The organism is Nocardioides marmorisolisilvae (assembly GCF_003725775.1).
Classification (GTDB): Bacteria; Actinomycetota; Actinomycetes; order Propionibacteriales; family Nocardioidaceae; genus Marmoricola; species Marmoricola marmorisolisilvae.
Genome location: NZ_RJSG01000006.1, coordinates 55,589 through 167,215 on the forward strand (window position 1 = coordinate 55,589; position 111,627 = coordinate 167,215).

Here is a 111,627-nt window from a genome sequence, read left to right on the forward strand (position 1 = left end):
TCGAGACCCTCACCCACCGACCCGGCCACCAGCACGTGGTGATCACCGGTCGTCGGGCTGACGAGCGGCTCCTCGAGGTCGCCGACCTGGTCACCGAGATGACCAAGGTGAAGCACCCGATGGACGCCGGGCAGAAGGGCCAGCGCGGGATCGAGTGGTGACCACCTACCTGCCGCGACTCGTGATCGCCGCGCCCGCGTCCGGGCACGGCAAGACCACCGTCGCCACCGGACTCATGGCGGCGCTGTCCCGCGCCGGGCACACCGTCAGCGGCCACAAGGTCGGGCCGGACTACATCGACCCCGGCTACCACGCGCTCGCGACCGGGCGGCCGGGTCGCAACCTCGACCCGCACCTGGTCGGCGAGGATCGGCTGGTCCCGCTGCTGCTGCACGGCGCGGCCGGTGCGGACCTGGCGGTCATCGAGGGCGTCATGGGCCTGTACGACGGGCAGCTCGGAACCGACGGCTTCTCCTCCACCGCCCACGTCGCGGCCGTGACCAAGACCCCCGTGGTGCTGGTCGTCGACATCTCGCACGCCTCCCGCTCGATCGCCGCGACCGTCCACGGGCTGCGCACCTGGTCCGACGAGGTGGCCGTCGTCGGGGTGGTCCTCAACAAGGCCGGCTCGGTCCGGCACTCCGACGAGGTCGTGCGCGCACTGGCGGGCAGCGGGTTGCCGGTGCTCGGAATCCTTCAGCGCGACGACGGTGTCTCGGCCCCCTCGCGCCACCTCGGCCTGGTGCCGGCAGCGGAACGCGCTGACGCCGCCGCGGCCCTCGACCTGCTCGCCGCCCAGGTGGCCGAGCGCATCGACCTCGAGGCCATCGTCCGGCTGGCGCGCACCGCCCCCGCCCTCGACGGAGAGCCCTGGAGCCCGGACTCCTCGTTGGTCGCGCCTGTCGAAACCCCCCGCCCCGTGATCGCCGTCGCCGGCGGTCGAGCCTTCACCTTCGCCTACGCCGAGACCACCGAGCTCCTGCGAGCAGCGGGCTGCGACCCGGTGGTCTTCGACCCGACGACCGACGAGCAGCTCCCGGACGGGACCCAGGGTCTCTACCTCGGGGGCGGCTTCCCCGAGGTGCACGCGGCCGAGCTCTCCGGCAACGAGCGCCTCCGCGCGCAGCTGCGCACGGCGATCAGCGGCGGACTCCCGACCGTCGCCGAGTGCGCCGGCCTGCTCTACCTGTGCCGCAGCGTCGACGGAGTGGAGATGGTCGGCGCTGTTCCCGCGGACGCGGCGATGGCTCCGCGGCTCACGCTCGCCTACCGGACCGCCACCGCGACGACCGCGAACCTGCTCGGACGCCCGGGCGAGACCGTCACCGGTCACGAGTTCCACCGGACCCAGCTGCACGCCTCTCCCGGCGACCCGGCCTGGTCCTTCGGGAACGGTCTCGTCGACGGCGTGGCCACGGCGACCCTGCACGCGTCGTACCTGCACACGCACTGGGCGGGACATCCGCAGCTGGCCGGTCGGTTCGTCGAGGCCGTTCGCCGGGCAACACCGGCGGCACCATCCACGGACCCGGGCCGGTTGAGCTTGTCGAAACCAGCCGAACCCGTCGATCCCCTGCGCCACCACGGCGACCGCGAAGCAACCGCCGGCCTGATCGACTTCGCGGTCAACGTCTACCAAGGACCGCGTCCGGACTGGCTCGAGAACGCGCTCGCCGGCGCCGACGTCAGCCGGTACCCCGACCCGCGCCCCGCCGCCGAGGCGGTCGCCCGCCACCACGGCCGCGACGTCGCCGACGTTCTCCCGACCGCGGGCGCGGCCGAGGCGTTCGGACTGGTCGCACGGCTGCGGCCCTGGCGGCGACCGGTCATCGTGCACCCCCAGTTCACCGAGCCGGACGTCGCGCTGGCCGGCGCGGGGCACCAGCCCGAGCACGTCCTGCTCCGTCCGTCTGACGGTTTCGCGCTCGATCCCGCCCAGGTCCCGGTCGGGGCGGACCTGGTGGTCATCGGCAATCCGACGAACCCGACCGGCGTCCGCCACAGCGCCGAGGCGATCCGGGCCCTGGTCGCACCGGGGCGGCTGGTCGTGGTGGACGAGGCGTTCCTCGACGACGGCGCGGAGACGCTCACCACCGGCGACCTGACCGGGTTGGTCGTCATCCGCAGCCTCACCAAGCTCTGGTCGATCCCCGGGGTCCGTGCCGGCTACCTGCTCGCAGAACCGGAGGTCGTCGGAGCCCTCACGGAGCTCCAGACGCCGTGGTCCGTCTCCGCCGCGGCAGGAGCCGCGCTGGTCGCCTGCTCCTCCGAGGACGCCGCTGTCGAGGCCACGGTCCGGGTCGCCCGGATCGAGGCGGACCGGGAGTTTCTCCTGTCTGGGTTGGCGAAACTCGGCATCCCGCACGTCGCCGGGTCCTCGGCGCCGTACGTTCTCGCGCGGCCGGGTACCGGAGTTCACGCCGCTCTGCGCGACGCGGGCTACGCCGTACGCCGTGCCGACACCTTCCCCGGACTCGACGAGAGCTGGGTCCGTATCGCAGTGCGGAACCGGGAGGTGACAACCGGTCTCCTCGATGCCCTAGAGTGCATCCATCAGGCTCGAGGAAGCCGGTGGGATTCCGGCACAGTCGCGCTACTGTGACATCGCTCAGGGGACAACGCTGAGGCGGTGGAGTCAGACCCGACAGCCTGATGGAAATCCACTACACGGGACGCAGTAATCCCGAAGGAGGCCTTCATGGCTATCGCCGTTCCCGCCGCGCCCACCGCTGAGATCCCGACGATCCCGCTGCGCGAGCTTCTCCCCTGGCTGCTGATGTTCGCGCTGCTCGCGCTGATCACGATCTTCTTCGTGAGCGCCGACCAGGGCGCCATCTCGATCCCGTCCGGCAACGCGATCCACGAGTGGGTCCACGACGGTCGCCACCTGATGGGCTACCCCTGCCACTGAGCCAGTCGGCTCACCGGGTTTCGACAAGCTCAACCAGCAGGCGCTGGTTGAGCCCGTTCGCCGTGCTGGTCGAGCTAGTTCGCCGTGCTGGTTGAGCTTGTCGAAACCTCTCTCGCTACCCCATCCCTGAACGGACCCCTGATGACTGCCCGTACCTTCTTGATCAACGGCTTGATCGCTGGCCTCTTCGCCGGCTTCGCCGCCTTCCTCGTCGCCCACACCATCGGTGAGCCGCCGGTGAACGCCGCAATCGCGGTGGAGGAGTCGAGCTCCGCCCACGAGCACGCCGAAGCACCGGCCGGCCACCACCACGAGGAGAACGGCATCGTCGTCTCCCGGCACAACCAGTCCACCTGGGGGCTGCTGACCGGGACCCTGTCCATCGGCACCGCCCTCGGTGGTCTGGTCGCCCTGGCCGCGGCCGGCGTCGTCGGTCGCATCGGGCGCCTGCGTCCGACCCAGTCCACGGCCCTCGTCGCCCTGATCGGCTTCGCGTCGGTCGCGCTGGTGCCCTTCCTGAAGTACCCGGCCTCCCCGCCGGCGGTGGGGAACCCCGACACCATCGGTGAGCGGACCGGCTTGTTCTTCGGCTTCCTGGCCATCTCGCTGGTCGCGGCGATCGCCTGCACGGTGCTGGCCTCGCGCCTGCTGCCCGGGCTCGGCACCTACCGGACCGTGATCGCCGCGCTGGCGGCGTACCTGGTGGTGGTCGTCCTCGCTGCGCAGCTGATGCCGACCGTCAACGAGGTCGGCACCTTCCCGGCCCAGACCCTCTGGACCTTCCGTCGCGCCTCGCTCACCACCCTGGCCACGATGTGGGGCACGATCGGCCTCGTCCTCGTCGGACTGGTCGGCCGTGCCCACCAGCAGGCCGCGGTCGAGTCGGCCCGTCGCGAGCTGGCGGCGAGCCTGTGATCGCGGCGCCGTCGCCGACCGCTCGCGCGGAGGCTGCCGACCGCCTGGCCGGCCTGGCCACCCCGGCTGGAGCACTGGGTCGTCTCGGCGAGCTCGGGGTCTGGCTGGCCTCCTGCCAGGGCCAGTGCCCGCCGGAGGTGCCGTCGAACGTCCGCGCGGTGATCTTCGCCGGGGACCACGGCGTCGCCGCCCACGGTGTCTCGGCCTACCCGGCCGCCGTGACTCCCGCGATGGTGCGCACCTTCGCCGCCGGTCGCGCCGGCGTCTCGGCGCTGGCTGCCGCCAACGGCGTCTCGGTCCGGGTGCTCGACATCGCCGTCGACGACGACCTCGAGGGCATCGACCCGGAGGTCCAGCACTTCAAGGTCCGGCGCTCGAGCGAGCCGCTGCACCTGCGCAACGCGCTCACCCTCGCGGAGACCGAGCAGGCACTGGAGAACGGCGCGATCATCGCGGCGCAGGAGATCGCCGCCGGCGCTGACCTGCTGATCTCCGGCGACATGGGCATCGGCAACACCACCCCTGCGACCGCCCTGATCGCGGCGTCACTCGGCCTCCCGGCCGCGGAGCTCACCGGCCGCGGGACCGGCATCGACGACGCGGCACTCGTCGCCAAGCAGGAGCTGATCCAGGTGGCGCTCGACCGGGTGAAGGAAGCAGATCTCGGGCCGGTCGAGACCCTGGCAGCTCTCGGCGGCGCCGACCTGGCCGCCTCGACCGGGTTCATGGTCGCGGCAGCCCGGGCCGGCGTACCGGTCCTGCTCGACGGCGTCATCGCGGTCGCGTGTGCCGTGATGGCCGACCGCATCGAGCCGGGCGCTGCTGCTTGGTTCGCCGCCGGTCACCGCTCCACCGAGCCCGCTCAGACCCTGGCGCTGGACAAGCTCGGCCTGGTGCCGCTGCTCGATCTGGGGATGCGCCTGGGCGAGGGCAGCGGTGCGGTCGCCGCGGTGCCGGTCGTCCGTGCGGCCGCCGCCGTGCTGCGCGACGTCGCACTGCTCTCCGAGCTCGCGATCTGACGTCGTGCGCGTCCTGGTCACCGGCGGGGTGCGGTCGGGAAAGTCCGCACACGCCGAGGGCCTGCTCGCTGACCGGCCGGCGGTGACCTACGTCGCCGCCGGACCGGTTCCCGGTCCGGACGACACCGAATGGGCGGCCCGGGTGGCGCTCCACCGCGACCGCCGCCCGGCGCACTGGTCGACCGTCGAGAGCACCGACCTTCCCGCCGTGCTGGGCGGCGAGAACGCTCTCCTGGTGGACTGCCTCGGCACCTGGCTGACCGCTCAGCTCGACGACCTCGGATGGGAAGCCGACGGGCTCGCCTCGCGCATCGACGCTCTCACCGACGCGGTGGCCACCTGCGAGGACATCGTCCTGGTGACCAACGAGGTCGGTGCGGGTGTCGTACCCGAGCACCGCTCGGGTCGCCTGTTCCGCGACCAGCTCGGCGTGGTCAACCAGCGCATCGCCGCCGTCTGCGACGAGGTGCACCTGGTCGTCGCCGGCCGGGTCCTGGTGCTGTGAGGGCCCGGGCCGTCGGACTCGTCCTCGGCTTCGTCGCCGACCAGGCATTCGGGGACCCCCAGCGTTTCCACCCGGTCGCGGGATTCGGGCAGGTGGCGTCGGCCGTGGAGAAGCGCCTGTACGCCGACAGGCGCGAGCGCGGTGCGGCGTACTGGGTCGTGCTGGTGGGCGGCGCAGCCGCAATAGGTCTCGCGGCGGAACGCCTCGGTCGCGATCGTCCCGCGCTCCGCACACTGCTGACCGCCGGTGCCACCTGGTCCGTCCTCGGCGGTCGGTCCCTGGATCGGGAGGCGCACCTCGTTGAGGAGCTGCTCACCCTCGACCTTCCCGCCGCCCGGCAGCGCCTCACCCACCTGGTCGGTCGTGACACGTCCGAGCTGGACGAAGCCGGCGTCGCTCGCGCCGTCATCGAGTCGATCGCGGAGAACACCTCCGACGCGGTCGTGTCCTCGCTCGTGTGGGGTGGGATCGCCGGTGTGCCAGGCCTCCTGGTCCACCGTGCAGCGAACACCCTGGACGCGATGGTCGGCCACCGGAGCCGGCGCTACCGGAACTTCGGCTGGGCCAGCGCTCGGGCGGACGACCTCCTCAACCTGCCGGGATCCCGCCTGTCCGCCGCCCTCGCCTCAGCGCTCGGGGACGATCCTGCGGACGCGATCGCGACCTGGCGACGCGACGCGGGCCTGCATCCGAGCCCTAACGCCGGTCCTGTCGAAGCCGCATTCGCCGGTTCCCTCGGCATTCGGCTCGGAGGCCGCAACGTCTACGGCGACCAGGTCGAGGACCGGGTGGTGCTGGGAAGCGGCCGGCCAGCCGAGACCGGGGACATCGTCCGGGCTCGTCGGCTGGCGCGGCGGGTGGACCTGGGAGCGCTCGTCGTCGTCGCCGGCCTGGTCAGCTGGCGAGCCGCCGCGCGAGCGTCGGCACGACGATGACGGCTGCGACGGTGTGCAGCGCGATCAGGGTGGCGGCCGAACCGGCGCTGAAGCCCGAGATCAGGTCCGGGACGTAGGAGAGGACCGTCAGGACGACCGCGGTCCGCACGAAGGTGCTGCGCGGGCGACGGGCCTTGCGCGCCATCACTGCGGCCACGCCGGTACCGATCAGCGAGAAGAAGACGGTCAGCTCGGCGAACCCGGCGATCGGGATGCTCGCGCCGGTGCTGTCGTCGAAGGAGACGCCAGCGGCCTTGGCGATCACGGCGAGGACGGTGGTGGCGACGGCTGCGACGGCCGCCGCTGCAACACCGTGCTTCCAGATCGGCTGACGCTCGGCGGTCGCGCTGGTGGTGGTGTGAATCTGCTGGGTGGTGGACATCGCGGGCTCCGTTCCTGGGACGGACCGCCCTGTGCGACCCGCTCATCCACACGACGAACGGATTTCCGTGTATTCGACATCGGCCACCGAGAAATTCGTTGGCGACTTTCCGATGTGACATCGTGACCGCGTGGCTGAGCGGGAGATCAAGGTGCCGATGCTGATCGTGGCGGTGCTGTGCATGCTCTCAGCCCTGGCCGGCGGGACCCTGGTCTTCGTGGACGGCGGCCAGGCGCTCGGGTTCGCCCTGCTGGGGTTCTTCGGCGCCGGTGCCTTCGTGCTCGGGCGCAAGGCTCTCGGCTTCGACTGACGTCCTTCCCCCAGAATGACGCTCCTCGCCATTTGCTACACCAGCGCTGTCACAGGGCCTTCGCGAGAGCCCTGGTGTAGCAAATCAACTCCAGCGCGCGTCATTCCGCCGCGTTCGAGGGAATTGACTCGAGGCACTCGCGGATCGTGGCCGCGACGAGATCCGGATCGTCGAACATCGGCACGTGGCCGACTCCCGGCAGGACCTTCCACGTGGCCTCGGGCATCAGGACCCGGGCGCGCGCACCGATCGTTTCCATCGGCAAGATGCGGTCGAGCTCCGACCACGCCAGGGTGACCGGGCACGGCAGCGGATCCATCGGCGCGACGTACTCCTCGGTGGTGAGCATCTCCTCGCGGATGGTGCAGCCGACGAGGTCGTCGACGAGACGCTTCAGCTCGGCAGCGCTGACACGCTCCCCATGAGAGGCGCTGTCGCGCAGGGCGAGGCGCCGAACCCAGGGCAGATGCGCTGCCATGGGCATGACCCAACGCGTCCTGAGCGCCAGCGTGATGGCCTTCTCCAGCTTCGCGGCCCCGGGTAGATGCTCGCCCGTCCCGATGTCCCAGCAACCAGCGGGCGACAGTGCGCAGACGCTTGCTGCCCGTCCGCGTCGTGCGAGCTCGAGGGCGATCCACCCGCCGAGTGAGTTGCCGACCAAGTGAGGACGCTCGAGACCCAGGTCGTCCAGGCTGCGCTCCGCGTCGTCGACCAGGTCGCGGACCGTGGTGCCAGGCCGAGCCGGGCGTCCGCCACGGTGTCCGGCCGCGGTCAGGGCGAAGACCTCGTAGTCGGCGTCGAGGAGCGGGACGACGTTGCTCCACATCGTCTCGCTCCCCGTGACGCCGTGAAGCAGGACGACCGGCTCCCCGGTCCCTGACCGGATCACGACGCCCTCGAACGATCGGAAAGCACGGGGTACGAAGCGTGCTGCTCGGGGCCGAATCGTGCTCCGACCGGGGCACGGCCGCCGGACTGCGACCCTGCGCCGGTGACCGCCCTTCTCTTCGGACCCTTCGGCCAGGAGTACGCGCCGGGTTGGGTGGACTCCTTCTTCGGGGAGTCGACCACCATCTCGCAGATCCACTCCTTGACCCGCGCTCCGGTCCGCCCACCGAGGTGGAAGCGACGCGCGGTGTCGTCACTGCGGACCAGCTGGATGTAGCCCCTCTTGCGGCCGAGGCTGATGCACTGGAGCACGTACCCGATCGTCAGCTCGCGGGGCACCGCGCCTCGGATGGCTGCGAGCAGAGTGTGGGCCGCGTGCGCGCCCATGGGCAGCGCTGTCGCGCAACCCATGCGCAGGTGGCCGGCTACCGACTGCGGCGCGACGACCGCGTCTCCCGCACCGAGGATGGCCGGGTTGTCGATGCAGCGCAGGTACTCGTCGACCTCCAGCCGGCCCGCCTCGTCGACGGGAAGGCCGCTGGCGCGAGCAAGATCCGGCACGTCGAAGGCAGCTGCCACGATGCACAGCTCGTGATCGAGCGCCCGGTCACCAGAGAGACGGAGCCCTCCGGGCACTACGGTCGAAACCTCGGCGTGCTCGTCGATCCGAACTCCGAGGCGCTCCAGCGTTCGTCGCAGCGAACGACGTGCGGCAGGTCGCATCTGCGCCACCAATTCGCCGGCGCAGTACAGCGTGACGGACAACTCCGGGTGCTGCTCGGCGAGCTCGCTCGCGATCTCCACCCCGGTGAGTCCCCCGCCGACGATCGATACGCGCGCCCTGGGGGGAAGCGCCCTCACTGCCTCGGCCGCGGCTGAAGCGCCGTCGTGGTCCGCGATCACGTAAGCGTGCTCGGCAGCACCCTCGATCGCCGTCGAGGCGAAGCTCCCCACGGCGTACAGGAGGTAGTCGTAGGGCAGCCGAAGATCCTCGTCATCGCTCACGACGAGGACCTCGCGGGCAACGGTGTCGATCAGCTCGGCGCGACCCACGACGACCTCTGCGTCGGCGTGCAGCAGCCAGGCAAGGGGGATCGTCACGGCGTTCCGTGAGCCCGCGGCGACCTCGTGGAGGCGGATGCGCTCGACGAACACCGGCTTCGGGTTGACCACCGTCACGACTGTTCGGCTGCGCTCCTCCTCAGTGAGTGAGCCGAGAAAACGGTTCGTCGCCATCATCCCTGCGTAACCGGCACCGATGACGACCACGCGGTTGGTCTTGGTTCTCGGGGTGAAGCTCATGGTCCTGCTCCCTCTCGTTCTTGATACGTCGCCAAGAGGACGAGGCGGTCGTCCGACGTGTGACACACCGGGCGGTTCGTCGGCACGAGGCCTAGACCGGAGGAATCGCGATGTCACAGAACGGGCCCACATCTCGTCCTATGCGCAGACGAGTTCTGCCACGCAGCGTGCGTTCTCGTCGTACAGACTGACCCGCACGAGACGAGGACCTCCATGACCGACGAGCAAGCTGCCCTTCTCTTCGAAGGACACCGCGCATACCTGACGGCGGTCGCGTACAGGTTGCTCGGAACCGTGGCCGATGCCGAGGATGCGGTCCAGGAGACCTACCTGCGCTTCGCCCGCGCCGACCTCGCGAAGATCCACGAGCCGCGCGGGTGGCTCACGACTGCGATCAGCCGGATCTGCCTCGACCACCTCGGGTCCGCGCGCGTACGCCGCGAGCAGTACGTCGGGCAGTGGTTGCCCGAGCCGGTCGTGGGGACAGGCATCGGGATGGACTGGCTGGGCCCGGAGGACCGGGTCACGCTCGACGATTCGGTGAGCATGGCGATGCTGGTCGTGCTGGAGTCACTGAGCCCCGCCGAACGCACGGCCTTCGTCCTCCACGACGTGCTCAGCCTCAGCTACGACGACGTGGCGACCACTGTCGGCCGATCCGAGCAGGCGTGCCGGCAGCTGGTCAGCAGGGCCCGAGTGCACATCAAGGAAAGGGCGCCCCGATTCACTGTCGACGCAGACCAGCAGAGCGAGGTAGTCCAAGCCTTCCTCGCTGCCTGTACCGACGGCAGCGTCGACACCTTGGTCGACGTTCTCGCCCCGGAGGTGGTGCTGCGCTCGGATGGTGGCGGCGTGGTCAGCGGGGTCGCCATGCGACCGGTGATCGGCGCGCGCAACGTCGCGCGACTCCTGCTCGGAGTGGCCGCGAAGCACGAGGCGTTCCCCTGGACGAGTCGCGTCAACGGCGCTCCTGGCCTCGTCTTCGAGAGCCAGGACGGAGTGGCTGGGGTGATGGCCTTCACGGTGGACGCCGGAAGGATCACCGAGATCCACTTCGTCGTGAACCCCGAGAAGCTCAGCCGCGTGCCACGCGCCGATCACTGACCGCACCGGGACTGGACATGCTCAGGTGCCGAAGCGCCTACTGGTTCACCTTCTCCTGGAGCCGCTCCTCGACGGCGGCGGCCACCTTCGCCTCAACCTTCTCGTTGCTGCGCCGCCGCAGTCGCTTCACGACGACGATGATCAGCCAGACCAGGGCGATGAGTCCCAGGATGAACGCGATCAGCAGGACGAACGACCAGACCGACACCACGGTCCGGCTCGACGCGGTGACCGGGTTCAGGGACGCGGTCGAGCCGGCAGCATCGGTGAAGACCGGGGTCACGGTGACCTTGCCCGTCACCCAGAGCATGGCGTGCACACCGTCGACGGTCGCCTTGGTGTCCCAGGACTCACCGGGCAGCAGTTGAGGCAGTCGCGGGAGCTTCACCGTCTTGGAACCGACACCGAGCCCGCCGGCGATCGTCGCCTTCTGCAGGCCGCCCAGCACGGTGTTGCCGGTGTTGTGGACGGTGAAGCTGATGGTGGCGTGACCGGTGCCGAGCGGGTTGTGGCCGTCGTAGTCGAGCTTCAGGTTCTCGATCGTGAGCTTCGACTGGACCTGACCGCTGACGCGGGTCTCGATGCGCAGGCCGACGCGGCGGTGGATGACGGTGCCGGAACCGGAAGGGTCCTTCTGGTCGAGCACCGTCACGATGCCGCCCACGTGGTCCCCGGGCGTCGCGTTGTCGGGGACCGTCATGGTGAAGGGGATCTGGACCTGCTTGCCCGGTGCGACGGTGACGCGCGCGACCGCGGGCTTCACCCAGGCGCCGATGCCGTTCGACTTCTTGTCCGGCGTGAGGATGTCGAAGCCGCCGGTGCCGGTCGTGAACCCGTCGGCGGCGTAGAGCTTGAGGGTGATCTTCTTCGGCCCGGTGTTGTTGATGTCGATGCCGTCGGTGATCTGTTCACCCGCCTTGACGGTGTAGGTGAACTTCGGTCGGCCGGAACCGTACTTGCTCAGGGCCGTGCGCACCGTCCAGGCGATCTTGGAGTCGGCCGAGTCTGCGGCGTTCGCGGGCACGACGGTGAGGGTGAGGCCGGCGAGGACGAGCACGACCAGCACAAGGAGGGAGCGGTTGAACCGGGACACGATCACGAACTTTCAGCGAGGGGGCGGATGGACGGGTGGGGACAGCACCTCGCGGCGCTGCCCCCACCCGTACCGGTTTGAGCGGTGGAACGGGACTTACATCAGGGTGTAGGTGATCTCGCCCCAGAAGTTGTGCGCACCGTCGTTGCTGACGGACACGGGGAACTTCAGGTTGAGGTTGGCACCCACCTGGGCGCTACCGGGGGCGTGACCGTTGGCCGCCGAGGCCAGCGTCCGGGAGTCGGCCAGGCCGGTCCCGCTGCTGTACCCGTTGGAGACGGTCGCGCCGGCGTTGGCGCCACCACCGGCGGACAGGATCGACGGCACCCACCCGACGTACTTGCCGAGCAGCGTTGCGTTGCCGTCCTTGAAGTCCGACACCTGGGCACTCAGCGACCAGGACGTGTCCCCGAAGGTCCGGGAGTCCGTCACGGTGAGCGGGTCGATCGCACCACTGGCGGTGAAGTAGTTGCCGTGGCGGTTGGCCGTACCCAGGTTGATCAGGTGGTTGCCACCGTTGATGAACCAGCCGAGCTCACCGGGGTTGGCCGGCGGGACGTCGAGCGCGATGAGCTGCCCGTCGCCCTGGGTGCCGTCCCACTTGGTGATGTTCACGGTGTCCTGAGCGGTGCCGACCGGAGCCACACCCGTCGTGGCCGTGTACTTGTCGGCAGTGGCGTTCGTCGGCTGGCCCGGAGCACCGCTGGCGCCCTGGTTCCGGTCGAAGGTGCCGTTGCCGTTGGTGTCGGCCAGCGTCGTCGTGGTCTGCGAAGCACCGCAGAAGGTGCCGACGTGCTGCGTCGTGAACTTGTTCGGGTAGTCACACACACCCGCGACCACGTTCGTCACCGACAGCTTGTCGTTGGTGACAGCGACCTTGAGGTAGGTGCGGACGTTGTCCTGGTTCTCGACCGAGTTGGCCCAGTGCAGGGTGTGGTTGCCACCCGGACCCGGAGCCCACGGCATCGTGCCGGCCGGGTACTTGCCGCTGTGCGTGGCGTCGCTCGTGCCCGAGATCGGCTCGGTCAGCGGGTAGTACTTCGAGCCCGAGGCCGAGTTGGTGGTCACGTAGATGACACCGCCCGGACCCTCCAGGACGTTGTTCGCACCCTGCGCCTCGGCCGCGTTCTGGCGGTCGGGGCCGGCGCCCTTGTTCTGCAGGACGTAGGAACGCGAGTACGAGTGGTCGTGGCCCTGGAGCACCAGGTTGATGCCCAGCTCCGAGAACGCCTGCGTGTACGGCTGGCGACGCGCGACGTTGTCGGAGTCGTTGGCGTGCGAGGCCGGCGAGTACAGGGCGTGGTGGTACGACACGACGCGCCACTTGGCACCCGGGTTCGCCTTGACGGCCTGGGTCACGAACGCCATGTGCGCGGGGTCCTTGGTGGACGACTGCGCGTTGGAGTTGATGACCACGAACAGCACGCCCTTGTAGACGTACCAGTAGTCGCCGCCCGCGGTGGTCTGCAGGTTGGCGGTGGTGGTGTCGTTGTTCGGCAGCGAGAAGTGGTACTTGTAGCCGAGGTCGGACGAGTCGTGGTTACCGATCGCCGCGGCGTACGGCAGGGTGCGCAGCTGGTCCGGGGTGAACCAGGCGTCCCACTGCGACTCCACGTTCGCGGTCTCGATCTGGTCACCGGTGGAGGTGAGCAGCTCGAGCGGGAGCGCGTCGTCCGAGGCGTCGGCCTGCAGGACGTTCAGGGTGTCCGCCCAACCAGCGGCGTCCTCCTTGAGGTCCGCGGAGGTCGACTGCGAGTTGTTGTTCGAGTCGGCACCCAGCTGCGGGTCACCGAACGCGGCGAACTCGAAGCCGCTGCCCAGACCGAAGGAGCCGGTCTTGAACGTGTACGACGCCGAGGTGCTGCCGTCGCTGGCGAGGACCTGGTAGGTGTACGAGGTGTTGGCCTCGAGGGTGTCGAGCAGCGCGCTGCCGCGGTACGGCGACCGCGCGATGTCGCCACCGGAGGAGCCCGTGGTCGGGGTGACCGAGGCGTTGTAGCTCATGACGTCCTCGTCGAAGGCGCCGGCGTTCAGGTCGGCGGTCTTCTCGAGCTGGACGGTGGAATCAGTACCCGCGCTGGCGTACCAGGTGACGTAGCGCTGCGTCTCGTTGGCGCCCACACCCAGGACGAGGTCCTTAAAGGTGACCGAGCCGGCAGCCTGGGCTGCCGGGGCGAGAACGCCGGTCACGAGGATGCCTGCGCCGAGAGCAAGAGCTCCCGCGCCGGCCACCACGCGGCGGCGTGCGGACTTCGGTGTCCGCGACGAACTGACCTTCATTAGCGATCCTTTGCGATGTCGGGAGGAAGGGCAAATGGGTCGTGCAGGGGTCGTGCGGGCGCCAACCTTTCGGGCTCCGATGAAATCGGAGTGAACGCGGGCGGGCAGTTCGGGGCGGCGCACGCGTACTTCTGGAAGACGTGGCTTGAACACCTCGGAAGAGCGGCTTGAATGAGCGCCGTGCCCGCTTCCCTCCGCCGTCGAACCTCCGTGGTCATCGGTGCCGCGCTCGTGGCCGCGGTCGCCGTGGTCCTCGTGCTGAGCACCCGGACCGACGCCATGGACTGGAGCACCGCTCACCCGGTTCCGCATGCTCAAGGACGCCTCGACGCGGGGTTCCACGCACCGGGGGTCGACGACTTCTACAGCAGCCAGGTGGTCGAGCCCGACCCGGAGACGTGGACGAAGGTCCGCCCGGCCGGCGACTACCGCGTGCTGGTGCTGGCGGCCGGCAAGGATGCCCACGCCGCGCAGAACCCGCAGGTCGCGATCCTCGTGGCTGCGGTCCAGAAGTGGGCTGGTGCTGAGGACCGGGTCAAGCTCAAGGTCCGGTACCTGCACGACCCGAACACCTACATCCAGGGCATCGACAACGCTGCCAAGAAGGACCACGCGGACCTGATCATCACCGCCGGCAACAGCCTGGTGGACCCGGTCGCCGCGGTCTCGGCCAACTACGCGGGCGAAAAGCCGCAGCAGTTCCTGGTCGTGGGTGCCGAGGTCGCAGAACCGACCGCCAACATCGCCGCCACCGACTGGATCGGATCGGCGTACCTGGGCGAGGGCCTGGAGGAGTCGCACTTCTACCACCCCTCAGCCGTCACCGCCCCGCGCGCGTACGCCGCCCTGCGAGCCGGCGTCGCGGCCGTGCTCACCGGCTACAAGAGCGTGATCGTGCGGATCCCGGCCGACCGCTACTGATCAGCCGGAGACCCGTTCGACGAACCAGATCAGTCCCATCACCGACACCCCGGCGGCGATGACCCCCGTGACCCAGAGGTAGAGCGTCTGGTGGTGCCTGCGCAGCAGGGCGAGCGCCGGGAACGCCGCGATGATGATCCCGATCTGCACGGCTTCGATGCCGACGTTGAAGATCAGCAGCGACCAGAGCAGCTGCCAGGAGAACGAGCTGGTGATGCCGAGGGCGCCGGCGAAGCCGAGGCCGTGGACCAGGCCGAAGCAGAACACGATGGAGAGCCGCAGCCACCCCGAGCGGTCCAGCCCCAGGAACACGGCATCACCGGGGTCGAGGTCGGTCGCGTGGCTGCCCTCCCGGCGCAGACGCCAGAGGTGGAATCCGGCGACTGCCGCGATCGAGAGCGCGATCGTCGGCTCCACGATGCGCGACGGCGGACTGACCACGCCCAGCGCCGCCAGGATGAAGGTGACCGAGTGCGCCAGGGTGAAGCTCGTCGCCGCCAGGACCACCTCGCGCAGCCTTCGCGAGCCGGCGATCAGCGCGATCAGGAACAGGATGTGGTCGATCCCGGTCAGCAGGTGGTTCGCGCCGAGGCGGAAGAACTCCCAGAAGCGCTGGTACCAGGTCTGCTCGGTCGAGAACGACGGGTGCGATCCGTCCAGCGCCGCCGAGCCGGTGTGTCCGTCCACCTGGTAGGTGAGGACGGTCTTGGTCTGCTTGACGTACTTCTCCGAGTCGGGGAACAGCGTCGAGCGGATGACGTGCCCGTGCTCGGTCTCACCCATCGCCGGGCAGGCGTAGTCGAAGCGGACGTTCGCGTACGGCACGTCCTGGCTCTCGTTGAGCTCCGCCGAGACGCCCTGCTCCATCGACGGCACACACGCCTTGCCGGCCGCGGTCGTCACCGTGAACCGCCGGGCGACGTACGCGGTCACCGAGTCGGTGTGCTTCTCCAGCGCCTTGACCATCGCCGGGTAGTCGCCGTCGTCCCAGGCCGGCTGGCCGTCCTGGAAGAAGCGGTCGTCGTGCTCCGCCTGCGCGACCGAGACCAGCAGCAGGTCGTACTCGAGGCCGAGCTTGACCTGGACGTGATCCGCGCGCGGCGACGTCACGTCGGCGTAGACGACCGAGGTGAAGCCGTGCGCCTCTGCAGGGACAGCCGTGAAGCCGACGATCGCCGCCAGGGCAGCGGCCAGGAACAGAAAGCGACGCACAGGGCTCCTCCGATGGAAATCGGTGGAACCTCTCAGGCGGAGGTGGACCCGAGGGAAACTCCCCGTGTCCGGTCGGCGATCACGGGCGAACGATCGACGGGCTTACGACCTCGGCCGACCGGGCGTACCGTCGATCCATGAGTGAAACGACGTCAGACCACGTGGCGGTCGAGCTGACTCAGGACGAGGCGAAGCTCGTCATCGCCGCCCTCCGCCAGTTCGAGCCGCACTGGCCCTCCGACATGGACGAGCTCAACCGGGTCCAGCTCCTCGCCGGCATCCGCACGGCGATCGGGAGCATCACGGCCACGTTGAGCGCTGCCTAGTCGGTCTTCGGACTCTTCTTGGTGACGCCGCGGTTGCGGCGGCGCACCTGCTTGGGCGGGCGCCCTCCCCGGTAGCTGCTGCCCGAGTCGACGACGAAACCCTGGCGCAGCGCCTCGCGGCCGATCAGCAGCCGGAAGCCCATCGCGTCGCGCCGGGCGAGGGTCACCTCGACCGGAAAGGTCTGGTCGAGGAGTCGCAGGTTCATCGTGACGACATAACGCTGCTGCACGTGTCCCGTGCTGCTGCGGATCGTCCGCCGGTCGTGCACCGGCAGCTCGACGGTGTGGGAGTCCTCGGCCGATTCCTGCCACGGGTGGATCGAGAAGCGCACCCAGGAAACGCCGTCGCGCTCGAACTCGACGAGGTCGAAGGCGTGCAGGGCCGAGGACCGCGCCCCGGTGTCGAGCTTCGCCTTGATGTACTCGACACCGAGGTCGGGCAGCCCGACCCACTCTCGCCATCCCGCTCTGACCACGGGCCTGCTTGAATGGCTTTTCGTCCGCTTCTCGTCCGTCGCCACGACGCCTATCCAATCAGGTCGGTGCCGAACTGCCATGAAACTCGCGATCCTCTCGCGGGCCCCGCGCTCCTACAGCACCCAGCGTCTGCGCTCCGCCGCGCAGGACCGCGGGCACGAGGTCAAGGTCCTCAACACCCTCCGTTTCGCGATCGACCTCTCCTCGAACGAACCTGACCTGCAGTTCCGCGGCCGGCAGCTCTCCGACTACGACGCGGTGCTGCCCCGGATCGGCAACTCGATCACCTACTTCGGCACCGCGGTCGTCCGCCAGTTCGAGCAGATGGACGTCTACACGCCCAACACGGCCAACGGGATCACCAACTCCCGGGACAAGCTGCGCTGCTTCCAGATCCTCTCGCGGCACAACATCGACATGCCGCCGACGATGTTCGTCCAGGACCGGGCCGACGTGATCCCGGCGATCCACCAGGTCGGTGGCGCGCCGGTCGTGATCAAGCTCCTCGAGGGCACCCAGGGCATCGGCGTGATCCTGGCTCCCGGCCTCAAGGTCGCCGAGGCGATCATCGAGACGCTGCAGTCGACCCGGCAGAACGTGCTGATCCAGAAGTTCGTCAAGGAGAGCCGGGGACGTGACGTCCGGGCGCTCGTCGTCGGTGACCGGGTGGTTGCGGCGATGCGCCGTACTGCGAAGGGCGACGAGTTCCGGTCCAACGTGCACCGCGGCGGCTCGGTCGAGCAGGTCGAGCTGGACCCGGAGTTCGAGCGCACCGCCGTGCGCGCGTCCCAGATCATGGGCCTCAAGGTCGCGGGCGTCGACATGCTCGAGGGCGAGGACGGGCCGCTGGTCATGGAGGTAAACTCCTCGCCAGGCCTGGAGGGCATCGAGGCGGCGACCAAGCTCGACGTGGCCGGCGCGATCATCGACTACATCGACAATCAGGTCGCCTTCCCGCAGATCGACGTCCGCGAACGGTTGTCGGTCTCCACCGGGTACGGCGTCGCCGAGCTCGTCGTGCACGGGGACGCCGACCTGGTCGGCAAGAAGCTCGGCGAGTCCGGGCTGCGCGAGCGCGACATCACCGTGCTGACGCTGCACCGCGGCACCCAGGTGATCCCGAACCCGTTCGACCGCCACGTGCTCGAGGCCGAGGACCGGCTGCTCTGCTTCGGCAAGCTCGAGGAGATGCGTTCGATGATCCCCGAGCGTCCGAAGCGTCGTGCCCGGGTGAAGAAGCTGCCCAAGCAGCCGATCAACGAGGACTGATCAGCGGGCGCGCACCTGGTAGGTGAGCATCACGCTGCCCGTCGACGTCGGGCGTGCGCTGACCAGCTCGAACCTGCTGATCCCGGTCGTGTTCTCGAAGAGCCTGCGGCCGCCGAACCCGACCGCCGGGGCCACGACCAGGCGCAGCTCGTCGACCAGATCGGCGGCCAGCAGCGACTGCGCGAGCTCGATGCTGCCGTGGATCCCGATGTCGCCACCCGAGCTGTCCTTGAGCTGACGGACGAAGCCCTCGACCTCGCCCTCGATGGCCTCGGCGTTGTTCCACGTGCTGGCGAGCGGCGTCGAGGTGGCGACGTACTTCTTCACCTCGTTGATGAAGTCGGCGAACGGGTTGTCATCCACGTTCGGCCAGAACCCCGACCACTCGTCGTACATCCGACGCCCGAGCAGCACGACGTCCTGGGCCCCGATGACCTCGGCCTCGCCCTCGTCGAGCTCGGCGTCGAAGACCGGCGGGCCGGAGTCCTCCTGCGGTGAGAAGTACCGCGCGGGCTCGTCCACAGCCCCGTCCAGCGACATCAGCGTGTAGAGCACGACCTTGCGCACGCAAGACCTCCTCGGTGAGACGCCCACGATGCCACGGAGTCGATGTCGAGAACGGGACAACGGCTCCGTCCTTGGTTCACGGACCCGATCTCTGGAGGATGGACGACATGACCCACATCAAGCGCTTCGACCACGTCGGCATCACGGTCACCGACCTCGACTCGGTGGCGGCGTTCTTCACCGACCTCGGCCTGCAGGTCCAGGGACGCACCTTCGTCGAGGGTGAGTTCCTCGACACCGTGACCGGCATCCTCGGCGGGCGCACCGAGATCCTGATGCTCGAGGTGCCCGGCGGCGACACCACCGTGGAGCTCTCCAGCTTCGTGAGGCCCGACGCCGAGGTCGGGACGCCCGACGCGATGGCGAACGTCCTCGGACTGCGCAGCATCGCCTTCGAGGTCGACGACCTGCCCGCGATCGTGGCCGACCTCGAGGCCAAGGGCTACGGGCTCGTCGGCGGGATGGGTGAGTACGAGAACTTCTGGCGGATGGCCTACGTCCGAGGGCCCGAAGGCATCATCGTGGCGCTGGCCCAGCGGATCGGCTGACCCAGGCAGCCGCGGCCTCCGGATCGCTCACCTGCTCGACCCCGTCCGGTGCCGCCGGGCGGCGCACCACGACCACCGGTACGCCGAGCTCGGTCGCCGCGCCGATCTTCGGCCAGGTCCACGTGCCACCGGAGTCCTTGGTGACGAGGACGTCGCGATCGGCGAGAAGGCCCTTCTCGCCCGCGAGGTCGTACGGTCCGCGGTCGAGCAGCAGCCGCCACGACGACGGGAGCTCGAGGTCGGGCTCGTCGACGACCCGGGCCAGCACGTCGGCGTCACGGAGCGGTTCGACGAAGCGGTGGAGCTGCTGGCGTCCGATGGTCAGCAGCGGCCGGGTGCCGAGCTTCGCGGTGACCTCCGCGGCCTGGTCGTGGTCCTCGACCCAGTGCCAGTCCGCGGCCTCGTTCGCGGCGGCCCAGCCCGGGCGCTGCAGTCGCAGCAACGGAACCCCGGTCTGCGCACAAGCCTCGGCTGCGTTCGCCGAGATGCCCGCGGCGAACGGGTGGGTCGCGTCGACCACCGCGCTGACCCCGGTGTCCGTGAGGTGGCGCGCCAGACCCTCGGCCCCACCGAAGCCGCCGATACGAACGCGTCCTACGGGGAGACGCGGGCGAGCGACGCGACCGGCGAGTGACGACTCGACGTCGACGCCGTCGTTCTCCAGGAGGACGGCGAGCTCGCGGGCCTCACCGGTACCGCCCAGAACGAGGACGGTCATCGGTCAGCACCCGGGGGCAGCAGGGGCAGACCTTCCGGTGCACCGGACGTCGCCAGCTCCAGCAGTCCGTCGACGTCGAGGTGCTGGGTGACCAGATCACCGAGCAGGTCGAGCCGCGCCTCGCGCCTCTCCTCGAACGAGACCGTCGACGGCGCCCGGTCGACGCCGACCGCCGCAGCGACCTCGGCCAGGAACGCCTGCCGGAAGGCGTCGCTCTCCAGGCTGCCGTGCCACATCGTGGCGAAGACCTGACCGTTGCGCACCCCGCCGGGAAACGCGTCGCCGGTTGCGACCCGGAGGCGGCCGTGGTGGATCTCGTAACCGGACACCGGCTGGCCGAGCCCGGTGCCGCGCGGCAGGGTGAGCACCTTCTCGGCGCTGAAGACGGTGGTGGCGTCGACCAGACCGAGACCGTCCGCACCGGTGGCCGTTCCTTCGATCCCGTCCGGGTCCTCGACCCGGACACCGAGCATCTGGGCACCACCGCAGATGCCCAGCACCGGCCGACCGGCACGTGCGTGCTCGAGGACAGCCGCATCCAGGCCGCGGGCACGCAACCAGTCCAGGTCGGCCAGCGTCGCTCGCGTCCCGGGCAGGACCACCAGGTCGGCCCCCACCAGGTCGCGCGGCGACGCGGCGAAGGAAACGTCGAGGTCTGCCTCCAACCCGAGAGCGTCGACGTCGGTGAAGTTGCTGATCCGCGGGAGCCGGACCACCGAGACCCGGAGCACCCGATCCGCCTCGGTGCGGGACCGACGCCCCTCCAGGTCCAGTGCGTCCTCGGAGTCGAGCCACAGATCCGGGTGCCACGGCAGCACGCCGTACGTCGGACGTCCGGTCAGCCGGGTCAGCTCCTCGATCCCCGGCCGGAGCAGCCCGAGGTCTCCACGGAACTTGTTCGCGACGAACCCGGCGATCAGCCTCTGGTCCGCAGCCTCGAGCAGCGCGACCGTGCCGAACAGCGCGGCGAACAACCCACCGCGGTCGATGTCCCCGACCACCACCGTCGGCAGGTTCGCGTGCCGGGCCAACCCGAGGTTCACGTAGTCCCCCGCACGCAGGTTGATCTCGGTCGGGCTGCCGGCGCCCTCGGCCACGATCACGTCGTACCGGCTCGCCAAGTCGTCGTACGCCGCGTGCGCAGCCTGCGCGAGGTGGCGACGCCCGCTCTCCCAGTCGGCCGAGGAGACGGTGCCGCCGGGCTTGCCCATCACCACCACGTGGCTGCGGGTGTCGCCGCCCGGCTTGAGGAGCACCGGGTTCATCGCCGCCTCGGGCTCGACCTTCGCGGCGCGGGCCTGGACCCACTGCGCCCTCCCGATCTCGGCGCCATCGGCGCACACCATCGAGTTGTTCGACATGTTCTGCGCCTTGTAGGGCGCGACCTTGATCCCGCGTCTCTGGAACGCGCGACACAGCCCGGTGGTCACGATGCTCTTGCCGGCGTCCGAGGTGGTGCCGGCGATCAGCAGGCCGCTCACGTGACGGCCTCGGTCTGCGGCTCCTCGTCTTCTGAGTCCGCATCGGACTCCTCGTCGGGCTCCGGCGGATGGAGCGTGTCCTGGCACCAGCGGAACCAGACGAAGACGGCGAAGCCGCCGAAGACCCACCACTCGATGGCGTACAGGAAGTTGCGCAGCGCGGTGAACCCGGAGACCGAGGGCACCGACGCAGCGCTGACGGACCGCAGACCGGCGGCACCGGTCTTCGGGGTGAGGTCCCGGGCGACGACGTACCCGCTGTAGAGGTCCGCGTCGACGTGCTCGACGATGCTCGCGATCCGCATCATCGGGATCACGTCGTCATCAGGGTGCTGGTCGATCGGACCGCTGCCCTCACTGGCCTGCAGCCACCCGGTGATCTGAACGGTTCCGGTCGGCGTCGGGCTCGAGTGCGTCTTCGACCACCCGCGCACCACCGGGATCGCGCTCTTGGACCCGTCGACGAGGACCGGGGTCACCACCCAGTAGCCGCGCTGGTCGTGGTCGTAGCGGTTCTGGACGTAGAGCGTCGAGCTGCCGATCCAGGAGCCGGAGAACGTGACCGGACGACCCAGCGACCTGCCCGGGAACGGGCTGTCGCCGGTCATCACCGAGGAGAGCGGGATCGGCTTGTAGTTCGAGATGTCCCGCGCGGCGTCGGCCCGACGGCTGTGCCAGGCGTCGAGCTGCCACAACCCGAGCCCGACCGCCACGGCCAGGCTGAGGATCATCGCCAGGTGCCCCGGCCAGTACCGCGGCCGAAGCAGCATCAGCACTCGACCAGCCTACGGGTGGGGTGCGACGATGCCACGCGTGACCTCCCTGATTCGGCACCTCAGCGCAGCGACCATGTCTCCCCGGGCTCCGGGCTCGATGACCCCCGACCGGATGGTGGCCCACAGCCTCGTCGTGGAGCGGGCCGACGGCATCACCCTGGTCGACACCGGCTTCGGGACCGCGGACCTGGCGCAGCGGCGGATGGGCAAGGCCTTCATCGGCCTGATGGGCCTGGATCTCGACCCGGCGAGTACCGCGCTGCACCAGCTCGAGGCGCTCGGCTACAAGGCGGGCGACGTCACCGACATCGTGGTGACGCACCTCGACCTGGACCACGCCGGCGGTCTGGGCGACTTCCCGGACGCGAAGGTCCACGTCTTCTCCGACGAGCTCGCCGCGGCCCGTGCCAGCAAGGCGCTGCGCGAGAAGAACCGCTACATCCAGGCGCAGTGGGCGCACAACCCGACCTGGGTCGAGCACTCGGTCGAGGGCGACTCCTGGCTCGGCTTCGACTCCGTCGCCGCGATCGACGAGGACGTGCTGCTGGTGCCGACGCGCGGTCACACCCGCGGGCACTGCGCGGTCGCCGTACGTCGACCGTCGGGCGGCTGGTTCCTGCACGCCGGCGACGCCTACTTCAACACCGGCGAGAAGAACACGCCGCCGACCTGCCCGTCGGGTCTGACGATGTTCCAGAACCTCGTGCAGATGGACAAGAAGGCGCGGCACGAGAACGCCGACCGCTTGCGCTCCCTGCACGCCGAGCACGGTCCCGGGTCAGGCTCCTCGGAGGTCGTGACGATGTTCTGCGCTCACGACGCTGCCGAGTTCGACGCCCTGAAGGACGTCACCAACTGACGGAACGTCAGCTCATGCCGCCGTCGTGCGCCAGCACGCACCCGGTGATCATCCGGGCGGCGGGCGAGGCGAGGTAGACGATCGAGGCCCCGAGCTCGGCCGGCGAGATCGCGCGGCCGGGCAGCATCATCATGAGCCGGTCCGCGACGCGGGGGTCGAGGTCGTCCGGGTACTTCTCGGCGACCTCGGACACGATCGGGGTGTCCACGGTTCCGGGGCAGACCGCGTTGACGCGGATGCGCTCCGGGGCGAGCTCGAGGGCCAGCGACCGGGTCATCTGGGTCAGGCCCCCCTTGGCCGCCGAGTAGCCGACGGTGTAGCCCTGCGGAACCCGGCCGGCGACCGAGGAGACGTTGACGATGTTCGCGCCACGGGTCTTGCGCAGGTAGGGCAGTGCCTCCTGCATCACCATGAACGGACCCTTGAGGTCGACCGCGTGGATCCGGTCCCACTCGTCGTCGGTGATGGTGTCGAAGCGACCGAACTGGACGATGCCGGCGACGTTGGCCAGCACGTCGATCTTGCCCTCGGCCTCACCGATCCCGGTGATCGCGGCCTTCACCGACTCACGACTGCCGACGTTGCACTCGACATAGGTGACGCCCTCGGGCGCGGTGTCGCGGATGTCGAGGCCGTAGACGGTGTCCCCCAGGTCGCGGAACAGCTCGGCGGTGGCGTACCCGATGCCGGAGGCGGCTCCGGTGATGACGACGACGCGGGGCTCGGTGGCTTCAGTCATGGCTGGACGCTACCCCAGAAAGTAGAACAGGTTCTAGGTTTCCACGGCAGTTTCCACACCCTGGGGACAACCTTGTGGACTAAGTCGGACTAAGTCGTATCCTGGGTGCATGACCGAGGTCGTGAACATCCACGCGGCGAAGACCCACCTGTCGCGGCTGCTCGAGCGGGTCGAACAGGGGGAGACGATCGTGATCGCCAGGGCCGGGAAGCCGGTCGCCGAGCTGAAGCCGGTGACACCGAGGGTCGAGATCGTGTTCGGCGGCCTGAAAGGTCTGGTCGAGTACGACGAGGACATGTTCACACCCGAGGCCGACGCCGAGATCGCCGCGATGTTCAACGACGAGCTGGAGCCCGAGCGGTGATCCTGCTCGACACGCACGTCCTTCTCTGGATCGTCACCGGACAGCGGCGCATCGGAGCGCGGGCAACGGACTCCATCCGTCGCGCCGACTCGGTTCTCGCCTCGGCCATCAGCTACGTGGAGCTCGAGATGAAGAGCCGCCGCCGCAAGCTGGTCGTTCCGCCCGACTTCCCACGGCTCGTCCACGAGCAAGGAATCCAACCTCTCGCCTTCACCGAGAAGCACGCCGCCGGACTGCGCGCCGTGCCTGCACTGGACGGGCACGACCCGTTCGACCGAATGCTCCTCGCCCAGGCGCAGATCGAAGGACATGCCTTCGCTACTGCTGACTCCGTGCTCCTCGAGCTCGGCCTGCCGTGGGTCCTCGACGCAACCGCCTAGGAGAAGCATGATCAACCTCCCCGACTGGGCTGCGGACCTCGACCTCCAGCCCCACCCCGAGGGCGGCTGGTACGCCGAGACCTACCGCCACGCCGACGGCGTCGAACGCCCCGAGGGCCAGCGATCGCTGGGCACCGCGATCTACTTCCTGCTGCTGCCGGGCGAGTCCTCTGCCTGGCACCGGGTGACGTCCGACGAGCTGTGGTTCCACCACCGCGGCGGTCCGCTGCGACTGTTCGTCGGTGACTCTCCTGCCTCGTACGACGAGCACCGGCTCGGTTCGGACATCTCCGGCGGGGAGCAACCGCAGCTGCTGGTCCCCGGTAGCGCTTGGCAGGCTGCGCGTCCGGTCGACGAGGCCGTCCTGGTCAGCTGCGTGGTGGTGCCGGGCTTCGACTTCGCCGACTTCACCCTCGGTGATCCGGCTCCGCAGTGACGCCTCAGGAACGCCGGATCCCCTTGTAGATGGCCATCCTGACCACCAGCGGCTGGAGCTTGGACCAGGGCCGCAGCTTGAACGACGACCCGTTCGGCGCGAACACCTCCAGCGCATCCTGCTGCGCGCCCACCACCGAGCCCCACCGTCGCCGCGCGGGTTTGAAGGTCTTCAGCCGTCCCCCGTTCAGTGATGCGAGCACGTTGTGCGCGAGCAGGTGGTCGGCCCGGCTCCGTGCCGAGTTCCGCAGTGGGTCGCTCGCCGCCACGTCGCCGATCGCGAAGACCCCGGGGCGGCCCTCGACCTGGAGGTGCTGGTCCACCTTCACGAAGCCGTCCTCGTCGAGGAGCTCCGCCGGCAGCCACGCGGTGTTGGGCCGCACCTTGCCGATCGTCCACAGCACCGCGTCGGCCTTCTCGTCCGGCTGTCCGGTGCTCCAGCTCACCGGATCGGCGGTGATGTCGTCGCACGCGAACCCGTCAGGAACGACTGCGCGGTGCCCCGGGTGCAGGCCGACGCCCCGTTCGCGCAGGCGCTTCTCGAGCACGCCCCAGACCTTGCCGTGGTGCTGCGGGAGCGCGCGTTCGCCGGGGTAGTACAGGTCGACCTGCTTGTCCGGCCACGCCGTCGCCACGTTCAGCGCGGCACTGACCGCGGCCGCACCGCCCCCGATGACGATCACCGATCCGGCGGCGGCGAGACGCTCATGGGCCGCGCGCAGTCCGGCGTCGACCTCGTCGATCGTCTGCAGGTCCGGGCGGCGCCAGAATCCGTTGCTCACCCCGGTCGAGATCACCAGGGCGTCGTACGGTTCGGCGCTCTGGCCCCCGTCCGGGTGGCGCACGGTGACCCGCTTGGCATTCGCGTCCAGTCCGACCAGCGTCCCGTGCAGGATGCGGACCCGGTCGAGCTGGCGGTAGCGGTCGAAGGAGATCCAGTAGTCCCGTACCCACTCCGCCGGCTTTGCGAGCCGCAGGCCGAGCTCCTGACCGCTGACCAGGCCGGGCTTCGCGGAGACCCCGACGACGTCGGCGTTCTTCGCCAGGTGGATGGCGGTCAGCAGACCGGTGTCGCCGAGCCCGGCGATGAGAACCCGTGGCTTGCTCACGCGCGGGCCCTCTTCGGCGGGCGCGGCACGAACCTGCCCACCCGGTCGATGACCGCCTGGTACTCGGGCCGGCGCTCCAGGCTGCGCTGCTCCATCATCGGGATGCTGGCGCCTTGGAACATCGCGACGATCCCGACTGCGCCGAGGACGAGCCACCACCAGTCGCCCGGCGCGGTCGCGATCCCGAACAGGGCGAGGGAGAGCCAGAACCCGAACTCCCCGAAGTAGTTGGGGTGCCGCGACCAGGACCACAGACCGGAGTCCATCGCCTGACCGGGCTGGCGCACCCGGGCGAACCGGTACATCTGCAGGTCGGCCGCGAACGAGAGCACCACCGAGGCGACACCGACGAGAACGGCGACCCAGTCCAGCCACCCGACGTCGCGCCCGACCCAGGTCACCGCGACGTACGCCGGCACCAGGGCGAGAAAGACCTGGAGCGTGGGGAAGACGTGGATGCCCATCAGGTCGACGAGCGCCTCGGCCTTGCCCGCCTTCTCGCGGAGCATCGGGTAGCGCCAGTCCTCGTGGTGCAGGCCCGGGAAGGCGTAGATCCAGTTGCCGGTCAGCCGCACCGCCCAGAACACGATGACCCCGAGGACCAGCCACGGACGCAGGTCGCCGGTGTCCAGCCCGCCCTCACTCCACCAGTAGACGACCAGCAGCGGGGGCAGCACGCTCCAGTAGGCGTCGTAGAAGCTCGAGTTCCCGTGCAGCCGGCTGGCGATGAAGACCACCGCGGTGGCGACCAGGTCCGCGATCAGACCGTCCAGCCAGAGGTGGTCGGTACCGGGGCCGAGGTACAGCCAGGCCGCGCCAGCGCCGAACGCGACCAGGTAGGCGATGGCGACGCGCAGCAGCGACTGCCCCTTGCCGATCTGCGCAGTGCTCATGCGCGACGGTACCTAGAACTTGTTCTAGTTCGCCAGTGGTTCCAGGATCCGGGTCAGAGCTTGAGGATCCCGCACAGCAGGCAGGGCGGCGGTGTCGGGTTGCTCGGCGGCGGGGTGCTCGGGGGCGTCGGCGCCTCGGGGACCCACGGGGTGGCGTACCAGAGCGTCCGTCTCGTCCAGTTCCCCGGACCGAGACGCTTGCCGGAGCACGCCACGATGACGACCTCCTCGTACCCGGTCGTCCGGAAGATCCGGCGCGGTACGTCGTCGACGGGGTAGCTCTCGCGCTTGTTGATCCGGTAGCAGGCCCGGGTGTTGCCGGTGTAGAGCACGATGCCGTTGCCGGCCCAGAGGTTGTCGAGCATCGCGTTGCCGAGCGCCGAGCCGTCCGGCCAGGTGTGCCCCGAGAGCAGGATGCTGCCCTGGCGACCGCCCGGCTTCGTCTTCGGATCCATCGACATCAGCCACTTGCCCGCTTCGGTCACCGGGCCCGCGCCGATCTGGCCGCTGGACTCCCGCTCGACCTGGATGACCTTGACCGTGCGCCCGATCGCCGGGATCTCGGCGCGCGCGGGGACGAAGCTGTGCGACGGTCGCTTGCACCGCTCGGCGGACGGTCCGGCGCTCGCGGACGGCGTACCGGTTCCGACCAGGAAGCCGATGGTCAGGAGCAGGCCGAGGGAGGCGACGGCAGTGCGTCGGGGGCGTTCGGCCATGAAGATCCTCATTTCAGCGGATCCCACCCCAAGTCCTAGTGAACCGGACGAAGTGCGTTTCTGTCACCAATTGCGAAGGGCGCCCGCGGACGGGCGCCTTCGTGAAGACGTGGTGGAGCCTAGGGGACTCGAACCCCTAACCCCCTGCTTGCAAAGCAGGTGCGCTACCAATTGCGCCAAGGCCCCCGGGTGGAGGTGGATCAGGCCTTGTCGACCGGGTCGGTGGCCTGCTGCCAGAGCGCCTGCTCGTTACGACCTTCGTCGATCTTCTTCTTGACGAAGATCCCGGCGACGGCAGCGACTGCCACGAACAGCAACTTCTTCATTCCGACCTCCATGGTGGGATTGAGTGGGCCTAAGAGGACTTGAACCTCTGACCTCTTCCTTATCAGGGAAGCGCTCTAACCGTCTGAGCTATAGGCCCGGGTTGATCAGCAGCTGGCTGCGTGACCGACGACGAAGATTACCCCATGCCCGACGGGGCGAACAAAACGGGATAACGCCGGACTCACTTGTCCTCGGCGAACGTCACTTCCACCCCGCCGACCAGCGTGGCCGCGAGGTTGTAGAGGAATGCGCCGAGCGTGGCGATCGCGGTGATCAGGACGATGTCGGCCACCGCCACGATCATCGTGAAACCGAGCACCCGCGAGGTGCCGAGGTACTTCTGGATCTCGAACGGAGTGCTGGAGTTGTCGCCGATCGAGTCCTGCACGATCGAGTTCACCGAGTCCCAGAGGCCGGCGGCACCGAGCACGCCCCAGACGATGCCGACGGCCACCACGGTCACGATCGCGATCGCAACCGAGAGCAGGAACGCCGCCTTCATCACCGACCAGGGCTCGATCTGCACCAGCCGCAGTCGCGCCTGGCGCACCTGTCGCGGACCGCCGTCGGCGGGGCCGCCCGGGCGTGAGCCCCCCGGTTCCGCCGAGGGTCGGAACTGGGACGACAGCGGGCTGCGGGTGTCTGCCATCAGCTCTCGTCCTCCGGTCCGTCCGCGGGCTCGTCAGTCGCGGTTTCGTTGATCCTCTCATCCGAGGCAACCGGCTCGACACCCTCGACCTCGGCGACACCCTCCTCGCCCGCCTCGGCGTCCTCGTCCTCGATGGCCTTCTCGACGCTGCGCGCCACCACGGCGACCGAGTCGCCGTTCTTCGGCGTCACGAACTTCACGCCCATCGTCGAGCGACCGGTGGCCCGGAAGTTCGCGTCGATGGGGCTGCGCACGACCTGGCCGCCCGAGGTGATCGAGAGGACCTCGTCGCCGTCGGTCACGATGAACGCGCCGACCAGGCCGCCGCGGTCCTCGTTGGCCAGTGCCATCGCCTTGATGCCGAGTCCGCCACGACCCTGGGTGCGGTACTCCGCGATCCGGGTGCGCTTGGCGAAGCCGCCGTCGGTGATGGTGAAGACGTACTGGATCTTGACGTCCTCGCCCTCCTCGACGTCCTCGACCGCCACCTCGTCGGCGCGGATCACCGACATCGAGAGCATCGAGTCGCCGTCGCGGAACTTCATCCCGGTGACGCCCGAGGTCGCCCGGCCCATCGGCCGCAGCTGGCTGTCGTCCGCGGTGAAGCGGATCGCCTGACCCTTGCGGGAGACGAGCAGGATGTCGTCGTTCTCGCTGACCAGCTCGGCGCCGATCAGCTCGTCGTCCTCGTCGCGGAAGTTGATCGCGATGACGCCGGCCTGGCGCGGGCTGTTGTAGTCACCGAGCTTGGTCTTCTTGACCAGACCGTTCTTGGTGGCGAGCACCAGGTAGGGCGCCTGCTCGTAGTCGCGGATCGCCAGCACCTGCGCGATGTTCTCGTCCGGCTGGAACGAGAGCAGTCCGGCGACGTGCCCGCCCTTGGCGTCGCGCGACGCCTCGGGGAGGTTGTACGCCTTGGTGCGGTAGACCCGGCCGGCCGTGGTGAAGAACAGCAGCCAGTGGTGGTTCGAGGTGGCGATGAAGTGGTCGACCACGTCGTCACCACGCAGGGTCGCCCCGCGCACGCCCTTGCCGCCGCGCTTCTGCGAGCGGTACTGGTCGGCGCGGGTCCGCTTGGCGTAGCCACCGCGGGTGATGGAGACGACCAGCTCCTCGTCCGGGATCAGGTCCTCCATCGACAGGTCGCCGTCGGCAGCCATGAACTGCGTGCGCCGGTCGTCGCCGAACTTCTCCACGATCTCGGCGAGCTCCTCGCCGATGATCGACCGCTGCCGAGACTCGTTGGCGAGGATGTCGTTGAGGTCGGCGATCTCGAGCTCGATCTCGGCCAGGTTGTCGATGATCTTCTGACGCTCCAGGGCGGCGAGACGACGCAGCTGCATGTCCAGGATCGCGTTGGCCTGGATCTCGTCGATCTCGAGCAGCTCGATGAGGCCCTGGCGAGCGTCGTCGACCTCGGGCGAGCGCCGGATCAGGGCGATCACCTCGTCGAGCATGTCGAGCGCCTTGACCAGTCCGCGCAGGATGTGGGCGCGCTTCTCGGCCTCGGCCAGGCGGTAGCGGGTCCGCCGCTGGATGACCTCGACCTGGTGGGTGACCCAGTTGCTGATGAACTGGTCGATCGTGAGCGTCCGCGGGACGCCGTCGACCAGGGCCAGCATGTTGGCGCTGAAGTTGGTCTGCAGCTCGGTGTGCTTGAGCAGGTTGTTGAGCACCACGCGCGCGACAGCGTCGCGCTTGAGTACCACGACCAGGCGCTGGCCGGTGCGACCCGAGGAGTCGTCGCGCACGTCGGCGATGCCCTGAACCCGACCGGAGTCGGCGAGCTCGGCGATCTTCAGCGCGAGGTTGTCCGGGTTGACCATGTAGGGCAGCTCGGTGATCGACAGGCAGGTGCGGCCCTTGTTGTCCTCGTCGATCTCGATGACCGCGCGCTGGGTGATCGAGCCGCGGCCGGTGCGGTAGGCCTGCTCGATGCCGTTGCGCCCGACGATCAGCGCACCGTTCGGGAAGTCCGGTCCCTTGATGCGCTCGATCAGCGCGTCCTGCAGCTCTTCGCGGGTCGCGTCCGGGTGCTCCAGCGCCCACTGGGCACCCTCGGCGACCTCGCGGAGGTTGTGCGGCGGGATGTTGGTGGCCATGCCGACCGCGATGCCGGCCGAACCGTTGACGAGCAGGTTCGGGTACCGCGCCGGCAGGACGGTGGGCTCCTGGGAACGGCCGTCGTAGTTGGGCTGGAAGTCGACGGTCTCCTCGCCGATGTCCCGGACCATCTCCAGCGCCAGCGGCGCCATCCGGCACTCGGTGTACCGCATCGCGGCGGCGGAGTCGTTGCCGGCGGAACCGAAGTTGCCCTGGCCGTGGATCAGCGGAGCGCGCATCACCCACGGCTGCGCGAGGCGGACCAGGGTGTCGTAGATCGCGGTGTCACCGTGCGGGTGGTACTGACCCATGACGTCACCGACGACGCGCGAGCACTTGGAGAAACCGCGGTCGGGGCGGTAGCCGCCGTCGAACATCGCGTAGAGCACCCGGCGGTGCACGGGCTTCAGACCGTCGCGCACGTCCGGCAGCGCGCGGCCGACGATGACCGCCATCGCGTAGTCGATGTAGGCGCGCTGCATCGAGGTCTGCAGCTCGATCGGCTCGATCCGGCCGCCGCCGCCGGTTCCGTCGCCGAGGTTGGTCGGGGTCTCAGTCATCTGTTCTTACCTTCGTTCGCAGGGGAGTGGGCTCGCGGGACTAGATGTCCAGGAACCGCACGTCCTTTGCATTCCGCTGGATGAAGCTGCGTCGCTGCTCGACGTCCTCACCCATGAGGGTGGAGAAGATCTCGTCGGCCTGGGCGGCGTCGTCCAGGGTCACCTGGAGCATCAGCCGCGCGTCCGGGTTCATCGTGGTCTCCCACAGCTCCTCGGCGTTCATCTCACCGAGACCCTTGTAGCGCTGGACCGGGTTCTCCTTGGGCAGCTTCTTGCCCTGTGCCTGGCCGTCGGTGATCATCACGTCGCGCTCGGCGTCGGAGTAGACGAACTCGTGCTCGGCCGGGTTGTTCCAGCGGATCCGGTACAGCGGCGGCTGCGCCATGTAGACGTAGCCCTGCTCGATCAAGGGCTTCATGAACCGGAACAGCAGCGTGAGCAGCAGGGTGTTGATGTGGTGGCCGTCGACGTCGGCGTCGGCCATCAGCACGACCTTGTGGTAGCGCAGCTTCTCGATGTCGAACTCTTCGTGGATGCCGGTCCCGAGTGCGGAGATGATCGCCTGCACCTCGGTGTTCTGCAGCACCTTGTCGATGCGCGCCTTCTCGACGTTCAGGATCTTGCCGCGGATCGGCAGGATCGCCTGGATCCGTGGGTCGCGGCCCTGGCGGGCGGAACCACCGGCCGAGTCACCCTCGACGATGAAGACCTCGCACTCCTCCGGGTTCGTCGACTGGCAGTCCGACAGCTTGCCCGGGAGGCCACCGCCACCCAGCAGACCCTTGCGGTTGCGGGCCAGGTCGCGCGCCTTGCGCGCGGCGATCCGGGCGGACGCCGCCGAGAGGGCCTTGCGGATGATGTCCTTGCCCTCGTTCGGGTTCTGCTCGAGCCAGGCACCGAGCTGGTCGTTGACGACCGACTGCACGAAGCCCTTGGCCTCGGTGTTGCCGAGCTTGGCCTTGGTCTGACCCTCGAACTGCGGGTTCGAGATCTTCAGGCTGATGATCGCGGTGAGGCCCTCACGGATGTCGTCACCGGTGAGGCGGTCCTCCTTCTTCTTGATCAGGCCCCAGTCCTCGCCGGCCTTGTTCATCAGCGAGGTGAGCGCCGCGCGGAAGCCCTCCTCGTGGGTGCCGCCCTCAGGGGTGTTGATCGTGTTCGCGAAGGTGTGCACCGACTCGTTGTACGAGGTCGACTGCCACTGCATCGCGATCTCGAGGCTCATCGGGTTCGGGGCGTCTGCCGGGGTCTCGGCCTCGGCCGCGATGATCGCGCTGACCGGCGTGCGGCGCCGGTTCAGGAAGTCGACGTAGTCGGCGAGACCGCGCTCGTACTGGAAGACCTGCTCGAGCGCCCGGTGCCCGTCGATGTCGGTCGCGTGGATCTCGGAGGCAGCCTCGGCGATGCCCTCGCCCTCGACGTCGAGGTCCTCGTCGACGGCGTCGGCGAGCTCCTCGGCCTTCGGCCGGGCGTCGGTCAGCTCGATGCGCAGGCCCTTGTTCAGGAAGGCCATCTCGCGGAACCGGGTGGAGATCGTCTCCAGGGTGTAGTCGGTCGTCTCGAAGATGTCCTCCGAGGCCCACCAGGTGACCGTCGTACCGGTGCGCTCGCCGTCCTCGAGCGGGCGGACCTGGCGCAGGTCGTAGTCGGGGTCACCGAGCGAGAACTCCTGCTCCCACAGGAAGCCCCGGTTCTTCACCTCCAGGCGCAGCTTGGTGGAGAGCGCGTTCACGACCGACGAGCCGACGCCGTGCAGACCACCGGAGACCTTGTAGCCGCCACCGCCGAACTTCCCGCCGGCGTGCAGGACGGTCAGCGCGAGCGTCGCGGCCGGCAGCTCCTGGCCCGGGGCGGTGTCGGTCGGGATCCCGCGACCGTTGTCGGAGACGGTGACCGACCCGTCGGCGTTCAGGGAGACCTTCACGGTGTCGCAGTAGCCGGCGAGCGACTCGTCGACCGCGTTGTCCACGATCTCCCACACGAGGTGGTGCAGGCCGCGCTCACCGGTGGAACCGATGTACATGCCGGGGCGCTTCCGGACGGCCTCGAGCCCCTCGAGGACCTGGATGGCGCTGGCGTCGTAGTTGCCTTCTTCGACAGTGGTCCCGTTGCTGTTCTCGTCCGCCACGGCTTCCTCTTCACTTGATGTCTACGACGCAGAAACGGCCGCCGCTGCGCGTGTCCTCGCAGCTGGGACGACCGAGGCTCAGTCTACCCGTCAGGGCCCTCAAATCACGGGTACGCCCCGCGGAACGGGGGGATCCCGACCGAAAAATGGCCGCGAGAGGCCCCAGAAGGCCCTTTCAGTCCCATTTCAGGGGTCCGGATGAGGTCCTGTACGGGCGAGAGGCCGTCAGATCGCCTGTGGATGCGTCCTGCGCGTCGGCTGCACCCGGGCCTATCCGTAGGTGTCGCGGGGGCCGCGGCCCTTGACCCGGAAGCGCCCCTGGGTCCACTTCGGAACGTGCGGTCCGAGCACGTCGATGACCTCGATGGTGCCGTCCCCGAGCTCGTCGTTGAGACGGCGTACGACGTTCGCCGCAAGCAGCTTCATCTGGGTCGCCCAGGCCGTCGAATCGGTGCGCACGACCAGCCGGCCGTCAGCGAAGGACTCCGGCGTGACGTGGTCGGCGACCTCGGGCCCGACGATGACCGGCCACCGGGTGAACACGCCGTGCACCCGGACCTCGGTCTGCCAGCCCTGCTCGGTCACGAACCGTCCCAGCGTCGCGTCGAGGGTCTGCGGGTCGCGGTCGTCCGGGTGCGCCGAGCTCGAGCGGGGCAGCACCGGCGGTGGCTTCCGGCCCTTGCGGCGCAGCGCCCCGGTCTTGCCGGCAAGGCCGCGGGCGATGCTCTTGGCCAGGTCGAGACCGCTCTCGTCGTGAGGCTGCTCCTCGGCCTTCGGCTCCTCGGGGTCACTCATCGAGAGTCACCTCCCCGCCCGCGACGGTGAACCGCCGCCCGTGCAGCTGCTCCGGGATGTCCTCGGGAACGGCAGCGGTGATGAGCACCTGCTCAGCATCGGCGACAAGGTCGGCGAGCTGCGAGCGACGACCGCTGTCCAGCTCGGCGAAGACGTCGTCGAGGATCAGCACCGGGTCGTCGCCTCCCGCACGGAGCAGGTCGTACGACGCCAGCCGCAGAGCCAGGGCGAACGACCAGGACTCCCCGTGGCTGGCGTAGCCCTTGACCGGCAGGTCGCCGAGCGAGAGCAGGATGTCGTCGCGGTGCGGGCCGACCAGGGTGAGGGCGCGGTCGAGCTCGTCGGGTCGCCGGCGCTCCAGCTCGGCGAGGATCGCGGCCTCGAGTGCGGCACCCTCGCCGACCTGGAAGCTGGGCCGGTACTGCAGGACCGCGTCGTCGCGCTTCGCGCCGCGGGCCACCGCTTCGTAGGCCTTGCCCACCAGCGGGGTCAGGTCGTCGACCAGCTCGATCCTGCGGCGCATGATCTCCGCGCCGAGCTCCGCGAGGCGCGCGTCCCAGACCGCCAGGGTCGAGAGCAGGTTCTCGTCCTCGCGCCGCCCGCGCCGATTGGCCCGGGCCGACTTCAGGAGTGAGTTGCGCTGCTTCAGCACCCGCTCGTAGTCCGCACGGGTCCCCGCGAAGCGGGGCGCGATCTGGACGAGCAGGTCGTCGGCGAAGCGGCGGCGCTCCGACGGGTCGCCCTTGACCAGGTCGAGGTCCTCGGGGGAGAAGACGACCGTCCGCACCAGGCCGAGCAGCTCCTTGGCCTTGGGCAGCGGGGACTTGTTGATCCGGGCGCGGTTGGACTTGCCCGGGTTGATCTCGATCTCGAGCACCGCGCGGCGCTCGTCGCGGATCACTGCAGCACGGACCACGGCCTGGCTCGCGCCCTGACGCACCAACGGGGCGTCGGCCGCGACCCGGTGCGAGGACAGGCTGGAGAGGTAGTCGATCGCCTCGACGAGGTTCGTCTTCCCCTGGCCGTTGCGTCCCACGAACGCGGTGACGCCCGGTCCGATCTCGACCTCGAGCGTCGGGTAGGAACGGAAGTCGTGCAACGACAGGTGGTCGACGTACATCAGGGCTTCGCGTCCATCAGGGGTTGGCGTCCCCGCCCGCAGGTGGTTCGGTGTGCAGGGCGTGGCCACCGAACTGGTTGCGCATGGCAGCGACGGCCTTCATCGCCGGGCTGTCCTCCTGGCGGGAGACGAAACGCGCGTACAGGGCAGCCGTGATCGCGGGAGTTGCGACGGCGTTGTCGATGCCGGCTTCGACGGTCCAGCGACCCTCGCCGGAATCGTCGGCGTAGCCACGAATCCCTTCCAGGGCTGGGGATTCCTCGAGCGCAGCCACCAGCAGGTCGAGCAACCAGGACCGGATCACGGTGCCTTCGCGCCAGGAGCGGAAGACCTCGGTGACGTTGTCGACCATGTCGACGGTCTCGAGCAGCTCCCAGCCCTCGGCGTACGCCTGCATGATCGCGTACTCGATGCCGTTGTGAACCATCTTCGAGAAGTGACCCGCGCCGACCTTGCCGGCGTGCACCCAGCCGAAGTCACCCGCGGGCTTGAGGGTGTCGAACGCCGGCTGCACCTTCGCGATGTCCTCGGTACTGCCGCCGGCCATCAGCGCGTAGCCGTTGTCCAGGCCCCAGACGCCACCGGAGACTCCGCAGTCGACGAAGCCGATCTTCTTCTCGGCGAGCTGGGCCGCGTGCCGCAGGTCCTCGGTCCACCGCGAGTTGCCTCCGTCGACGATGAGGTCACCCTCGCCGAGCAGACCTGAGAGCTCGGAGACCACGGCGTCGGTGATGTCGCCCGCCGGCACCATCACCCAGACGACCTTCGGGCTGGGCAGCTGCTCGACCATCGCAGCCAGCGACTCGGCGTCCGAGACCTCGGGGTTCCGGTCGTAGCCGACGACGGTGTGGCCGCCGTTGCGCAACCGCGTGCGCATGTTGCCGCCCATCTTCCCGAGTCCGACGAGTCCGAGGTGCATGCGCGGCTGCCCTTTCCGGTTGGACCGGCCGTCAGGAGAGGAGGCGGCGCGGCATCAGCAGGTACTTGAAGTCGGAGTCGACCGACGCGCTGTCGCCGTCGAGCGAGTCCACTCCCGAGAGTACGACGGGTTTGGCAGCCGTCGTGAAGGCCAGCTCCACGAACGGGGTCTCCAAGGCACCGAGACCGTCGAGCAGGAATTGCGGGTTGAAGCCGGTGGTCAGGTCGTCGCCGAAGATGACGGCCTCGATCGACTCGCTCGCCATCGCCTCCTCGCCGGACCCGGCGTCGAGGGTGAGGACGCCGTCGCCGAAGGCCATCTGCACCGCGGTGTTCCGCTCGGCGACCAGGGCGACGCGCTTGACCGCATCGATCAGCACGGCGCGGTCGACCCGGGCCAGCGTCAGGTGCTCGCTGGGGAACAGCGAGCGCACCTTCGGGAACTCGCCGTCGAGGAGACGGGTGGTGGTGCGCCGTACGCCGCCGCCCGCAGAACCCTCGAAACCGATGATCCCCTCACCGGTCCCCGAGGCGGACAGGGCGATCGAGATCTCCGAACCGCCGGTAAGCGACTTGGCGGTGTCGGCCAGCACCTTCGCGGGAACCAGGGCCGCCGCCGAGAGGTCCGGCGTCGACGGGTCCCACTCCAGCTCGCGCTGGGAGAGACGGAAGCGGTCGGTGGCGAGCATCGAGATGGCGCTGCCGTCCAGCTCGAGGCGCACGCCGGTGAGCACCGGCAGCATGTCGTCGCGACCGGCGGCGGTGACCGCCTGGCCGACGGCGTGGGCGAAGAGCTCGCTCTTCACCCGACCGCGAGCCTCGGGCATCGCGGGAAGGGTCGGGTAGTCCTCGACCGGCATCGTCTGCAGGCTGAACCTCGCCGAACCACAGGTCAGGGTGACCTTCGGGCCGTCGATCGACATCTCGACCGGCTTGTTCGGCAGGCTGCGGCAGATGTCGGCGAGCAGCCGACCGGACACCAGGGCGCGACCCTCGACCGAGACGTCGGCGTTCAGGGTGGCCCGGGCGGAGGTCTCGTAGTCGAAGGTCGACAGCTGGAGGCCGTCAGCGCCGTCGAACGGACCGGCTTCGATCAGCAGGCCGGCGAGGACCGGGGCACTCGGGCGCAGGGGGAGGGCACGGGCCGTCCAGGCGACGGCGTCGGCGAGCACATCGCGCTCAACGCGGAACTTCACGGGTGTTGCCTCCTGCGGGATCTGCCGCGAGTCGTGAGGACTCGTGCCTCGGGATTGGGAATCCTGCCACGCCCACGCGGCGAGCGGGAGCCGGAGATACAGGTTGTCCCCATGGACGCATGGTTCCGGTTGTTGTTCGGCGAAGGGACCAATTGAAGATCTAGTCGTAGTAGTAGGGCCGGTGGATCCTGTGGAGAACTCATGAAACCGCAGGTCACCGACAGTTTGAGCGTCCCCAGGTGCTGTGGACTCGTGGTGGCGAAATCACAGGTTCCTGTGGTTCGGCCGGCGGGATGTGCAGGACGGTGACCGCTTCTCCACACGCGATCCCCAGGAAGTCCACGACAATTCCTGTCGGGAACCACAGGCCGTCGGCGCGTGCTCAGGCCTGCTTGGCCTGCTGCTTGATCCGCATCGTGAGCTCGTTGACCGTCTTGTAGACCGTCTGGCGCTCGGCGAGGTCCTTGCGGATGCGGCGTTCGGCGTTCATGACCGTGGTGTGGTCGCGGCCGCCGAACTGCTGGCCGATCTTCGGCAGCGACAGGTCGGTGAGCTCGCGGCACAGGTACATCGCGATCTGGCGAGCGGTGACCAGGGCGCGCGTACGACTCGGGCCGCACAGGTCCTCGATGCTGAAGGAGTGGTACGACGCGGTCTGGGCGATGATCAGGCCGGCGGTGACCTGGGGCTCGCCACCCTCGGGGATGAGGTCCTTGAGCACGATCTCAGCCAGGGTCATGTCGACCTCCTGGTGGTTGATGCTCGCGAACGCGGTCACCCGGATGAGCGCGCCCTCCAGCTCACGGATGTTGGTCTGGATGCGGCTGGCGATGAACTCCAGGACGTCGGCCGGTGCGTGCAGGCGGTCGGCGGCGGCCTTCTTGCGGAGGATCGCGATCCGGGTCTCGAGGTCCGGCGGCTGCACGTCGGTGAGCAGGCCCCACTCGAACCGGTTGCGCAGGCGGTCCTCCAGCTGGGTGAGGCGCTTCGGCGGGCGGTCGGAGCTGATGACGATCTGCTTGTTGGCGTTGTGCAGCGTGTTGAAGGTGTGGAAGAACTCCTCCTGCGTCTGCTGCTTGCCCTCGAGGAACTGGATGTCGTCGATCAGGAGAACGTCGACGTCGCGGTACCGGCGCTGGAGCGCAGCAGTGTTCGCGTCCTTGATCGCGTTGATGACGTCATTGGTGAACGCCTCGGAGGAGACGTACCGGATCTTGGCGCCGGTGTAGAGGCTGCGCACGTAGTGGCCGATCGCGTGCAGCAGGTGGGTCTTCCCGAGTCCCGAGTCGCCGTAGACCAGCAGCGGGTTGTACGCCTTGCCCGGTGCCTCGGCGACGGCGACCGCGGCTGCGTGGGCGAACCGGTTCGACGATCCGATGACGAAGGTCTCGAAGGTGTACCGCGGGTTCAGCGGGCTGTCGGGGATGCCCGTCGTCAGCGAGGCGCCACCCTGGATATTTGTCGACAAAGCACTTTGGGTATTTGGAGATGTAGCGCTTTGTGACTGTGTTTTGAGCGTGGATTCGAGGTCCAGGTCGTCGTCAGCGCTGTCGGAGAGGGAGTCGACGAGGCCGTCGTCCTCACCTGCACCGAGGTCGGTCGACGGGTCACCAGGAACGGTCTCGGCGGGAGCCAGGCTGTCGTCGACGGTGACCGCGATGCGGATCGGTCGGTTGAGGCTGTCGCTCAGCGCGTCCTCGAGACGGGTTCGCAGCCGGCCCTCGAGCTGGGTGCGGGTGAACTCGTTCGGGACCGCGATGACGGCTGTCGACTCGGCGAGCATCACCGGCTTGCTGGAGGCGAGCCAGACGCGCTGGTTGGGAGCGAGGCTGTCGAGGATGGCGGGCCAGAGAAAGTCCAGTTCGCGGCCGTTGGAACCGTTGTTTCCTGCTGCTGAATCCACGTGTGCCTCGCGCTCTCCTCGTCCTGGTTGTCCGATCCACACCTTTGTCCACAGGTTGTGCAGGGTGCGCGAGTTCCAGATTGAGCCAGCTTGTCCGCTTTCTCAGGTGGGTCGGTGCCCGGACGCTAACAACTGGGACGCCTGTGGATCAACTGTTGTCCACAGGTTTTGAACTTTGCACGGCGTGTCGGCGCCTTCCGCGGGATCAGAGCGTGCAAGATCGGCTCTTTTGCGGTTCTGAACCCGCTCAGCTGCTGGCGAATTGACCCTGCGTGGAGCCGACGCGTACCGTTGGCAGGTCGAAACCGGTTCGACCGGTGCCGCATGTCCACGACCGGGCTCCTCCCAGAGCCTGTCGCGCGGGCAGGCGGTGCCAGTTGGCCAGCGTGATGGTGGCTCCTGGCGGCGTTCTGCGTCGTGCGACCCGGTGTGGACACGTCCCAACAAAACTCCGTGGAGATATTCGTGAGCAAGCGTACGTACCAGCCGAACAACCGCCGCCGTCACAAGGTGCACGGTTTCCGCCTGCGGATGCGCACCCGTGCGGGTCGCGCGATCCTGTCCGCCCGCCGTCGCAAGGGCCGCAACAGCCTCGCTGTCTGAGGCCGGCGCCTGGTGTGCTTCCCTCGAGCAACCGCCTGACCGCTGCTGAAGACTTTCGGCACGTGGTCCGGCGGGGTCGCCGGTCCGGTGGACAGCTGGTGGTCGCGCACCTCATGGTGCCAAATGTCGACAAAGCGATAAGTGCCCCCGTGAAGGTGGGGTTCGTCGTCGCCAAGTCGGTGGGCCCGGCAGTGACGCGGAACCGCGTGAAGCGACGACTACGCCACCTGATGAGGGAGCGGATCCACACGCTCCCGAGCGGCAGCATGCTCGTCCTCCGGGCGCTGCCCGCTGCGGCCGGCGCCACCTCCCGGGATCTTGCCGGCGAGCTCGATCGTTGTCTGGATCGACCATGAAATATCTCCTCATCGCCCTGCTGAAGGCGTACCGGTTCGCGATCAGCCCGCTCTACGGGCAGGTCTGTCGGTACCACCCGACCTGCTCGGCGTACGCGCTCGAAGCGGTGACGGAGCACGGCGCGATCAAGGGCAGCTGGCTCGCGGTACGCCGGATCGGGCGCTGCCACCCCTGGGCTGCAGGCGGGTACGACCCGGTTCCGCCCCGCACGAAACTGACCGCAACACCAAGCACGACTCAAGGAGTCTGAGTGGGTTTCCTCGGCGATATCGGCCACTTCATCATGACGCCGCTGTACTACGGCGTCTCCGTGGTGCTCATCGGCTGGCACAAGGTCTTCGGTGCGATCTTCGGTCAGCACAGTGGTGTGTCCTGGGTCCTGTCGATCGTCTTCCTGACCCTGACGATCCGTGCGCTGCTGATCCCGCTGTTCGTGAAGCAGATCAAGTCGAGCCGGAACATGCAGCTGCTGCAGCCCAAGGTCAAGGAGCTGCAGAAGAAGTACGGGCACGACCGCGAGCGTCTGACCCAGGAGACGATGGCGCTCTACAAGGACACCGGGACCAACCCGTTCTCGTCCTGCCTGCCGCTCCTGATCCAGATGCCGATCTTCCTGGCGCTGTTCCGCCTGCTGAGCCACGCCGCCAAGACCAAGTCGCTCGAGTCGGCGAAGTCGATCGGCGTGCTGTCCAGCGCTGACGCCTACAGCTTCGCCAAGGCGAAGATCTTCGGCGGGACGATCTCTTCGAGCTTCATGAACGCCGACGTCACCGAGGTCAAGATCATCGCGGTCTTCCTGGTGCTGGCGATGACGGCGACCACCTTCCTCACCCAGCGCCAGCTGATGAGCAAGAACATGCCGGCGGACGCCCTCTCGGGCCCCTACGCCCAGCAGCAGAAGATGCTCCTCTACATCCTGCCGCTGGTCTTCGCGGTCGGCGGTATCGCCTTCCCGATCGGCGTGCTCCTGTACTGGACCACCTCGAACCTGTGGACCATGGGTCAGCAGTTCTACGTCATCCGGAACAACCCCGCTCCGAACACCGAGGCCTTCCGGGCCAAGCAGAAGCGAGACGCCGCGAAGGCGGCCGCCAAGGGCGAGCCGGTCCCCGGCACCGCGGCGGTTGCTGTCGAGGAGATCGTCGAGGAGCGTCGCCCCGCGCAGCGCCAGCAGCCGAAGAAGCAGTCCCGGCAGCAGCGTCGTACGCAGGGCCCCAAGAACCCGTCGCCGTCGAGCGACAGCACCGATCAGGGAGACAACAGTTGAGCGAGACCACTGACACCGAGACCGTCGTCGAGGACGCAGCCGCCGTCGACGAGGAGAACGCCGACCGTCCGTCGCGCACCAAGCGACTGGAGCAGGAGGGCGAGATCGCCGCGGACTACCTCGAGGAGCTCCTCGAGATCGCGGACCTCGACGGTGACCTGGACATGGACGTCGAGGGGGACCGGGCGACCGTGTCCATCGTCGGCGCCGACCTGCCGCAGCTGATCGGCGACAAGGGAGAGGTGCTGGAGGCGCTCCAGGAGCTCACCCGCCTGGCTGTGTACCGGGAGACCGGTGAGCGCTCGCGCCTGATGCTGGACGTGTCCGGCCACCGTGCCGCGCGTCGCACCACGCTGGAGGAGAAGGCCGCCGCGGTCGTTGCCGAGGTCAAGGAGAAGGGCGACTCCGTCTCCCTCGAGCCGATGTCGCCGTTCGAGCGCAAGGTCGTGCACGACGCTGTTGCTGCCGCCGGCCTGAAGTCGGAGTCCGAGGGTGTCGAGCCCCGTCGGTACGTGGTGGTCCTCCCCGCGTGACCCCCGATGTTTCACGTGAAACACCCCCTGCACCGCCTGAGGCGCAGGGGGTGTTTTCCGATGCGCTCCCGACGGCCGAGGCCTACGCCGGCCTCCTGGCGACCGACGGGATCGTCCGTGGACTGATCGGGCCTCGCGAGGTGCCGCGCCTCTGGGACCGACACCTCCTCAACTGCGCGGTCGTGACCGATGCGGTCCCGGAGGGATCCTCGGTCTGCGACATCGGGTCCGGAGCGGGCCTTCCGGGCCTGGTCATGGCCATCCGCAGGGCCGACCTGACGGTCACCCTGGTCGAGCCGTTGCTGCGCAGGACCACCTTCCTGGACGAGGCCGTCGAGGCTCTGGGACTTGCGAACGTGCGGGTTGTTCGCGGCCGGGCTGACGAGCTGCACGGCAAGGAGACCTTCGACGTGGTCACTTCGCGTGCAGTTGCCCCCCTTGACCGGCTCAGTCGCTGGTCTTTGCCCTTGGTCAGGGCTGGCGGAGAGTTCCTGGCCATGAAAGGCTCATCCGCGGAGGACGAGCTCGCGGCCGCCGCCAAGGTCATCGCCCAGGAGCGTGGACAGGTGCAGGGCGTCGTGGAGCTGGGAGCAGAGCTCCTGGCCCCGCCGGTACGCGTCGTGCGGATCCTCAAGATGTGACGTTCGAACTAGGGAGATAGTCCTTTCGGGTGGTTCTGCGCCAGAAGTTATCCACCGCCCAGGAAGACCCTCCAAGCGGGGCAATCCACAGAACCACCCCAGTTATCCACAGGCCGACGGCCTGTTTCACGTGAAACATCGTCTCAGGAGAACAGCGTGACCCAGCCGGAGAACGGGACCACCGAACCGGAAAACGCGGCCGTTCGAACTGCCGCAGACCTGGAAGAGACCAGGACGTCGTACGGCGACACCTCCACCCCTCTGGCGCGAGCGATCGAGGCCGAGCTGCGTGCCCGGGAGCGGATGAACTTCCGCGACCCGCTGCCGCGGCCCTCGAAGACCCGGGTCATGGTCGTCGCGAACCAGAAGGGGGGAGTCGGCAAGACGACCTCCACGGTGAACCTCGCGGTGGCGCTGGCCCAGGGCGGCCAGCGGGTGCTCGTGGTCGACCTGGACCCCCAGGGCAATGCGTCGACCGCACTGTCGGTCGACCACCGCCGGGGGACGAACTCGTCCTACGACGTGCTCGTCGACGGGATGCCGCTCTCCGAGGCAGTCCAGGAGCACGCGGACATCCCGGGGCTCTTCATCGTGCCCGCGACCATCGACCTGGCTGGAGCGGAGATCGAGCTCGTCAGCGTCGTCGCACGGGAGAGCCGCCTGAAGAAGGCGCTGGCGGCGTACGAGCTGATCGGCACGGGCTCCGAGGACCGACTCGACTACGTGCTCATCGACTGCCCGCCGTCGCTCGGCCTCCTGACCCTGAACGCGCTCGTCGCCGGCGTGGAGATGCTGATCCCGATCCAGGCCGAGTACTACGCCCTCGAGGGCCTCGGCCAGCTGATCGAGACCGTCGAGATGGTGAAGGCGCACCTGAACAGCGACCTCTCGATCTCCACGATTCTCATCACGATGTACGACTCCCGCACGAACCTCGCCGCGGGGGTCGCCGACGAGGTCCGTGAGCACTTCAAGGAGCAGGTGTTGCGGACGACCATCCCGCGCTCGGTCCGCGTCTCCGAGGCCCCTTCGTACGGCCAGAGCGTGATCACGTACGATCCGGGCTCGCCGGGCGCACTCAGCTATTCGGAGGCCGCCCGCGAGATGGCCATCAAGGGAGGACAGCTGTGATCGGGGTGCGTGCATGAGCGAGAAGCGACGAGGACTGGGCCGAGGACTCGGCTCGCTGATCCCGACGCAGCCCGAGCCCGGTGCAGAAACCACTACGAACCAGGGCGTACCGGGAGATACCGGTCCGGCGATGGTCGCGGGTGCCTACTTCGCCGAGCTGCCGATCACCGCGATCACCCCGAACACCCGCCAGCCCCGCCAGGTCTTCGACGAGGAGGCGATGGCCGAGCTGGTTCACTCGGTCAAGGAGATCGGTCTCCTGCAGCCGGTCGTCGTCCGCAGCATCGGCGACGGCCGCTACGAGCTCATCATGGGCGAGCGCCGTTGGCGCGCGACCACCGAGGCCGGCCTGGCCACGATCCCGGCGATCGTCCGGGACACGGGTGATGACGACATGCTCCGGGACGCCCTCCTGGAGAACCTGCACCGGTCCCAGCTGAACCCGCTCGAAGAGGCGGCCGCCTACCAGCAGCTGCTGGACGACTTCGGGTGCACCCACGAGGAGCTGTCGACCCGGATCGGCAGGAGCCGGCCGCAGATCAGCAACACCCTCCGACTGCTCAAGCTGTCGCCGGCCGTCCAGCGACGGGTGGCCGCTGGTGTCCTCTCGGCCGGCCATGCGCGGGCTCTGCTGGGCATCAGCGATGCAGGTGCCCAGGACCGTCTCGCGGCCCGGGTGGTGGCCGAGGGCATCTCGGTCCGGGGGCTCGAGGAGATCGTCGCCGTCGGTGTTGACGAGGACGAGGGCGAGACCGTCCGGTTCAAGGCACGGCGTCCGTCGGCACCCGGTCTGGCCGACCTGAACGACCGGCTCTCGGACCGGCTCGACACCCGGGTCAAGGTCAGCATGGGCAAGTCCAAGGGACGCATCACGATCGAGTTCGCGTCCCTCGGAGACCTCGAGCGGATCGTCGGCGTGATCGACCCGCGCAATCGTGACGACAGGCCGATCTAGGTCTTCAAGGATTCATCTCTTTGTCGACAAAGCAATAAATGACTAAAGAGTCTCAGGGCGCTGACCTGCAGGTTTAGGCGCTTCCCGACTTCTTGGCCTTGCGCTCAGCGCGCAGCCGGCGCTCCTCGGCGTACAACGCCGCGGCCTCGTCGAGGGTCGGTGCAGAGCCTCCGAAGCGGGCCGGCAGCCACCAGGAACCGGGCGGTTGCTCGCCAGCCGGGTGCGCCGTGATGAGCCGGTCGAGCATCGCCTCCATCGTCGTCTGCAGCTCCTTCGTGACGACGTTGGCGTTGTCCGCAGCAGTGGGGTGCAGGGCTTCGCCGATCTCGATGCCGACGGTCTTGTGGCGCTTGAAGTCGCGCGGCTTGCCCTTGGTCAGGAAGCGCTGGGTGCCCCAGAGAACGATCGGGACCAGGGGCACCCCGGCCTCCTGGGCGATCCGGACGGCGCCGGTCTTCACGGGCTGGAGCTCGAAGCTCCGGGAGATGGTGCCCTCCGGGAAGATGCCGACGCACTCGCCGTCGTGCAGGTAGCGGATCGCCTCGTCGATGCCGCCCTGACCCGAGGTGCGGTCGATCGCGATGTGGTGGAACGAGCGCATCACCGGGCCGCCGACGGCGTGGTCGAAGACCTCCTTCTTGGCCATGAACCGCGTCAGGCGGCCGCGCTCGACGCCCGGGTACCCAGCCATCAGGTAGTCCACGAAGGAGAGGTGGTTCACCGCGAGCAGGACGCCACCCTTCTCCGGGATGTTCTCCATCCCCGTCATCCGGATGTCGATGTCGCCGAGCTTGAACCAGGTCTTCGCGGCGGCGATGACGATCGGGTACGAGATGTCGATCATGGCCGAACCCTACGGGAGAGTAGGTAACGGCGAAATGCCCCGCGGATAACCCCAGGCGACGCCGGTACGCCGTCTGGAACACTTCTCCCATGCGCCGCATCGTCCAGTCCCGCAAGCTCCAGCACGTCCGCTACGACGTACGGGGTCCGATCCTGGTCGAGGCACAGCGACTCGAGGCCGAGGGCCACAAGATCCTCAAGCTCAACATCGGGAACCCGGCCCCGTTCGGCTTCGAGGCGCCCGAGGCGATCGTCGCCGACATGGTGCACAACCTGCCGGACGCGCAGGGGTACTCCGACTCCCGCGGCATCTACTCCGCGCGCACCGCGGTCGCGCAGTACTACCAGCAGCGCGGGCTCACCGACACCCAGGTCGACGACGTCTTCATCGGCAACGGCGTCTCCGAGCTGATCTCCCTGGTGCTCCAGGCGTTCCTCGACGACGGCAACGAGATCCTCATCCCCGCGCCGGACTACCCGCTGTGGACCGGAGCGGTCACCCTCGGCGGCGGCGTCCCGGTGCACTACCGGTGCGACGAGGAGAACGGCTGGAACCCGGACCTCGAGGACATCGAGTCCAAGATCACCGAGAACACCCACGCCCTGGTGATCATCAACCCGAACAACCCCACCGGCGCCGTCTACAGCGAGGAGACCGTGAAGGGTCTCGTCGACATCGCGCGTCGCCACGAGCTCGTCATCTTCAGCGACGAGATCTACGAGAAGATCCTGTTCGACGACGCGGTGCACCACCACACCGCGACGTACGCCAGCGACGACGTCCTCTGCCTGACGTTCAGCGGTCTGTCCAAGGCCTACCGCGTCTGCGGGTACCGGGCCGGCTGGGTGATGATCTCCGGACCCAAGCACCTCGCCGAGGACTTCCTCGAGGGCCTGACCCTGCTGGCCAACATGCGCATGTGCGCGAACGTGCCCGCCCAGCACGCCATCCAGACGGCGCTCGGTGGGTACCAGTCGATCAGCGAGTACATCGGTCCGGGTGGCCGCTTCTACGAGCAGAGCAAGCTGGCCGCGAAGCTGCTCAACGACATCGACGGCGTCAGCTGCGTCGAACCCATGGGTGCGCTGTACTGCTTCCCGAAGCTGGACACCGAGATGTTCGGCATCACCGACGACGAGGCGTTCGTCATCGACCTGCTGAGGGCCAAGAAGATCCTGGTCACCCACGGCACCGGTTTCAACTGGTTCGAGCCCGACCACTTCCGGCTCGTCACGCTGCCCGACGTCGACATGCTCACCGAGGCCATCGGCCGGATCGAGGACTTCCTGGCGACCCTGCGTCGCTGACCTACGATGGATCCGTGGGACGCCAGGTCGACCGACTGACCCTCGACAACCTGCCGGCACTGGCCGGGCACGGTGCCACCTGCACGTTCTGGGAGCTCGACCCGGTACGCCGCGAGCGGATCCGCGGGCACGAGGCGGAGGAGAAGGCCGCCTGGGTGTCCCTGATGCTGCGCGAGTGGGGGAGCGTCGGTCGCGTGGTCAGCGTCGACGGACGTCCGGCCGGACACGTGCTCTGGGCACCGGCACTGCACCTGCGCGGAGGAGACGGGTTCGCGACCGCGCCGGTGAGCAGCGACGCGGTCCTGCTCGGCAGCACCTTCGTCGATCCGGAGTTCCGCGGTGGCGGACTCGGCCGGGTCCTGATCCAGTCGATGGCCAAGGACCTGATCAAGCACGGCGGCATCGGGGCGGTGGAGACCTTCGGCGCGCACCGACCGCACCCGGGTTCGTGCGTCCTGCCCGTGGACTTCCTGCTCGCGATCGGGTTCCGCACCCACCGGGCGCACGCCCGGTTCCCGCGGATGCGGATGGACCTGCGCACCACCATCACGTGGCGCGAGGAGTTCGAGGCCGCTGCCGAGAAGATCCTCGGCGTGGTCAAGCGACCGAGCCGCAACCCGGTGCCGCAGTCACCGCGCGGACTGCAACCCGGCGTGCGACGTCAGGTCAGTGATCGTCCGACTCAGCAGCCAGGACCGAGCGGAGCTCACTGAGCCGCAGCACGCCGGTGTGCGCGTCCGCCTCCGGGCTGAGGTAGAACCGTTGGACGGCGACCACCACCGCCTCGGCGAGCACGTCGCGGAAACCCGGATCGGCCAACCGCTGGGCGTCGCCCGGGTTGGAGAGGTAGCCGGCATCGACCTGGACCGCCGGCATCCGGGTGCGCCGCAGGAACTCCCAGGCCTTGGCGTGGGTGCGCAGGTCGACGAGATCGGTCCGCGCGACGATCTCGCGCTGCACCAGGCTCGCGAACCGCTCGCCGGTCGAGGAGCGGGTGTTGTGCTTCTCGGACCCGAAGAAGTACGTCGCCACACCACAGGCGTCGGTGTTGGCCGAAGCGTCGACGGCCAGGGAGATCGACAGGTGCGCGTTCGCACGGTTCGCGAACTGGGCGCGCTCGGTCTCCTGGGTCGCATCCTCGACCTCGGCGCGGTGCCGCCCGCTGCGCGACGCGGTCAGGAACGCCTGCACCCCGGTCGCCACCAGGCGGCCCTCGATGCGTGCGGCCAGGTCGTGCACGATCTCGGCGGCGGTCTCGGCGTACTCATCCGGGAGGTGCTGTCCGGGCGAGGGGTCGATCACCACGATCTTGCCGCCGAGCTGCGGGCCGGCGTCACGGATCCGCTCCTGGGCCCGCATCGCGTTCGGGGCGCCACCACTGACCATCGGGGCGAGCTGGGCCAGCATCTTCAGCGTCAACGGGCCGCAGGTGCCGTCGGCCGGGATGCCGACGTTGCGCTGGAAGTCGCGCAGCCCGGCCTCGGTCTCGGGTCCGAAGTAGCCATCGACCCGGCCCACCTTGAAGCCGAGCTCCAGCAGCCGGCGCTGGAGGGCGAAGACGTCGTCGCCGGCCATCAGGCTGCCGGGCAGGTGCGTCAGGATCCGGTCGCCGAGGGTCCAGCGGGCTTCGTCCATCCGACGGAAGGTGGCGACGCCCACCACCCCGTCGACGTGCAGGCCGCGCTGCTGCTGGAAGGTGCGGACCGCGAGCTCGACCCGGTCGTCGAACGACCCCGGCAGGTCCCCCTCGATGAGGCCCAGCTGGTCGAGCAGGCCGACGATCTGCGTGACGGCAGGACCTGCATCGCCGTTGCGGAACGTCGTGGTCGTCACTAGGGGCTCCCGGGAGGTCGAGGTCGCAGCACTACTGAAACAGAACGCGCGCCCGGAACACTAGCCCGCTTCACAAACGGGGGTGGTTCCGGGCGCGCAGGTGCTCGGTGGTCGAGCGGTGCCTGTTCGGCCGATCCGGTCAGCCGATGATGTCGGCGAGCTCGCGCAGCAGCGCGGCCTTCGGCTTGGCGCCGACGATCTGCTTCACGACCTCACCGTTCTGGTACACGTTGAGGGTCGGGATGCCGGTCACGCGGTACGCGGCCGCGGTCACCGGGTTCTCGTCGACGTTGAGCTTCACCAGGCGCAGCTTGTCAGCGTGCTCGGTGGCGATCTCGTCGAGGATCGGGGCGACCTGGCGACACGGACCGCACCACTCGGCCCAGAAGTCGACCAGGACGGGGGTCTCGGACTTCAGCACCTCGGCCTCGAAGTCGGCGTCGGTGACGGCCTGAAGGTTGGCCATGGTTGCTCCTCGTTTGATTCGGTTGGCTTGCAGTTATTGAACAGGGGACCGGGGACATCCATTCCCGGCGGTCGTCAGGCGGACGCGCCCACCGCGGTCGCCTCTGCCGTCTTCTCGGCGTGCTCCTTGGCCGCGAGGTACCGCTCGGCGTCGAGGGCGGCTGCACATCCGCTACCGGCCGCGGTGATCGCCTGGCGGTAGGTGTGGTCGACCAGGTCGCCGCAGGCGAAGACGCCCTCCAGGTTGGTGCGCGTGCTGCGCTCCTGCACCAGCACGTAGCCCTCGTCGTCCAGGTCGACCTGGCCCGGCAGCAGCTCCGAACGCGGGTCGTGGCCGATCGCGATGAACAGGCCGGTGGCGTCCAGCTCGCGGGTCTCGCCGGTCACCGTGTCCTTCAGGGTCAGGCCGGAGAGCTTGTCGTCGCCGTGGATGGTCTCGATCGCCGAGTTCCAGACGATGTCGATCTTCGGGTCCGCGAAGGCACGCTCGGCCATGATCTTGGAGGCGCGCAGCTCGTCGCGGCGCACGATCAGGCTGACCTTGGAGCCGAAGCGGGACAGGAACGTCGCCTCCTCGACGGCGGAGTCGCCACCGCCGACTACGGCGATGTGCTGCTCGCGGAAGAAGAAGCCGTCACAGGTGGCGCACCAGGAGACGCCGTGGCCCGAGAGGCGGTCCTCGTCGGGGATGCCGAGCTTCTTGTAGCCCGAGCCCATCGCCAGGATGACGGCCTTCGCGGTGAAGGTGCCCTCCTCGGTCTTCACGACCTTCACCTCACCGGTCAGGTCGACCTCGATGACGTCGTCGGTGACCAGCTCGGCGCCGAAGCGCTCGGCCTGCGCGCGCATCTCGTCCATGAGCGCGGGGCCCTGGATGCCGTCGCGGAAGCCGGGGAAGTTCTCCACCTCGGTGGTGTTCATCAGCGCGCCACCGGCGGTGACGGCGCCCTCGAACACCAGCGGGTTCAGGTTCGCGCGGGCGGCGTACACGGCCGCGGTGTAACCGGCCGGGCCGGAGCCGATGATGATGACGTTGCGCGTCTCGGACATTGATCGCCTGCTCTGTAGTGGGTCTGCTGCTTCAACAGATCCTAGGCAGGCGCCATTCCCCGGGTGCGACCGGCGCGCGCACGTGGACGCGACCCACGCGGTGATGCAGGGGTCAGGCGGGAACAGTGGTGAAGGCGAGCACCTTTGAGCCGTCGCACGCCCAGGCCTCGACGAGCTGGGTTCCCGCGTTCGCGGGATGCACCACCAGGACGGCCGGCTGGTTGTCGAGCACGATCGGGTAGGTCTTGGTGCCGTCGATCTTCGGGCCAGCACACTGTCCGGCGGCACGCGCGAGCGCGAGCACGGTTGACTTCGACGCGTTGGCGTCCGCTGACTGCGGGGTCGGGACTGATCCAGACGTGTCCTCCAGGTCACCCGAGGCCTGGTCGGTGGTCGTCGGCGTGCTGCCCAGGGTGTACAGGCGGTTGAGATTCTTCGCGCCGCGCCGCGCCGCCTGGGCGAAGTCGATCCCGGAGACCTGGGTGGCGAAGGTGTCGGTGGTCAGCACCGGCACGCTGCGGAGTGCAGCGTTGAAGTCATAGCTCTTGCCGCTTGCCTCGGTCACGCTGTCCTCCGGCGACATCACCGGACCCGGCGGCGGCACGGTGGGGACCGCTGCGGAACCACCCGCGTCCGACGTGTTCGCCGAGTCGGCGCTGGCGCTCTTGTTGCTCGAGGTGTTGTCCAGGACCTGGCCCAACCCGACCGCTCCGGCGCCGGCGACGATCACCACCGCGGCGGCGGCGAGGATCCGCGGAGCCAGGCGCGAGCGACGGCGCAGCGGGACGACGACCGGGTCGTCCTCGTCCGGCACCGGCAGCGGGGCCTCCCCGCGGGGCGCGGCACCGGTCAGCTCGGCCAGCGTGGCCTCCAGTCGGGCGGCGACCTCCGCGGGGATCGGCGTCTCGACCTTCGCCGACGCGAGCAGGTCGCGGACCGCCGCGTGCGCGGGGTCGTCGAAGTCCGCGTCGTCGAATCGTTCGTCGGTCATCGTGCACCCCCTTCGGTCGCAGTACCTGAGTCTGACGCCGCCGCCAAGGACCCGGTTCCGGTGATCCCCGTCTCCTCCAGCAGCACCAGCAGCCGATGTCGCCCGCGGGCGCAGCGGCTCTTCACCGTGCCCGTGGGGCAGCCGAGCATGCGGGCGGCCTCCTCGACCGGGTACCCCTCCATGTCGACGAGCACGAGCGCGGCCTTCTGGTCCGGAGGCAGCCGGTCGAGAGCCTTGAGCAGCTGGGTGCGCTGGTCCGAGCGCACCGCCTCGACGGCCGGGTCGTGCACGTCGCTGGTCGAGGTGAGCACCGCTCCGCGGCCGGCGTACTCGTCGAGGTCGTCGGGAAGCGCACTGGCCGCGCGGACCTTGTTGCGACGCAGGCGGTCCAGGCTGGCGTTCACCACGATCCGGTGCAGCCAGGTCGTCACCATCGCCTCGGCCCGGAAGTCGGCGGCGCGGCGGAAGGCCGAGATCATCGCCTCCTGCAACGCGTCGGCGGCGTCCTCGGGGTTGCCGGTGGTGCGCAGAGCCACCGCCCACAACCGGTCGCGGTGCCGGGTGAACAGCACGCCGAACGCGTCGGGGTCGCCCTCGGCGTGAGCCAGGAGGAGGCCGGCGTCGTCGAGCTCGTCGAGCCGGACGCTCACGACCGGACCGTGATCTCGGCGATCTTGCCCTGGAACCCTCCGGAGACCTTGGGCAGCTTGGTCAACCAGATCACCAGGTAGCGGGTGCGCACCTTCGGGTCGAGCCGGAAGACCGCCGAGTCGCCGACGTCGCTCAGGGACGCGAGCCGGGTGGCGTCGGCCAACTCGGCCGGCGGGTCGTTCTCGCCGGGTGCGGTGCCGTAGAGCTCGACGTCGTTCGGCGTACCGACGAGCTTGACCTCGACGGACCCGACCTCCTGCTGGGAGCCGAGGTCGAGGACCAGGCCGACGCCGCTCTTGAGGCCGCCGAGGTGGGCGTCCCCGCGGTAGACGCTGGTCTGCCAGGTCGTGGAGGGGTTGCCGTCGAAGGCCCGCGGCACCTGCTGCGGGTTCTCCTCGGGCGGGTCGCCCTCGGGGTCGAAGTCCCCGGCCTGCACGATCGGGATCGGGGTGCCGGTGACCACCGGGGTCGGCGGTGCGGAGGTCGTCGGGGTCTGCGAGCCGGAGCCCGACGGGCTGTTGTCGTCGCCCTTGCCGACGGTGAACGCGGCGTACATCGCACCGGCCAGCGCCAGCACCAGAACCAGGATCACCAGGGTGCGCAGCCAGCGGCGCCGTCGGCGCGGCGGGGCGACCGTCCGCGCCGGCCCCGGCTCCTCCTCGAACGGCCAGAACCCGGTGTTCTGCCCGGTCGGCGGGTTCGCCCCCGCGGGCGGGGCCGGGATGCGACGTTCCTCGGTGGCGAACAGGGGTCGGTCGACCGGAGCCTCGAACGGCGGCGGCGGGGGTGCTGGTTCCCAGGCGTCGGGCTCGAAGAACTCGATGCTCTCCAGCGGTGGGCCGGACGCCATCGTCTCCTCCGGGTCGACCAGCGGCCGTGCGGGCGGATCCGGCTCGGAGGCGGGCTCGGAGGCAGGCTCGGGAGCAGGCGGTGGCGGCGGTACCGGCGCCGCCGCTTCTGGGGCCGGAACCGGGGCCGGGACGTCGACCACGGGGATGCCGTCGGTCCCAGTGGGGGCCTCGGGCGTCTCTAGCTCCTCCTGCATCGTCGGCAGGTCGACCGGAGCACCCGCGGTCGGGTCGCCGACGTAGTCGCTGAGCGCGGCCGCGATCTCGTAGGCGGACTCCACCGGCAGGACGTGCTGCGAGGCTTCCTTGTGCAGCACCCGGTCGCAGATCGCGTCCAGGGTGCGCGGGACCCCGGCGCGGACCTGGCGTGGGCGGAGCGGCCGGTTGCCCTCGCGCGGTGCCGGCGGCAGGGACGAGGGCGCGACGCCCGGCCAACGGCCGGTGAGTGCGGCGTACAGGATGCCGGCGAGGTCGATCACGTCGGCCTCGCGCGGGCTGATCTCGCCGTACGGCGAGGGCTCGGTCAGGTTCCGCTCGAACGCGGCGTTGACGACGAAGCCGATGATCTTCACCGCCCCGGAGTCGGTGACCAGCACCGCTTCCGGGTTGAGCCGTCCGTGGACGAGGTCCTTGGCGTGCGCTGCGGCGATCGCCTCGGCGACCTCGCGGGCCAGCCAGGCGGCCCGCATCGGCGGCAGCGTGCCCTGGGCGAGCATCACGTCCAGCGACGAGCCCTGCCCCCACTCGTTGATCACCCAGGTGGTGCCGTCGACGTCGTCGCAGTCCAGGACGCGCAGGAAGTGCTGCTCGGTGACCAGGGCCGAGCGCCGTGCGGCGTCGAGCACGGCCGGAGCGCGCGGGTCGTCGCTCGGGACGACGTGCACGGCGACGTTGCGGGCGAGCACCGTGTCGGTGGCGCGCCAGAACCGGGCACCGCCTTGCTCCGAGAGGAGGACTTCCAGGCGGTACCGACCGCCCAGCAGCGTGCCCGGGCTCATCGCGCGTGGCCCGTCGTTCACCTCAGCACAGCCCTCCTCGGCCGGTTTCGTCGCCCCATCGTAGGGGCGCGCCCACCTCTAGGGACGGATTCGCCGGGTCACGATCTGGGTGACCTCCGTGACCTCGGTCAGCCGGAACAGGCGCGCCAGCACGAGGTAGCTGCCCATCCCGACGCCGCCCATAAGCGCGAGCCGCACCAGCACCGAGAACTTGTCGGTGCCGTCGAAGGAGTGGTCCAGGCCGACGCGGGTCAGCCAGGCGAGGCCGGCCGAGATCGCGACCACCACCGCGATCCGTACGGCGAAGCGGACCAGGTCGCGCCCGCCGAGTCCGCCGGTGCGCACGGCCAGCTGCCGGAACGAGATCGCAGCGCCGACGGCGTACGAGATCGCGTAGGCGAGCACCAGCCGCGGTGCGGTGTCCGCGGGGTCGATGTCCCGGGTCAGCGCGACCGCGGCGACGATGTTCACCGCCGAGATCACGCACTGGATGGCGAAGACCCGCCGGTTCTGCTCGAGCGCGTAGAACCCGCGCAGCACCAGGTAGTGGCTGGTGAAGAAGAACAGGCCGACCGCGAACAGGGAGACCGACGGCACGAAGTCACCGGCCGAGTTCCGGGCCGAGCCGTAGGCCCAGATGATGTTGACCAGGTCGGGCGCGACCACCGGGATCAGCGCCAGCACCGGCAGCACCAGCGCGAAGGTCGAGCGCATGGTCGCGTTCACCGAGGAGGCCAGGGCACGCAGGTCGCCGGCGGCGGCGTACCCGGACAGCCGGGGCAGCACGGCGGTGGCCAGCGAGACGGTGATGATCGAGTGCGGCACCATCACCAGCAGGAACGCGTTCGAGTACACGGTGTAGCCGGTGCCGTCGGTCCCGGCAGCGGTACCGCCCGAGGCCAGCCGTACGACGACCGTGTAGGCGACCTGGTTGACCACCACGAACAGCACCGTCCAGATGGACAGGCGCAGGGTGTGCCCGAGCCCGGAGTGCCGGAAGTCGAAGCGCGGGCGGTAGCTGAAGCCCGAACGCTTCAGGTACGGGATCAGGATCAGGAACTGGACCGCGATGCCGATCGTCGAGCCGATGCCGAGCAGCGCCTCGGCGCCGGAGGAGTACGGGCCGGCCTGCTCGGCCTTGCTCGCGGTGCCGACGGTGAGCAGGTAGAGCACGATCACGAAGACCGAGATGACGTTGTTCGCGATCGGCGCCCACATCATCGGGCCGAAGCTGCGGCGCGCGTTCAGCACCTGGCCGACGAGCACGAACATCCCGTAGAAGAAGACCTGCGGCAGGCAGTAGCGGGCGAAAGCGATCATCGACGCGCGCTCGGCCGCGAAGTCGTGGGTGAAGTACTGCGGGTTGACCAGCAGCCGCATCACCAGGGGCGCGGCGACCACCAGCAGCACGGTGACCGCGGTGAGGAACAGCGCGGCGAGGGTGATCACCCGGTTGGTGTAGGCCTCGCCACCGTCGGCGTCGTTGCGGATCGCGCGCACCAGCTGCGGAACGAGCACCGCGTTGAAGACGCCGCCCGCCAGCAGGATGTAGAGCATGTTCGGCAGCGTGTTCGCGACGTTGAAGATGTCGGCGTGCAGGCCGGTGCCGAGCGCGGCGGCGAGCAGCGAGGTGCGCACGAAGCCGGAGAGCCGCGAGACCACGGTCCCGGCGGCCATGACCGCGCTGGAGCCGACGACCGACGGCTCGGCTGCTTCCTCGGGCCCGTCGTCGGGCCCGTGCTCAGCCACGACCCTTCCAGCGGTGCTCGACCAGGCCGCGGCGGACCCGGCGCAGGATCATCACGACCAGCAGCGCCCCGAACCCGATCAGCACGAACCAGATGGTCTTGCCGACCTGGCTGGTGCGCAGGCTGAAGGACAACGGGGTGCCGAGCTCGGTGCCGTCGGCGGTGACCGGGGTCAGCGTGATCCGGGTGACACCGATCGAGGAAGCCTTCGCCTTCAGCCGCAGGACCGTGCGCTCACCCGGGGCCATCTTCACCGGCTTGCTGGCCGCGACCGTCACGTCACTGGCGGACGTGCGCGGTTCCACGCCGACCTTCACCGGCTGGTCGAGGCCGTTGACCAGGGTGACCGCCAGGGTGCCCGAACCACCGGACAGGGTGACGAAGTCGGTGCCCAGCACCTCGACCTTGCCGATCCGGCTGCGGACCGCCGCGTTCGTGTCGAGCACCTGGACGCGGGTCCCGACCTCGTCGTCGCGGGCGTGCACCGAGACGGCGTTCAGGGCGGTCCCGCCGAGGGTGTGCTCGACGTGGTTCTCGGACAGCAGCAGCTGGGAGAGCGCGGTGCTGGTCTGGGCGAGCGTCCGGGCAGCCCCGATGTTCTGGCCGGGGATCTCCAGCTTGCGCTGGGAGTCGGGGTAGCCGAGCGAGCCGTCGAAGGTCGGGGTGCTCGGGTCGGTGTTCGGGCTGAGTGACACCAGGTCGACCCACGGCTGGTCGAGGCTGGTGAAGAAGTCGGCGGACTGCCAGGACGTGCCCGGGTCCCATCCGGCCGGCAGCTCGACGACCATCGGGCCGTTGGTCTTCTCGGTGGTGCGCAGCGCGGCGTCCGCCAGGATCCGCTGCCGCAGGGCGAGCGCGTCCAGCGCCGGGGTCGGTCCGGGGCCGCCGCTGGAGGCCTGGGCGTCGACGAAGGTCAGGTCCTGTCCCTTCGGCGCGAGCCACCGGGTCCGGGTGCGCGGGGTGCCGTGGTCGGAGACCAGCACCGTGGTCCGCGCCTTGAGCCGCGCGATGGTCTCGTCGGCCAGCCAACCGGTCGGCGGCGCGACCGTCGGCACGACGTCGATGCGCAGGTCCGCGAAGGTCTCGCTCGAGAGCTTGGTGGTCAGGCCGTAGAGCCCGGAGCGCGATCGCAGCAGGGCGGCGATGTCCGGGTCGGCGTACCCGAGTCCGAGGGTGGTGTGCCGGCGCGCCGCGACCTTGACCTGGTTCAGCCAGGCCGTCGCGTTGGCCTGGTCGACGGCGCCCTCGCGGTCCTCGGACCGCGACGGGGACTCCGACGGGCTGGGGCTCTCGCTCGGCCCCTCGTGGCTCGCCTTGCCCAGCGACAGCGCCGGGTTGCCGGCGGCGACGTCCGAGGCGGCGTCGAGCACGGCGGGATCGATCAGCAGCGTCAGCGGAGTCGGCCCGGCAGCGGTGAGAAAACCGGCGACCCGACCGAGCCTGCCGGACGGCTCGAGGAGGTCCGACCAGGCTGTCGGGTTGAGCAGCCGCGCCTTGGAGTCGCGTCGCACCTCCTGGCGGACCGGGACGACGAGCGCCACGGACGTGTGGGCCTTCTTGTCCTTGACCAGCGGGATGAAGGTGCGGTCCCGGCCCTGGACGCTGCGCTCGCCGCTCTCGGACTGGGCCAGCGCGTGGATGCCGACCCAGTAGACCCCGGGAGCCCCCGAGATCTGCAGGTCCTTGACCGGGACGGCGATCCGGAAGGACGCGGTCTGCGCCGGCTGGAGGTCGCCGAGGGTCTCGAAGTCGCCGATCTTGGTGATCCGCTCGCCCACGTCGGTGGTCGGGTCGGAGGCCGCCGCGGTGTCGAGCTCCTCGCGGGTGGTGATCGGCTGGAACCCGATGAAGGGGTGCACGTTCACCGACCGCCAGATGTCCTGGGAGCTGTTCGTGACCGTGCCTTCCAGCACCAGGTGGCCCTTGGTCGGGACCACCGCCGGGGTCATCCGGACGAGCCGGACGGTCAGCGGGGCGTCCGGGACCGGGGCGGGTGCGGCGCCTGCGGGGGCCCACGGCAGCAGCGTGGCGAGCAGCAGACCGAGCACCAGCGCGAGCACCGGGCCGCGGTTCCGGGCTGCGGGTCGCCGGAACGCGGTTCCGGACGACGCGCAGGGGTGACTCACACCCGCGATGCTAACGAGTCGCAAGCGGACGATTCCTCACGCCATGCAGGGGTGGTCGGCTCCGGGTGGGCCGGTGGGCCGCCGATAGAGTTACCTCCCGTGTCGCTGAACATCTCGCAGGCCCAGGAGCGCGCGCTCGCCGAGCTGCTGCGGCTGGCCCCGGTGATCGACGAGCTCGGCGCCCGGTTCGCGGCTGCGGGCGAGCAGATCGCCCTGGTCGGCGGCCCGGTGCGCGACGCCATGCTCGGGCGGCTCCAGAACGACCTGGACTTCACCACCTCGGCGCGACCCGAGGTCACCGAGAAGCTGGTCAAGGGCTGGGCCGACGCGGTCTGGGACATCGGCCGGGACTTCGGCACCATCGGCTGCCGCCGCGGCGAGTGGCAGATCGAGATCACCACCTTCCGCTCGGAGAAGTACGACGCGACCAGCCGCAAGCCCGAGGTTGCCTACGGCGACTCGCTGGTCGGTGACCTCGGACGCCGCGACTTCACCGTCAACGCGATGGCGATCTCGCTGCCCGGCAACGTCTTCGAGGACCCGTTCGGCGGCATCGTCGACCTCGCCCAGCAGGTGCTCCGCACGCCGGGCCGTCCCGAGGACTCGTTCAGCGACGACCCGCTGCGGATGATGCGCGCGGCCCGCTTCGCCGGCCAGCTCGGGTTCACCGTCGCGCCCGAGGTCAAGCAGGCGATGACCGACATGGCCGACCGGATCCGGATCGTCTCGGCCGAGCGGGTGCGCGACGAGCTGGTGAAGCTGGTCTGCTCCCCGCGACCACGCGCCGGACTCGAGCTGCTCGTGGAGACCGGCCTCGCCGAGCAGGTGCTGCCCGAGCTGCCGGCGCTGGCGCTGGAGCGCGACGAGCACCACCGGCACAAGGACGTCTACGAGCACACCCTGACCGTGCTCGAGCAGTCGATCGCGCTGGAGGACCGGCTGCCTGAGGGCGGCCCGGACTTCGTCGCTCGTTTCGCGGCCCTGATGCACGACATCGGCAAGCCGAGGACCCGGCGTTTTGCGGACGACGGTGTGGTCACCTTCCACCACCACGACGTGGTCGGCGCGAAGCTCACCAAGAAGCGGATGCAGGAGCTGCGCTTCTCCTCCGAGCAGACCGCGGAGGTCAGCCGGCTCGTCGAGCTGCACCTGCGGTTCCACGGGTACGGCGACGGGCAGTGGACCGACTCGGCGGTGCGCCGCTACGTGCGCGACGCCGGTCCGCTGCTGAGCCGGCTGCACATCCTGACCCGCGCCGACTGCACCACGCGCAACCAGCGCAAGGCCGAGCGGCTGCGTCGTACCTACGACGAGCTGGAGCAGCGGATCGCCCGGCTGTCCGAGCAGGAGGAGCTGGACGCGATCCGGCCCGACCTGGACGGCAACCAGATCATGGAGATCCTCGGCATCCCGGCCGGACGCGAGGTCGGTGCGGCGTACCAGTTCCTGCTCGAGCTGCGCCTCGACAACGGGCCGATGGAGTACGACGCGGCGCGAGCCGCGCTGCTGGAGTGGGCCGCGTCGCGCCCGTCCTCGTAGCCTGGCGCGGTGACCCACCTCCACGACCGCTTCGGTGCGCTCGACCTCGAGCACGTGCCGCTGGGCACCGGCCCGACCCCGGTACGCCGGCTGGACGGCCTGGTCGACGGCGTGGATCTCTGGCTCAAGGACGAGAGCCGCTTCGGTGACGGGGCCTGGGCCGGCAACAAGGTCCGCAAGCTGGAGTGGATCCTCCCCGAGGCGCGCCGTCGTGGGACGCGGACGCTGTTCACGGTGGGCGGGATCGGCACCCACTGGGGTCTTGCGTGCGCGCTCTACGGCGCCGACCACGGGCTGCGCACCGTGCTCGGACTGGTGGACCAGCCCGTCGACGACCACGTGCGTCAGCAGCTCGCGCGGCTCGAGGCGTCCGGGGCCGAGCTGCACCGCTACCGCAACCCCACCCGGCTCAAGCTGGCGGCGCCGTGGCTGATCGCCCGTAACCTGCACGGCGGGCGGTTGCCCTGGTACCTGCCGGCCGGCGGCTCGAACGCCGTGGGCAGCCTCGGCTACGTCGAGACGGCGCTCGAGATCGCGGCCCAGGTCCAGGCCGGCGACCTGCCCGAGCCAGCGACCGTGGTGACCGCCATCGGCAGCGGCGGGACCGCGGCCGGTCTCGCTCTCGGACTCCGGCTCGCCGGGTTGCGGACCCGGGTCTTCGGTGTTGTCGTCAACGACGCGTTCGCCCTGGACGCGCCGGTCATCGCCGGCCTGGCCCGTCGTACGGCGGGCCTGCTCACCGACCGCGGCGCGGGCGAGCTGCCCCGGATCGCGGCCGAGGACCTGACCACCTCCCCGGACTGGCTGGGCCGGACCTACGGTGACCCGACCCCGGCATCGGTGGCGATGGTGGAGAAGGCAACCGGGCTCGGACTCGAGCTCGAGCCGGTGTACACGGGCAAGTCGTTGGCGGCCATCGCCGACCTCGCGGACACCCTCGACGGGCCGGTGCTCTGGTTGAACACCCACGGTCCGCGCTGAGGCTCAGGCCAGCGTCCGGTACCGGTAGGTCTGGGCGAGCAGCACCAGCGGCACCGCGATCAGCAGGCCGATCTCGAGTGCCAGCAGGCCGAGCACCAGGACGGCCACGGCGGTCACGGCGAAACCGGTCTCCCGGACCAGGTTCCGGGCCACCAGGCGGGTGCTCGCCGCGATCGCGGACCAGGTGCCCAGACCGCGGTCGACCACGAAGGTCATCGCGTACCGGGTGAAGAACGCGAGCAGCAGGCCGGGCAGCACCACCAGGACCGTGCCGAGGGTGAGCAGCAGGCTGATCGTCACCGCGGCCGGGAGGGCACGCAGCAGGTTCCAGCCGCCGAAGACTCCGCGCGACGGCACCTCGTCGATGAGGTCGAGGGAGGCGCGGGACAGCCCGGCCGCCACCAGGTGGCCGATCAGGAAGAGCACGAACAGCCCGACCAGGACTCCGAGCTGACCGCGACCGGTGGTGCCGGCACAGCGGGCGGTGAGCGTGGTGCCGAGGTAGTAGCGCGGGCAGGGCGTGGACCCGACCGCGAGACCGATCAACCAGTTCACGAGCACGTTGGCGATCAGGCCGACGACGGTGAGCACGACGGCGGGGACGAGGATCCGGTCCGGTTGCCGACCGAGCTGCCGGATCGCCGTGCCCAGCGAACGGGTCCGGACAGCAGTCACGCCCGGCATCCTAGGTCGGATGCCGGGCGTGGATGCCTCCAGGCTCACGCCTCGGCGGGCGTCACCGGCTCGTTGTTGAGCGAGCGGAACGTGTACGCAGCCGCACCGATGACCACCGGGATGGCGGCCAGGAGGCCGACACCGCAGAGGATCGCGCCGACCACGATCGTCACGACCGACAGCAGGAAGAACACGATGGTCTCGCCGAAGTGCGAGGTCACCAGGCTGAAGCTGGCCTGGATCGCCTCCATCGGGGCCATCTCCTTGTCGACCACGTAGAACATCGAGAACATCGTTAGGTACCCGATCGCGATGCCGGGGACGTAGCAGAGGAAGCTGCCGATCGAGGTGGCCACGGCCAGGATCAGCGCGGTGGTGATCACGGCCGGCTTGGTCGCGTAGCTGATCACGTCGCCGGCGTTCACCGGCTTGCCGTCGACCACGTTCAGGCCGGACTTCACCAGACCTGCGCCGAGCGCGTTGGCGATCGCGGTCACGACGAGGCCGATGAGCGCGTAGGCGAAGAGCCGGGTGAAGAAGCCCGGACCGTCGCAGCCGTCGAAGTTGATCCCGTTCTCGTTGCTGGTCACGGTGCAGCTGGTGTCGAGCAGGGTGGCGTTCATGATCACGAAGCCGACGACCTCGAGCACGATCACCACGACGGCCACCAGGAGCGTCGGGACCAGCAGGGTGGCCGGGCTCTTGGAGAACTTGGCCCAGCCGTACTTGATCGCGTCGGCGCCGTTGTAGCCGGAGCCGCCGGCGGCCGGTGCGCCGTACGCGGGCGGCGGCGGAGGCGGCGTGCCGTAGGACGGCGGCGGGGTCCCGTAGGACGGCGGCGGAGGCGGCGGCGCCGCCCCTTCGGACGGCGGCGGAGTGGGGTTGTCATCGCTCATGGCGGTCACCGTAGTGACCGCGATCCGCCAGCACATCCCCTTGTCGGGACTGAAATGTGAACGTAAAGGGGTGGAAACCCGTCGAGCCCCGGACCAGGTGGTCCGGGGCTCGACGCCGAAATCAGCTGCTGCAGGGGTGGAGCGTCAGCGCTCGACCTCGCCGCGGATGAAGGCCTCGACCGAAGCCGCGCCCTCGTCGTCGGGACGCTGCACCGGCGGGGACTTCATCAGGTAGGACGACGCCGAGAGCAGCGGGCCACCGATGCCGCGGTCCTTGGCGATCTTCGCCGCACGGATCGCGTCGATGATGATGCCGGCCGAGTTCGGGGAGTCCCAGACCTCGAGCTTGTACTCCAGGTTCAGCGGAACGTCACCGAAGGCACGACCCTCGAGGCGGACGTAGGCCCACTTGCGGTCGTCGAGCCAGGCCACGTAGTCAGACGGGCCGATGTGCACGTTGCGGTCGTAGATCTTGCCGGCCAGCGGACCCTCGAGGTTCGAGGTGACGGCCTGGGTCTTGGAGACCTTCTTGGACTCCAGGCGCTCGCGCTCGAGCATGTTCTTGAAGTCCATGTTGCCGCCGACGTTGAGCTGGTAGGTGCGGTCAAGGACCACGCCGCGGTCCTCGAACAGCTTCGCCATCACGCGGTGGGTGATGGTCGCGCCGACCTGGCTCTTGATGTCGTCACCGATGATCGGGACGCCCGCGTCCTCGAACTTCTTGGCCCACTCGGGGTCGGAGGCGATGAAGACCGGCAGGGCGTTGACGAAGGCCACGCCCGCGTCGATCGCGCACTGCGCGTAGTACTTGTCAGCGACCTCGGAACCCACCGGCAGGTAGGAGACGAGCACGTCGACCTGGGCGTCCTTGAGGGCCTGGACGACGTCCACCGGCTCGGCGTCGGACTCCTCGATGGTCTCGCGGTAGTACTTGCCGAGGCCGTCGTTGGTGACACCGCGCAGGACGGTCACGCCGGTCGGCGGGACGTCGGCGATGCGGATGGTGTTGTTCTCCGAGTTGTTGATCGCGTCGGAGAGGTCGAAGCCGACCTTCTTCGCGTCGACGTCGAACGCCGCCACGAACTCGACGTCGGAGACGTGGTAGTCACCGAAGGTGACGTGCATGAGGCCGGGCACGGAGCCCGACGGGTCGGCGTTCTTGTAGTACTCGACGCCCTGGACAAGGGAGCTGGCGCAGTTGCCGACTCCCACGATGCCTACGCGAACCTTCGCCATGGCTGCTCCTTCTGCATTGCTGTTACTCAACTGATTTCGGTTTTCGGTACTGCTGTCTGGGGGGTGGTCGCCGGCGGCGTGGCCCGCGAGCCGGACCGGTCGCTGCTGGCGCGCTCGGCCTCGATCAGGTCGGTCAGCCAGCGGACCTCGCGCTCGACGGACTCGATCGCGTGGCGCTGGAGCTCGGTGACGTAGCGGTCCGAACCGCCGTGCAGGCTGCGGGCGCGGTCGAGGCGCTCCTGCAGCCGGGAGCGGCGACCCTCGAGGATCCGCATCCGGACGCCGGCGTCGGTGCGCGAGAAGAACGCGAACCGCATGTTGAAGCTCTCGTCCTCCCACGCGGCCGGACCGGCCTCGGTGATCTCGGAGGCGAAGTACTCGGTGCCGGCCGGGGTGATCTGGTAGACGATGCGCTGGCGGCGGGAGACCGCGCCGGACATGGTGGTCACCTCGGTGATCCACCCGGCGCGCAGCATCCGCTTCAGCGCGGGGTACAACGAGCCGTAGGAGAGCAGCCGGGTCCAGCCGAGGAGGAGGTTCAGGCGCTTGCGCAGCTCGTAGCCGTGCAGCGGGGACTCCTGGAGGAGTCCGAGCACCGCCAGCTCGAGGGTCGCACCCTTGCTCGGCATCGTGTCTGCTTTCCTTTGGTCCGGAAACGTCCGGTTTTGTTCGATCTATCGAACCGGTCTATCGATCAAACCTATCGCATCGATATATCAACGGCCAAGTTCACGGCGTGTTCACCGGGGAGAGCCGTGCCACACCCCGGTCGTTCGCCGACACGGCCGGGGCCGCTGTGCAGGCGGGTTTGGGCGGGTCATGGGGGGACGCCGTACCCTCGTCCTGACCTGCCCGTACGAGCTTCCCCCTGGAGTACGAGACCGTGAGTTCCAGTACGCCGCGGCCCCCGCGTCCGAGCGGCAGTCGTGCCCCCGCGAAGAAGGGCACAGCCGCCAAGAAGACCGCTCCGGGAAGCCGGGCCAAGGGCCGGTCCGGCGGCAAGGGCGGCGGCCGCGCCGCCAAGCCGACGCGCCAGGAGCTGTTCCGCAAGTACCTGCGCTACCTGCTCATCGCCGGTGTCGTCTTCACCGTGCTGATGGTCTCGGTCTTCTACTTCGCCTACCGGTCGACGCACATCCCGGACCCGAACACGGCGTTCCAGGCGCAGACGACGAACGTCTACTACTCCAACGACAAGACGAAGATCGGCACCTTCGCCACCCAGAACCGTGAGTCGATCCCGCTCTCGGAGATCCCGAAGGTGATGCAGGAGGCCGTGGTCGCCGCCGAGGACCGCACCTTCTGGACCAACAAGGGCATCGACCCCAAGGGCATCCTGCGCGCCGCGTTCTCCAACGCCAAGGGCGGTGCCACCCAGGGCGCCTCGACCATCACCCAGCAGTACGTGAAGATCCTCTACCTGTCGCAGGAGCGGACCTTCAAGCGCAAGATCAAGGAAGCCTTCCTGTCCCTGAAGATCCAGCAGGAGCAGTCGAAGTCGCAGATCCTCGAGGGCTACCTGAACACCATCTACTTCGGCCGCGGCGCCTACGGCGTGCAGGCGGCCGCCGAGGCGTACTTCGCCCGGCCGGCCAAGGACCTGAGCGCGTCCGAGGCCGCGATGCTGGCTGCGGTGCTGAACTCGCCGAACTACCTCTCCCCCGACCGCGGCGCCGACGCTCGGGCCGCCCTGCTGAACCGCTACGACTACGTGATCAGCGGGATGGTGAAGGCCGGCAAGCTCGACTCGGCCGAGGCCGACAAGATCTCCGGCAAGCTGCCGAAGTTCGTGCCCCTGAGCAACAACAACAAGTACGGCGGCCAGAAGGGCTTCATGCTCAGCCTGGTCAAGGACGAGCTGCTGCGGCTCGGCTTCGACGACGCCCAGATCGACGGCGGCGGTCTCCGGGTCGTCACCACCTTCCAGCCGAGGGCGATGATCGCCGCGAAGAGCGCGGTGAACCAGATCGCGCCCAAGGGCTTGAAGTCGCTGCACGCCGCGGTCGCCTCGGTCGACGTGAAGACCGGCGGCCTGATCGGCTTCTACGGCGGCCAGGACTACCTGAAGAGCCAGCTCAACTGGGCGACGGCCGCCGACTCCCCGGGTTCGGCGTTCAAGGCCTTCTCGGTCGCGGCCGGCATCAAGGACGGCTTCAGCCTCAAGGACACCTTCGACGGCAACTCGCCGTACTACTTCCCCGACGGCAGCAAGGCCGTGAACGAGGGCAGCGGCCAGGGCACCGACTACGGCGCCGCGGTCAGCATGGTCAAGGCGACCGAGCAGTCCATCAACACCGCGTTCATCGACATGACCGCGTCGATGAAGAACGGTCCCCGGAAGATGGCCGACATGGCCGAGGCCATGGGCGTCCCGAAGATCCCGGCCAACTACGTCAACGCGCGCATCTCCCTGGGTAGCCAGCCGGTCAGCCCGGTGAACATGGCCAACGCCTACGCCACCATCGCCGACGAGGGCGTGCACCACGACCTGTTCGTGGTCTCCAAGGTGATCAAGGCCAGCGACGGCGAGGTGCTCTACACCGCGGACAAGAAGGGCAAGCGGGCGATCTCCGCGGACATCGCGGCGGACACCAGCTTCGCGCTCCAGGACGTGGTGAAGAACGGCACCGGCCGCAAGGCGCTGGGCCTCGGTCGCCCGGCCGCCGGCAAGACCGGCACCGCGACCGACGACAAGGGCAACGTGATCACGTCCTGGTTCGTCGGCTTCACCCCGCAGGTCTCGACCGCGGTGATGTACGTGCGCGGCAACGGTCGAAAGCCGCTCAACGACTACCTGCCGCCGTTCCAGGGTGCGACCGGCTACTTCGGTGCCGGCTATCCGACGGCGACCTGGACCGCGGCGATGAAGACGATCATGGACGGCAAGGACGTCGTCCAGTTCCCGAAGCCCGCCAACGTCGACGGCAAGGCACCGTCGTCGGGTCACGCACCGGCCAAGCCGACGCCGTCGAAGACGCCGACCCCGTCCAAGACGCCGACCCCGACGCTGACCCCGACCCCGACGCTGACCCCGACCCCGACGCTGACGCCGACCCCGACCGGGACCCCCACGTCGACCAACACCGACTGCCCGATCCTCAACCCGAACTGCAACGGCAACGGCGGCGGTAACGGGGGCGGAAACCCGAAGCCGAAGGTGACCGCGGACCGTCCGAGCGCCTACCTGCGGCAGGAGTAGGGCGCTGAACAGGCCGACCCACGAGGACCCCGTCGCCGGAGCCCTCAGCGAGGTCATCGGAGGCCCGGCGGGGTCGCGTGCGCGTCCGCACTCGTGGTGGACGCCGGTCCGGGTGCTGCTCGCGGTCTTCACCGTCGTGTTCGCCCTCGGGTTGGTGCAGAAGTACCCGTGCGGCCACACCAACTGGTCCAGCAACGACGTCCGCTACAGCAAGATGTGCTACTCCGACGTGCCCTACCTCTACACCGGGCGCGGGTTCGCGGAGCACCAGTGGCCGTACTCCGACGACGACCAGCGCTACAGCGCGATGGAGTACCCGGTCCTGATCTCCTACTTCGCCTGGGTCGCCTCCGAGATCACCGCGGTGGTCCCGTCCGGTCCGTCCGAGGCGGTTCGCGCCGCGACCTCTCCGGACGCGATGTGGGGCCTGCCCGGCATGGACAAGGAGGTGAACACCTACTTCCTGATCACCGCGTTCTTGTTGTTCCTCTGCGGTCTCGGTGCGGTGTTCTTCCTCGCCGGCGCGAGCCCCGGGCGCCCGTGGGACGCGATGGCGTTCGCCGCCTCACCGATGCTGCTGCTCTCCGCGTTGGTCAACTGGGACCTGCTCGCGGTGCTGTTCACCGCCGGGGCGCTCTGGGCGTGGGCGCGTGGCCGCCCGCTGCTCGCCGGGGTGATGGTCGGCCTCGGTTTCGCCACCAAGCTCTACCCGCTGTTCCTGCTCGGCGCCTTCCTCATCGACGCCGTCCGCCGGCGCCGCCCCGACCTGATCGCCACCGCGGCCGTCGCGGCCGGTGCTGTGTGGTTCCTGGTCAACGCCCCGGCGCTGGCCACCGGCCCCGATCGCTGGAAGGTGTTCTGGACCTTCAACCAGGACCGCGGCGCTGACCTCGGCTCGCTCTGGCTGGTGCTCGCCCAGCGCGGCCACAACGTCACCCCGCACACCATCAACCTCGTCTCCGGGGTGCTCTTCGTGCTGGCCTGCGTCGGGATCCTCGTGCTCGGCCTGCGGGCCTGGCGTCGTCCCGAGGTCGCGCAGATCGCGTTCCTGGTCGTCGCGGCGTTCCTGATCGTCAACAAGGTCTACTCGCCGCAGTACGTGCTCTGGCTGCTGCCGCTGGCGGTGCTCGCCCGACCGAAGTGGCGCGACCTGCTGATCTGGCAGGCCTGCGAGCTGGTCTACTTCGCGGCGGTCTGGATCGACCTCGGCGGTTGGCTCGAGACGTCGTCCGGCAACCACACGCCGTACCAGGTCGCGATCGTGGTCCGCGTGCTCGGCGAGCTGTACCTGGTGGCGATGGTGGTCCGGGACATCTGGTTCGCGGTCCCCGACGACTCAGGTGATGACGACCTCGTCGACGTCGGTCGCGGTGAAGCGGACCCGGACCGGCACGGTCTCGCCGACGCCGGGCACAGCAACGCCTGACGGCAGGAACAGCAGCGAGGCCTGCATGTGCGGGGGCTCGGCGAAGTAGCGCGCCTTGCCGGCCACGGTGAACGGCGACTTGGCCAGCCCGAGCGCGTCCAGGCCACCGCGGGCAACCGTGCTCACCCGGGCCCGCACCGACGACTCCCCGGTCGGCGCCTCCAGGCCGATGCCGTGCGCCGTACCGCCGGAGACGACCAGGATCGTCCCGCGCCGTGGCGCTGACCTGCCTCGGTAACCGATCGGCTCGCCGCGGTCGACCGGGTGCGAGTCCAGCACGTGCGCACGGACGTCGAGCGCGCCGCGGTCGCCGAGCCACAGCTCGGTGCCGATCCGCTGGCGGAAGCTGATCTCGGGGTACTGCTCGGCAAGGGTGCCGACCTCGGCGGCCGTGAGGTGCGAGACCCAGACCGCGCCGGCCAGACCGGCCGCGACGATGTCGGTCAGCAACCGCTCGGCCTCGGCGAGGTTGCCGCCGTCGCCCAGCGGCAGGTGGATGCTCGCGCCCTCCACCCGTACACCGGGTCGCGAGCGCGCCAGCTCGGCGGCCTCGCGCAGTCCCCGCGCGGTGAACCCGTGGCGCTTCATCGAGGTCATCCGCTCGAGCACGATCCGCGGTGTGCCGGGTGCGTCGAGGAGCTGCTCGAGGTCCTCGAGCCGGCCGACGGTGTGGATCACCCGGTCGGCGTGCTTGGCCTTGATCGCGCGGGTCTCGAAGGCGCGCCACCCGGTGAGCACCAGGATGTCGCCGTCGAAACGGCTGGCGACGTCGTCCACCTCGGTCGGTGTGCCGACCGCGACGGTGTCGACCTCCAGCCAGCCGGAGCGGCGGGCCAGCCGTCGCAACCCGAACCCGTAGCCGTTGCCCTTGATGACCGGCACCAGGCCCGGGCGACTCGCGGCGACCTCACGCAGGTGCGCGCGCCAACGGTCGCCGTCGACGTGCAGGACCAGGCTCATGGCCGCGTCACCCCCGTCGCTTCAGGTAGAGCTGGAAGGCAGCGTAGATGGCCCGGTTCAGCGGCAGGTCCCACTCGCCGGCGTACTCGACCGCCTCGCCGCCGGTGCCGACCTTGAACTGGATCAGGCCCAGGTGGGGGTCGTCGGAGGCAAGGGTCTCGGTGATGCCGCGCAGGTCGTAGACCCCTGCTCCGGCGGCCAGCGCGTCGGTGATCATCCGCCACTGGATCGCGTTCGAGCCGCGGACCTCGCGCTTCTCCGTCGAGGAGGCGCCGTAGGAGTACCAGGTGTGGGTCCCGACCCGGATCCAGATGGTCGAGGCGACCAGGTCACCCTCGTGCTGGGCCAGGTAGAGCCGGATCCGGTCGGGGTCCTCGCCCTGCAGCGCGGCGTACATCGTCTGGAAGTAGCCCAGTGGCCGCGGGGTGAAGTGGTCCCGCTCCGCGGTGTGCGCGTAGAGCGCGTGGAAGGCGGGCAGGTCCTCGGCAGTGCCGACAGTGACCTCGACCCCCTCCTTGGCGGCCTTCTTGATGTTGCGGCGCCAGAGCTGGTTCATGCCCGCCAGGACGTCGTCCTCGGTGCGACCGGCGAGCGGGATCTGGAAGTTGTACTGGGGCTGGCCCGCGGCGAACCCACCGGCCACCGACTGGCACTGCCAGCCGAGCTCCCGGAGCTGGGAGAGGACCGAGGCGCCGACCTGGCTGCGCTCGCCGGGCGGCAGCTGCGTCAGGGTGGTGACGGCGTCATCAGCGATGCCGTCCTTGATCTGGGCGGCGTCCCAGCGGCGGGTGACGACCGGCGGCCCGATCCGGATGCCGAAGGCGCCCTGCGACTTCAGGTGCGCGGCCATCGGGTTCAGCCAGCCACCGAGGTCCTCCGAGGCCCAGTCGATCACCGGGCCCTCGGGCAGGTAGGCGAGGTAGCGCTTCACCTTCGGCAGCTGCCGGTACAGGACCAGGGCGGCACCGACCAGGGCGTCGCCGGAGAACCAGCCGATCGACTCGGCCTTCCACTCCGCCTTCACCTGCGCCCATGCCGGCGTCTGCAGGAAGCTGGCCGAGGACTGGCTGTTCAGGAACGCCAGGTGGTCGGCTGCGGAGATCGTCCGCACGGCGAGCGCGGCTTCAGTGACGGGCACGCACCGAGACTAACGAGACGTCGGTGCCCGGGTCTGCCCGCACCGCGGGGGTCGTGAGGATGACCACTAATCGGTCCCCAGTCCCGCGAGCTTCGGCGAGGCCCGGTCGATCGACGCCCGCAGCGTCTTCCAGGCGTTGCTCGTCGGATCGATCAGGGCGAAGTGGTCTCCCGGTACCTCGATGCGCTCGACCTGTGGACCGCGGTGCCGGGTCAGGTAGGCCGCGGCCTGGGAAGCCGGAACCACCTGGTCGTCGGCAGCGACGACGACGGTCACCGGCTTGCGTGGGTGCAGCACCAGAGGATCTGCTTCCCGGTAGCGCTCCGGCACCTCGTCCGGGAGGCCGCCGAGCAGCTGGGGCACCGCTGCTCCACCGATGCCGCGCCGGGCCGCCGTCCGGAGGTCCAGCACTCCGGCCAGGGAGAAGGCACGCTCGGGCAGGAACCGCGGCGGGCCGCCGGGGGTGGCTGCGGTGCGGCTCGCGGCCCACGCCACGAGCTGCCCACCGGCGGAGTGCCCGAGAGCGTGCCGGGGCAGACCGGGACGCAGACCGTTCACCTTGTCCGGGAGGCGCTCGACCAGGTCGAACGCCGCCGCGACATCGGTGAAGGTGGCAGGCCAGCCACCACCGTCGCCGAGGCGGCGGTACTCGATGTTCCAGGTCGCGTACCCGTGCTCGTGCAGGTCGTCGGCGAGCGGTTCCATCAGGTCCGCTCCGTAGCTGCTCGACCAGAAACCTCCGTGCACGAGGACGACGAGGCCGCGTGCGTTCCCACCGGGGGTGCGCAGGCGACCGAACTGGTCGGCGTGGTCGTTGCCGTAGCGGAAGGTGTTGCTCGCAGGAGCCGGGTTCCTGCTCGAGCAGCCGACGACGCCGACCGCTGCCGCGGCCAGCAGGCCGCGGCGGGTGATCGTCAGAGCCGGGCGCGCAGCCACGCGAAGTCGTCGCTGTGCTCGGCGGCGCCGCCGGGCGTCTCGCAGATCACCGGGGCGCCGGCGTCACGGACCACGCCGACGAACTCGTCCGCATCCAGCTGACCGTTCCCGAAGTTGGCGTGCCGGTCGGCACCGGAGTCGAAGGCGTCGCGGCTGTCGTTCGCGTGCACCAGGTCGATCCGGCCGGTGATCGCGTGCAGCTGCTCGACCGCGTCGGTGAGCTTGATGCCGCCGGCCCAGGCGTGGCAGGTGTCCAGGCAGAAGCCGACGTTCTCGGCCCCCTCCGCCTGCTGGATCGCGGCCCAGGTGCCGGCGATCCGGTCGAGCTGGCGAGCCATCGCGTTGTCGCCGCCCGCGGTGTTCTCCAGCAGCAGCGGGATCTTCAGGTCGGTCGCCTCGACCGCCTTGCGCCAGTTGTCGAAACCCTTCGCCGGGTCGTCCTCGGCGTTGACGTGGCCACCGTGCACGATGAGGCCCTTGGCGCCGATCTCCGCCGCCGCGTCGAGGTGCTGCTGAAGCAGCTTGCGGCTGGGGATCCGGATCCGGTTGTTCGTGGTCGCCACGTTCACGATGTACGGCGCGTGCACGTAGAGGTCGATCCCGGCCGCCTCGGCGTCGGCCTTGAGCCCGGCCGCGCCGCCGGCGTACCGGATCTCGGGGCCCTTGTAGCCCTGCGGGTCGCCGAGGAAGAACTGCACGAGGCTGGTCTCGCGCGCCTTGGCCTCGGCGATCGGGTCGGTCTGGTCGACGTGGGCTCCGATGCCCCAGGAGAACGACGTGCTGCTCATGACTCCACCTTAGGAGGGGTCACCGACGGCGTCGCCCGGCGGTCGCCAGCGCCGCCGCGCCCAGGCCGAGCTCCATCGCGAGCGTCCATGTCCGGAACGCTAGCCGCGATTGAGTATTTGAACATGTTCAAATACTCTCGGACCATGAGCCCTCGCCAGGACACCCGGCAGCTGATCCTCGACACCGCCCTGCGGCTCTTCGAGGAGCGTGGTTACGCCCGCACGACGATGCGGGCGATCGCCGAGGAAGCCGGCGTCACCCCGAGCAACGCCTACTACTGGTTCGCCAGCAAGGACGAGCTGGTCCAGGCCTTCTACCTGCGGATCCAGACCGAGCACGCCGAGAGAGCGGCGATGGCACTCGCCTCCGGGTTGCCGCTGACCGACCGGCTGCGGGCCGTCGAGCACGCCTTCCTCGACGTGATCGCCGACTACCACGGCTTCGGGAGCGCCTTCGTGGCGATCGCGATCTCCCCGGAGAGTCCGACCCACCCGCTGAGCGAGTCATCCGCGCCGGCACGTGAGCAGTCGATGGCGATCTACCGCGAGGTCGTCGCCGGCGCCGCTCCCCGCGTGCCCGACAAGGTCCGCGACATCCTCCCCGAGCTGCTCTGGCTCTGCCATCTCGGCGTGACGCTGTTCTGGGTCACCGACCGCAGCCCCGGCCAGGAACGGACCAGGCGGCTGGTGGACGCGACCGTCCCGCTGATCACGCCGATGCTGCGGGTCGCCCGGTTGCCGTGGGGCGGCGCAGTGGTCGACCAGGTCCGCGGCGCGTTGGCCGTGGCGATGGAGCGAGCCGGGTGAACGTGTTCGGGCTGTGCTCGCGCCGGTAGGCCCGGTCTCCGATTCGCATCCCAGGGCCCGCTCCGGTTACTCTTTCCCGTCGCGCTCTCCCGATGAGAGCCGGCAAACGCTAGCCCTCCTGCCACGGAAACGCCGTGGCCGCCAAGTCCGAAGGAGGTGGAGAACGCTATGCGTGCCTATGAAGTCATGGTCATCCTCGACCCTGAGCTCGAAGAGCGGACGGTCGCCCCGTCGCTCGACACGTACCTGAACGTCGTTCGCAACGACGGTGGTGTCGTCGAGAACGTCGACATCTGGGGTCGTCGTCGTCTCGCCTACGAGATCAACAAGAACGCCGAGGGCATCTACGCCGTCGTCACGCTGCAGGCCGAGCCGGCCACCGTGAAGGAACTCGACCGTCAGCTCACCCTGAATGAGTCGGTTCTTCGTACTAAGGTCCTTCGACCGGACGCTCACTGATAGCTCCGGACCCGAAATCCTAGGGAGAAACCCATGGCAGGCGAGACCATCATCACCGTTGTCGGCAACCTGACGGGCGACCCGGAGCTCCGGTTCACCCCGTCGGGCGCGGCGGTCGCGAACTTCACGATCGCGTCCACCCCGCGGACCTTCGACCGTCAGTCCAACGAGTGGAAGGACGGCGACACGCTGTTCCTCAACTGCTCGGTGTGGCGCCAGGCGGCCGAGAACGTCGCGGAGTCGCTGCAGCGCGGCATGCGCGTCGTTGCGCAGGGTCGCCTGAAGGCTCGTTCGTACGAGACCCGTGAGGGCGAGAAGCGCACGGTGATGGAGATGGACGTCGAGGAAGTCGGCCCCAGCCTCAAGTACGCGACTGCCAAGGTCACCCGCGCCACCCGCAGCTCGGGCGGCGGCGGTGGCGGTTTCTCCGGTGGCGACGACCCGTGGGCGTCCCAGCCCGCTGCTCCTGCTGCACAGCAGGGTGGCGGCTCGTGGGGCGGCCAGCAGGGCGGAGCCCCGCAGGGCGGCAACGGTGGGCAGCAGCCCGCCGGCGACCCGTGGGCAGTGCCCGGCGGGTCCGAAGAGCCGCCGTTCTAACCAACATCCAGCCAACCATTCCGGCGTGAGCCGGGCTCACTGAAAGGGAGCACCACAATGGCGAAGGCAGTGATTCGCAAGCCCAAGAAGAAGGTTTGCCAGTTCTGCAAGGACAAGTCGTCCGAGATCGATTACAAGGACACGAACCTGCTCCGCAAGTTCATCTCCGACCGCGGCAAGATCCGCGCCCGCCGGGTCACCGGCAACTGCGTCCAGCACCAGCGCGACGTGGCCACGGCCGTCAAGAACGCCCGTGAGGTCGCGCTGCTTCCGTACACGTCGGCAGCTCGCTGAGAAAGGGGACTGACGACATGAAGCTCATCCTGACGCAGGAAGTGACCGGTCTCGGCGCCCCGGGCGACGTGGTCGAGGTCAAGGACGGCTACGGCCGCAACTACCTCATCCCCCGTGGTTTCGGCATCCGCTGGACCCGCGGTGGCGAGAAGACCATCGAGTCGATCAAGAAGGCTCGCGAGTCCCGTGCGGTCCGCGACGCCGACCACGCGGCCGAGGTGAAGGCGACGCTCGAGGCGTCCGTCTTCCAGGTCAAGGTCCGTGCCGGTGAGGGTGGCCGCCTGTTCGGCGCCGTCACCACCGCCGACATCGCCTCGGCGATCTCTGCCGCTGGCGGCGAGGTCGACAAGCGCACGATCGTGGTCGCGAACCCGATCAAGTCGCTCGGCGCGCACACGGTGACCGTGAAGGTGCACGACGACGTCGAGGCGAAGGTCAACCTGAACGTCGTTTCTGCCTGATTCGTTCGAAGGCCGTCCCCCTCATTCCGAGGTGGGGCGGCCTTCGTCCTTCCTGGGCCTCGGGTGGATCAGGAGGGGACCGGGGCCGCCGAGCCACTCACGCCGGTGCACCCGGAAGAGGTAGTAGATCAGGACCGCCTGGACCAGCCCGACGCCGACGAGGGTCGGGGTGATCAGGTTCTCCACGTCGCCGCCGTACGCGATCGGCGGCAGCACGATGGCCGCGCCGATCCCCCACAGGAGTACTCCGAACCGGCCGGCCACGAACACGTCGCGGGGCTCCTGGGCGATGGCCTCCTGGCCGATCACCCGGACCAGCAGCAGCGACATCGCCGACTGCGGCAGTGCCAGCGCCCAGGCGATCGAGGCGGCCTTCGTGGCCTGGTCGAGCTCGGCCGCGGTGCGCAGGTGGTCGGGGATGTCGGGGAGCTGTTCGGTCAACTGCGGGAACCACAGCGGGATGCTCACCGCGAGCGCGACCCAGGCCAGCCAGTAGGCGACGTCGACGTCCAGGTGCTTGCGCAGAGCGCTCATCCCGGAGACCACCAGCACCCACCCCAGCGGATCGGGGAGTCCGTCGTACACGTGGTGCGCGATGTCGAAGTTCGCCGGCACGAAGATGATGACCAGACCCATCGCGATCTTCTGCAGCGGGCTCACGCGCTCACCCTACGGTCATCCAGGCCTCGGTCCGCTCCCGCGCCAGCAGCACCACCGCGCGTCCGCCCATGAACGCCGCCCCGAACGCGACCCACAGCCAGACCAGCGTGCCGCCGAAGCTCACGGCGACCCACGCCGTCGGGGCGAAGACGACGAGGACGACGAGCCCCACCCACGCGAGGTAGCGGCCGTCCCCGGCGCCGATCAGGACGCCGTCGAGCACGAAGACCACCCCGGCCAGCGGCTGGGCCACGGCAGCGACCAGCAGCACCCCGGTGAGCAGGTCCTGGACGCGGTCGTCGGCGGTGAACAGCGGCCCGAGGAGCGGGGCGAGCGCCGCCAGCGCGATCCCGGTGACGATCCCGGAGAGCGCGCCCCAGCGCAGCATCCTGCGCGTGATCCTCCGCGTCCCGGCGCGGTCGCCGGCGCCGAGGTAGCGGCCGGTGATCGCCTGGGCGGCGATCGCGATGGCATCCAGCGTGAAGGCCAGGAAGGACCAGAGGGTCATCGCGATCTGCATGGCGGCCAGGTCGGTCTCGCCGAGGGAGGTCGCCCCGAAGGTCATCACCAGCAGCGAGGCCCGCAGGGTGATCGTGCGCAGGAGGAGCGGGACACCGGCGCGGCCGGCCAGGCGGACACCCTCAGGGCTCGGCCGGCGCGACACCCGGTGCCGCCGCGCCGCCCGGTCGACCACCACGAGCATCACCGCTGCGGAGCCGGTCTGGGCCAGCACGGTGCCGAGCGCGGAGCCTCGGATGCCCAGGTCCAGGCCGTAGACGAGCAGCAGGTTGAGGCCGACATTGGCCAGGTTGCCGCCGACGGCGACGACCAGCGGCGTGCGCGTGTCCTGGAGCCCGCGCAGGATCCCGGTCGCGGCGAGCATCACCAGCAGCGGGACGGCGCCCAGGAACCCGATGCGCAGGTACTGCTCTGCCTGGTCGGAGACCCGGTCCCCGGCGCCGAACGCCTCCACCAGCACCGGTGTGCCGAGAGCGCCCAGAACGGTGATCACCGCTCCGATCACGACGGCCAGCCAGACGCCGTCGATCCCGCTGCGGATCGCCGCGGCCAGGTCTCCGGCACCGATCCGGCGGGCCACGGAGGCGGTGGTGCCGTACGCGAGGAAGATGCAGAGGCTGATCAGAGTGCTCAGCACGGCCCCGGCGATGCCCAGGCCGGCGAGCTGGGTGGTGCCCAGGTGGCCGACGATCGCGGAGTCCGCGAGGAGGAACAACGGCTCGGCGACCAGCGCCAGGAAGGCCGGTACGGCGAGACGGAGGATCTCGCGGTCCTCGCTCCCGCTGCTGGTGGCCACGGGCTGCAGGCTAGGGGATGGGGAATGCCTGTTGATAACCGTCCTGGCCTGTGGGTAATTGAATCGGTCAGCGGATAAGTCGACATAGCCACCGGCCCGTCCCAGATGACGAAACGGTTAACGGAATCAAGATCGAATTCTTTTTTCCACAACCCGTGGATCGACGAAAGTGCAGGTCAGACGCCCTGTAAATACGAAACTCGTCTCCGGATCCACAGCGCGGTCACCATCCTGTGCACAGGATTCTCTGCGTGTTCCACACCGCCCACAGGGTTTTCCACAATCGCCTGTGGATTCCGGACTTGGCGAGTCTCGGAGCAGGACTTAGTGTCACGCAATCGCGGGTTCGCCGGTCTTGTCGGTGGGGGCACCTAGCGTCCTATCCAGCACCACGAGCACCACCAACACCAGGCCGACCAGAGGGCCGACCCGAGGGCCGATCAGAGGGGGAATCTGATGAGCATGACCGAGTCCGCCGGCATCGGCGAGACCGCCTTCGGCGGCGGTTTCCCCGACGACGGGGCCGGCGCGGTCTTCGGTGGTGAGCACGGCAACCAGGAGCACTGGGCCGGGCGGATGCCCCCGCAGGACGTCGACGCCGAGCAGAGCGTGCTCGGCTCGATGCTCATCTCCAAGGACGCGATCGCCGACGTGACCGAGACGGTCAAGGGCCACGACTTCTACCGGCCGGCCCACGAGACGATCTTCGACGCGATCCTCGACCTCTACGGCAAGGGCGAGCCGGCCGACCCGGTGACCGTCGCGGCCGAGCTGAACCGTCGCGGCGAGCTGGTACGCATCGGGGGCGCCCCCTACCTGCACACCCTCTCGGCGAGCGTCCCGATCGCGGCGAACGCCGGCTACTACGCCGAGATCGTGCGCGAGAAGTCGATCCTGCGCCGGCTGGTCGACGCCGGTACCAAGATCGCCCAGCTCGGGTACGCCGGCGAGGGCCAGGTCGACGACACCGTGGACCGCGCCCAGGCCGAGATCTACGCGATCACCGAGAAGCGGACCTCCGAGGACTACGTCCCGCTGAACGCGATCATGGAGAACACCCTCGACGAGATCGAGGCCATCTCCAACCACGACGGGTCCCTGCGCGGGGTGCCGACCGGGCTCGCGGACCTCGACGAGCTCACCAACGGTCTTCAGGCCGGCCAGATGATCATCGTCGCCGGTCGTCCCGGTAGCGGTAAGTCCACGCTCGGCTTGGACTTCTGCCGCGCCGCCTCGATCGCCAACGGCATGACCAGCGTCATTTTCAGCCTGGAGATGGGGCGTTCGGAGATCGCGATGCGGATGCTCAGCGCCGAGGCGCGGGTGCCGCTCGGTCACATCCGCAACGGCGGCATGAACGACGACGACTGGGGCAAGCTCGCCCGCAAGATGGCCGAGGTCTCCAGCGCCCCGTTGTTCATCGACGACAGCCCCAACATGACGATGATGGAGATCCGGGCGAAGGCCCGGCGCCTCAAGCAGCGCCACGACCTGAAGCTGATCGTCATCGACTACATCCAGCTGATGAGCTCGGGTCGCAAGGTCGAGTCCCGCCAGGTCGAGGTCTCGGAGTTCTCCCGTCAGATCAAGCTGCTCGCCAAGGAGCTCGAGGTCCCGATCGTGGCGCTGGCCCAGCTGAACCGTGGTTCGGAGCAGCGCGCGGACAAGAAGCCGATGGTCTCCGACCTGCGTGAGTCCGGCTCGCTCGAGCAGGACGCCGACATCGTCATGCTCGTGCACCGCGAGGACATGTACGAGAAGGAGTCACCGCGCGCCGGCGAGGCCGACATCATCGTCGGCAAGCACCGCAACGGCCCGACCCGCGACGTGACCGCACTCTTCCAGGGCCACTACTCGCGCTTCGTCGACATCTCGCACTAACGGGTTAGTCGCCGGCGAGGCTCCCGGCCGGGCGTGCGCCCGGGAGAAGGTCGATGACCGAGGCCAAGTAGTCGATCGGGTCCGACGCATCGGCATCCCAGATCGGGATCGGGGCACCGTCCGGTGCCTTGAGCGAGTCCGGCAGCGCGGCCTCACGGTCCGGCTCGCGCGCGTGCCGACGCTCCGCGCGCCTGGTGGCGTAGTTCATGGGTCCTCCGCATTGCCCGAGTTGAGGAGAGCTGGTGAGGGATACCCACCCGAGCCGCGAATCATGCCATTCCGCCCTACGCTCGTTTCCATGACCTCCCCTGACGACGCCGTCCGCTGGCTGGCGACCGACGAACCGCACCCGGCTCGGCAGGCGCAGCGCAACGCCCTGGCGACGGCCTGCGCCGGCGACAAGGAGGGCTGGCTGGCGCTGTGGGCCGAGGACTGCGAGATCTTCGACCCCGTCGGCCCCTCGATCTTCGACGCGGAGGGGCACGGCCACCACGGACTTGCGGGCATCGAGCACTTCTGGGACGTGGCGATCGCCCCGGTCGAGCAGTTCGAGGTGGAGATCCATTCCTCCTTCGCGTGCGGGGACTCCTCGGCGCAGGAGGGCACCTTCCGGACCTGGTTCGCCGACGGCTCGGGCGCAGAGATCGACCTGGTCACCGTCTACCGCGTGGACGCCGACGGACTGATCACCTCGATGCGCGCGTACTGGGAGCTGGACAAGGTCCGGACTACTACCAGGGTCTGATTTTTTACGGTCCTGGCGCGTCTCGTAGTCTTCATCTGCGATCCTGTCCCGCGGGAACGTATCGGGCCGAACCGGAGGAGGAGGGGACGTGCTCACCACCCGCACCAAGCGGCAGCTGCTCGTCTTCGTCTTCATCACCCTCCTGGGCATCTCCTACACCGGCGCCCGGTACGCGCGCCTGGACAAGCTGGTGTTCAACACCTCGTACACCGTCAACGCCCAGTTCCCGCAGTCCGGCGGAATCTTCACCGGCGCGGAGGTCACCTACCGGGGTGTCCGGATCGGCCAGGTCAGCGACATGGAGCTGATCAACAACGGTGTCGACGTGAAGCTGAGCATCGACAACAAGTACGACAACATCCCGGCCGACACCTTGGCGCTGGTGGGCAACAAGTCGGCCGTCGGTGAGCAGTACGTCGAGCTCGACCCGCGCACCGACAAGGGCCCGTACCTCAAGGACGGCTCGGTCATCGAGCCGAAGGACACCGCGATCCCGGTCTCCACCACCGAGATCCTCACGAACCTCGACCAGCTCGTCCGCTCCGTCCCCCAGGACCAGCTGCGCACCGTGGTCGACGAGCTCGGCGCCGGCTTCGAGGGCACCGGCCAGGACCTGGCCCAGATCATCGACACCTCGAACGCGTTCATCAAGACGGCTGACGACAACTTCGACGTCACCACCGCCCTGATCCGGGACGCGAACACGGTCCTGCGCACCCAGGCCGACAAGGGCTCGGCGATCAGGAGCTTCGCCCGAGACCTGGCGCTGTTCAGCGGAACGCTCGCCGACAACGACACGTCGCTGCGTGCGCTGATCGACAACGGCTCGGCGACCGCGAACGAGCTGCGCACCTTCCTGGAGACCAACAAGGTCGACCTCGGCGGGCTCATCAACAACCTGGTCACCACGGGCAGGGTGATCAGCCACCACCTGCCCGGCATCCGGCAGATCCTGGTCGTCTACCCCTACGAGGTGGCCAGCGGGTTCACCGTGGTCGCGAAGAACCCGGACGGCTACGACGCGCGGTTCGGCTTCATCATCAACCCGATCCCCGCGGTCTGCGAGAAGGGCTACGACCCGAACGAGCGGCGCTCGCCGACCGACGGCAGCAACAAGCCGATGGACATGGACGCCCACTGCTCCGAGCCGGCGTCGAAGACGAACGCGCGCGGGTCCCAGAACGCCCCGCGTGCCGGCGCTCTCGAGGGCAAGGCGCCGATCGCGACGTACGACATGGCCTCGCACCGGCTGATCTGGAGCGACCAGCCCGGCGCCTCGAACGTCGTGTACGACGGCGGTGCCCAGCGGCTCTACGGCGACGACTCCTGGAAGAGCCTGCTGCTCCAGCCGGCGTACTGATCGCACTACTCCCTGGTGGTCCACCCCGTGCGCGGGTATGCATGGGACATGAGCACAGAGAAGCTGACCGGCCAGCAGATCGCCGACCTCGACCTCGGTGGCTGGGCCAACCTCGTCGGCGGGCTGCAGACGCGGATCAGGACCGGTGACTTCGCGACCGGTCTCCAGGTCCTGAACGCGATCGGCGCGGCGGCTGAGGAGATGAACCACCACCCGGACCTCGACCTGCGCTACTCCCGGATCGACGTCCGGCTGAGCAGCCACGACGCTGGGGGTATCACCGACCGCGACGTGGCGCTGGCCCGGCGGATCGAGGAGATCGCGACGGCGGCCGGAGCGACGCTCGACCGCACCGGACTCTCGCTCGTCGAGCTGGGTCTGGACAGTCCGGACGGCCGTGCCATCGCGCCGTTCTGGGCCGCGGTGCTCGACGTCGAGCACCTCTCGGGCGAGGGCTGGGACGACGTCGCCGACAAGAACGGGGTGCACCCGCTGATCTGGTTCCAGTCCTCGGGTTCTGAGGAGACTCGTCAGCGCTGGCACCCGGACGTCTGGGTCGAGGCGGACCAGGTGCAGTCCCGGATCCTCGCCGCGGTCGCGGCCGGGGGTCGCCTGGTCAGCGACGAGCGCGCCCCCCGTTTCTGGGTGCTGGCCGACGCTGAGGGCAACCGGGTCTGCCTGTGCACCTGGCAGGGTCGCGACTGACCACCGGACCGACTACCTCTTCAGGGACGCCAGCGTGATGTCGTCGCGGGCGACGTAGACGTTGATCGTGCCGGTGTTGTCGGCGGCCGCCGCGTCGGTGTACTTGAAGTAGAGCCGCTGCGTGGCCGGCGGCGTGAACCAGGCTTCGTAGGTGTGGTTCACCGCGCAGCCGCCCTCCCAGCGCAGGGCCCGGGCGAAGGTCAGGCCCTGGGTCGTCGGCAGTGGTAGCGCGTACGGACTCGGAGTGCGGTCGTTGTTCCACGGATCGATGGGAACGGTCGGGTCCGGCAGGCCGAGCAACGGCCCGCGATCGGCGAGCAGGAAACCGAGCAGGCCGGTGCGGACGCAGTTCGCGTCCGCCACGGTGTCCGCGGCCGAGCGGATGGTCCCGGTCGCGACGATGCGGTAGGTCACCCCGGCGCGGAGCAGGAACGGCGAGGGCGTCAGCGCGCCGTTGGCCGGCACGGTGAACCCGGTGACGGCGGTGTCCTGCGGGTCGAGCTCCTTGGTGCCCGGGAAGAACACCGGCTGGGAGGTCACGTTCCGCTCGCGGTACCACGACGTCTGCGCCGCAGCGCCGGCGAAGCCCAGCGAGATGTGCACGTGGTCGAGGTGGCGCAGGGTGCGCGAGCACTTCGCGCGCGAGCTGCAGGCCTCGTTGAGGTACGGCCGCGGAGCGAAGTCCCGGTACGACGCCCAGATGGTGTCGTTGTAGATGATGTACATGATCCCGAGCTGGCGGGCGAGCGCGTGCGGGTTGCCGGCCGAGTCGGTGGCGAGGGCCTTGTTGATGAAGTCGTAGGCGGCCTTCTTGGTGGCGGCGTGCGCGACGTCGGCGCCCCAGTCGAATGCGCGGCCGTCCTTGTGCTCGCTGCGCGCACCCTGGGAGCAGGCCCGCATCATGCCCATCGACCGGGTGACCGGGTAGGTGCGCAGCAGGTACTTCGCCAGGGCGACGGTTCCGGGACGCGGTCCCTTGGTGCAGGTGGTCTGGGCGTCGTACGACGAGGGGGCGTCCACGTCGGGCGAGACCCCGAGCGCGTCAGCCCGCGGAGAGGAAGAAGCCTGCAGCATCGTGGCGAGCAGGGCGGCGGCAGCGAGGAGGGCGAGCAACGGTTTCGTGCGCACGGGCGTACATATCGGCCGGTTGGTGGCAGACCTGAGGACTTTGGGCCCGGGTGGGCTCAGCGGAAGGTCAGGTAGAGCCCGACGCACGCCGGGACGACTCCGAGCAGCAGCCAGACGCTGACCGGCCGCTTGTGGTGGATCACGCGGGCGCCGGCGATCCCGGCGATGAGCAGGATCGCGCCGATGGCGTTGAGGCCGATCCGCGCGGCCACCTTGTCGTCGTCCATGAAGATCGCGGCGATGGAGAGTCCCACTGAGAGGTGGAAGACGGTGGTCACGGCGAGCGCCGAGGTGACCCACTCCCGCACCCGGTTCAACCGCGCCTGCTCGAGGCGGCGCTCCTCCCCGGTCGGACGGGGGCGCGGGTTCGAGGGGTCGATGAGGTGCTTGGCCCGTCGTACTGGCTGCAGCTCGCTCACCGTTCCATCGTAGGCAGGCCCCGAGGTGTCGCCGTGCCACCTGGGCGGTGATGATCGGCACATGGCATCCGAGCGACGTGCAGACATGTTCTTCCAACCGGGCGAGGACCCGCGCGACATCGGCGCGACCACGCTGGGCAACGAGAAGGAGACGCTGGTCGAGTACCTGCGCTACCAGCGCCTGACCCTGGAGGCGAAGTGCTCGGGCCTCGACGCCGAGCAGCTGGCGCGCCGCGCGGTGGGGCCCTCGACCCTTTCCCTGCTGGGCCTGGTCCGGCACCTGGCCGAGGTCGAGCGCGGCTGGTTCCAGCAGATCCTCGCCGGGCTCGACGTCCCGCGGATCTACCGCACCGAGGACGACCCGGACGCCGACTTCAACGGCGCGATCGGCGAGGAGGCCGTGGTGGCCGAGGCCTGGGAGCGGTTGCACGCCGAGCAGGCGTTCACGGACCGCTTCGTCGCGGGCGAGGACAACCTGGGCAAGATCACCGAGTACCACCACGGACGGATCTCGCTGCGCGAGGTGCTGGTGCACATGATCGAGGAGTACGCCCGGCACAACGGGCACGCCGACCTGCTCCGGGAGTGCATCGACGGCCGCTTGGGGGAGTGACCTAGCCTTGTTGAACAAACGTCAATAAGATGTAACTCACAGTTACGAGCGGCCCTGTTCGCGGCTAGTCTCGAAAGCGGTCCGCCCCCCGGACCGGCGAGCACGAGGAGAACCGAGAAGATGAGCACAGGCACGAGCACGGTCGACTACGACGTCCTGGTCGTCGGCGCAGGCCTCTCCGGCATCGGCGCCGGCTACCGGCTGCAGACCGAGTGCCCCGGCAAGACCTACGCGATCCTCGAGGCGCGGGAGTCGATCGGAGGCACCTGGGACCTCTTCCGCTACCCGGGCATCCGTTCGGACTCCGACATGTTCACGCTGAGCTTCCCGTTCCGGCCGTGGACCGACGAGAACTCGATCGCCGACGGTCCGTCGATCCTCTCCTACATCAAGGAGACCGCCGCCGAGTACGGCATCGACGAGCACATCCAGTTCCGCACCAAGGTGACCGGCGCGAACTGGAACTCCGACACCTCGACCTGGACCGTCAGCGTCGAGGACCGCAGCGGCGAGCGCAAGGTGAAGCGCACCATCACCTGCTCGTTCCTCTACGCCTGCTCCGGCTACTACGACTACAACCAGGGTCACGAGCCGGAGTTCCCCGGCCTCGACGACTTCGCCGGCCTGGTGGTCAAGCCGCAGTTCTGGCCCGAGAACCTCGACTACTCCGGCAAGAAGGTCGTCATCATCGGCAGCGGCGCGACCGCGATCACCCTGGCCCCGTCGATGGCCGAGGACGCCGCGCACGTGACCATGCTGCAGCGCTCGCCCACCTGGGTCGGCGTGGTACCCAAGCAGGACAAGGTCGCCAACCGGCTGCGCTCGGTGCTGCCGGCCGGGATGGCCCACCAGATCATCCGCAACAAGAACGCGGCCTTCAGCATCGGCGTCTACGAGCTCAGCCAGCGCCAGCCGAAACTGATGAAGCAGATCTTCCGCAGCATGGCGATGCGGGGGATCAAGGACGAGGCCCTGGTGGCCGAGCACTTCACCCCGAGCTACAACCCCTGGGACCAGCGGCTGTGCGCGATCCCGAACGGCGACCTGTTCAAGAAGATCCGCAACGGCCGGGTCGACGTCGTCACCGACCACATCGACACCTTCCTCCCCGAGGGCATCCGGCTGAAGAGCGGCAAGGTGCTCGAGGCCGACATCGTGGTGCCGGCCACCGGTCTGAAGATCCAGCTCTTCGGCGGTGTCCAGCCGACCGTCGACGGGGAGGCGGTCAACCTGCACGAGAACTTCGTGTGGCAGGGCTGCATGCTCACCGGCCTGCCGAACTTCGCCCTCTGCGTCGGGTACACCAACGCCTCCTGGACGTTGCGCGGCGACCTGACCTCGCGCCTGGTCTGCAAGGTCATCAACGAGATGGACAAGGTCGGTGCGGCCACGGTGATCCCGGTGCCGGACGGCCCGCTCGAGGGACGGCCGCTGCTCGACCTGTCCTCCGGCTACATCCAGCGCGCGCTCGGCGAGCTGCCCCAGCAGGGCCACCGCGGTGCCTGGCGGGTGCGGCAGAACTACTTCATCGACGCCGCCACAACCCTTCGCCGCGACCTGCACAAGACGCTGAAGTTCAGCCCGGCCAAGGTGCCGGCCAAGGCCTCCGCGTGACGACTGGGGGGTCCGCGGAGGGAACCTCCGAGCTCGAGGTCGGCGGCGTGCCGCTGCGGGTCCGGATCAGCGGACCCGCGGACGGCGTACCGGTGCTGCTCATCCACGGCATCGCGCGCAGCCTCGAGGACTGGACCGAGGCCCAGGACCTGCTCGCTGCCTCGGGTCACCGGGTGATCAGCACCGACCTGCCCGGGTTCGGCTTCAGCCGTCGCGGCAAGGAGCGCCCGGGCCTTCCCGCGTTCGGTCGTGCGATGGCCGCCCTGCTCGAGGCGGCCGGCGTCACCCGTCCGGCCCATGTGGTGGGCAACTCCCTCGGCGGCGGTGTCGCGATGACGCTGGCCGTCGACCACCCGGGCACGGTCGTCAGCCTGACCCTGGTCAACAGCATCGGCTTCGGCAGCGACCAGCACGTCTCGCTGGCGCCGATGGCGTACGCCGCCCTGGCCGGACTCCCGGGTCTGGAGAAGACCTTCCGCCCGAAGACGAGCGAGGCCGGCATCGCCCTGATGCAGGCCAACTTCTTCGACCCCTCCTTCGCGACGCCGGAGCGGTTGCGCGAGGCCGGGCGACTCGCCAAGCAGCGTGACTACCAAGCAACCTTCCTCGGCACCGCCGCGACCCTGGGCGCACCGATCGTCGGCATCCGGGCCGGATGGCGGCGCGCCCTGCTCGCCCGGGTCCGGGAGAGCGGTATCCCGGTGCTGGTCATCTGGGGCGACGCCGACAAGATCCTGCCGCCCACGCACTACGAAGCGGCCCGAGCCGAGCTGCCGGACGCGCAGGGCCACCTGTTCGCGGACACCGGTCACATGCCGCAGATCGAGAAGACGGCCGAGTTCGTCGACGTGGTCACGGAGTTCATCGCCAAGCTGGAAGCGACGCGCTGACGGTGGAGCCCCTGGTCGAGTTCGACGCCGAGGTCGTCAAGAGTCCGAAACCCGGCGGCTGGTCCTACGTCGTCTGGCCCGAGTCGGCCGCGTTCTTCGGCACCCACGGCCTGGTGAAGGTTCGCGGCACCGTCGACGGCGAGCCGTTCGAGAGCTCGTTCATGGCGCTCGGCGACGGCAACCACAAGCTCCCGGTGAAGCAGGCGATCCGGGTGCGGATCGGCAAGGATGCCGGCGACACCGTCCACGTCGTCATCCACGAGAGGATCGAGCGTTGAGCGAAGCCGTCCTGACCGAGCTGCGGGACAATGTCCTGCTGGTCACGCTGAACCGCCCCGAGGCGCGCAACGCCGTCAACGGCGACCTGACGCTCGGCCTCGGCAACGCCCTCGAGCGCGCCGAGAACGAGCTGGAGATCCGCGTGGTGGTGCTCACCGGCGCCGGGGACCAGACGTTCTGCGCGGGCGCCGACCTGAAGGCGATCTCGCGCGGCGAGGGCCTCAACCCGCCCGGAACCGAGACCTGGGGCTTCGCCGGGATGGTGCAGCACCCGATCAGCAAGCCGGTGATCGCGGCGGTGAACGGGACCGCGCTGGGCGGCGGCACCGAGCTGGTGCTGGCCTCCGACCTCGCGGTCGTGGCCGAGCACGCCACCTTCGGCCTGCCCGAGGTGAAGCGCGGCCTGATCGCCGCGGCCGGTGGCGTCTTCCGGCTGCCCGAGCAGCTACCCCGGAAGCTGGCGATGCAGGTGATCCTGACCGGCGACCCGATCGACGCGGAGACGGCCCTGAGGTGGGGGCTGGTCAACGAGGTCGTGCCGGCCGCCGAGGTGCTTCCGCGGGCGCTGGAGCTGGCCGGGCGGATCGTCGAGAACGCTCCGCTCTCGGTGCAGGCCAGCAAGCGGGTCGCGCTCGGCCTGCGCGACGGGACCCTGCCCGGCGAGGCCGAGTCCTGGGCGGCCAGCGACGCGGCGATGATGCAGGTGTTCACCAGTGAGGACGCGATGGAGGGCCCGATCGCCTTCGCCGAGAAGCGACCCCCGGTCTGGAAGGGTCGCTGACTCCTAGACCGGTTGCTACTCGGGCGTAACCGGAACCGCCCGGGACCGTTGAGGGGTCATGGTGACCTCACACACCCGTCTGCTGTCCTGCGCCGCCGCAGGAGCCCTCGTCATCGCCGGCCTCGCCGCCACCGTCGGTTCGTCCGCCTCTGCGGTGGTGCCGACCTACAGCGCGACCATCACGCGCACCGCGCACGGCATCCCGCACATCACCGCGGCCAACTTCGGCTCGCTCGGCTTCGGTTCCGGGTACGCCGCCGCGCAGACCACGGGCTGCACCCTGGCCGACGTGCTGCTCACCGCGCGGGCGCAGCGGTCGCGCTACCTCGGCCCGGACGGGAAGTTCGACGACGAGGTCGCCATGAACGGCACCAACCTCCAGGTCGACGCCCTGGTCACCGACCTGCACAACCGGCACGTGGTCGAGGGCCTGCTCGCCGACCCGAAGGCCGGACCCGGCGCGGAGGCGCGGCAGATGGTGGACGGCTACGCCGCCGGCATCAACAAGTACCTCAACGACATCGGGGGCTCGTCCGGAATCACCGACCCGGCCTGCAAGAACGCCCCGTGGATCCACGCCGACGTCACCCCGCTCGATGTCTGGTACGGCGTCTACCTGGCCAACATCCTGGCCTCGACCGGCAACTTCCTGAAGGAGATCGTCGACGCGACGCCGCCGTCGATCACCGACCCGGGTCTGCCGAGCCTGGCCACCTTCGGCATCGTCCCGCCGACCCTGCCGACCCCGGCCGCCCTCAAGGCCGCCCTCGGCAAGGACCCGGCCGCGCCGTTCGGTTCCAACGCCACCGCGATCGGCAAGACCGACACCTCGACCGCGCGCGGCATGCTGCTCGGCAACCCGCACTTCCCGTGGAACGGCCGCTACCGGTTCTCCCAGCAGCAGCTGACGATCCCCGGCCAGTACAACGTCGCGGGCGCCAGCCTGATCGGCTCGCCGGTCGTCAACATCGGCTGGAACAACAACGTCGCCTGGAGCCACACCGTCTCCACGGCGTACCGGTTCACGCCGTACGAGTACCGCACCGTCGGCTCGCCGTTCACCTACCTCTCCGCGAACGGCGTCTTCAAGAAGCTCGAGAAGCGCACTGTCGACGTCACCGTGAAGAACCCCGACGGCTCGCTCGGCACCGTGACGAAGACCTTCTACCGGACGCCGCAGGGCTACGTCATCGACGCCCCGAGCAGCCTGATGGGCTGGACGCCGCTGAGCTTCTTCGCGATCCGCGACGCCAACGGCGAGCAGCTGCGCACGATCGACACCTTCCTGAACATGGGCAAGGCCGTCAACGTGCGCGACCTGATCGCCAAGCAGGACGCCGGCGGCGGCATGCCGTGGGTCAACACGACCGCGGCCGACCGCAACGGCGACGTCGTGTACGCCGACCACTCGGTCGTCCCGAACGTCCCGAACTCGATGGCCAACGTCTGCATGACGCCGATCGGCCGGGTGCTCCAGCAGATCGCCGGGCTCCCGGGGCTGGACGGCACCCTCGCCGACAGTGCCTGCAAGTGGAAGACCGACCTGGACGCCGAACGTCCGGGCATCTTCGGGCCCAGCCATCTGCCGGTCAGCTACCGGACCGACTGGGTGATGAACGCGAACGACTCCTACTGGACGCCGAACAACACCGTCCGGCTGACCGGCTTCGCGAAGATCATCGGCTGCGAGAACTGCATGCGGACCTTCCGCACCAAGATGGTCCAGCAGTACGTGCTCGACCAACTGAAGACCGCCAAGGTGACGCCGGAGGCTCTGCGCGGGTTCGAGCACCAGAACCGGGTGTTCGGCGCGGAGATCATGGGTACCGACGCGCTCGTGAAGGTCTGCCAGGCCGCCGACGGCGGCGACGCGTGCCCGGTGCTCCAGGCCTGGGACAAGCACTCGAACATCGACTCCCGCGGCAACCAGATCTTCGAGGAGTTCGTGAAGCGGTTGCCGGCCGACGGGCTGCTCGGGGGTGAGCTCTACTGGAAGACGCCGTTCAACAGCGCCGACCCGATGCACACCCCGCGCGACCTCGACACCACCAACGGCAAGGTGATCAAGGCGATGAAGGACGCGATCGCCTACCTGCGCTCGAAGAACATCCCGATGAACGCGACCTGGGGCGAGGTCCAGGTGGCGGGCGATCGCGGCGCTCCCGCGATCCCGCTGGGTGGTGGTCTGGGCGACCAGGCCGGCAACGCGAACGCGCTGGCGACCAAGCTCCCGGCCGACAACTCCGGGTTCCTCAAGCCGATCACCTACGGCTCGTCCCACATCCAGGCGATCTCGTTCCTGCCGGCCGGGGCACTGGACGCGAAGACGATCCTGACCTACGGGCAGTCCGACGACCCGACCTCGCCGTGGTCCTACGACCAGACCCAGCTGTTCAGCCAGAAGCAGTGGGTCTCGTTCCCGTGGACGCCGGCCCAGATCGGTGCCGACGCCATCTCGACCATCACGGTCACCAGCTAGGCCGGGGAGGGCTTGGCGAGCACGCGGAGGCTCTGGGGCTCGGTCGCGGTCGCGGTGGTCGTCCTGACCGGGTGCGCGTCCGTGGAACCGACGGCCCCTGCGCCGACCGCAGCCAGGACGACCGCGAAGCCGAGTCCGAGTCCGAGGCCGACCCCGAGGCCGACCCCGCACCCGGCGCGCGGCACCGCCCTCGCCGCCCTGGCGACCCTGCCCGTCAAGGGGCGCGCCCCGATGACGGGCTACGACCGCGTCGAGTTCGGCCAGGCCTGGTTGGACGCGGACCGCAACGGGTGCGACACCCGCAACGACATCCTCGGACGCGACCTGCTGCACCCGACGTTCAAGCCCGGAACCCGTGACTGCGTCGCCCTGACCGGAACACTGCCGGATCCGTACACCCACACCGAGGTGCCGTTCGCGCGCGGCGCGGGCGACCAGGTCGACATCGACCACGTGGTCGCCCTCGGCAACGCCTGGGTCACCGGGGCCTTCCGCCGGTCGATCAAGGTGCGGGCCGCGCTGGCCAACGACCCGCTGAACCTGCTCGCCGTCGACGCCCACAACAACCGGTCGAAGGGGGACGGCGACGCGGCGACCTGGCTGCCGCCGTACAAGGCCTTCCGGTGTGCCTACGTGGCTCGGCAGATCGCGGTGAAGAAGAAGTACCGGCTCTGGGTCACCCGCCCCGAGCACGACGCGATGGTCCGGGTGCTCAGCCGCTGTCCCGGCGAGCTGCTGCCGCGTGACGTCAGCCACCTGCCTACCGCCGTCGACCAGAACATCACCGACCCGACCGCGCGCCCGAGCTCCGGTGCGCGGTCACTGGTCGGTACCGGTAGCAGCGTCTACTACAAGAACTGCGACGCGGTCCGGGCCGCCGGCAAGGCACCGATCCGGCGCGGCGACCCGGGCTATGCCCGGCACCTCGACCGGGACGGCGACGGCATCGGCTGCGAGTAGCTCCTACTCCGACGGCGCGAGCCGGTAGCGGATGAACCCCGGTACGGCGATCGCGGCGACGATCACCAGCACGACGACCAGCACCCCGCCGCCGGCTGCCGCAGGCGAGGGTCCGACGAGGGCCGCGGCTCCACCGTGCGCGACGTCCGCGATACGGGGACCACCGGCAACCACCACGATGAAGACGCCCTGCAACCGTCCACGCACCGCGTCGGAGGCCGAGGCCTGCAGCATGCTCATCCGGAAGGCGGCCGAGGCCATGTCGGCGGACCCGCCGATCACCAGCATCAGGACGGCGATGCCGAGCATCAGCGACCGCGAGGTGTTGTCGGCCAGCCCGACCGCGAGCCCGAAGCCGGTGATCGCCAGGCCCCAGACGACGATCGAGGCGACGACCGCGAGCCCCTGGCGCTGCACCCGGGAGACCCAGCCGGAGAAGACCCCGCCGAGGACGGAGCCCGCCGGGATCGCCGCGAACAGCAGCGCGAAGGCCAGGCCACCGTCCGAGGGCCCGTGGAAGTTCAGGTGCGCGATCTGCGGGAACAGGGCGCGTGGCATCCCGAAGATCATCGCGATCAGGTCGACGACGAAGGACATCAGCAGCACCGGGTGCCCGCGCAGGTAGCCGAGGCCGTCGATCACCGCACGCAAGCCGGGCGTCCCCGCGGCCCCCTCGACGGGAAGCTTCGGCAGCCGCACCACCGCGCTCAGCGTTGCGAACAACGTGATCGTGTCGATGAGGTACAGCAGCGAGAAGCCGGTCACCGGGATCAGCGCGCCACCGACCATCGGGCCGGCGATGGCACCGGCCATCATCACCGTCATGTTGAGCGAGTTCGCGGCCGGCAGGTCCTTGGGCTCGAGCAGCTTGGGCAGGACTGCGCTGCGGGTCGGTTGGTTGACGGCGAAGAACGCCTGTTGCACCGAGAAGATCGAGAGCAGGAGCCAGACGTTGCCGAGCCCGAGTGCGGCCTGCGCCCAGAACGCCGCACTGGTGAGGATGAGTCCGGTCGTGGTCCCGATCAGGATGGTGCGTCGGTCCATCACGTCGGCCAGCGCGCCGCCCCACAAGCCGAAGACGATCAGGGGCACCAGGCCGAACAGGCCGGTCAGACCGACGTACGCCGAGGAGTGGGTCTCGGCGTAGATCTGGGCCGGGACCGCGACGACCGTGAGCTGGGCACCGATGACCGTGATGATGTTCGCGGTCCAGAGACGACGGAAGTGCTCGTTCCGCAGCGGCGCGGTGTCCGCGAGCATTCCCCTCAGTTGCACCACGCGAGGCTAACTGGTCGGATCGACGCATGACCTCTCGGCGTCTGTTGCTCCCTCTCCTCCTCGTGCTCGGGCTGAGTGCCTGCGGTCCCTTCGGTGGAAACGGGGACCACGACGCGATCGAGGCGGCCGCCAAGAAGTTGGCGGCGTCGATGGTGGACCACCAGGTCGTCGCTGCCGAGGTGAGCGATCCCGCGGCCGTCGCAGCCGCGAGCCAGCTCCTGGAGCCGCTGACCGACATCGCGTCCATCCAGGTCGGAGACGTGAAGCAAGCCGGCAACACCGGCACCGCCGTGCTGACCTGGAAGGTCACGGTCGACGGCCACGACTGGGCGCACGCCACCAAGCTGTCGCTGGTCAAGCGCGCCTCGGGCTGGAAGGCCGTGTGGAAGCCGACCGTGGTCGAGTCCTCGCTCAAGGCGGACGAGACCCTGGCGGTCACCGGCCTCAAGGCCGACCGCGGCAACATCGTTGGCGCGGGCGACAAGCCGATCGTCGAGCCGCGGCGCGTGGTCCGGTTCGGGATCGACAAGGCGAACACGCCGACGGGCTCGGTCGCCAGCTCTGCGCGGCGCCTGGCCGCCCTCGTCGGCATCGAGGCTGCGCCGTACCAGAAGCTCGTGGCCAAGGCCGGCCCGAAGGCGTTCGTGCAGGCGATCGTGCTGCGGCGCAGCGACGTCTCCAGCGGCCTCCTCGCCAAGGTGGCCGCGATCCGGGGCGCGCTCGCGGTGTCGGATCACCAGCCGCTGGCCCCGGCCAAGGACTTCGCCGCGGAGCTGCTCGGGACCGTCGGCCCGGTCACCGCCGAGATCGTGAAGAAGAGCAACGGGCGCCTGCGCGCCGGCGACGACGCGGGTCTGTCCGGGCTTCAGCTCCGGTACGACGCACAGCTCGGCGGCACCTCCGGGGTCCGGGTGAGCGCAGTGCCGAAGGATCCGAACCGGTTGCGCCGGACCTTGTTCGAGGTGGAGGCGAAGAACGGCACTGACCTCAAGCTCACGATGGACGTCGCGATGCAGACCGAGGCGCAGAAGCTGCTCCGCCGCTACGGTCCGGCCAGTGCCCTGGTCGCCATCCGGCCTTCGACCGGCGCGATCCTGGCGGCCGCCAGCGGTCCGGGTTCGAAGGGGTACAACACCGCGACCTTCGGCCAGTACGCGCCGGGATCGACGTTCAAGATCGTCAGCTCGCTGGCACTGCTGCGGGCCGGGCTCAAGCCGACCACGACCGTGCCGTGCCCGGCCTCGGTCGACGTGTTCGGCAAGAAGTTCAAGAACTACTCCGACTACCCGAGCAACCGGCTCGGTCGGATCACCCTGAAGCAGGCCGTCGCGAACTCGTGCAACACCGCCTTCATCTCGGAGCGGTCCAAGGTGACCGGTACGGCGTTGGCCGACGCGGCCGCGGCCCTGGGTTTCGGGGTCGACCACGACACCGGCTTCCCCGCGTACTTCGGCCAGGTGCCGCCGCCGTCGGGGAAGACCGAGGCCGCCGCCGACCTGATCGGCCAGGGCAAGGTGCTCGCCTCGCCGATGGCGATGGCGACCGTTGTCGCGAGCGTGGTGAAGGGCTCCACGGTGCTGCCGTTCCTGATCCCATCGGTGAAGCCGGAAGCGACCAAGCCCGCCAAGCCGCTGACCTCGGCCGAGGCGGCGAGCCTGCGTTCGCTGATGCGCGCGGTCGTCACCGAGGGCTCGGGCATCCGGTTGCGTTCTCTGGGCAACAACCCGCCGGTCTACGCCAAGACGGGCACGGCCGAGTTCGGGACGAAGGCGCCGTTGCAGACCCACACCTGGATGGTCGGCGCTCGCGGCGACCTCGCGGTCGCGGTGTTCGTCGACGTCGGCCAGTCCGGGTCGCAGACCGCCGGGCCGGTGCTAGAGGCGTTCCTGCGCGCCGTGGGCTAGTTCGGCAGTGAATCGCTCATCGCGGCAGGACCGTGCACTGGCCGGGACCGTCAGAACCCCCGGAAGATTCCGTCCGGGTCGGCGTGGTCCGCAAAGGTTGCGAAGTCCATGTTCGCGATCGTGAGGTTCGCGACGATGGGCTCCACCTCTGTTGGAATCGACCGGAAGGTACGACCGACCGGCTCGTCGAGTTCGTTCAGGTTCAGGAACAAGACAGTCTGGTCGCGCATGGTCTGTGAATCGGCTACCGCGATCAGACTGACGTAGCTCGCACGCGGGAGCGATAGCAGGTCCTCTGGGCCGAGGTTCGCCAGAGCGGAAGACTCGACTGGTTGCACGAGCGCCCCGATGCGGTCGTAATCGTCTTCCTCATAGACAGCGGTCGCGGCTGAGAGCGCGGCCCCCCAGGCTTCGTTATCTGAGTAATCGGTACGTACGAGCAGCACACCGAGATCCGGTGCCTCCGGCAGCATCACGTGGGGAGCCTAGGCACGTCGGACAGGTTCTGTCATCGGCAGAACCGCGCACCGGCCCGCGAGATCGAGTGCCCCGGCCCTTGGTTCCGCCTCCTGGGGAGGCGGGTTCAACACCGTGGTGTTGAACCGCCACGGCCACCCGGCAATGTCGGTGCTCGGTGGGACGCTGGAGCTACCTGGGGGACACGAGGCAACTACTCGTGAGGGAGCACCAGATGGACGAATTCAACACCGCGGTACTGAATGATCACGACCTGCTTCTCGGCGGGGTGGTCGACCTCGTTGCCGAGAACCAAGCGAGTGCGCGGCGATGGGCACGCATGGTGGAGCTGCATCGTCGGCACCCGGACACCGACGGCAACTTCTCGTTGAGCGCCGCGAGCTGGGTCGCCGCGGACACCAGTGAGGCGTGGGCGATGGGTGATCAGTTCGCGCGGTCCCAGCTGAACACGGCGTTGTTCTTGTCCCGACACCTCCCCGAGGTGTGGGACCTGTGCCTTCAGGGTTCGTTGGACCGTTTCCGGGCCACGACGATCGCCGACGTCATCCGCAAGCGACTTGACGACCCGGCGGACTGGATGCGGGTTGCGGCGAAGATCGTGCCGTTCCTTCGCAAGCACGTGCGGCGCTTCGCCGAGTTCAACATCGAAGTGGTGAACTGCACGATCACCCAGCTGCGGAACAAGCTGAACTACGAGACCCGCGTCCTCGCGCCCGCGGACGAGGAGTTCGTTCGCAGGTTCGCCGACCGGAGTGTTGCGGTCTGGGAGGACGAGGACGGGACGGCGTCGCTGTCGATCAGCACCTCGGTAGACGAAGCGCGTCTGGCCAAGCACCGGCTCTGGCTCTCGGCCAAGGCCAAGCGCGATGCTGGCGATCCGCGCACGGTCTCGCAACTGATGTCCGACCTCGCCCTGGACCTGATCATCGGACGGGCCGAAGGTCTTCCGGTACCGAACTTCGCGCGACCGATCGTCAACGTGACGGTGTCGCTCGAGACACTGGCTGGGCTCAACGACGATCCGGCCACCCTGTCGGGCGGGACGGTCATTCCCGCTGACCTGGCCCGAGCGATCGCGACGAAGGAAGGCGCGACCTGGTACCGGCTGCTGACGGACGCGCAGGGCGAGCCGGTGAGCCTGTCGACCACGTCGTACACGCCGACGCCGCCGATCTGGAGGTACGTCGTGGCCACGCGGACGACCTGCTCACACGAAGGTTGCGACCGACCGGCGGTCGAGTGCGAGCTCGACCACGACAAGCCTTACCCCCTGGGGGAGACCAGTACTGAGAACCTGAACCCGCTCTGCCGGAGGCATCACCGCCTCAAGCACGCGCGGGCCGAGCGCCCGGACCTGCACTGGGAGTACGACCCGGTGGGAGCGTTCCTCCACACCCTGCGGACGGCCGCCTAGGGCACGCAGGGCGGGGAGGGACAGCGCCGCGGCGCCGGGCGAGCGGTCAGCACAGTGCCGGGAAGCGGACCTCCCGTGCTCGTGGCCGAGGGGACTTCCGTCGGTGCGGGGGTGGGAGTCGGAGTCGCCGCGACCGTGGGGGCGGCGGAGTGGTCCTCGGACGAGAGCCGGGACAGCACCGAGGTGCCGTTCAGTGCCAGCGCGACGGCGAGCGCGATCCCGACCGCTGCCAGCAGGACGACCTTGCGCACGCCCCGAGGCTAGCGGGAGAGGTGGGCCGACCAGCGCTCTTCGATGCGGCCGAACCGCCAGACTGCCACCGAGACGGCCCAGGCCAGCACGAACATCGCGACGATGCCGTACCCGACCTGCTCCAGGTCGACCGCGGCGAGCCAGGCCAGGGGTCCGCCGGTGACGTCGAGCTTCTCGGCCAGCATCCCGCCGAGGGTCACCACGCCGATGATCATCGCTACGGCAACGGAGAGCCCGGTGATCACGATGTTGTAGTAGATCTTGCGGACCGGTCGCTCGAAGGCCCAGGCGTAGGCGACGTTCATGAACGCGCCGTCGATGGTGTCGAGCAGCGACATCCCGGCTGCGAACAGCACGGGCAGGGTGATCACCGCCCACCACGGCAGGCTCGCCGCGACCGCACCTCCGGCGATGACCAGCAGCCCGATCTCGGTGACGGTGTCGAAGCCGAGGCCGAACAGGAATCCGACCGGGTACATGTGCCACGGCTTGCGGACGGCCTTGTTCACGGTGCCCAGCACGCGGTTGAGGAAGCCACGGCTGTTCAGGTGGTGCTCCAGCTCGGCCTCGTCGTACTGGCCGTGCCGCAGGTTGCGGAAGACCCGCAGGATGCCGGCCAGCGCCATCAGGTTCAGGATGCCGATCGCGACCAGGAACAGGCCGCTGATCGAGGGGCCCCAGACGCCGGCGACCTGGTGCAGCGTGGAGCCCTCGTTGTCGACGCCGTCGGCGAGCGCCCGGACGCCGAGGGCGATGCCCATCACCATCACGAAGACGACCGAGCTGTGGCCGAGGCTGAACCAGAAACCGACGCTCATCGGGCGGTCACCGTCGGAGATGAGCTTGCGGGTCGTGTTGTCGATCGCAGCGATGTGGTCGGCGTCGAAGGCGTGCCGCATGCCGAGCATGTACGCCGTCAGGCCGAGCCCGACACCGAGGACCTTGCCGCCGACCTCGAAGTGCTGCGGAGCCACGACGCCGATCAGCAGTCCCCAGCCGACCAGGTGCAGGAAGGCGACGAACGCCAGGCACCGCCACAGGGCCGCCTTCTGGGAGTTCGTCACCCTGTGACCCTAGGACGGTCCGACGGCTAGTTGCAAATGATTCGCAACAGGTGGGAGTTGGCCGTTCGGACCGTCCCGGGGTGAGGACCGGTCAGGCGGAGACGGGAGTGTCCTCCACCGGCCGGGCGACGGAGAGGGAGCCCCGTCGCTGGTTCGGGATGCGCGCGCCGGCGGCCTCGTGGTTGCGCAGCAACCGGATGACGCCCGCGTTGCGCTCGAACAGGCGGAGCCGCTGCTCCTCCATCACGGTCTCGCTCATGTGCGTGTCCAGCTGGGCGTCGTGGGTCAGCTTCAGGCGGTAGCGGAGCGCTGCGGCCAGGGTGTCGCGGTCGCCGAAGATCTCGGCGTACTCGGTGTTCCAGGGCAGCTCGGCGCAGCCTGCGCTGGCCAGCGCCTCGATCTCCTGCAGTGCCTGCCAGCGGCGGTGGGTCTCGGTCCAGCTCATGGGGATCACCCCTTGCTCGTCGTGGGGAAAGATTCGGTAGCAACGAAACTACGGAGCCGCGCGCGTCCGGACATCGCTCCGCGGGACCCATTCGGCCTACGACCCAGGTAGGAGGCGTGGTGACACCGTGGATGGATGCCGCGAGCGGCTCGCGCTGCCTACTCTTGGATCCGTGCGCGCTGACATCGACCCCGGAACCCGAGTCCTCTCGGCGTTCCTGGCTCCCGCAGAAGCGCTCAAGGCCCGCATCGAGGAGACCATCGCCGAGCACGGGCTCAGCTACCCGTGGTGGATCCCGATCCTCTCCGGGGTCGGTCAGCTGGGCGCGGTGATCGCCGCTCTGAGCCTGCGGGACGCCCTGCTGCCGCCGAACCTGCTCGCCGTCGCGGTGCTGTTCCTGGTCGTGGTCCCCGCGGCGATGATGATCGTCGGGAAGAAGCACCTGCCGCACTGGGCCGAGACCCTCGCAGCGCTGGTCGCGGCGTGGCTCCTGCTGGCCAATCACGTCACGGGCGACCGCACGTTCGACGTGGCGCCGGCTCTGCTCGCCGTGGTGACGGCCGAGGTGGTCGCCCGGGACGGGGTCCGCAACGGGCTGATCGTTGCCTGCGTGTCCGAGGCGATGCTGGTCGCCACCGAGATCGGACCGGGGCTGGCCGGTCTCCCGGTGCACATCGTCGACATCTGGCTCGGCTTCGTCATCGGGTACACGCTGCGCTGGCAGATGCGAGCGTTGGAGGCCGAGCGGGCCGCACGCGAGGGCGAGTACGCGCGCGCCACTCTGGCCGAGCGCGAGCGGATCGCGCGCGAGATCCACGACCTGGTCGCCCACTCGCTGAGCGTGACCCTGCTGCAGATCACCGGTGCCCGCCACGCGCTGCGCGACCTGGACGCCAACGTGCCCGGCGACATCGCCGATGTCGACGACGCCCTGGCTGATGCCGAACGGGTGGGCCGCCAGGCGATGGCCGACATCCGGCAGACGGTGAGCACGCTCGCCGACGGTCCCGAGCCGACCGAGGCGCTGCCGGGTGGCGCGGACATCGGATCGCTGGTCGCGCAGATGAAGGGCGCCGGTCTCTCGGTGCAGTACGCCGAGGCCGGTGACCCGCACCGGCTCGCACAGGCGACCGGGCTCGGGCTCTACCGGATCGCCCAGGAGTCGCTGGCCAACATCGCCAAGCACGCGCCGACCAGCACGGCCCGGGTGCAGTTCGAGGTGACGAACCAGCAGGCCCACCTGGTGGTCCGCAACGCCCTGCCGGTCGGTGTCGTGACCGACGGCCGCGGCTCGGGTCTGGCGGGGATGAGCGCGCGCGCCGAGCAGCTCGGCGCGACGCTGGCCGCGGAAGCCGTCGACGGCGACTGGCTGGTCGACGTACGGGTTCCGCTGCGGGAGCGCAACGGCCTGCTGTCCTGCCCGCTGAAGGTGAGGAAGCTGGCGTGGTGAGCGACGACGAACGCGCGGAGACGCGCGTGGTGCTGGTCGACGACCAGGAGCTGGTGCGCTCGGGTCTGCGCCGGATCCTGCGGCGGCGCGACGGCTTCGAGATCGTCGCCGAGTGCGGCGACGGGTCCGAGCTGCCCGCAGCGCTGGACGCGGCCGGCGAGGTCGACGTGGTGCTGATGGACCTGCGGATGCGCGAGGTCGACGGGATCACCGCGACCAGCCGACTGGCGGCCCGCGAGGACGCCCCGCCGGTCCTGGTGCTGACCACCTTCGACGACGACGAGCGCCTGTCCGGTGCTCTGCGTGCCGGTGCCGCCGGCTTCCTGCTCAAGGACTCCTCGGCCGACGACCTGATCCGCGCGGTCCGTGCCGTGGCGGCCGGGGACTCGTGGCTCGACCCGGCGGTGACCGGTCGGGTGCTCAGCAGCTACCGGCAGAGCGCGGCCGTTCCGGTGGCGTCAGGCGATCAGCACGAGGTGCTCACTGCTCGCGAGCTCGAGGTGCTCTGCGCGATGGCGGCCGGGCAGTCGAACGCGGAGATCGCCTCGACCCTGTTCATCTCCGAGCTCACCGTGAAGAGCCACATCGGGCGGATCTTCACCAAGCTCGAGCTGCGCGACCGGCCCGCAGCGATCGTCTACGCCTACGACCACGGGCTGGTCAGCCCCGGCTCGTCCTGACGATCTCGAACGCACGCTCGGCCAGGGGTACCGCCGCTGCGCGGTCGGCGGGCACCAGCCCGATCCGGGTACGCCGGTCCAGCAGGTCGTCGACGTCGGCCGCACCCTCGTGGGTGATCCCGAAGACGAGCTCGGCCAGCGTCGCCGGAACGCTCGGGCTGACCGGCGTCATCGCTTCGGCCTCGGTGAGGCCGCGGGCGACTGCGTTGGCCAGGACGGCCGGCGCTTCGGTTCCGAACCGACGGACCAGCCGTGGCGGTGCGTCGATGCCGGCCAGCGTCGTCGCGTCGGCGGCGCCGAGGAGCGGGTAGGCCTTGGTGGCGCACGGCTTCGCGGTGATGCCGGCGTGCTCGAGGGCGGCGTCGACCGCGTCCTGGGCCATCCGCCGGTAGGTGGTCAGCTTGCCGCCCACGATCGTCACGACGCCGGTCTTCGAGATCAGGACCGCGTGCTTGCGGGAGAGATCGGCGGTCGAGCCCTCGCTCTTGAGCAGCGGGCGCAGGCCGGCGTAGGAGCCGACGACATCAGCGCGGGTGACCGGCCGCTCGAGGACGCGGGAGATCACGTCGAGCAGGAAGGTGACGTCCTCCTCGGGCACCGCGGGGACGTCGGGGATCTCGCCGTCGACCTCCTCGTCGGTGAGGCCGACGTAGAAGGTGCCGTCCGGCTGGGGGAGTGCGAAGACGAACCGGTTGGAGGCGTTCGGGACCGGCGCCATGATCGCGCAGCGCACACCGGGGAGGGTCTCGGCCCGCAGCACCAGGTGGGTGCCACGGCTCGGCTTGAGGGTGATGCCCTCGACCAGCTGGCCGGACCAGACGCCGGCGGCACTGATCACGACCTTCGCGGTGATGCGGCGTTCCTCGCCGGTGAGCTCGTCACGCAGGAGCGCACCGGTGCCGGTGACCTCGAGGACCCGGGTGCGGGTGTGCACCTTCGCCCCGGCCGCGGCTGCGGTGCGGGCGATGCCGGTGACCAGTCGCGCGTCGTCCTCGAGCTGGCCGTCCCAGGACAGCACTCCGCCGCGGACGTCGTGGCGGGTGACCGGGGCCAGGGCCTTGGTCTCGGTGGCGTTGATGCGGCGCGGCTTGGGCAACGTGGTCCGCTTGGTGCGCGCGACCCGGCGGAGCAGGTCACCGGCACCGACGCCACGACGGGCGAGGAACGCGTCGAACGCGGAGAGGTCCGAGGTCAGCGGGATCACCATCGGCAGCGCGTGCACCAGGTGCGGCGCGGTCGATTCCATCAGGATGCCGCGCTCGACGGCGCTCTCGTGGGCGATGCCGACCTGACCGCTGGCCAGGTAACGCAGGCCGCCGTGCACCAGCTTGGAGCTGAACCGGGAGGTGCCCCACGCAAGGTCCCACGCATCGACGGCGACGACGTCGAGGCCGCGGGTGGCCGCGTCGAGCGCGACGCCGGCGCCGGTGACGCCGAGGCCGATCACCAGGACGTCGGTGGTCTCCGGGATGCCGGCGGAGCCGGCGACGATCCGTCCGTCATCGGTCCTCACGGCGCCAGGTACCTCTCGACGAGCTGGGTCAGCTCGTGGTCGAAGGCGGCGTCGTCCGAGGACTCGCTGGTCATGGTCTGCACCGAGAGGGTGAAGCCGTGGGAGGCGAGCAGGAGCGAGCGCGCGAGCAGTGCCGGGTCGCCCTCGCGGATCTCGCCGGCCTCCTGGCCGGCCCTGATCTCGGAGACCAGCAGCTCGAGCACGAGCTCCTGGGAGCGGCCGGCGCGACGCAGCAGGTAGGGCAGCAGCATCTCGGGGTCGAGCTCGACGATGCGGTTGAACAGCTCGTTACCGCGCAGCGCCCGCACCGTACCGACGATGCCGGCGACGAGGCGCTCGCGGTGGTTGGCGCTCCGCGGGCCCAGGTCGACCAGGCTCGCCCACTCGCGGGTCATCAGGTCACCCAGGAGCGCGTTCATCTCGGGCCAGCGGCGGTAGAGCGTCATCCGCGACAGACCGGCGCGACGCGCGATCTCGGTGAGCGTGGTCCGGCTCCAACCAACGTTCAGGATGGACTCGCGCGCAGCGTCCAACGCCAGGTCCTCAGAAGTCTTCTGAGCCTCGGGGTTGTTACGAAGTGACGTCATGTGTCACACTGTAACACATGACGAGGACGAACCCGAGCCCGATCTCCGACAAGACCTCTGCCGAGATGCACTGGTCCCGCTGGGGCGACCCGGCCCACGCCGGCCCGCTCGCCGAGAGCGCGCACACGCTGGTGGACACGTTCATCGGGACCTCGGACACCCCGGCTGTCGACCCGGCGGACGTCCGGCTGTCCGCTCCGCTCGCTCCCGAGCTCCTGGCGGAGCTCGAGGCGATTGTGGGTTCCGGCCATGTCCTCACGGACCACGAGTCGCGGCTGCTGCGCACCCGCGGCAAGTCGACCCCCGACCTGCTCCGGCTGCGCGCCGGTGACGGCTCGGACTCGCCGGACGCCGTGGTCCGCCCGAGCACCCACGACGAGGTCGTGGCGCTCATCGACTGGGCCGTCCGTCGCCACGTCGCCGTCGTTCCCTTCGGTGGCGGTACGTCGGTCGTCGGGGGCCTCGCCGCGAAGCGCGACGGCTATGCCGGCGTGATCTCCCTGGACCTCCAGCGCTTCGACAAGCTGGTCGAGGTCGACCGCACGTCGATGACAGCGGTCCTCGAGCCCGGCCTGCGCGGCCCGGCCGCTGAGGCGCTGCTGGCCGCGGAGGGTCTGACGCTGGGCCACTTCCCGCAGTCCTTCCAGTACGCCTCGATCGGTGGCTTCGCGGTCACCCGGTCCTCCGGGCAGTCCTCGGCCGGCTACGGCCGCTTCGACTCCCTGGTGGTCGGCCTCAAGGTCGCCACCCCGCAGGGCACCCTCGAGCTGGGCAACTCCCCCGCGAACGCGGCCGGCCCCGACCTGCGCGAGGTCATCATGGGCTCCGAGGGCGCGTTCGGTGTCGTCACCGCGGTCCGGGTGCGGGTCCGTCCGCTGCCCGAGGTCCGCACCTACGAGGCCTGGCGCTGGGGCTCGTTCACCGAGGGCGCTGCCGCGATGCGCACCCTCGCCCAGGCCGGCGTCATGCCGACCGTGCTGCGGCTCTCGGACGAGAACGAGACCGCGATCAACCTGGCCAAGCCCAGCGAGGTCGGGGGCGAGAGCGCCGGTGGCTGCCTGATGATCACCGGCTACGAGGGCACGCCCGCCGCCGTCGAGGCCAAGCGGCTTGCCGTCACCGCGATCCTCGGGGGACTCGGCGGGGAGAACCAAGGTGCGGACTCGGGCCAGGCGTGGTCGGACGGTCGCTTCCACGGTCCGTACCTCCGCGACTCGCTCCTCGACGTCGGCGTTCTGGTCGAGACGATGGAGACCGTCACCTTCTGGTCCAACCTCGACCACGTCTACACCTCGGTGAAGGACGCCCTGGTCGGAGCGCTCGGCGAGGCGACGCTGGTGCTCTGCCACATCTCGCACGTCTACGAGACCGGCGCCTCGCTCTACTTCACGGTGGCGACCAAGGCTTCCGACGAGCCGCTCCCGCAGTGGCTCGCCGCGAAGGCCGCCGCGTCGGACGCGATGGTGCACAACGGCGCCTCGATCACCCACCACCACGCGGTCGGTCAGGACCACAAGCCGTGGCTGGCCGAGGAGATCGGTCCGGTCGGGGTGCAGATCCTGCGCGCGGTCAAGGCCGAGCTCGACCCGACCGGTGTGCTGAACCCCGGCGTGCTGATCCCGTAGGGATCAGGCGCTGGCGGGCATCAGCTCGTTGCGGACGAAGAACCCGTCGCACTGGAGCATCCGGCCGGTGCGCGGGTCGCTGAAGCCACCCTCGAGCGCGAAGATGCCGAAACCGGCGTCGCGCATCCGCTGGACCAGGTCGTCGAAGAGCGGCGCCCCGTCGTACAGGGGCACCATCGAGAGCTCGAGCTGGACGGCGGCGAACTCGGTGAGCCGGTCACCGGCTCCGTCGAGGACGGCGCCCTCGTAGCCCTGGGTGTCGATCTTCAGCAGTGCGGAGGCAGGGTCGACCTTCTGGCCGGCGAGGATCTCGGCGACCGTGGTCATCGCGACCTTCTCCGAGCGGACGTACTCCGAACCCGGCGCCGCGGAGCTGTGCGCGTTCGTCATCGGCAGGATCGAGGACGAGTAGGAGTTGCCGGAGACGTTGATCTCGATCTCGCCGGGCTCGGTGCCGACGGCGGTGTTCAGGGCGGTCCAGGAGGAGTCGCCCGAGGCACGCTTGGCCAGGTGCGGGTAGGCGTCGCTCAGCGGCTCGCAGGAGATGATCCGGCCGGTGAAGCCGCTGGCCCGCAGCGCTGCGCCGTACTGACCGATGTTGGCGCCGATGTCGAGCGCGGTGCCGAGCCGCAGGGTCTTCATCGCGGTCGCGACCTGCACTGGGAACGGGTTGCGGACCAGGTCGAGGTTGCGCTTGTGCAGCGCCGAGCGGAAGGCGACCTTCGCGTGCTCTGCCAGCCGGCGGGAGCCGCCTGCGGTCGGGGTGTTCACTGCTGTTCTCCTAGGTCGCTGAGTGCTGCGGCGAACGATACCGGCGAAGCCGCGGGCTCATACCCCGAAGGCCCATACCGCGACCGGTCCTGGCTCGAGGACCTCCAGCGTCCGCGGGTCGGTCCCGTTCAGCAGGGCACTGTCGCCGGCTGCCAGGTCTGCGCCGGCGAGACGGAAACGGCCGTCGACGACGAACAGGTGCAGCGCCGGTGCGTCGGGGAGCTCGGCGGATCGCGTCGGGGTTCCGAGGAGCAGCCGGGCTCTGGCCGTGCCCAGGTCTCCGGGTGAGACCACCTCGCTCAGGTCGGCATCCGGCGCTCCGCGGTCCAGCCCGTACGACGGCACGCGACCGGCCTCGTCGGGACGGAGCCACGTCTGCAGGAAGCGGGTCTCGACGCCGGGCTCGGTGATCTCCGCATGCACGATGCCGGTCCCGGTGCTGATCCGCTGGACGTCACCGGGCAGCAGCACTCCGCTTCGTCCGCCCGAGTCGGTGTGCCGCAGAGCCCCGGTGAGCACCCAGGTGACGATCTCGAGCTCGCTGTGCGGGTGCTCGGGGTAGCCGGTGCCGGGCGGGAGGGTCTCGTCGTTGTGCGCGACCATGGCAGCGAACCCGAGGCGGCTCGGGTCGTAGTGCGCACCGAAGGAGAACAGGTGCCGGGTGCTGCGGCCCTCGGCCTCGGTGAGGAAGCGGTTGCCGGCCCGGACGATCGAGCTCACGCCGCCGAGTTCCCGAACGGCAGCGTGCCGAGGACCCGGGTGCCGTCCTCGTCGGTGACGAAGACGGCCGCTGCCGAGGCGTGCACGGCCAGCGGCAGTCCCGGCGTGAGGGCTGTGGTGAGGGCTGCCATGTTCTCGCCTTCGGCCAGCGGCACCGTCAGGTGGGGGACGATCTCGTCGAACGCGCCCCCGTACGGCGGGAACTCCGGGAACAGCTTGTGGAGCTCCTGAGTCAGCCGTCGGAAGGTCCCGGCCGGCTCGGGTGAGAGGTAGGTGACGCCGCCGGGGAACTCGCAGACGTCGGTCAGCTCGAAGCCGAACGGGGTCACGTCGTCGAAGAACGCCCCGAGCGCCTCCCAGGTCGCGTCGTCGAGCTCCTCCTCGGGCAGGAACGGCGCGAGCAGCGTGATGTGCGCCGGGACGGTGCCGAAGCCGGGCAGGCGCCGTGGTCCCCCGGAGGCGGATTGCACGAACCGGTCGGCCTCGGCGACCGGGATCACGATCCCGGTGATCGGCAGCTCCTCCACGCGCCAACGGTAGTCCCGTTCGTCACTAAGGTTGACCGCATGGGCGCAGGGCATTCGCACGACCACGGCCACGCCGCCGGTCGCGCTGAGGACCGGCGTCGCCTGCTGCTCGTCCTCGGCCTCACCTCGACGGTGGTGGTCGTCGAGGCCCTCGGCGCGTGGTGGAGCGGGTCGCTGGCACTGCTTGCCGACGCCGGCCACATGCTCACCGACGCCGCCGGGATCGTGATCGCGCTCTCGGCCTCGCTGATCGCGACGCGGCCCCCCAGCCCGAAGCGGACCTTCGGGTACCACCGCGTGGAGATCCTCGCGGCGCTGCTGAACGCCGTCGTCCTGATCGGCCTCTGCGGCTACCTCGCGTACGCCGGCATCAGCCGGCTCATCGATCCCGCTGACGTCGAGGCCGGCAAGATGCTCGTCTTCGCGGTCGTCGGTCTGGCAGCGAACCTGGTGTCGGTGGCAGTGCTGACCGGGCGCAGGGACAGCTCGCTGAACATGAAGGGCGCCTACCTCGAGGTGCTCAGCGACGCATTCGGCTCGCTCGCCGCGATCGTCGCCGGTGTCCTGGTGCTGACCACCGACTTCCTGCGCGCCGACTCGATCGCGTCGTTGCTGATCGCGGTGCTGGTGCTGCCGCGCGCATGGGCGTTGCTCGCCGAGGTGCTCGGGGTGCTGCTCGAGGCGACACCTGCCGGCCTCGATGTCGAGGAGATCCGGCACCACCTCGGTCATGCCGAAGGCGTGGTCGACGTGCATGACCTGCACGCCTGGACCATCACCAGCGGGATGCCGGCGCTCTCCGCACACGTGACGGTCACCGACGAGGCGTTGCGGACCCGGGGCGTCGGTCAGATCCTCGACGACCTGACGCACTGCGTCGCCGAGGACTTCGGGATCGACCACGCGACCTTCCAGGTCGAACCCGAGTCGCACCGCGACCACGAGCTCGAGCAGCACCCGTAGATCGGGCCCTCAGCTCGTCTGGTCGATCGCTCCCACGTCGGCGATCTCCCACGCCTCGCGGACCTTGCCGTCCTCGAGGTGGCAGATGACGGCCTGGTCCATCCGGAACGGGACCCCGTTGGCGGCGACACCGCCGAACTCCTGATGGAGCGTCCCGCTGACGACGACGCGCGCCATCTCGACGTCCCCGTCGCGCACGACCTCCTGGACCTCGTGGCGCAGGTCGGGCATGGCGGCGACCGCCTCGCGCCAGACCTGCTTCTCGGCCTCGAGGCTGGAGGTCGACAAGCCGCGTGGTGCGTGCACGACGACGTCGTCGTGCAGCAGGGCGTCGAACGCGTCGACGTCGCCGGCATCCCCGGCGCGCAGCCAGCGGACGATGAGGGACTCCATGGCCTAGGAACCCGTCCGTGCGGCCAGCCGGACGCCTTGCTCGATGGCGCGCTTCGCGTCGAGCTCGGCCGCAACGTCCGCGCCACCGATGATCGTCACCGGACGGCCGGCCGCGACCAGCTCGTCGTACAGACCGCGCACCGACTCCTGGCCAGCGCAGATGACCACGTGGTCGACGTCGAGGACCTGCGGGACACCGTCGACGGTCACGTGCAGACCGTCGTCGTCGATCAGGTCGTAGGTGGCACCGCTGATCTGCTTGACGCCGGACTGCTTGAGCACCGAGCGGTGCGCCCAACCTGAGGTCTTGCCGAGGTCCTTGCCGATCATCGAGGTCTTGCGCTGGATCAGCGTCACCGCGCGGGCCGCTGTCCGAGGCTCGGGGTAGGTCAGGCCGCCGCGGAAGGAATCCGGGTCACCGACGCCCCAGTGCTCCAGCCACTCCTCGAGCGACTCCTCCTCGTGCGTCAGGAACACCGAGACGTCCACGCCGATGCCGCCGGCTCCGATGACCGCGACCTTCTTGCCGGGGATCACAGATCCGGACAGCACGTCCGAGTACAGGACGGCCTTGGGGTGGTCGATGCCCGGGATCGCCGGGACGCGCGGCTCGACGCCGGTGGCGATCACGACCTCGTCGAAGCCGGCCAGCGTGGCGACCTCGGCGGTCGTCCCGGTTTTCACGGAGACTCCGAGCACCTCGAGGCGACGGGTGAAGTAGCGCAGCGTCTCGGAGAAGTCCTCCTTGCCGGGTACCTGCATCGCGAGCCGGAACTGGCCGCCGAGGTCGGCGTTCTTCTCGAACAGCGTCACCTTGTTGCCGGTCTCGGCCAGCGACACCGCCGCCGAGAGTCCCGCCGGTCCGGCGCCGACGACCGCGACCTCGCGCGGACGGCGTACCGGGGTCAGCACGATCTCGGTCTCGTGGCAGGCGCGCGGGTTCACCAGGCACGAGGCCTTCTTGTTGGCGAACACGTGGTCCAGGCAGGCCTGGTTGCAGGCGATGCAGGTGTTGATCTCGTCGGTGCGCTGCTGCGCGACCTTGTTCATGAACTCGGGGTCGGCCAGCAGCGGGCGGGCCATCGAGATCAGGTCGGCCTCGCCGTCGGCCAGGATCTGCTCGGCCAGCTCGGGGGTGTTGATCCGGTTGGAGGCGCAGACCGGGATCGCGACCTCCTTCTTGAGCCGGGCGGTCGCCCAGGTCCAGGCGCCACGCGGCACCTGGGTGATGATCGTGGGCACCCGGGCCTCGTGCCAGCCGATGCCGGTGTTCAGCACGGTGGCGCCGGCGTCCTCGATGAGGAAGGCGAGCTCGAGGACCTCGTCCCAGGTCTGGCCGCCCTCGACCAGGTCGAGCAGCGAGATCCGGTAGATGATCGGGAAGCCGTCGCCGACGGCCTCCCGGGTCCGGCGGACGATCTCGACCGGGAACTTCATCCGGCGGGCCGCTGTGCCGCCCCACTCGTCGGTGCGCTCGTTGGTGCGCTCGGCCAGGAACTGGTTGATGAGGTAACCCTCGGAGCCCATGATCTCGACGGCGTCGTACCCGGCCTTCTTGGCCAGGGCCGCGGAGCGGGCGAAGTCGCTGGCGGTCTGGTCGACGCCCTTGGTCGAGAGTGCGGTCGGCTTGAACGGGTTGATCGGCGCCTTCTTGGCGGACGCGGAGACCGACCACGGGACGTAGGAGTAGCGCCCCGCGTGCAGGATCTGCATCGCGATCGCACCGCCGGCTTCGTGCACCGCGTCGGTGACCTGGCGGTGCCGCTGCGCCTGGAGCCGGTTGGTCATCTCGCTGGCCAGGGGCTTCAGCCAGCCACGCTTGTTGGGCGCGTAGCCGCCGGTGATGATCAGCCCGACCCCGCCGGCCGAACGCTCGGCGAAGTACGCCGACAGCTTCGGCATGTCCCAGAAGAAGTCCTCCAGGCCGGTGTGCATCGAACCCATCACCGCGCGGTTACGCAGGGTCAGGTCGCCGATGGTCAGCGGGCTGAGCAAGTGGTCGTAGGTCATGCGTGTGCCTCCAGGTACTCGGTGATCCAGGCGATCCAGAAGGTCTCCTGGAGGATGCCGCCGCGCAGGACCAGGTAGGTGTCGAGCTCCTGGCCCTCGAGGCGGGTGGGTTCGGGGTAGTCGCGGGCGGCCATGCCCTCGTAGTGGGCGAGCCGGGTGCGGTGGTCGTCGACGAGCTCGCGCAGATTGGCCTCGAGAGCCGTGCGGTCGCCGTACGAGGCGGCTCGCATCTTCACCGCGATCTCGCTGCGGAAGCCGGCGCGGGGAGTGGTGGTCGCGATCCAGTCGGCCAGGGCCTTGGTACCGACGTCGGTGACCGTGTAGACGCGCTTGTCGGGGGCCGCGGTCTGGGCCTGGACCTCCGCGGTCACCCAGCCGTCGTCCTCCATCCGGCGCAGCACCTTGTAGATCTGCTGGTGGGTGGCGCTCCAGAAGAAGCCGATCGAGCGGTCGAAGCGGCGCGCGAGCTCGAGCCCGGCAGCAGGACGTTCGCTGAGGGCGACCAGGAGCGCGTGTTCGAGGGCCACAGCGTCACTCTGCACCCTGAGCAGCACCCTATGCAACTAGTTGCAGAGGTGGCCTGCCTCACGCGGGATAGTCCAGTTGTCCGGTCGACATTGGTCCTGGAGGGTCGCCGGTCCTACGATGCCGCCATGCGTCTGCGCCCTGTAGCCCTTGCCGTCCTCCCGCTCGTCCTCGCCTTCACCGCTGGTTGTGGTGAGAAGAAGGACGACACCACCGGTTCCGCCGCGCCCTCGAAGTGCGCGGTCGCGGACCTGCCGCTGCACACCGCCGGCAAGCTGACAATCGGCACCGACTCCCCGGCGTACGACCCTTGGTTCTCCGACAACGACCCGACGAACGGCAAGGGCTACGAGTCCGCTGTGGCCTACGCGGTTGCCGATGAGCTCGGGTTCGCCAAGAGCGACGTCAGCTGGGTGAAGGTGCCGTTCAACAACTCCTACGCGCCGGGCGCCAAGAAGTTCGACTTCGACATCAACCAGATCTCGATCACTCCGGCCCGAGCGAAGGTCGTCGACTTCTCCGACGGCTACTACTCCGCGGCCCAGGCCGTGATCGTGCTCGACAAGGAGAACGTGAAGGCCGGTTCGTTGGCCGACCTGAAGAAGCTGAAGCTCGGCGCCCAGACCGGCACCACCAGCCTCACCGCGATCCGGGACCAGATCAAGCCGGACGCCGACCCGCTGGTGTTCACGAACACGAACGTCGCCAAGCAGGCGCTGCTCAACGGCCAGGTCGACGCGATCGTGGCGGACCTGCCCACCGCCTTCTACATCACGGCTGCTGAGATCGAGGGCTCCTCGATCCTCGGGCAGTTCCAGCCGGAGGCCGGTCAGCAGGAGCAGTTCGGAATGCTCTTCCAGAAGGGCAGCGGACTGGTCGGCTGCGTCAACCAGGCGCTAAAGAAGCTGAAGGATGACGGCACCCTGGCCGGCATCGAGAAGCAGTGGCTCTCCGACACGGTCAACGTCCCCGTTCTTCAGTGACCGCGAGCACCTCGGACTGGACGCCGAGCCCGCGCGAGCTCCAGCGACAGGCGCTCCGGCGGGCGCTGGCCCGCCGGCGACGCCTGCTCGCCCTGGTCATCACGGTCGTTGCGCTCGCGGTGCTCGTGCTCGTCACGATCACCTCGCCCGGCTGGGACCGGTTCCAGCAGACCTTTCTCTCCTGGCACCACGCGAAGGCTGCCTTCCCTGATGTCGCGAAGGGCTTCTGGACGAACATCAAGATGTTCGTGATCGCGGAGCCGATCATCCTGGCGATCGGGGTGCTGGTCGCGGTCACGCGGAACTCGGTCACCCCGTGGCTCACGCCGGCGCGCCTGCTCGCCGTTGCCTACACCGACGTCTTCCGCGGGCTGCCGACGCTGCTCGTCGTGTTCGTCGCCTGCCTCGGTATCCCGGCGCTCAACCTGACCGGCGTGCCCACGTCGCTGACGGTCCTCGGCACCGTGGCGCTCGTCCTCTGCTACGGCGCGTACGTCGCCGAGGTGATCCGATCCGGTATCGACTCGATCCACCCCTCGCAGATCGCCAGTGCTGAGGCGCTCGCCCTGAGCCGCGGGCAGACGACCCGGTACGTGGTGCTCCCGCAGGCGATCCGCCGGGTCGGTCCGCCGCTGCTCAACGACTTCGTGTCGTTGCAGAAGGACACCTCGTTGGTCGCCTCGGTCGGTGTGGCCGAGACGCTGCTCGCAGCCTCGGACTACGGCAACTACAACTTCAACTACACACCGCTGCTCGTCAGCGGCCTGTTCTTCCTGGCGCTGACGATCCCGCTGGCACGGTTGACCGACTGGCTCGGCCACCGCGCCCTGGTCCGGGAGCGTGGCCGATGAGCCTCCTGGAGATCCGCGGCCTGCGCAAGGCGTACGGGGACAAGGTCGTGCTCTCCGGGATCGACCTCGACGTCGCGCAGCACGACGTGGTCTGCCTCATCGGGTCCTCGGGTTCCGGGAAGTCCACGCTGCTGCGGTGTCTCAACCTGCTCGAGCAGATCCAGGACGGCACCATCGTGCTGGACGGCACCGAGATCTCCGATCCGTTGGTCGACGTACGCGCCGTGCGCCGTCGGATCGGGATGGTCTTCCAGGCCTACAACCTGTTCCCGCACCTGAGCGTGCTCCAGAACTGCTCGCTCGCGCCGGTGAAGGTCTCCGGGATCTCCAAGGCGGAGGCCGCCGAGCTCGCCCGCACGCTGCTGGCCCGGTTCGGCCTCGGTGACAAGGAGAACGCCTACCCCGACCAGCTCTCCGGTGGTCAGCAGCAGCGGGTCGCGCTGGTCCGGGCGCTGTGCACCCAGCCCGACGTGCTGCTCCTCGACGAGATCACCGCGGCGCTCGACCCTGAGCTCGTCGGCGAGGTGCTCGACATCGTCCGCAGCGAGGCCGAGGCCGGGATGACGATGCTGCTCGCCACGCACGAGATGGGTTTCGCCCGCGAGGTGGCGACGAAGGTCTGCTTCCTCGACCAGGGCCGGATCCTCGAGCAGGGCCCACCGGAGCAGGTGCTGGTCGACCCGACCCAGGAGCGCACCCGTGAGTTCTTGCGCCGGGTGCTCTAGTAGGACTGATTGATCCGCTGGAACAGCAGGTGGTCCTGCCACTGCCCGGCGATCTGCAGGTACCGCGGCGCCATCCCGAACTGCTCGAAGCCGTTGTTGGCGAGCACCTTCTGCGAGCGCAGGTTGTCGACGAGCGTGCCTGCCTCGACGCGGTGCAGGCCGAACTCACCGAAGGCGTACTCCACGATCAACCGGCACGCCTCCGACGCGATGCCGCGACCCCCGCGGGCACCGTCGACCCAGTAACCGATCGACGCCGACTGGAACGGTCCGCGGACGATGTTGTTCAGGGTGGTGCGCCCCGCGATGGAGCCGTCGTCGTCGATCACGAACGGCATCGTCAGACCGGCGTTCCGGGCGTCCACCAGCCCGGCGGTGACGGCCCGCACGGCAGGCTCGGTGAAGTACTCCGGCGGCCGAACCGGTTCCCAGGGCTCCAGGAACTCGCGGTTCGCCTGCATCAGGTCGGTCAGCTCGGGGACATCGGACATCTCGAGGGGTCGAAGGCTGATCACCGGTCCATCCCAGCACGGCAGGTCCGCCGGGAGTAGCGTCGCGCCATGGATGCTGCCGAGCTGCGCGCCCTGCAGGCGCCGCTGAAGGAGCGCTACCGGGACGACCCGGCCAGCGCGCTGACCCCGCTGAACGCCTCGGGTCGGATCGGCTCCCCCGGGGTCACGTTCGACGTCGAGCAGTTCGCGGGCACGAGTCGTGCCGGCCTGCACCGGGCAACCGGCGGCGACGGCTCCGACGCCTGCTCCGGTGACA

118 protein-coding genes and 2 tRNA genes (2 of these 120 only partly in view) are annotated in these 111,627 nt (G+C 69.4%); 57 read left to right on the plus strand and 63 right to left on the minus strand.

The window, feature by feature from the left end; translation table 11 throughout:
• The 7 genes from cobO to EFL95_RS18260 all read left to right on the plus strand — a co-directional run.
• Positions 1-161: the 3' portion of a cob(I)yrinic acid a,c-diamide adenosyltransferase gene (cobO, locus tag EFL95_RS18230; RefSeq protein ID WP_123235545.1), read on the plus strand. 454 nt of this gene lie to the left of the window's left edge; 161 of the gene's 615 nt are visible here — the last part of the coding sequence; its start codon lies beyond the left edge, outside the window; the stop codon is at positions 159-161.
• A complete protein-coding gene (gene cobBC, locus EFL95_RS18235; RefSeq protein WP_425463975.1) occupies positions 158-2,602 on the plus strand; it encodes a bifunctional hydrogenobyrinic acid a,c-diamide synthase/histidinol phosphate aminotransferase CobBC in 2,445 nt (814 codons plus the stop codon). Before cobO ends, cobBC begins: the two co-directional genes overlap by 4 nt.
• A gap of 96 nt (positions 2,603-2,698) precedes the next feature.
• Positions 2,699-2,911: a CbtB domain-containing protein gene (locus EFL95_RS18240; protein ID WP_123235546.1), complete on the plus strand. Its 213-nt coding sequence runs from the start codon at positions 2,699-2,701 to the stop codon at positions 2,909-2,911.
• Between the two features lie 141 nt (positions 2,912-3,052).
• Positions 3,053-3,826, plus strand: a complete 774-nt coding sequence (locus EFL95_RS18245; protein ID WP_123235547.1) for a CbtA family protein — start codon at positions 3,053-3,055, stop codon at positions 3,824-3,826.
• The gene (gene cobT / locus EFL95_RS18250; RefSeq protein WP_246005042.1) at positions 3,823-4,845 is read left to right on the plus strand and encodes a nicotinate-nucleotide--dimethylbenzimidazole phosphoribosyltransferase; all 1,023 of its coding nucleotides are present in this window, start codon (positions 3,823-3,825) and stop codon (positions 4,843-4,845) included. The genes EFL95_RS18245 and cobT overlap by 4 nt, the downstream gene beginning before the upstream one ends.
• Before the next feature lie 4 nt (positions 4,846-4,849).
• A complete protein-coding gene (gene cobU, locus EFL95_RS18255; RefSeq protein WP_123235548.1) occupies positions 4,850-5,350 on the plus strand; it encodes a bifunctional adenosylcobinamide kinase/adenosylcobinamide-phosphate guanylyltransferase in 501 nt (166 codons plus the stop codon).
• A complete protein-coding gene (locus tag EFL95_RS18260) occupies positions 5,347-6,285 on the plus strand; it encodes a cobalamin biosynthesis protein (protein ID WP_123235549.1) in 939 nt (312 codons plus the stop codon). Before cobU ends, EFL95_RS18260 begins: the two co-directional genes overlap by 4 nt.
• On the opposite strand, the gene EFL95_RS18265 is transcribed toward EFL95_RS18260, so the two are convergent.
• On the minus strand, positions 6,245-6,667 hold the full coding sequence (locus EFL95_RS18265; protein ID WP_123235550.1) for a DUF6069 family protein: 423 nt from the start codon (positions 6,665-6,667) through the stop codon (positions 6,245-6,247). The genes EFL95_RS18260 and EFL95_RS18265 overlap by 41 nt on opposite strands.
• Before the next feature lie 130 nt (positions 6,668-6,797).
• Here EFL95_RS18265 and EFL95_RS18270 point away from each other — a divergent pair, with 130 nt between their 5' ends.
• Positions 6,798-6,977, plus strand: a complete 180-nt coding sequence (locus EFL95_RS18270; protein ID WP_123235551.1) for a hypothetical protein — start codon at positions 6,798-6,800, stop codon at positions 6,975-6,977.
• A 100-nt stretch (positions 6,978-7,077) separates the two neighbouring features.
• Here the strand turns inward: EFL95_RS18270 and EFL95_RS18275 are convergent, their stop codons facing one another.
• Positions 7,078-7,866, minus strand: coding sequence for an alpha/beta fold hydrolase (locus EFL95_RS18275; protein WP_221176502.1), 789 nt, complete (start codon positions 7,864-7,866; stop codon positions 7,078-7,080).
• Positions 7,863-9,167 carry an NAD(P)/FAD-dependent oxidoreductase gene (locus tag EFL95_RS18280; protein ID WP_183407260.1) on the minus strand — a complete coding sequence of 435 codons (1,305 nt, stop codon included), beginning with the start codon at positions 9,165-9,167 and terminating at the stop codon, positions 7,863-7,865. Before EFL95_RS18280 ends, EFL95_RS18275 begins: the two co-directional genes overlap by 4 nt.
• 213 nt (positions 9,168-9,380) lie before the next feature.
• Here EFL95_RS18280 and sigJ point away from each other — a divergent pair, with 213 nt between their 5' ends.
• Positions 9,381-10,271: an RNA polymerase sigma factor SigJ gene (gene sigJ, locus EFL95_RS18285; RefSeq protein WP_123235553.1), complete on the plus strand. Its 891-nt coding sequence runs from the start codon at positions 9,381-9,383 to the stop codon at positions 10,269-10,271.
• Between the two features lie 37 nt (positions 10,272-10,308).
• Here sigJ and EFL95_RS18290 read toward each other — a convergent pair whose 3' ends face one another.
• Complete coding sequence (locus EFL95_RS18290) at positions 10,309-11,364, minus strand: WxL protein peptidoglycan domain-containing protein (RefSeq protein WP_183407261.1); 1,056 nt, start codon at positions 11,362-11,364, stop codon at positions 10,309-10,311.
• Between the two features lie 96 nt (positions 11,365-11,460).
• Positions 11,461-13,644, minus strand: a complete 2,184-nt coding sequence (locus tag EFL95_RS18295) for a purple acid phosphatase family protein (RefSeq protein WP_183407262.1) — start codon at positions 13,642-13,644, stop codon at positions 11,461-11,463.
• Between the two features lie 180 nt (positions 13,645-13,824).
• Between EFL95_RS18295 and EFL95_RS18300 the strand changes: the two genes are divergently transcribed.
• Positions 13,825-14,565 carry a type 1 periplasmic-binding domain-containing protein gene (locus EFL95_RS18300; RefSeq protein ID WP_183407263.1) on the plus strand — a complete coding sequence of 247 codons (741 nt, stop codon included), beginning with the start codon at positions 13,825-13,827 and terminating at the stop codon, positions 14,563-14,565.
• Here EFL95_RS18300 and EFL95_RS18305 read toward each other — a convergent pair whose 3' ends face one another.
• Positions 14,566-15,777, minus strand: a complete 1,212-nt coding sequence (locus EFL95_RS18305; RefSeq protein WP_123235557.1) for a HupE/UreJ family protein — start codon at positions 15,775-15,777, stop codon at positions 14,566-14,568. It lies immediately after the preceding gene.
• A gap of 137 nt (positions 15,778-15,914) precedes the next feature.
• Here EFL95_RS18305 and EFL95_RS19305 point away from each other — a divergent pair, with 137 nt between their 5' ends.
• Positions 15,915-16,103 (plus strand): hypothetical protein, encoded by a 189-nt coding sequence (locus EFL95_RS19305; RefSeq protein ID WP_148045104.1) that lies wholly within the window; start codon positions 15,915-15,917, stop codon positions 16,101-16,103.
• Here EFL95_RS19305 and EFL95_RS18310 read toward each other — a convergent pair.
• Positions 16,100-16,579, minus strand: a complete 480-nt coding sequence (locus EFL95_RS18310) for an ATP-dependent zinc protease family protein (RefSeq protein WP_246005043.1) — start codon at positions 16,577-16,579, stop codon at positions 16,100-16,102. The genes EFL95_RS19305 and EFL95_RS18310 overlap by 4 nt on opposite strands.
• A gap of 79 nt (positions 16,580-16,658) precedes the next feature.
• Between EFL95_RS18310 and EFL95_RS18315 the strand changes: the two genes are divergently transcribed.
• Entirely contained in the window at positions 16,659-17,849 is a 1,191-nt protein-coding gene (locus EFL95_RS18315) for a RimK family alpha-L-glutamate ligase (RefSeq protein WP_123235559.1), read from the plus strand.
• On the opposite strand, the gene EFL95_RS18320 is transcribed toward EFL95_RS18315, so the two are convergent.
• The gene (locus EFL95_RS18320) at positions 17,850-18,416 is read right to left on the minus strand and encodes a dihydrofolate reductase family protein (protein WP_123235560.1); all 567 of its coding nucleotides are present in this window, start codon (positions 18,414-18,416) and stop codon (positions 17,850-17,852) included.
• Between the two features lie 107 nt (positions 18,417-18,523).
• Between EFL95_RS18320 and EFL95_RS18325 the strand changes: the two genes are divergently transcribed.
• Entirely contained in the window at positions 18,524-18,964 is a 441-nt protein-coding gene (locus EFL95_RS18325) for a VOC family protein (protein WP_123235561.1), read from the plus strand.
• On the opposite strand, the gene EFL95_RS18330 is transcribed toward EFL95_RS18325, so the two are convergent.
• The 3 genes from EFL95_RS18330 to EFL95_RS18340 are packed head-to-tail and all read right to left on the minus strand — an operon-like array spanning position 18,933 to position 21,933.
• Positions 18,933-19,682 (minus strand): cobalt-precorrin-6A reductase, encoded by a 750-nt coding sequence (locus EFL95_RS18330; RefSeq protein ID WP_123235562.1) that lies wholly within the window; start codon positions 19,680-19,682, stop codon positions 18,933-18,935. The two genes, EFL95_RS18325 and EFL95_RS18330, sit on opposite strands and share 32 nt — an antisense overlap.
• The gene (locus tag EFL95_RS18335; protein WP_123235564.1) at positions 19,679-21,163 is read right to left on the minus strand and encodes a cobyric acid synthase; all 1,485 of its coding nucleotides are present in this window, start codon (positions 21,161-21,163) and stop codon (positions 19,679-19,681) included. Before EFL95_RS18335 ends, EFL95_RS18330 begins: the two co-directional genes overlap by 4 nt.
• Positions 21,160-21,933, minus strand: a complete 774-nt coding sequence (locus EFL95_RS18340) for an SURF1 family protein (RefSeq protein ID WP_123235565.1) — start codon at positions 21,931-21,933, stop codon at positions 21,160-21,162. The genes EFL95_RS18335 and EFL95_RS18340 overlap by 4 nt, the downstream gene beginning before the upstream one ends.
• A 43-nt stretch (positions 21,934-21,976) precedes the next feature.
• Between EFL95_RS18340 and EFL95_RS18345 the strand changes: the two genes are divergently transcribed.
• Positions 21,977-22,798, plus strand: a complete 822-nt coding sequence (locus EFL95_RS18345; protein WP_183407264.1) for an MBL fold metallo-hydrolase — start codon at positions 21,977-21,979, stop codon at positions 22,796-22,798.
• 7 nt (positions 22,799-22,805) lie between these two features.
• On the opposite strand, the gene EFL95_RS18350 is transcribed toward EFL95_RS18345, so the two are convergent.
• Positions 22,806-23,537 (minus strand): SDR family NAD(P)-dependent oxidoreductase, encoded by a 732-nt coding sequence (locus EFL95_RS18350; protein ID WP_123235567.1) that lies wholly within the window; start codon positions 23,535-23,537, stop codon positions 22,806-22,808.
• A gap of 109 nt (positions 23,538-23,646) precedes the next feature.
• Between EFL95_RS18350 and EFL95_RS18355 the strand changes: the two genes are divergently transcribed.
• From EFL95_RS18355 to EFL95_RS18365, 3 genes are read left to right on the plus strand one after another with little or no spacing between them, the layout of a single operon-like run.
• Entirely contained in the window at positions 23,647-23,901 is a 255-nt protein-coding gene (locus EFL95_RS18355) for a type II toxin-antitoxin system Phd/YefM family antitoxin (protein WP_123235568.1), read from the plus strand.
• Positions 23,898-24,281, plus strand: a complete 384-nt coding sequence (locus EFL95_RS18360) for a type II toxin-antitoxin system VapC family toxin (protein WP_123235569.1) — start codon at positions 23,898-23,900, stop codon at positions 24,279-24,281. Before EFL95_RS18355 ends, EFL95_RS18360 begins: the two co-directional genes overlap by 4 nt.
• A 7-nt stretch (positions 24,282-24,288) precedes the next feature.
• Positions 24,289-24,717: a cupin domain-containing protein gene (locus tag EFL95_RS18365; protein WP_123235570.1), complete on the plus strand. Its 429-nt coding sequence runs from the start codon at positions 24,289-24,291 to the stop codon at positions 24,715-24,717.
• Between the two features lie 4 nt (positions 24,718-24,721).
• Here EFL95_RS18365 and EFL95_RS18370 read toward each other — a convergent pair whose 3' ends face one another.
• From EFL95_RS18370 to dnaA, 14 genes are all read right to left on the minus strand, one after another.
• Positions 24,722-25,825: an FAD-dependent oxidoreductase gene (locus tag EFL95_RS18370; protein WP_123235571.1), complete on the minus strand. Its 1,104-nt coding sequence runs from the start codon at positions 25,823-25,825 to the stop codon at positions 24,722-24,724.
• Positions 25,822-26,718: a DUF1295 domain-containing protein gene (locus EFL95_RS18375; RefSeq protein WP_123235572.1), complete on the minus strand. Its 897-nt coding sequence runs from the start codon at positions 26,716-26,718 to the stop codon at positions 25,822-25,824. Before EFL95_RS18375 ends, EFL95_RS18370 begins: the two co-directional genes overlap by 4 nt.
• A 53-nt stretch (positions 26,719-26,771) precedes the next feature.
• On the minus strand, positions 26,772-27,434 hold the full coding sequence (locus tag EFL95_RS18380) for a class F sortase (RefSeq protein ID WP_183407265.1): 663 nt from the start codon (positions 27,432-27,434) through the stop codon (positions 26,772-26,774).
• Positions 27,435-27,544: 110 nt separating this feature from the next.
• Positions 27,545-27,620, minus strand: a tRNA-Ala gene (locus EFL95_RS18385).
• Between the two features lie 14 nt (positions 27,621-27,634).
• Positions 27,635-27,760, minus strand: coding sequence for a DLW-39 family protein (locus EFL95_RS19780; RefSeq protein WP_221176503.1), 126 nt, complete (start codon positions 27,758-27,760; stop codon positions 27,635-27,637).
• Positions 27,761-27,784: 24 nt separating this feature from the next.
• Positions 27,785-27,858: transfer RNA gene (locus EFL95_RS18390), tRNA-Ile, on the minus strand.
• An 84-nt stretch (positions 27,859-27,942) separates the two neighbouring features.
• Complete coding sequence (locus tag EFL95_RS18395; RefSeq protein WP_123235574.1) at positions 27,943-28,410, minus strand: DUF3566 domain-containing protein; 468 nt, start codon at positions 28,408-28,410, stop codon at positions 27,943-27,945.
• A complete protein-coding gene (gene gyrA / locus EFL95_RS18400) occupies positions 28,410-31,073 on the minus strand; it encodes a DNA gyrase subunit A (protein ID WP_123235575.1) in 2,664 nt (887 codons plus the stop codon). Before gyrA ends, EFL95_RS18395 begins: the two co-directional genes overlap by 1 nt.
• Positions 31,074-31,113: 40 nt before the next feature.
• Complete coding sequence (gyrB, locus tag EFL95_RS18405) at positions 31,114-33,201, minus strand: DNA topoisomerase (ATP-hydrolyzing) subunit B (protein WP_123235576.1); 2,088 nt, start codon at positions 33,199-33,201, stop codon at positions 31,114-31,116.
• 270 nt (positions 33,202-33,471) lie between these two features.
• Positions 33,472-33,996, minus strand: a complete 525-nt coding sequence (locus EFL95_RS18410; RefSeq protein ID WP_123235577.1) for a DciA family protein — start codon at positions 33,994-33,996, stop codon at positions 33,472-33,474.
• On the minus strand, positions 33,989-35,116 hold the full coding sequence (recF, locus tag EFL95_RS18415; RefSeq protein WP_123235578.1) for a DNA replication/repair protein RecF: 1,128 nt from the start codon (positions 35,114-35,116) through the stop codon (positions 33,989-33,991). Before recF ends, EFL95_RS18410 begins: the two co-directional genes overlap by 8 nt.
• Positions 35,117-35,132: 16 nt before the next feature.
• Positions 35,133-36,035, minus strand: coding sequence for a phosphogluconate dehydrogenase (NAD(+)-dependent, decarboxylating) (gene gnd, locus EFL95_RS18420; RefSeq protein ID WP_123235580.1), 903 nt, complete (start codon positions 36,033-36,035; stop codon positions 35,133-35,135).
• 31 nt (positions 36,036-36,066) lie between these two features.
• Positions 36,067-37,230, minus strand: coding sequence for a DNA polymerase III subunit beta (gene dnaN, locus EFL95_RS18425; RefSeq protein ID WP_123235581.1), 1,164 nt, complete (start codon positions 37,228-37,230; stop codon positions 36,067-36,069).
• Positions 37,231-37,612: 382 nt separating this feature from the next.
• A complete protein-coding gene (gene dnaA, locus EFL95_RS18430) occupies positions 37,613-39,133 on the minus strand; it encodes a chromosomal replication initiator protein DnaA (protein WP_425463976.1) in 1,521 nt (506 codons plus the stop codon).
• A 465-nt stretch (positions 39,134-39,598) separates the two neighbouring features.
• On the opposite strand from dnaA, the gene rpmH reads away from it, so the two are divergent.
• The 8 genes from rpmH to EFL95_RS18470 all read left to right on the plus strand — a co-directional run bounded on the left by rpmH (position 39,599) and on the right by EFL95_RS18470 (position 44,620).
• Positions 39,599-39,736, plus strand: a complete 138-nt coding sequence (gene rpmH / locus EFL95_RS18435; RefSeq protein ID WP_110180841.1) for a 50S ribosomal protein L34 — start codon at positions 39,599-39,601, stop codon at positions 39,734-39,736.
• 14 nt (positions 39,737-39,750) lie between these two features.
• Positions 39,751-40,092: a ribonuclease P protein component gene (gene rnpA / locus EFL95_RS18440; protein ID WP_123235582.1), complete on the plus strand. Its 342-nt coding sequence runs from the start codon at positions 39,751-39,753 to the stop codon at positions 40,090-40,092.
• Positions 40,089-40,343 (plus strand): membrane protein insertion efficiency factor YidD, encoded by a 255-nt coding sequence (gene yidD / locus EFL95_RS18445; RefSeq protein ID WP_221176504.1) that lies wholly within the window; start codon positions 40,089-40,091, stop codon positions 40,341-40,343. The genes rnpA and yidD overlap by 4 nt, the downstream gene beginning before the upstream one ends.
• A 33-nt stretch (positions 40,344-40,376) precedes the next feature.
• Complete coding sequence (gene yidC / locus EFL95_RS18450; RefSeq protein WP_425463978.1) at positions 40,377-41,360, plus strand: membrane protein insertase YidC; 984 nt, start codon at positions 40,377-40,379, stop codon at positions 41,358-41,360.
• Positions 41,357-41,893: a Jag family protein gene (locus EFL95_RS18455; RefSeq protein WP_123235585.1), complete on the plus strand. Its 537-nt coding sequence runs from the start codon at positions 41,357-41,359 to the stop codon at positions 41,891-41,893. The genes yidC and EFL95_RS18455 overlap by 4 nt, the downstream gene beginning before the upstream one ends.
• A gap of 50 nt (positions 41,894-41,943) precedes the next feature.
• Entirely contained in the window at positions 41,944-42,534 is a 591-nt protein-coding gene (rsmG, locus tag EFL95_RS18460; RefSeq protein ID WP_246005044.1) for a 16S rRNA (guanine(527)-N(7))-methyltransferase RsmG, read from the plus strand.
• A 156-nt stretch (positions 42,535-42,690) separates the two neighbouring features.
• Positions 42,691-43,665, plus strand: a complete 975-nt coding sequence (locus tag EFL95_RS18465; RefSeq protein ID WP_281272239.1) for a ParA family protein — start codon at positions 42,691-42,693, stop codon at positions 43,663-43,665.
• Between the two features lie 13 nt (positions 43,666-43,678).
• Positions 43,679-44,620 (plus strand): ParB/RepB/Spo0J family partition protein, encoded by a 942-nt coding sequence (locus tag EFL95_RS18470; protein ID WP_123235587.1) that lies wholly within the window; start codon positions 43,679-43,681, stop codon positions 44,618-44,620.
• Positions 44,621-44,693: 73 nt separating this feature from the next.
• Here EFL95_RS18470 and EFL95_RS18475 read toward each other — a convergent pair whose 3' ends face one another.
• Positions 44,694-45,464: a lysophospholipid acyltransferase family protein gene (locus EFL95_RS18475; protein ID WP_123235588.1), complete on the minus strand. Its 771-nt coding sequence runs from the start codon at positions 45,462-45,464 to the stop codon at positions 44,694-44,696.
• 89 nt (positions 45,465-45,553) lie between these two features.
• Here EFL95_RS18475 and EFL95_RS18480 point away from each other — a divergent pair, with 89 nt between their 5' ends.
• Together EFL95_RS18480 and EFL95_RS18485 are read left to right on the plus strand one after the other, a co-directional pair.
• Positions 45,554-46,771 (plus strand): pyridoxal phosphate-dependent aminotransferase, encoded by a 1,218-nt coding sequence (locus EFL95_RS18480; protein ID WP_123235589.1) that lies wholly within the window; start codon positions 45,554-45,556, stop codon positions 46,769-46,771.
• 14 nt (positions 46,772-46,785) lie between these two features.
• Entirely contained in the window at positions 46,786-47,484 is a 699-nt protein-coding gene (locus EFL95_RS18485) for a GNAT family N-acetyltransferase (protein ID WP_123235590.1), read from the plus strand.
• Here EFL95_RS18485 and EFL95_RS18490 read toward each other — a convergent pair.
• The 8 genes from EFL95_RS18490 to EFL95_RS18525 all read right to left on the minus strand — a co-directional run bounded on the left by EFL95_RS18490 (position 47,438) and on the right by EFL95_RS18525 (position 57,481).
• Positions 47,438-48,604 (minus strand): N-acetylmuramoyl-L-alanine amidase, encoded by a 1,167-nt coding sequence (locus EFL95_RS18490; RefSeq protein WP_123235591.1) that lies wholly within the window; start codon positions 48,602-48,604, stop codon positions 47,438-47,440. The two genes, EFL95_RS18485 and EFL95_RS18490, sit on opposite strands and share 47 nt — an antisense overlap.
• A 139-nt stretch (positions 48,605-48,743) precedes the next feature.
• Complete coding sequence (gene trxA / locus EFL95_RS18495; RefSeq protein WP_123235593.1) at positions 48,744-49,070, minus strand: thioredoxin; 327 nt, start codon at positions 49,068-49,070, stop codon at positions 48,744-48,746.
• Between the two features lie 74 nt (positions 49,071-49,144).
• A complete protein-coding gene (gene trxB / locus EFL95_RS18500) occupies positions 49,145-50,119 on the minus strand; it encodes a thioredoxin-disulfide reductase (protein WP_123235594.1) in 975 nt (324 codons plus the stop codon).
• Between the two features lie 112 nt (positions 50,120-50,231).
• Positions 50,232-51,110, minus strand: coding sequence for a hypothetical protein (locus EFL95_RS18505; RefSeq protein WP_123235595.1), 879 nt, complete (start codon positions 51,108-51,110; stop codon positions 50,232-50,234).
• Entirely contained in the window at positions 51,107-51,760 is a 654-nt protein-coding gene (sigM, locus tag EFL95_RS18510) for an RNA polymerase sigma factor SigM (RefSeq protein WP_123235596.1), read from the minus strand. Before sigM ends, EFL95_RS18505 begins: the two co-directional genes overlap by 4 nt.
• A complete protein-coding gene (locus EFL95_RS18515) occupies positions 51,757-53,628 on the minus strand; it encodes a protein kinase family protein (RefSeq protein WP_148045106.1) in 1,872 nt (623 codons plus the stop codon). The genes sigM and EFL95_RS18515 overlap by 4 nt, the downstream gene beginning before the upstream one ends.
• A 57-nt stretch (positions 53,629-53,685) precedes the next feature.
• Positions 53,686-55,356 carry a murein biosynthesis integral membrane protein MurJ gene (gene murJ, locus EFL95_RS18520; RefSeq protein WP_246005045.1) on the minus strand — a complete coding sequence of 557 codons (1,671 nt, stop codon included), beginning with the start codon at positions 55,354-55,356 and terminating at the stop codon, positions 53,686-53,688.
• Positions 55,349-57,481 carry a DUF6049 family protein gene (locus EFL95_RS18525; RefSeq protein WP_148045107.1) on the minus strand — a complete coding sequence of 711 codons (2,133 nt, stop codon included), beginning with the start codon at positions 57,479-57,481 and terminating at the stop codon, positions 55,349-55,351. Before EFL95_RS18525 ends, murJ begins: the two co-directional genes overlap by 8 nt.
• Before the next feature lie 99 nt (positions 57,482-57,580).
• Here EFL95_RS18525 and EFL95_RS18530 point away from each other — a divergent pair, with 99 nt between their 5' ends.
• Positions 57,581-59,020 (plus strand): CCA tRNA nucleotidyltransferase, encoded by a 1,440-nt coding sequence (locus EFL95_RS18530; protein ID WP_246005046.1) that lies wholly within the window; start codon positions 57,581-57,583, stop codon positions 59,018-59,020.
• 9 nt (positions 59,021-59,029) lie between these two features.
• The gene (locus EFL95_RS18535) at positions 59,030-60,001 is read left to right on the plus strand and encodes a 1-aminocyclopropane-1-carboxylate deaminase/D-cysteine desulfhydrase (RefSeq protein WP_221176505.1); all 972 of its coding nucleotides are present in this window, start codon (positions 59,030-59,032) and stop codon (positions 59,999-60,001) included.
• A gap of 3 nt (positions 60,002-60,004) precedes the next feature.
• Here the strand turns inward: EFL95_RS18535 and EFL95_RS18540 are convergent, their stop codons facing one another.
• The 4 genes from EFL95_RS18540 to EFL95_RS18555 form a co-directional block, all read right to left on the minus strand.
• Positions 60,005-60,676 carry a hypothetical protein gene (locus EFL95_RS18540; protein WP_148045108.1) on the minus strand — a complete coding sequence of 224 codons (672 nt, stop codon included), beginning with the start codon at positions 60,674-60,676 and terminating at the stop codon, positions 60,005-60,007.
• Between the two features lie 44 nt (positions 60,677-60,720).
• Positions 60,721-61,572, minus strand: coding sequence for a hypothetical protein (locus tag EFL95_RS18545; RefSeq protein WP_148045109.1), 852 nt, complete (start codon positions 61,570-61,572; stop codon positions 60,721-60,723).
• A gap of 144 nt (positions 61,573-61,716) precedes the next feature.
• On the minus strand, positions 61,717-62,808 hold the full coding sequence (locus EFL95_RS18550) for an inositol-3-phosphate synthase (RefSeq protein WP_123235601.1): 1,092 nt from the start codon (positions 62,806-62,808) through the stop codon (positions 61,717-61,719).
• Positions 62,809-62,834: 26 nt separating this feature from the next.
• Entirely contained in the window at positions 62,835-63,437 is a 603-nt protein-coding gene (locus EFL95_RS18555; protein WP_123235602.1) for a PadR family transcriptional regulator, read from the minus strand.
• A gap of 254 nt (positions 63,438-63,691) precedes the next feature.
• Between EFL95_RS18555 and EFL95_RS18560 the strand changes: the two genes are divergently transcribed.
• Positions 63,692-66,007: a transglycosylase domain-containing protein gene (locus tag EFL95_RS18560; RefSeq protein WP_123235603.1), complete on the plus strand. Its 2,316-nt coding sequence runs from the start codon at positions 63,692-63,694 to the stop codon at positions 66,005-66,007.
• Between the two features lie 112 nt (positions 66,008-66,119).
• On the plus strand, positions 66,120-67,433 hold the full coding sequence (locus tag EFL95_RS18565) for a glycosyltransferase family 87 protein (RefSeq protein WP_123235604.1): 1,314 nt from the start codon (positions 66,120-66,122) through the stop codon (positions 67,431-67,433).
• Here the strand turns inward: EFL95_RS18565 and EFL95_RS18570 are convergent.
• The 4 genes from EFL95_RS18570 to EFL95_RS18585 all read right to left on the minus strand — a co-directional run bounded on the left by EFL95_RS18570 (position 67,344) and on the right by EFL95_RS18585 (position 71,255).
• Positions 67,344-68,393: an alanine racemase gene (locus tag EFL95_RS18570; protein WP_123235605.1), complete on the minus strand. Its 1,050-nt coding sequence runs from the start codon at positions 68,391-68,393 to the stop codon at positions 67,344-67,346. The genes EFL95_RS18565 and EFL95_RS18570 overlap by 90 nt on opposite strands.
• 7 nt (positions 68,394-68,400) lie before the next feature.
• The gene (locus tag EFL95_RS18575; RefSeq protein WP_246005047.1) at positions 68,401-69,531 is read right to left on the minus strand and encodes a lipid II:glycine glycyltransferase FemX; all 1,131 of its coding nucleotides are present in this window, start codon (positions 69,529-69,531) and stop codon (positions 68,401-68,403) included.
• 66 nt (positions 69,532-69,597) lie between these two features.
• Positions 69,598-70,467, minus strand: coding sequence for an alpha/beta hydrolase (locus EFL95_RS18580; RefSeq protein ID WP_221176506.1), 870 nt, complete (start codon positions 70,465-70,467; stop codon positions 69,598-69,600).
• Entirely contained in the window at positions 70,446-71,255 is an 810-nt protein-coding gene (locus tag EFL95_RS18585; protein ID WP_123235607.1) for a deoxyribonuclease IV, read from the minus strand. Before EFL95_RS18585 ends, EFL95_RS18580 begins: the two co-directional genes overlap by 22 nt.
• A 144-nt stretch (positions 71,256-71,399) precedes the next feature.
• On the opposite strand from EFL95_RS18585, the gene EFL95_RS18590 reads away from it, so the two are divergent.
• The 5 genes from EFL95_RS18590 to rplI all read left to right on the plus strand — a co-directional run bounded on the left by EFL95_RS18590 (position 71,400) and on the right by rplI (position 73,873).
• Entirely contained in the window at positions 71,400-72,062 is a 663-nt protein-coding gene (locus EFL95_RS18590) for a TetR/AcrR family transcriptional regulator (protein WP_123235608.1), read from the plus strand.
• A gap of 168 nt (positions 72,063-72,230) precedes the next feature.
• The gene (gene rpsF, locus EFL95_RS18595; RefSeq protein WP_123235609.1) at positions 72,231-72,521 is read left to right on the plus strand and encodes a 30S ribosomal protein S6; all 291 of its coding nucleotides are present in this window, start codon (positions 72,231-72,233) and stop codon (positions 72,519-72,521) included.
• Positions 72,522-72,554: 33 nt separating this feature from the next.
• Positions 72,555-73,118: a single-stranded DNA-binding protein gene (locus EFL95_RS18600; RefSeq protein WP_123235610.1), complete on the plus strand. Its 564-nt coding sequence runs from the start codon at positions 72,555-72,557 to the stop codon at positions 73,116-73,118.
• A gap of 57 nt (positions 73,119-73,175) precedes the next feature.
• Positions 73,176-73,412, plus strand: coding sequence for a 30S ribosomal protein S18 (rpsR, locus tag EFL95_RS18605; protein WP_123235611.1), 237 nt, complete (start codon positions 73,176-73,178; stop codon positions 73,410-73,412).
• Between the two features lie 17 nt (positions 73,413-73,429).
• Positions 73,430-73,873 carry a 50S ribosomal protein L9 gene (gene rplI / locus EFL95_RS18610; protein WP_123235612.1) on the plus strand — a complete coding sequence of 148 codons (444 nt, stop codon included), beginning with the start codon at positions 73,430-73,432 and terminating at the stop codon, positions 73,871-73,873.
• Between the two features lie 21 nt (positions 73,874-73,894).
• Here the strand turns inward: rplI and EFL95_RS18615 are convergent, their stop codons facing one another.
• Positions 73,895-74,533 (minus strand): hypothetical protein, encoded by a 639-nt coding sequence (locus EFL95_RS18615; protein WP_123235613.1) that lies wholly within the window; start codon positions 74,531-74,533, stop codon positions 73,895-73,897.
• A 4-nt stretch (positions 74,534-74,537) separates the two neighbouring features.
• On the minus strand, positions 74,538-75,848 hold the full coding sequence (locus EFL95_RS18620; protein WP_123235614.1) for an MATE family efflux transporter: 1,311 nt from the start codon (positions 75,846-75,848) through the stop codon (positions 74,538-74,540).
• Between the two features lie 576 nt (positions 75,849-76,424).
• Between EFL95_RS18620 and dnaB the strand changes: the two genes are divergently transcribed.
• Entirely contained in the window at positions 76,425-77,729 is a 1,305-nt protein-coding gene (dnaB, locus tag EFL95_RS18625; protein ID WP_246005055.1) for a replicative DNA helicase, read from the plus strand.
• A gap of 4 nt (positions 77,730-77,733) precedes the next feature.
• Here dnaB and EFL95_RS18630 read toward each other — a convergent pair whose 3' ends face one another.
• Entirely contained in the window at positions 77,734-77,937 is a 204-nt protein-coding gene (locus tag EFL95_RS18630) for a hypothetical protein (protein ID WP_123235616.1), read from the minus strand.
• Positions 77,938-78,027: 90 nt separating this feature from the next.
• On the opposite strand from EFL95_RS18630, the gene EFL95_RS18635 reads away from it, so the two are divergent.
• From EFL95_RS18635 to EFL95_RS18645, 3 genes are all read left to right on the plus strand, one after another.
• Entirely contained in the window at positions 78,028-78,474 is a 447-nt protein-coding gene (locus tag EFL95_RS18635) for a nuclear transport factor 2 family protein (protein ID WP_123235617.1), read from the plus strand.
• Between the two features lie 88 nt (positions 78,475-78,562).
• Positions 78,563-79,834 (plus strand): MCE family protein, encoded by a 1,272-nt coding sequence (locus EFL95_RS18640; RefSeq protein WP_123235618.1) that lies wholly within the window; start codon positions 78,563-78,565, stop codon positions 79,832-79,834.
• Positions 79,835-79,882: 48 nt separating this feature from the next.
• Entirely contained in the window at positions 79,883-80,539 is a 657-nt protein-coding gene (locus EFL95_RS18645) for a 4a-hydroxytetrahydrobiopterin dehydratase (RefSeq protein ID WP_123235619.1), read from the plus strand.
• 12 nt (positions 80,540-80,551) lie between these two features.
• Here EFL95_RS18645 and EFL95_RS18650 read toward each other — a convergent pair whose 3' ends face one another.
• The gene (locus EFL95_RS18650) at positions 80,552-81,667 is read right to left on the minus strand and encodes a VldE C-terminal domain-containing protein (RefSeq protein ID WP_148045110.1); all 1,116 of its coding nucleotides are present in this window, start codon (positions 81,665-81,667) and stop codon (positions 80,552-80,554) included.
• 56 nt (positions 81,668-81,723) lie between these two features.
• Complete coding sequence (locus EFL95_RS18655; protein WP_123235621.1) at positions 81,724-82,086, minus strand: hypothetical protein; 363 nt, start codon at positions 82,084-82,086, stop codon at positions 81,724-81,726.
• A 61-nt stretch (positions 82,087-82,147) separates the two neighbouring features.
• Between EFL95_RS18655 and EFL95_RS18660 the strand changes: the two genes are divergently transcribed.
• The 6 genes from EFL95_RS18660 to EFL95_RS18685 all read left to right on the plus strand — a co-directional run bounded on the left by EFL95_RS18660 (position 82,148) and on the right by EFL95_RS18685 (position 88,742).
• Positions 82,148-82,699 carry a DinB family protein gene (locus EFL95_RS18660; RefSeq protein ID WP_221176507.1) on the plus strand — a complete coding sequence of 184 codons (552 nt, stop codon included), beginning with the start codon at positions 82,148-82,150 and terminating at the stop codon, positions 82,697-82,699.
• 120 nt (positions 82,700-82,819) lie between these two features.
• Positions 82,820-84,313 carry a flavin-containing monooxygenase gene (locus tag EFL95_RS18665; RefSeq protein ID WP_123235623.1) on the plus strand — a complete coding sequence of 498 codons (1,494 nt, stop codon included), beginning with the start codon at positions 82,820-82,822 and terminating at the stop codon, positions 84,311-84,313.
• Positions 84,310-85,203 carry an alpha/beta fold hydrolase gene (locus EFL95_RS18670; RefSeq protein ID WP_183407266.1) on the plus strand — a complete coding sequence of 298 codons (894 nt, stop codon included), beginning with the start codon at positions 84,310-84,312 and terminating at the stop codon, positions 85,201-85,203. Before EFL95_RS18665 ends, EFL95_RS18670 begins: the two co-directional genes overlap by 4 nt.
• 2 nt (positions 85,204-85,205) lie before the next feature.
• Positions 85,206-85,481 (plus strand): DUF1905 domain-containing protein, encoded by a 276-nt coding sequence (locus tag EFL95_RS18675; protein WP_123235624.1) that lies wholly within the window; start codon positions 85,206-85,208, stop codon positions 85,479-85,481.
• Entirely contained in the window at positions 85,478-86,263 is a 786-nt protein-coding gene (locus EFL95_RS18680; RefSeq protein ID WP_123235625.1) for a crotonase/enoyl-CoA hydratase family protein, read from the plus strand. Before EFL95_RS18675 ends, EFL95_RS18680 begins: the two co-directional genes overlap by 4 nt.
• Before the next feature lie 61 nt (positions 86,264-86,324).
• Positions 86,325-88,742 (plus strand): penicillin acylase family protein, encoded by a 2,418-nt coding sequence (locus EFL95_RS18685; protein WP_246005048.1) that lies wholly within the window; start codon positions 86,325-86,327, stop codon positions 88,740-88,742.
• On the opposite strand, the gene EFL95_RS19785 is transcribed toward EFL95_RS18685, so the two are convergent.
• The gene (locus EFL95_RS19785; RefSeq protein WP_123235627.1) at positions 88,739-88,927 is read right to left on the minus strand and encodes a hypothetical protein; all 189 of its coding nucleotides are present in this window, start codon (positions 88,925-88,927) and stop codon (positions 88,739-88,741) included. The two genes, EFL95_RS18685 and EFL95_RS19785, sit on opposite strands and share 4 nt — an antisense overlap.
• Before the next feature lie 46 nt (positions 88,928-88,973).
• Here EFL95_RS19785 and EFL95_RS18695 point away from each other — a divergent pair, with 46 nt between their 5' ends.
• On the plus strand, positions 88,974-89,702 hold the full coding sequence (locus EFL95_RS18695) for an excalibur calcium-binding domain-containing protein (RefSeq protein ID WP_123235628.1): 729 nt from the start codon (positions 88,974-88,976) through the stop codon (positions 89,700-89,702).
• A gap of 3 nt (positions 89,703-89,705) precedes the next feature.
• Here the strand turns inward: EFL95_RS18695 and EFL95_RS18700 are convergent, their stop codons facing one another.
• Positions 89,706-90,977, minus strand: a complete 1,272-nt coding sequence (locus EFL95_RS18700; protein WP_246005049.1) for an MFS transporter — start codon at positions 90,975-90,977, stop codon at positions 89,706-89,708.
• 29 nt (positions 90,978-91,006) lie between these two features.
• On the opposite strand from EFL95_RS18700, the gene EFL95_RS18705 reads away from it, so the two are divergent.
• Positions 91,007-92,884 (plus strand): penicillin-binding transpeptidase domain-containing protein, encoded by a 1,878-nt coding sequence (locus EFL95_RS18705; RefSeq protein WP_123235629.1) that lies wholly within the window; start codon positions 91,007-91,009, stop codon positions 92,882-92,884.
• Positions 92,885-92,934: 50 nt separating this feature from the next.
• On the opposite strand, the gene EFL95_RS18710 is transcribed toward EFL95_RS18705, so the two are convergent.
• Positions 92,935-93,357, minus strand: a complete 423-nt coding sequence (locus tag EFL95_RS18710) for a DUF6924 domain-containing protein (protein ID WP_425463979.1) — start codon at positions 93,355-93,357, stop codon at positions 92,935-92,937.
• Positions 93,358-93,575: 218 nt separating this feature from the next.
• Here EFL95_RS18710 and EFL95_RS18715 point away from each other — a divergent pair, with 218 nt between their 5' ends.
• Positions 93,576-94,775, plus strand: coding sequence for an HNH endonuclease signature motif containing protein (locus EFL95_RS18715; RefSeq protein ID WP_123235631.1), 1,200 nt, complete (start codon positions 93,576-93,578; stop codon positions 94,773-94,775).
• On the opposite strand, the gene EFL95_RS19310 is transcribed toward EFL95_RS18715, so the two are convergent.
• From EFL95_RS19310 to EFL95_RS18730, 3 genes are all read right to left on the minus strand, one after another.
• A complete protein-coding gene (locus tag EFL95_RS19310; protein WP_148045112.1) occupies positions 94,772-95,026 on the minus strand; it encodes a hypothetical protein in 255 nt (84 codons plus the stop codon). The two genes, EFL95_RS18715 and EFL95_RS19310, sit on opposite strands and share 4 nt — an antisense overlap.
• Before the next feature lie 9 nt (positions 95,027-95,035).
• Positions 95,036-96,091, minus strand: a complete 1,056-nt coding sequence (nicT, locus tag EFL95_RS18725; protein ID WP_123235633.1) for a Nickel transporter NicT — start codon at positions 96,089-96,091, stop codon at positions 95,036-95,038.
• Positions 96,092-96,182: 91 nt separating this feature from the next.
• Positions 96,183-96,536 carry a hypothetical protein gene (locus tag EFL95_RS18730; protein ID WP_148045113.1) on the minus strand — a complete coding sequence of 118 codons (354 nt, stop codon included), beginning with the start codon at positions 96,534-96,536 and terminating at the stop codon, positions 96,183-96,185.
• A 172-nt stretch (positions 96,537-96,708) separates the two neighbouring features.
• On the opposite strand from EFL95_RS18730, the gene EFL95_RS18735 reads away from it, so the two are divergent.
• Together EFL95_RS18735 and EFL95_RS18740 are read left to right on the plus strand one after the other, a co-directional pair.
• Positions 96,709-97,986, plus strand: a complete 1,278-nt coding sequence (locus EFL95_RS18735; protein ID WP_123235635.1) for a sensor histidine kinase — start codon at positions 96,709-96,711, stop codon at positions 97,984-97,986.
• Positions 97,983-98,666 carry a response regulator transcription factor gene (locus EFL95_RS18740; RefSeq protein WP_123235720.1) on the plus strand — a complete coding sequence of 228 codons (684 nt, stop codon included), beginning with the start codon at positions 97,983-97,985 and terminating at the stop codon, positions 98,664-98,666. Before EFL95_RS18735 ends, EFL95_RS18740 begins: the two co-directional genes overlap by 4 nt.
• Here EFL95_RS18740 and EFL95_RS18745 read toward each other — a convergent pair.
• Both EFL95_RS18745 and EFL95_RS18750 read right to left on the minus strand, forming a co-directional pair.
• Positions 98,647-100,179, minus strand: coding sequence for a glycerol-3-phosphate dehydrogenase/oxidase (locus EFL95_RS18745; protein WP_123235636.1), 1,533 nt, complete (start codon positions 100,177-100,179; stop codon positions 98,647-98,649). The genes EFL95_RS18740 and EFL95_RS18745 overlap by 20 nt on opposite strands.
• Positions 100,176-100,766 carry a TetR/AcrR family transcriptional regulator gene (locus EFL95_RS18750; protein ID WP_123235637.1) on the minus strand — a complete coding sequence of 197 codons (591 nt, stop codon included), beginning with the start codon at positions 100,764-100,766 and terminating at the stop codon, positions 100,176-100,178. The genes EFL95_RS18745 and EFL95_RS18750 overlap by 4 nt, the downstream gene beginning before the upstream one ends.
• A gap of 17 nt (positions 100,767-100,783) precedes the next feature.
• Between EFL95_RS18750 and EFL95_RS18755 the strand changes: the two genes are divergently transcribed.
• Positions 100,784-102,391, plus strand: coding sequence for an FAD-binding oxidoreductase (locus EFL95_RS18755; RefSeq protein WP_246005050.1), 1,608 nt, complete (start codon positions 100,784-100,786; stop codon positions 102,389-102,391).
• 3 nt (positions 102,392-102,394) lie between these two features.
• On the opposite strand, the gene EFL95_RS18760 is transcribed toward EFL95_RS18755, so the two are convergent.
• Genes EFL95_RS18760 through EFL95_RS18770 form a run of 3 tightly spaced genes read right to left on the minus strand, consistent with a single transcriptional unit; the run spans position 102,395 to position 104,409 of the window.
• Positions 102,395-103,162, minus strand: a complete 768-nt coding sequence (locus EFL95_RS18760; RefSeq protein ID WP_123235638.1) for an FkbM family methyltransferase — start codon at positions 103,160-103,162, stop codon at positions 102,395-102,397.
• A gap of 57 nt (positions 103,163-103,219) precedes the next feature.
• The gene (locus EFL95_RS18765) at positions 103,220-103,882 is read right to left on the minus strand and encodes a pirin family protein (protein WP_123235639.1); all 663 of its coding nucleotides are present in this window, start codon (positions 103,880-103,882) and stop codon (positions 103,220-103,222) included.
• The gene (locus tag EFL95_RS18770) at positions 103,879-104,409 is read right to left on the minus strand and encodes a 2'-5' RNA ligase family protein (RefSeq protein WP_183407269.1); all 531 of its coding nucleotides are present in this window, start codon (positions 104,407-104,409) and stop codon (positions 103,879-103,881) included. The genes EFL95_RS18765 and EFL95_RS18770 overlap by 4 nt, the downstream gene beginning before the upstream one ends.
• A 39-nt stretch (positions 104,410-104,448) precedes the next feature.
• Here EFL95_RS18770 and EFL95_RS18775 point away from each other — a divergent pair, with 39 nt between their 5' ends.
• Positions 104,449-105,372, plus strand: coding sequence for a cation diffusion facilitator family transporter (locus tag EFL95_RS18775; protein WP_123235641.1), 924 nt, complete (start codon positions 104,449-104,451; stop codon positions 105,370-105,372).
• Positions 105,373-105,381: 9 nt separating this feature from the next.
• Here the strand turns inward: EFL95_RS18775 and EFL95_RS18780 are convergent, their stop codons facing one another.
• From EFL95_RS18780 to EFL95_RS18790, 3 genes are read right to left on the minus strand one after another with little or no spacing between them, the layout of a single operon-like run.
• Positions 105,382-105,765 (minus strand): ester cyclase, encoded by a 384-nt coding sequence (locus tag EFL95_RS18780; protein ID WP_123235642.1) that lies wholly within the window; start codon positions 105,763-105,765, stop codon positions 105,382-105,384.
• Between the two features lie 3 nt (positions 105,766-105,768).
• Entirely contained in the window at positions 105,769-107,775 is a 2,007-nt protein-coding gene (locus EFL95_RS18785; protein ID WP_123235643.1) for an NADPH-dependent 2,4-dienoyl-CoA reductase, read from the minus strand.
• Positions 107,772-108,302, minus strand: coding sequence for a PadR family transcriptional regulator (locus EFL95_RS18790; protein WP_123235644.1), 531 nt, complete (start codon positions 108,300-108,302; stop codon positions 107,772-107,774). The genes EFL95_RS18785 and EFL95_RS18790 overlap by 4 nt, the downstream gene beginning before the upstream one ends.
• A 126-nt stretch (positions 108,303-108,428) precedes the next feature.
• Here EFL95_RS18790 and EFL95_RS18795 point away from each other — a divergent pair, with 126 nt between their 5' ends.
• The 3 genes from EFL95_RS18795 to EFL95_RS18805 are packed head-to-tail and all read left to right on the plus strand — an operon-like array spanning position 108,429 to position 110,859.
• On the plus strand, positions 108,429-109,283 hold the full coding sequence (locus tag EFL95_RS18795; RefSeq protein ID WP_123235645.1) for an ABC transporter substrate-binding protein: 855 nt from the start codon (positions 108,429-108,431) through the stop codon (positions 109,281-109,283).
• Positions 109,280-110,134, plus strand: coding sequence for an amino acid ABC transporter permease (locus EFL95_RS18800; protein WP_123235646.1), 855 nt, complete (start codon positions 109,280-109,282; stop codon positions 110,132-110,134). The genes EFL95_RS18795 and EFL95_RS18800 overlap by 4 nt, the downstream gene beginning before the upstream one ends.
• The gene (locus EFL95_RS18805) at positions 110,131-110,859 is read left to right on the plus strand and encodes an amino acid ABC transporter ATP-binding protein (protein WP_123235647.1); all 729 of its coding nucleotides are present in this window, start codon (positions 110,131-110,133) and stop codon (positions 110,857-110,859) included. Before EFL95_RS18800 ends, EFL95_RS18805 begins: the two co-directional genes overlap by 4 nt.
• On the opposite strand, the gene EFL95_RS18810 is transcribed toward EFL95_RS18805, so the two are convergent.
• Positions 110,856-111,374 carry a GNAT family N-acetyltransferase gene (locus tag EFL95_RS18810; protein WP_281272240.1) on the minus strand — a complete coding sequence of 173 codons (519 nt, stop codon included), beginning with the start codon at positions 111,372-111,374 and terminating at the stop codon, positions 110,856-110,858. The two genes, EFL95_RS18805 and EFL95_RS18810, sit on opposite strands and share 4 nt — an antisense overlap.
• Positions 111,375-111,419: 45 nt before the next feature.
• On the opposite strand from EFL95_RS18810, the gene EFL95_RS18815 reads away from it, so the two are divergent.
• Positions 111,420-111,627: the 5' portion of an OsmC family protein gene (locus tag EFL95_RS18815; RefSeq protein WP_123235649.1), read on the plus strand. 296 nt of this gene lie beyond the right edge of the window; 208 of the gene's 504 nt are visible here — the first part of the coding sequence; the start codon lies at positions 111,420-111,422; the stop codon falls past the right edge of the window.

Bases quoted from the DNA above. Each gene is read 5' to 3' on its own strand.
- EFL95_RS18240 (WP_123235546.1), top strand. From the start codon at position 2,699: ATGGCTATCGCCGTTCCCGCCGCGCCCACCGCTGAGATCCCGACGATC.
- EFL95_RS18245 (WP_123235547.1), top strand. From the start codon at position 3,053: ATGACTGCCCGTACCTTCTTGATCAACGGCTTGATCGCTGGCCTCTTC.
- EFL95_RS18265 (WP_123235550.1), bottom strand. From the start codon at position 6,667: ATGTCCACCACCCAGCAGATTCACACCACCACCAGCGCGACCGCCGAG.
- EFL95_RS18280 (WP_183407260.1), bottom strand. From the start codon at position 9,167: ATGAGCTTCACCCCGAGAACCAAGACCAACCGCGTGGTCGTCATCGGT.
- sigJ (WP_123235553.1), top strand. From the start codon at position 9,381: ATGACCGACGAGCAAGCTGCCCTTCTCTTCGAAGGACACCGCGCATAC.
- EFL95_RS18295 (WP_183407262.1), bottom strand. From the start codon at position 13,644: ATGAAGGTCAGTTCGTCGCGGACACCGAAGTCCGCACGCCGCCGCGTG.
- EFL95_RS19305 (WP_148045104.1), top strand. From the start codon at position 15,915: ATGAGTGAAACGACGTCAGACCACGTGGCGGTCGAGCTGACTCAGGAC.
- EFL95_RS18315 (WP_123235559.1), top strand. From the start codon at position 16,659: ATGAAACTCGCGATCCTCTCGCGGGCCCCGCGCTCCTACAGCACCCAG.
- EFL95_RS18325 (WP_123235561.1), top strand. From the start codon at position 18,524: ATGACCCACATCAAGCGCTTCGACCACGTCGGCATCACGGTCACCGAC.
- EFL95_RS18330 (WP_123235562.1), bottom strand. From the start codon at position 19,682: ATGACCGTCCTCGTTCTGGGCGGTACCGGTGAGGCCCGCGAGCTCGCC.
- EFL95_RS18340 (WP_123235565.1), bottom strand. From the start codon at position 21,933: ATGCTGCTTCGGCCGCGGTACTGGCCGGGGCACCTGGCGATGATCCTC.
- EFL95_RS18350 (WP_123235567.1), bottom strand. From the start codon at position 23,537: ATGACTGAAGCCACCGAGCCCCGCGTCGTCGTCATCACCGGAGCCGCC.
- EFL95_RS18355 (WP_123235568.1), top strand. From the start codon at position 23,647: ATGACCGAGGTCGTGAACATCCACGCGGCGAAGACCCACCTGTCGCGG.
- EFL95_RS18365 (WP_123235570.1), top strand. From the start codon at position 24,289: ATGATCAACCTCCCCGACTGGGCTGCGGACCTCGACCTCCAGCCCCAC.
- EFL95_RS18375 (WP_123235572.1), bottom strand. From the start codon at position 26,718: ATGAGCACTGCGCAGATCGGCAAGGGGCAGTCGCTGCTGCGCGTCGCC.
- EFL95_RS18380 (WP_183407265.1), bottom strand. From the start codon at position 27,434: ATGGCCGAACGCCCCCGACGCACTGCCGTCGCCTCCCTCGGCCTGCTC.
- EFL95_RS19780 (WP_221176503.1), bottom strand. From the start codon at position 27,760: ATGAAGAAGTTGCTGTTCGTGGCAGTCGCTGCCGTCGCCGGGATCTTC.
- EFL95_RS18395 (WP_123235574.1), bottom strand. From the start codon at position 28,410: ATGGCAGACACCCGCAGCCCGCTGTCGTCCCAGTTCCGACCCTCGGCG.
- gyrA (WP_123235575.1), bottom strand. From the start codon at position 31,073: ATGACTGAGACCCCGACCAACCTCGGCGACGGAACCGGCGGCGGCGGC.
- EFL95_RS18410 (WP_123235577.1), bottom strand. From the start codon at position 33,996: ATGAGTGACCCCGAGGAGCCGAAGGCCGAGGAGCAGCCTCACGACGAG.
- recF (WP_123235578.1), bottom strand. From the start codon at position 35,116: ATGTACGTCGACCACCTGTCGTTGCACGACTTCCGTTCCTACCCGACG.
- gnd (WP_123235580.1), bottom strand. From the start codon at position 36,035: ATGCACCTCGGACTCGTCGGACTCGGGAAGATGGGCGGCAACATGCGC.
- yidD (WP_221176504.1), top strand. From the start codon at position 40,089: ATGAAATATCTCCTCATCGCCCTGCTGAAGGCGTACCGGTTCGCGATC.
- yidC (WP_425463978.1), top strand. From the start codon at position 40,377: ATGACGCCGCTGTACTACGGCGTCTCCGTGGTGCTCATCGGCTGGCAC.
- EFL95_RS18470 (WP_123235587.1), top strand. From the start codon at position 43,679: ATGAGCGAGAAGCGACGAGGACTGGGCCGAGGACTCGGCTCGCTGATC.
- EFL95_RS18475 (WP_123235588.1), bottom strand. From the start codon at position 45,464: ATGATCGACATCTCGTACCCGATCGTCATCGCCGCCGCGAAGACCTGG.
- EFL95_RS18480 (WP_123235589.1), top strand. From the start codon at position 45,554: ATGCGCCGCATCGTCCAGTCCCGCAAGCTCCAGCACGTCCGCTACGAC.
- trxA (WP_123235593.1), bottom strand. From the start codon at position 49,070: ATGGCCAACCTTCAGGCCGTCACCGACGCCGACTTCGAGGCCGAGGTG.
- trxB (WP_123235594.1), bottom strand. From the start codon at position 50,119: ATGTCCGAGACGCGCAACGTCATCATCATCGGCTCCGGCCCGGCCGGT.
- EFL95_RS18505 (WP_123235595.1), bottom strand. From the start codon at position 51,110: ATGACCGACGAACGATTCGACGACGCGGACTTCGACGACCCCGCGCAC.
- EFL95_RS18545 (WP_148045109.1), bottom strand. From the start codon at position 61,572: ATGAGCGATGACAACCCCACTCCGCCGCCGTCCGAAGGGGCGGCGCCG.
- EFL95_RS18550 (WP_123235601.1), bottom strand. From the start codon at position 62,808: ATGGCGAAGGTTCGCGTAGGCATCGTGGGAGTCGGCAACTGCGCCAGC.
- EFL95_RS18555 (WP_123235602.1), bottom strand. From the start codon at position 63,437: ATGCCGAGCAAGGGTGCGACCCTCGAGCTGGCGGTGCTCGGACTCCTC.
- EFL95_RS18570 (WP_123235605.1), bottom strand. From the start codon at position 68,393: ATGAGCCTGGTCCTGCACGTCGACGGCGACCGTTGGCGCGCGCACCTG.
- EFL95_RS18585 (WP_123235607.1), bottom strand. From the start codon at position 71,255: ATGAGCAGCACGTCGTTCTCCTGGGGCATCGGAGCCCACGTCGACCAG.
- EFL95_RS18590 (WP_123235608.1), top strand. From the start codon at position 71,400: ATGAGCCCTCGCCAGGACACCCGGCAGCTGATCCTCGACACCGCCCTG.
- rpsF (WP_123235609.1), top strand. From the start codon at position 72,231: ATGCGTGCCTATGAAGTCATGGTCATCCTCGACCCTGAGCTCGAAGAG.
- EFL95_RS18600 (WP_123235610.1), top strand. From the start codon at position 72,555: ATGGCAGGCGAGACCATCATCACCGTTGTCGGCAACCTGACGGGCGAC.
- rpsR (WP_123235611.1), top strand. From the start codon at position 73,176: ATGGCGAAGGCAGTGATTCGCAAGCCCAAGAAGAAGGTTTGCCAGTTC.
- rplI (WP_123235612.1), top strand. From the start codon at position 73,430: ATGAAGCTCATCCTGACGCAGGAAGTGACCGGTCTCGGCGCCCCGGGC.
- dnaB (WP_246005055.1), top strand. From the start codon at position 76,425: ATGCCCCCGCAGGACGTCGACGCCGAGCAGAGCGTGCTCGGCTCGATG.
- EFL95_RS18630 (WP_123235616.1), bottom strand. From the start codon at position 77,937: ATGAACTACGCCACCAGGCGCGCGGAGCGTCGGCACGCGCGCGAGCCG.
- EFL95_RS18635 (WP_123235617.1), top strand. From the start codon at position 78,028: ATGACCTCCCCTGACGACGCCGTCCGCTGGCTGGCGACCGACGAACCG.
- EFL95_RS18645 (WP_123235619.1), top strand. From the start codon at position 79,883: ATGAGCACAGAGAAGCTGACCGGCCAGCAGATCGCCGACCTCGACCTC.
- EFL95_RS18660 (WP_221176507.1), top strand. From the start codon at position 82,148: ATGGCATCCGAGCGACGTGCAGACATGTTCTTCCAACCGGGCGAGGAC.
- EFL95_RS18665 (WP_123235623.1), top strand. From the start codon at position 82,820: ATGAGCACAGGCACGAGCACGGTCGACTACGACGTCCTGGTCGTCGGC.
- EFL95_RS18695 (WP_123235628.1), top strand. From the start codon at position 88,974: ATGACGGGCTACGACCGCGTCGAGTTCGGCCAGGCCTGGTTGGACGCG.
- EFL95_RS18705 (WP_123235629.1), top strand. From the start codon at position 91,007: ATGACCTCTCGGCGTCTGTTGCTCCCTCTCCTCCTCGTGCTCGGGCTG.
- EFL95_RS18710 (WP_425463979.1), bottom strand. From the start codon at position 93,357: ATGCTGCCGGAGGCACCGGATCTCGGTGTGCTGCTCGTACGTACCGAT.
- EFL95_RS18715 (WP_123235631.1), top strand. From the start codon at position 93,576: ATGGACGAATTCAACACCGCGGTACTGAATGATCACGACCTGCTTCTC.
- EFL95_RS18730 (WP_148045113.1), bottom strand. From the start codon at position 96,536: ATGAGCTGGACCGAGACCCACCGCCGCTGGCAGGCACTGCAGGAGATC.
- EFL95_RS18750 (WP_123235637.1), bottom strand. From the start codon at position 100,766: ATGACGTCACTTCGTAACAACCCCGAGGCTCAGAAGACTTCTGAGGAC.
- EFL95_RS18755 (WP_246005050.1), top strand. From the start codon at position 100,784: ATGACGAGGACGAACCCGAGCCCGATCTCCGACAAGACCTCTGCCGAG.
- EFL95_RS18775 (WP_123235641.1), top strand. From the start codon at position 104,449: ATGGGCGCAGGGCATTCGCACGACCACGGCCACGCCGCCGGTCGCGCT.
- EFL95_RS18780 (WP_123235642.1), bottom strand. From the start codon at position 105,765: ATGGAGTCCCTCATCGTCCGCTGGCTGCGCGCCGGGGATGCCGGCGAC.
- EFL95_RS18785 (WP_123235643.1), bottom strand. From the start codon at position 107,775: ATGACCTACGACCACTTGCTCAGCCCGCTGACCATCGGCGACCTGACC.
- EFL95_RS18795 (WP_123235645.1), top strand. From the start codon at position 108,429: ATGCGTCTGCGCCCTGTAGCCCTTGCCGTCCTCCCGCTCGTCCTCGCC.
- EFL95_RS18805 (WP_123235647.1), top strand. From the start codon at position 110,131: ATGAGCCTCCTGGAGATCCGCGGCCTGCGCAAGGCGTACGGGGACAAG.